Origin of the sequence: Brucella anthropi ATCC 49188 (genome assembly GCF_000017405.1) — a bacterium.
GTDB classification, from domain to species: domain Bacteria; phylum Pseudomonadota; class Alphaproteobacteria; order Rhizobiales; family Rhizobiaceae; genus Brucella; species Brucella anthropi.
The window spans coordinates 115,344-230,686 of record NC_009668.1; the positions used below are offsets into that span (position 1 = coordinate 115,344).

Sequence of the window (115,343 nt, forward strand, 5' to 3'; positions counted from 1 at the left end):
AGAAGCGGGAAATTCCACGGAATGACCTGACCGCAGACGCCAACGGGCGAAAAGCCCTTGAACTCATCTTCCAACATCTCGGCCCAGCCTGCATAGTGATAGAAGTGACGGGCGGCGAGCGGAATGTCGATGTCGCGGGTTTCGCGGATCGGCTTGCCGTTGTCCATGGTTTCCAGTACGGCCAGAAAACGCTCGCGCTTCTGAATATGGCGCGCGATGGCATAGAGATACTTGGCCCGCTCATAGCCCGAAAGTTTGGACCATTTGCCAAAAGCGGTGCGGGCGGCTTTCACCGCCTGATCGACATCATCCGCGTTGCCGCAGGTGATTTCGGCGAGCTTGTCACCATTGGCCGGATTGGCAACCGCAATTGCCTTGCGGCCTTCCGGTTTGACAAAGGTCCCGTTGATATAGTGGCCGAAGGAACGGCCATGCTGTTCCAGCCACAGGTTCACATCGCCGTTTGCTTCGGGGGAAGGTCCATATTCCATGGTCTTCAGGATGTCCTTGATGGGTCGCATTTCAAATTTTCCTTACGAGCATTTCCAGCAAAAGTGCGAAGTGGTTTTGCGCAGGAGAATGCGAAATTCCAAGTTTAAGCAGCGGCGTGACGGTTGGCGGCGGAGTAGCGCCCGGTCACGAAGTGCTCCAATTGCCGTTCGATATCGCCAAGCATCGACGATGCGCCGATGCGGAACAGGTCGGGCTCCAGCCAGCGATTGCCGAGTTCTTCCTTCATCAGCGTGAGCCAGGCCAGCGCGTCCTTTGCGGTCTTGAGGCCGCCCGCGGGTTTGAAGCCGACACTCTGACCGGAAAGCTCGCCATAATCGCGCAGCGCCCGCACCATGGTCAGGCTCACTGGCAAGGTGGCGTTGACGTCTTCCTTGCCCGTCGAGGTCTTGATGAAATCGGAGCCTGCCTGCATCGCCACCATCGAGGCGCGATAAACATTGGTCAGCGTATTGAGATCGCCGGTGGCGAGGATCGCCTTCATATGCGCATCCCCGCAGACTTCGCGCATGGCGGCAATTTCATCGTAAAGAGCCGACCAATTCTGTGTCAGCACATGCTCGCGCGTAATCACGATGTCGATTTCATCTGCGCCCTGTTCGACGGCATAGGTGATTTCAGCAAGGCGGAGCGGCAGCGGCGTCAGTCCGGCGGGAAAGCCTGTCGCCACCGAGGCAACCGGAATGCCGGAACCCTCAAGCGCCTTCACGGCATGGGACACCATGGTGGGATAAACGCAGACCGCGCCGGTGGTGATGCCTGCATCTGCAAGGCCGAGCGCTTCCAGAATATCCTCGCGCACCGGACGGCGCGCCTTGGCGCAGAGCCTGCGCACGCGGCCCGCCGTGTCGTCGCCTGCAAGCGTCGTCAGGTCTATGCACTGGATGGCGCGGATGAGCCACGCCGCCTGATATTCCTTTTTCACCGAACGGCGGGCGCTAATCGTAGCGGCACGGCGCTCGGAAGCGCTGCGATTGACGGACATATCCTCAAACCATTCCGGCTTGAGCGGTGTCCCGTTATTGCGGGGGAGGGCTTCGGTCATTTCATTGTCCGTTCGTGGGTTCAATTACGTTCAAGTGCGATCAGGCACGTTCGGTCGAAGGGGCGTGATCGCGGCAGAACGTTTCGAATTCTTCCTGGCTGGCATAGGCTTTCTGCGTGCCCGGCCGGGTGATGGAATGGGCCGCATAAAGAGCGGCCTTGCGAAGCGAGGCTTCCACATCGCCGGTCCCGGCGTAGAAGCGGGCAAAGGAGCCGATAAAAGCGTCGCCTGCGCCGGTCGTGTCTTTTGGTGTGACCTTGACCGGGGGAATATTGACGATTTCGCTGGCGGTAATCATGCGTGCGCCGCGTCCGCCGAGCGTGACAATGACGGTGCGGATGCCGCGCGCGATGAGCGAACGCGCAGCGGTAACGATCTCATCGTCCGTGCCGGTCGGCAGGCCGGAGAGGATCGCAAGCTCGCTCTCGTTCGGCACGAGAAAAGTCACCTGCCGGATCAGTTCGGGATCAAGGTCGGCGGCAGCAGGCGCAGGATTCAAAATGGTTTCGATGCCGTTTTCAGCGGCGAAAGCGATGGTGTGGTAGACTGTCTCGACCGGAACTTCCATCTGCATCAGGATGAGGCCGCAAGCTTTCAGATCGTCGGCAGCCTTGTCGACTTCGGCAGGCAGAAGATCGGCATTGGCGCCCTTGACGATCAGGATCGAGTTTTCACCCGATGGTTCCACGAAGATGGGTGCTACACCGCTCGACTTGCCGGGAACCTTGCGCACATGGCGCGTATCGACGCCGAACTCGTTCAGGTTGCGGATGGTATTGTCGGCAAAAATATCGTCGCCCACACGCGTGACCATCATCACATCTGCGCCAAGGCGCGCGGCAGCCACGGCCTGATTGGCGCCTTTTCCACCACAGCCGATTTCAAATGTCGGGGCTTCCAGCGTTTCGCCGGGGCCGGGCATACGGTTCACATAGGTGATGAGGTCCACCATGTTGGAGCCGACCACTCCGATCTTTCTGGTCATGAGACGTTCCTTTGAAATTTCAGAGTGCCTTGATCGTGGCTTCAAACTGTTCGGCGGCGGCTGTATCGAGATAGCCGACGCGTACGGGGAAAACGGCGCGCTCACCCGATGCCAGCACCTGCACATTGTTCTTGGCTTTTTCCGCCAGATAACCTTCCGGCTCGCAGGTCGAGGGCAGGGCAAAGGCTGCAACCTGTGCATCCCCGTTCACGAGAATCCAGCGCACGGTTTTTGGGAAGATTTCGGTCGGGTAGGAAATGCCAAATCCGTCGCCCTCGGGAAGCTGCATCATCAGATGGGTGTTGCCTTCGGCATCTTTCGGCAATCCGCGAATATAGAAGACCTGCTCGGGATCGTAGCGCTCCGGTTCGTCCAGCACTTCCATCGCGGCTGGATCGGTGGCCAATTCGTCGATCAGCGACAGGTAATCATCATTGGGCGTAACGTGGCCGGGAACGGCTGTGCGCACCTGCACATGATCCGGCGTATAGGGCACTGGCTGGACGATTCGCGCACCTTCCGCATAGGCAAAATTGACGTGGCACATATACATCAGCTCCATCGGAGCGGATGAAAGGTTCTCGACATCCATGGTGATGTCGAACAATGTTTCATCCGCATGAAGCCGCACGGTTGGCCGCGCCAGATAATGCGCGCCGAAGCCCATCACATGTTCATATTCACCGGTGATTTCGACAAAGGCGCCGCGCTCGTCATGGCCGAAGAGAAGACCGGCCTTGTCCATTTTCGCGCAAGCCATTTCGCCATGCAGAAGATGATTGTCCTGAGGCGAAGGACAGCCATTGCGCAGGATGCCGCTATGGAACGCAAAGCAGCCGTAGGTCTCGACGATGGTCGTTGCCGGGCGCGGCATGGAGAAGCTGTTGCCCATGGTCAGATCGACGCCGTCGAACTCCGCGCCCCAGATCATCTGCCCCATGAAAGGCAGCACGATGAGATTGCCGCGTTCGTTCTCGACCAGCAGCGCCTCGATGCCGCTTGGATAGCGAAAGGCGGTGACGCTGAGGCCATAGGTATTGGCGACGACATGCGGCTGTTGGACAAAATCCTGACGGCGAAGATGAAATTCGATGTCCTGCATAAGGGATCACCTGCCCTGATTGCGCGATGCGTTGATCGCAATGACGAGAATGAGGAAAGCGCCCCAGATGAAATCGATGAGGTGGTTGGAGAACCGCATCATCTGGAAGCCGGAGGAAAGCAGCATTAGAGCAATCAGCGCGATGGCGACGCCCAGAACACGTCCCTTTCCACCCGCCGGATTGGTGCCGCCGAGAACGGCGATCAGCACGGCCTGCAGCAGATAGGATGCGCCATAGTCCGACTTGGCGGCATTGGTGCGGCCCGAAAGGATGATCCCGGCTATGGAGGCGAGCACGCCGGTGAGCATGTAGGAATAGAGGATCATGCGATCCTTGCGGATACCGGCAAAGGCGGCTGCACGCGGATTGGTGCCGATCAGCATGAGATTGATGCCGAGCGTCGTGCGTGTCAGGAGAATTGCCACGACGATGCAAACCGCGATGAACAGCAGGAATGGCGTGGCAACGCCGAACAGCTTGCCATTGCCGACCCAGTTCCACGCATCAGGGAAGCCGACGATGGCCGGGCCGCCTGTCAGAACCAGTGCCAGCCCCATCAAAACCTGTCCGGTGCCGAGTGTGGCAAGGATCGGTGTGATGCGGAGCTTGGCTATGAGCAGGCCGTTGACAAGGCCCGATACCAGCCCGATCAGCACGGCAAGCAATATGCCGATGATGGTGTAGAACAGCATGCCGGAACCGGACGTCTGTGCCGCCTGCACCATGGAGGAATGGAAATAGACCCCGGCCATGATGCCCGCCAGATTGGCGATGCCCACCACCGAAAGGTCGATGCCGCCTGTCAGCATGGCAATCATCATGGCGATGGAGAGGATACCCAGCTCCGGCATGATGTAGCTGATGGATTCGAAGTTGTAATAGCGCAGGAACTTGTCCGGGTTCATCCAGGTCATCAGCGCAAAGACCAGTACGGTGATGACGATGAGCTGGATGATATTATTGTCTCCGCCAAGGATGCGGCGCATGTCGAAAGACTGTTTCATGTCGCGTTCTCCTCTCAAGCGATACTTTTGCGGTCACGCCATGCGGTGATGGCTGTGGCGACGATGATGATGAGGCCGACAACGACGCGCTGCCATGTGGTGTCCACCTTCATGATGATGAGCGAGTTCTTGACCATGACGAGCATGAAGACGCCCATCAGCGTGCCGAGAACCGTGCCGCGTCCGCCGAAGATCGATGCGCCGCCCAGAACCACGGCTGCGATCACGTCCAGTTCAAGCCCGACGAAATCGCGCGGATTGGCAAGCCAGATCATCGAGGAATGCAGAAGCCCTGCGAAACCTGCCAGTGCACCGGCCACGCAATAGACGAAGAAGATCGTGCGGCGGGTATTGAAGCCGACACGCTTTGCCGCTTCCGGCGAGCCGCCATAGGCATAAACGCTGCGCCCGATCATCGTATAATTGAGGATCAGGTGGATCAGCAGCGCTAGCGCCAGATAGACGAGGAACATTGCGGTCAGGCTAAAGGCTGTTCCGGCGGCATTGGTCAGCGAAACAACATCCGTCTTGCCAAACTCGATCAGCTCCTTCGGCATCTTGTTGATGTTAACGGTGCTTGTACCCACCAGACCAAGCACCAGCCCGCGCACGATGGAGCCAGTACCGAGCGTCACGATCAGCGGGATCATCTTGAAACGATGGATGATGAAGCCGTTGAATGCGCCAAGCAGCAGGCCGATCAGCGTTGCTGCCACAAACGGAATGAGCACGCCGTCATAGCCGAGATAAACCATGGCGCGGACGGTCAGATACATGGCCGCGATAGCAAAGGCGGTGAAGGAGACGTCGATGCCGCCGGAAATCATCACAAGCAACACACCGAGCGCCATGATGCCGATCACGACATTGGAGCGCAGAAGGCCGAAGATATTGTCCAGCGACCAGAATGCCGGATTGATGAGGCCGATAATAACCATGGCCGCGAACAGCACGCAGGCAATGATGAATTCGGTACTGCGAAAAAACTTCATGTGCCGGTTCCTCAATTCAGCGTCTTGAGCCGGTCATTGACGGCATCTTCGGTCATGGTTTCACCGGAAAGTTCGTCGACGAAACGTCCGCGATGCATCACCAGCACACGATTGCAGTTCTGCACCAGCTCGGGCACATCGTCGGAAATCATCAGGACGGCGAGCCCTTCATCACTGGCGAGCTTGCGGATGATATTGTGGATCTGTGCCTTGGAGCCGACATCGACACCGACGGTTGGTCCATTGAGGATCAGGATTTTGGCACCTGTCAAAAGCCAGCGTGCCAGCACCACACGCTGCGCATTGCCGCCCGACAGGTGATTGACCGGCGTATGCGGACCGGGGGCAACGATGTGCATCGCCGAAAACATGTCGCGGGTTGTGGTGTCAGCTTGTCTGCGGTCGATGAAGAGGCCGCGCACGAATTTTTCGATGGAAGTGACGATGATGTTGCGCTCGATCGATTGCGTCAGGAACAGGCCTTCCGTCAGGCGGTCTTCCGGCACATAGGCGACGCCGCAGGCGATCCCTTCCTGAACTGTCTTTGGATGAACTTGCTTGCCATCGATACGAACAGTGCCGGTGAAATCCGGCTTCATGCCGAAGAGCGCGAGTGCGAGTTCCGTGCGACCGGAGCCGATCAACCCGGATATGCCGACGATTTCGCCCGCATTGAGAGCGAGGCTCGCATTTTCCACCGCCCCCGGAACAGAAAGGTTTGTGATTTCAAGGATCGGATTGGCCGAAGCGCCTTCACGCGGGGTCCAGTGATAATGGTCCGATGTGAGTTCCTGACCGGTCATCGCGCGGGTGATCGACGGTTCGTCGAAATCGGAAATCGGGCCTTCGGCAACCTTCTTGCCATTGCGGAAGACGGTCAGCCTTTCGCTGATTTCCAGCATCTCGCGCATCTTGTGGCTGACGAAAAGCACCGCGATGCCTTGTGCCTGAATATCGCGCACGATTTTGAACAGTGCATCGACTTCATGCCGCGTCAGCGCGGTGGTCGGCTCGTCCATGATAATGAGGCGGGCGTCAGCCATGACGGCGCGCGCAATCGCCACGATCTGCTTGCCTGATGTCGGCAGGCTGTCCACATCCGCATCGAGGTCGATGCTTACGTCGAGCCGCGCCAGCGCCTTCTGTGCTAGGTCACGCACGCGCTTCCAGTCGACGCCCTTGCGGCCTTCGATAAGAAAAGTATTGATTGCCAGATTTTCAGCAACCGTCAGGTTCCCGAACAGCGAGAAATCCTGATAGATCACCTGAATGCCGTGGTGAACCGACTTGACGGGGTCAAGTTTGCCGACTGATTTGCCGTCGATCAGTATCTCGCCGTCTTCCGGCGTGTAGACGCCCGACATGACCTTGATGATGGTGGACTTGCCGGAACCGTTCTCGCCCGCGAGACAGTGGATTTCGCCGGGCTTGATGGCAAAGGAAACATCGTCCAGCGCCCTGACGCCACCGAAACGTTTTCCGATATGGCGCAGTTCGATCAGGTTTTCATTCATATGGGGGCCTCGTGCAAGGCTGGAATGCGATTTGTCCGACAGGAGGGGCAGGAAGCCCCTCCCGTCAGGCAGCCATGGATATCAGAAGTCGTACTTATCCATGTTTTCCTTGGTCACACCGACCCAGCCTGCACCATAGAGCAGGTTCGGCTTGGCAGCGTCAGGCGCCAGCAGGCTTTCATAGCCCGGCAGACCCAGATTGAGACCGGCCTTGATCTGGTCGTTCTTCTTTTCAAGCGCTGCGACGGCCAGCATGTTCATGGCATAGCCCGCAACTGCCGGGTCCCAGAACTGAATATATTGAACGTCGTCATTCTTGATATATTCGCCTGCGACCGAAACGAGACCGGTGCCCGCGAAGAAGACCTTGCCCTTGAGGCCGCCTTCGGCGATCAGGCGTCCGGCACCGGCAGAGGTCGGCATCGGCGCACCGAGGATGCCCGTGATGTCCGGATAGGCGGTCATCGCTTCCTTGAGCTTGTTATAGTCGGTGTTGGCATCGTCATAGGTTTCGAGACGGCCAGTTGCTTCCGACATTTCCGGGAAATTGGCCTTCTGGTATTCGACGGCACCGTCGATCCATTCCATCTGCGACTTGGAGGTCAGGCTGCCGACGGTCGTGACATACTTGCCCTTGCCACCCATCGACTTGCCGAGTTCCTTCATGAGATTGGCGCCATAGGCCTTGTTGTCGAAGGCTTCGATGTCGTAATCGACATTCTGGATGTTGGAGGCTTCATGGCTGATGACCACGATGCCACGCTCACGCGCCTTCTTCAGAACCGGCTCGACGGCTTCAACGGAGAACGGCACGATGGCGATGGCGTCAACGCCCTGCGCGATCAGGTTCTCAACGATCTGGACCTGTGCCGCGGCATCCGCCTGGCTCGGACCGACCATCCAGACATCGTTGCCGGTGTCTGCCTTGAACTGGTCGACGCCGTCGCGCATACGGTCGAACCATGCAATGCCATCAACCTTCACGACGGTTGCGATGGTGTATTTCTTGTCATTGGCAGTGGTAATCAGTTCCTTGTTGATCTTCGACGTATCAACGACGCCTTCCGCGAAAGCGTGCGGAACGGCCACGGACATGGCGATCGCCACGGATGCTAGAAATTTTTTCACCGGTGTTTCCTCCCAAGACGCATCTCCAAAGCGCTGACCGGTTCGGATAGATGCGCATTACTCCAAAATTCCGGAGCTCCTTCAGCGTATTCGACCAGAAGAAACTCCGAACTCCCTGTCCCGCCGCGCCATTGGCTGCAGTAGGACGATGCTGACGCTGACGCACCCTGGAACGGTAGGGCGCGTCAGCGTTCTCCTCCATGCCCGGCTTCCCGGCCGGGCGAAAATTCGATCTGTTTTCCCGCCTGTCTGACGTCCTCGAAGAACGGAATTCTGTTCGAGGCGTGCAAAACCCTGTTGTTTTATCCTCCCAACAATGCGAATTATAATGTTACAATCCGATCATTATGTTTGGATCGTTTCACATTTATGTTCGGCCTGTCAAGATCGGATGATCGCATTGCGTGAAATGTGACGGACGTATAAACGGGTGAGCGGATCGCAAGGATTGGGGACAGCGTGAGCAGAATCAGCCGGAAGGAAGAGCGGATTGCCGAACTGGCGGCGCTGGTCGATGACGTTGGCGTGCTTCGCCTGCGGGATGCGGCAGCGCGTCTTGGCGTGTCGGAAATGACGATTCGCCGCGATATCGGCAGCGATGGCGGGATGCTGAATTGTTTGGGTGGTTACATTATTCCCACGCAGGACGGTGTGAATGGCGATTATGTCTTTGATTTTGAAAAAGACAGCCATGCCAATGCCAAAGCGCAGGCTTGTGCCGCAGCGGCAGCGTTGATCGAACCCTATGATACTGTTTTCATAGATTGCGGCACGACAATGCCGCACCTTGCTCACCGCATACCGCAGAACCAGCATATTACGGTTGTCTGCTACGCTCTCAACATTGCGGAAATCCTGTCGCAGCGCAGTGATGTGCGGCTTATTGTTTTGGGCGGACTTTATCACCCGGAAGCGGCGTCGTTTTCAGGGGATGAGGGGATCGACGTCCTGAAGCGCGTCAACATCAACAAAGCTTTCCTGTCGGCTGGCGGCGTCGACGAGCAGCACGGGGTTACGTGTTCACACTTCCATGAAGTACCGATCAAGCAGATGGCGATGCAGCGCGCTGTCGAAAAACATCTCGTCGTCGACAAGAGCAAATATGGCAAGGTCCGCGCCGCGCGCTTCGCGGGCATAACCGACTTCACGTCGATTGTGTCGGGCTAGTTCATTTTTTTCGGATCAGCAGGCCTTCCAGAAGCTTCCGGAATGCCTTGACGGCCCGCTTCGATGTGGTCTCGGGATCGTCTGAATTGGCAATCCATTGGGCCGCAGCACTGCTCGCCGCATTGATCAGCCGCGCGGCGGCTTCCGAGTCGATATCGACGATGACACCTTCTTCATGCAATGCGACAAGGCTGGTCGTTATCGTGCGGATACAGCCATTGGCGCTCGGCCAGCTGGAGGGATCGCCGAACACCGCCGGTCCGTCGCGAAACATGATGCGCTGGATTTCCGGTTCCAGTGCCATTTCGATATAGGCCGTATTCTCGTCGACAAAGCCCTGCCAGCGGTCGGGTGCCTTGGCGGAAATCGTGCACAGCCTTGCGGCCATCTCGCAATCGATTTCGTTGATTACGGCCTGCAGAAGGCCTTTCTTGTCGCCGAAATGATGATAGAGCGCGCCGCGTGTCAGCCCGGCAGAGGCTGTAAAATCATCCATCGAAGCCTCAGTGTAACCAACGGTCCCGAAAGCCTTGCGGCCCGCAGCCATCAGCTTCGTCCTCGTTTCAGCAATCATTTCGCTTCGCGGTTTACGCATCATGATTCCTTTTATTTGCATACGCTGCGTATATTAGTTGACATACGCCGCGTATCAATTATTTAATTAACATACGGACCGTATGCAAGTGTTGTAATTTCCCCTTTCAAGGACCCACTCCGATGTCCAATCCATATAGAGAAATTTTCAGCGCCCCAGGCGCTATCGGCTTTTCGGCGGCGGCCTTTTTCGCCCGTCTTCCCATCGCGATGGCCCCTGTCGGCATCGTGGCCATGCTTGCGCAGACGCACGGCGAATATTGGCTGGCGGGCGCGGTGTCTGCCACTTTCGCGCTCACGAATGCATTCATAGCGCCGCAGATTTCACGCCTTGTCGACCGTTACGGACAAAGCCGCATCGTCATGCCTGCCACGGTCGTTTCGGTGATAGCCTTCGCCTTTCTGCTCGTAGCGACAAATCAGGGCTGGGCAAACTGGACATTGTTCGTCTCGGCATTTTTTGCCGGTGCCATGCCCAGCATCCCGGCCATGGTAAGGGCAAGATGGACGGAAATTTTCCGCAATCGCCCCGAACTGAACACCGCTTTCGCATTCGAGTCGGCGGCGGATGAGTTGGTCTATATTTCAGGCGCTTCCCTTTCCGTGGCGCTGGCGGTGTCCCTTTTCCCCGAAGCGGGGATGCTTATCAGCACGGCTTTTCTGGCCGTGGGCACGATCGCCTTCCTCCTGCAGCGCTCCAGTGAACCGCCAGTTCGTGCGCTCGATCAGGACAGCCCGCAACGTTCCGCTATCTGGTCGCGTCCCGTTCAGATCATCACGCTGGCACTTATCTTCGTCGGCTCCACCTTTGCGACAGCCGAAGTCAGTGCTGTGGCGATCACAAGCGAGCTTGGTCAGCCCGGTGCGGCCAGCCTTGTGATCGGTGTCTATGCCATCGGTTCGTTTCTTGTGGGGATAACGCTCGGTGCATTGTCGCTTCGGATGCCTCTACAGCGCCAGTTGATGATTGCCGTCAGCGTGCTGGCACTGACTGCCTTGCCATTACCCTTCGCTGGCACATCGACCACGCTTCTTGCCGTGGCGGTGTTCGTCAGCGGTGTTGCGATTTCTCCGACATTCATCACGGCCTTCGGCCTTATCGAACGCCGCGTGCCTGAGACTATGCTGACCGAAGGCATTACCTGGGTCATGACGGGCATCGGCATCGGAATGGCGTTTGGTGCGTTCGTTTCCGGTTGGGTGGTCGACAATTTCGGTGCAGCAAACGGCTTCTGGGTTTCTGTTGTCGCCAGCCTCAGCGCGGTTGCAACCGTCGCGCTTGGTCAGGCCAGCCTGTCCGGCACGCGGGAAGCAGTCGAATGCGACGCGCTGTGCGCAGCAGAAGCGGCAGAGTAGCTAAATAGGGACGAGCGGGTAGGGCCCGCTCGTCAATCTCCGTAAATACGGTCTTCCAGCGGTGTGGAAGCGATCAATCCCTTCAATCCGGCCAGCATGGCTTTCTCGGCCTTATTGAGATTGGTTTCAGGATTGTGGATCAGGAAAACATCGATGGCGGGCGGGTTGTCGTAAGGCGGCAAACGCCAGAGAAGACCGTCATCAATCTCGCGTCGCGCCACATGCAGCGGAAGCGGGCCGATACCAAGGCCGGTAATGATCATCCGGCGCACTTCTTCAAGGCTCGACGAGGTGCCGACGACATCCGGTGAAAGCCGCGCCTCACTGCGTAGCAGAGCTACCGGGCGCAGCGCGTCGGCAATATGATCTGTCTGGAACGAAACCGATGGTTCTCCCTTCAGATCGGCAAGCGTCAGCCCGGACTGGCCGAACATCCGGTGCCGGGGGCCGCAGAAAAAGCCGAAGAATTCGCGATAGACCATGGTGTAGTCGAGCGCCGGATCTCGATTGCTCACCAGCCCAAGACCGAAAGAAGCACGCTTCTCCCGAACCAGTCGCGCGACTTCGGTGCTGGCGGATACATTGATCGTCAGCGTCGCTCGCGGGTGCTGTTCGTGAAAAAGTTCAAGCGCCCGGTCGAAGATCGGCGAAACAATGTGACTGGCCACCGATATGGTGACATGGCCGGTTACATCGTCACCGACCCCACGCACAAGCTGCGGCAGTTGCGAAATAGCGCCGAAGACTTCGATGCTCTGTTCATAGAGCAGTTTGCCGACTTCGGTCAGCTCAAAATGGGTGGCGTCACGCTCCACCAGTCGCTGGCCGATGCGGTCTTCCAGCCGGCGCAGCGCATTGCTCACACTTGGTTGCTTGAGATTGAGCCGTTCTGCAGCGCGGGTGATGCTTTTCACTTCAGCAATCACCACGAAACTGCGCAGAAGGTTCCAGTCCAGATCCCAGACAAGGCGCTCGGGGCGGTGCAGCGACATGGTTTTATCCATTCATGAAATCTATGTAATCCATTCCCATTATCTATTTGCGAAATGCATCCATAAAAGCAATCATGAAAATTGGGAGGCATCAAATAGCCTCAAGAAAAACAAACAAGAGGAAGTCGGGAACAGCATGTTTAACAAATTCACGGGTTTCATCGCCGCTGCCGCGATTGCCGCCACCGCAGTTTTTGCTGTAGCGCCCGCACAGGCGGATGATCTTGAAAAGATCAAGGCATCGGGCGAACTGAAGATCGCCATGAGCGGCCAGTATCCGCCGTTCAATTTCGTCAATGAGAAGAACGAGGTCGTGGGTTTCGATGCTTCCATCGGTTCGGCGATTGCCGAGCGCATGCAGTTGAAGCCACAGCTCATCACCACCGCATGGGACGGTATCGTTGCCGGTCTTCGGGCGGGGAAGTTCGACACGGTGGTCGGCTCCATGACGATCACGCCGGAACGCGAGAAGGCAGTGGACTTTGTGGGACCATATTATCACGCGGGCCGCGCGGTTTTCGTGAAGGAAGATTCCGCCGTTCAGAAGCTCGACGATCTCAAGGGCAAGACACTGGGCGTAACGCTTGGTGAAACCCATGAGAAGTGGGCGCGAGAACAGGGTGGCTGGACCATTCGCACCTATAAGGGTCTGCCGGAACTGATGCTTGAACTGAATTCGGGTCGTGTCGACGCCATTGTCGTCGACAACATCCCGGTCATGGTGGCGATCAAGGAAACCGGACAGAAAGTCCGCAAGCTCGATACGCCGGACATTGAAGGCGGCAGCGTTGCAATCGGTATCGCCATTCGCAAGAACAATCCCGAGCTGAAGGCAGCGATGCAGAAAGCTCTCGACGAGATCATGGCCGATGGCACCTATGAAAAGATCTCGATGGAATGGGTCGGCAGCGACATTCGCTGATACGTCGTCATTCCGGCCCGGCATATGTCCGGGCCGGTTGAGAACCGATTGACCGGAGTTTTCCGATGGATTTTGCGTTGATGCAGCGCGTCCTCCCGTTCTTTCTGGAGGCGGCATGGGTAACTGTGCAAATTTCCGCGCTGGCCCTGATCCTGGGCTTTGCGGTGGCCGCAATACTCGTGGCGGGCCGCTTGTCTCGTTCCCCCATTCTGCGCGGACTTGCAGCTGCCTATGTCAGTGTCTTTCGCGGCACGCCTTGCCTTGTGCAGCTCTTCATTCTCTATTTCGGCGGTCCGCAGATCGGCATCAATCTGGAACCGTTTGCTGCTGGCGTTATCGGGCTTGGGCTGAACATCGGCGCCTATATGTCGGAATCGATCCGTGGAGCGATCCAGAGCGTCGATCGCGGCCAGAGCGAAGCCGCGCGCTCCATCGGCTTCGGGCGTGGCCAGACCATGCGGTTCGTCGTGCTGCCGCAGGCCGCTCGCCTCATGATCCGTCCGCTGGGCGTCAACGCTATTGCCCTTTTGAAGGGTTCGGCGCTGGTCTCGACCATTTCGGTGGTTGAGCTGACCTATACGGCGCAGCGTTTCATCGGTTCGACCTACAAACCGTTCGAGATTTTCGGCGTTGCAGCCGTTCTCTACATGATCATCATCTATATCGTGGCGCGCGGGGTCGATCTCCTCGACAAGCGCTTCGCGGCGCAGTGAGGGAGGACTGGATGCAAGCCCTCGATTTCAGCATCGTCACTCCCTATACGGATCTGCTTCTGACCGGCCTTTGGTGGACGCTGGTTCTGACCGTTTCGTCGGCATTCTTGAGCTTCGTGCTGGGGATCGCATTTGCGCTGGTTGTGCTTTATGCGCCTGCCATTCTGGCCTATCCGGTGCGTTTCTTCATGTGGCTGTTCATGGGAACGCCGCTTCTGCTGCAACTGTTCCTGATCTATTTCGGGCTGGTACAGATCGGCATCAATATCCCCGCGCTTGGCGCTGGCATTATCGGCCTCAGCCTGCACTTCGCGGTCTATAATGCCGACATTATCCGGGCAGGTATTGTGGCAGTCGATCCCGGCCAGATGGAAGGCGCCCGTTCCATCGGGTTCAGCCATGGTCAGGCTTTGCGTTATGTCGTCATTCCGCAGGCGATCCGCAACACGATCCCGCCGATCGGCAACAACATGATCGTTCTTCTGAAGGACACGTCGCTGGTTTCGATCATCGGCATTGCGGAACTGGTGCACAGCGCCCAGCTTGCAATCAGCGAAACCTTCAGCCCGTTTGAATTCTATATCACCGTCGCGGCCATCTATTACGTGGTCAATCTGGTCCTTGAGGCCGGTTTGCGGCGCATTGAAAGAAAAGTGGAGGTCACGCGATGAGCAGCTCCAAATCGGCAAAACCGATGGTCGAAGTGAAGGATGCCCGGAAGGCTTACGGCGCGCTGGAAGTGCTGAAAGGCATCGACCTTTCAGTGGCGCGCGGCCAGATCGTGGCGATCATCGGTCCCAGCGGTTCCGGCAAAAGCACGCTTCTGCGTTCGATCAATCATCTGGAAACGCTGAATGGTGGCGAAGTCTGGCTCGATGGCGTGCAGGTCAACCAGCCGCTGGCAGGACAGGCCTTCGAAAAGCACATCAATGCGGTGCGCCAGCAGATGGGCATGGTGTTTCAGCACTTCAACCTGTTCCCGCATCTGACGGTGCTGGAAAACATCACGCTCGGTCCGATCAAGCTGAAAGGCATGGGCAAGGACGCGGCCTGCACACTGGCGCTGGAGCTTTTGTCGAAGGTGGGGCTTGCCGACAAGATCGATGTCTACCCTTCGCGCCTGTCGGGCGGTCAGAAGCAGCGCGTGGCCATTGCGCGAGCGCTCGCCATGCAGCCGAAGGTGATGCTGTTCGACGAGGCTACTTCGGCGCTCGATCCCGAGCTGGTGGACGAGGTCAATGCCGTCATGAAGCAGCTTGCCGTCGAACATATGACGATGCTGATCGTCACGCACGAGATGCGTTTTGCCGGTGAGGTTGCCGACCGCATTCTGTTCATGGATGGCGGCGTGGTGGTGGAAGAGGGACCGCCGGATCAGATTTTGAGCAATCCGGTGCAGGAGCGTACCCGCTCCTTCCTTAAGAAATATCTGGCTGCCTGAGGTATCAGAATGAGCGAGAGACACCTCAACGAATTTCCCGATTTCGGGCTGACCCCGGCCCAGCGGCGTGAAGCCGTGCTTGGTCATTATTACGAATATCCCGGCATGGACGGGCCTCGCGGCGAAATCTGGTGCTATACCGATGCCTATTCCTATCTTCCGGGTGCGACGGTTCATCTACAGGTGAGCGCAACCGCCTCGCGTTTCGATATCGAGATTGTGCGGGACGGGGCGGTGGAAACGCCGGTCTTCTCCAAACGCGGGATCGACTGCAAATGGCAGGACACACCGGCGCAATGTTCGGTTGTCGGTTGCGATTGGGAAACGACTTTCGATTTCAAGACGGATGAGAACTGGCCTTCCGGCGCTTATCGCATCACGTTGAAGGCGCATGGCAATGACGGTCAGTCGATCCATTGCCATCACCTTTTCATCCTGCGCCCAGCGGCGGGCCGTAAGCCGGGTCGTATCCTGCAGGTCGCTGCCACCGGCACATGGACAGCCTATAATACCTGGGGCGGCTCCAACCATTATCAGGGCATTACCGGGCCGAACGGCGATCAATATGCGACGACGGTGAGCATCGAGCGCCCGTTCTGCCGTGGCTTTGTTGTCCTGCCATCCGATGCGCCGCGCGTGCCGCTGGAAATTGTGACGCCGCCAGCCGCCCCCCCGCGCTATCCGCATATGGAATGGGCCTATGCCAACGGCTATTCCAAGAAATATACCTCTTCCGGCTGGGCAAGCTATGACAGCCTGTTCTTCCGCTGGGCCGAGCGGGAAGGCTACGCGGTCGATCTCGCCAGTCAGCACGAGCTGCATTTTTCGCCGGAAATCCTCGACGGTTATGACTGCGTTGCCTTTGTCGGTCACGACGAATACTGGACGTGGGAAATGCGTGATGCCGTCGATAATTATGTCGATGGCGGCGGTCGTGCGGCCCGTTTTGCGGGCAATTTCATGTGGCAGACACGGCTTGAGGACAATGGCAAGCGCCAGACCTGCTACAAGTATCGCGCCCGCGCCGAAGACCCGGTCTATCGCTCCGCTGATCCGCGTCGCACCAGCGGGTGCTGGGAAGCGACTGAAACCGGACGGCCTGCTGCCGAAACTTTCGGCCTCAATGCGTTGCGCGGGCTTTACGTCGGCTGGGGCGGTTGTGCCCCGCGCGGCGTACGCGGCTTCCCGGTCTATCGCCCAGAGCATTGGGCCTTTGCGGGAACCGGCATCTATTACGGCGATCTCCTGGGCTCGGAAGGCCATGCCTTCGGCTATGAGGTTGACGGGCTCGACTATGTGATCCGGGGAGGATTGCCGGAGCCGGAGGAGGGCAGTGGCGCTCCCGATGGATTGCAGATTCTGGCGCTCGGCATGTCGTCTCTCAAGGAGGAGAGTGCAGATATTCCAGCCGACGACCAGTTCCTCTCCGATGCCGATGCCAAATTCGTGGCCGATACGCTGATCGGCGACAATGGTGATGCAGCCGTCGAACGCATCAAGCGCGGCTGCGGCATGATCGTCAATTTCCCACGCGGCAAGGGCGAGGTCTTCCACGCCGGAAGCTGCGAGTGGGTAGCGGCTCTCAAACGCGGCGACCGCATGGTCGAGCGTGTGACGGCCAATGTTCTCAACCAATATCTCAAGCGCTGACAGAGTAACGCCATGCTCAACACAAAAGCACAGAACGAACGCCCGGCATCGCATCTTTTTTACCAGTCACGCCTGCGCAGGCCGCTGGTGGATCGGGCCGAAGGCATCTATATCTGGGATCAGGACGGACGCCGCGTCATCGACGGGTCGAGCGGCGCGATGGTGGTCAATATCGGCCATGGCAATCGCAACGTGCTCGATGCCATGAAAGAGCAGATGGACCGCGTGACCTTCGCCTATCGCCTGCACTTTGAAAACGAACCGGCGGAAGATCTGGCACGCATGGCCGCCGAGCGTATGCCGGAAGGGCTGGACAAGATATTCTTCGTTTCCGGCGGTTCGGAAGCGGTCGAATCCTGTATCAAGCTTGCCCGCCAGTGGGCGGTCGCGACCGGGCAGGGCAAGCGCTGGAAAGTGATTTCGCGCTTTCCGTCCTATCACGGCGGCACGCTTGGCGCGCTGGCTGTCACCGGCTACGCGGCATTGAGCGAGCCCTTCGCGCCCATCATGCGCGAAATGCCGAAAGTCCCGGCTCCGACCGCCTATCTCGACCGCGATAATCTGTCGATGGAGCAACGCGGGCAGAAATATGCCGACATGCTGGAGGAGAAGATTCAGGAAGAAGGTCCTGAAAGCGTGCTTGCCTTCATCATGGAGCCGATCGGCGGAGCGTCCACCGGCGCGCTGGTTGCGCCCGACAGCTATTATCCGCGCATCCGCGAAATCTGCGACCGTTATGGCATCCTGTTGATTCATGACGAGGTGATGAGCGGTGCCGGGCGCACCGGCAAGTTTTTGGGCGGCGATCACTGGAACTGCAAGCCCGATCTGATCGCGCTTTCCAAGGGCTTTGCCTCCGGCTATTGCCCGCTTGGCGCCATGGCGGCACCGGCCCGCATCGTCCAGCCGGTTCTGGATGCAGGTGGCTTCCTGCACGGCTTCACCTATGCCGGCAATCCATTGGCCTGTGCGGCGGGTAAGGCCGTATTGCAGGAGATCGATCGTCTCGATCTGGTCGGCAACGCCGCTCGCATGGGCGATGCATTGAAGGGCGAACTGGAAGGGCTTGCGAAACGCTTCCCCTTCATCGGCGACGTGCGCGGCAAAGGCCTGCTGCTGGCTGCCGAGTTTGTTTCTGACCCCGAAACCATGAAGCCGCTGCCGAAGGAACTGAACGCCCATCAGCGCATGGTCGATCTCGCCTATGAACGCGGGCTCATCATCTATTCGCGCCGCACGCGCGGCGGTGTCGAGGGTGACCATTTCCTCGTCTGCCCGCCGATGATTGTGAGCCGCGAACAGGTCGGCGAGATCACCGCCATCCTCGGTGACACGCTGGAGGCTCTGGCGCGTGAACTCAAACTGCCTGTGAATGCGTAAGGAAACCGGATCATGACCGACAAGAAGAAGACGCGTCGCAAGGTGATCATCACCTGCGCGGTGACAGGCTCCGTCCATACGCCCTCCATGTCGCCGCATCTGCCGGTGACGCCCGACGAGATTGCGAGCGAAGCCATTGCGGCGGCGGAAGCGGGCGCATCCATCCTGCATCTTCATGCCCGTGATCCGCGCGACGGCAGGCCGTCCGCCGACCCGGACCTGTTCATGCAGTTCCTGCCGCGTATCAAGCAATCGACGGCAGCGGTGGTGAATATTTCTACCGGCGGCTCGTCGCTGATGACACTGGAAGACCGGTTGGCGGCGCCGCTTAAGGCGCAACCGGAAATGTGTTCGCTCAACATGGGCTCAATGAATTTCGCGCTGTTTCCGGCACTCGACAGGCCGCGTGAATGGAAACACGCGTGGGAACCGGAATTGCTGGAAGCTACCCGTCATTCGATCTTCAAGAACACTTTTGCAGATATGGAAGGCATTCTGACCAGTCTCGGCCAAGGCTGTGGCACCCGTTTCGAATTCGAATGCTACGATGTCGGCCATCTCTATTCGCTGGCGCATTTCCGCGACCGGGGGCTGGTGTCCGGCCATCTGTTTATCCAGTTCGTCTTCGGGGTTCTGGGTGGTATCGGGGCCGATCCGGATAATCTCATGCATATGAAGCGGATCGCCGACAAGCTGTTCGGAGACGACTATTCCTTCTCCGTGCTGGCGGCGGGACGGCACCAGATTCCGATGATTACCATGGCAGCGGCGATGGGCGGCAATGTCCGCGTCGGGCTGGAAGACAGCCTTTATGACGGGCGCGGCCAGCTGGCCAAGAGCAATGCCGATCAGGTTCGTCGCATACGCAGCATTCTTGACGGCCTGTCGCTGGACGTTGCAACGCCTGACGAGGCGCGAGAATATCTGGGCCTCAAAGGTGGAGACAGGGTGGCGTTCTAGAGCATGTCTCCCGAAAGTGGGAACCGGTTTCGGGATAAAGACATGCGTAAAAACAAAAGGATCGAGAGTTTCCAATGATTCGATCAAAACAGGAAATGCTCTGATGCCGAAGATCGTGTTGGACAGTAAAACCGGCGTCGTGGTTCGGCTTGGTGAACTTGCCGATGCCGAACAGATTCACGCAGCAATCTGCACGATGGGCGCAGGACTTGGCGCTGCGGGAAAAATCTCCAGCACGGTTGAGGATTTCCGCTGTTATGGTTTTGGTCCCTATGCGGCTTTCACCAGTCTGATCGCCGAGGTGGACGATAGGTTTGCCGGTCTTGCCCTGTTCTTCCCGATCTTCTCGACATGGTTGGGCAAACCGGGCGTCTACGTGCAGGACCTCTATGTCGATGAAGCCTTTCGCGGCAGAGGGATCGGCGAGGTGCTTTTGCGCCATGTCGCCTCCTGGTCGATGGCGCGCGGCGGCGTCTATCTGCGGTTGGCCGTGGATCGGGACAATGTCGCCGCCCAGAGATTTTATGACCGGTTGGGTATCGGCTGGATCGAAGCCGACCGCGATCATGGTGCCTATGGCGATGATTTCGCCCGCTTGGCGCGTATCAATCAAATCAGGGAGTAATCATGAAAGCCTTTTACGCTGTCGAGCAGAAGCGTCACGACCCGAAAGCCTTTCTTTCCAGCGGTGCGCCGCAGCCTAACCCCGAACAGCCGGAGCGTGTTGAGCGCCTGCTCGCCGGTGCGAAGGCTGCAGGCTGTGAGATTATCCGTCCGCAAAATCATGGCCTTGGCCCGATTGCAGCCGTGCATACGCCGGAATATCTGGAGTTCCTCCAGCACATCTATGCCCGTTGGCGGCGTATTGATGAGGCTTCGGAAGAGGTGATCCCGAACATCCACCCGCTGGCGCGTGACGGTCGCTATCCGGCGTCTGCCGTGGGGCAGGTTGGCTATCACATGGCTGATACGGCGTGCCCGATTGCTGAACATACTTGGGAAAGCGTGTGCTGGAGCGCATGGAGCGCGGTCGATGCCGCCGATGCGGTGCTTGCAGGCGAGGTCGCGGCCTATGCGCTCTGCCGTCCCCCGGGGCATCATGCCTTTGCCGATGTGGCTGGCGGTTTCTGCTTCGTCAATAATTCGGCGGTCGCAGCCCAGCGCCTGCGCTCGAAAGCCGAGCGCGTGGCGATTCTAGACGTTGATCTGCATCACGGTAACGGGACGCAAGGCATATTCTATGCCCGTCCCGACGTGCTGACCGTCTCGATCCATGCCGATCCGGTGCGCTTCTATCCATTTTTCTGGGGCCATGCCGATGAGCGCGGCGAGGGTGCGGGGCTTGGTTACAATCTCAACCTGCCGCTGCCGCGCAAATCCGGCGATGCCGAATTCCTTGCGTCACTCGACACGGCCTTCCGCCGTATCGAAGCCTTTGCGCCGGATGCGCTGGTGGTGGCGCTTGGCCTCGATCCGTTTGAAGGCGACCCGTTCGGCGGATTGTCGGTCACCACTGGCGGTTTTGGCCGGATTGCCGAAGCAATTGCGAAGCTTCGTCTGCCAACGGTCATCGTGCAGGAAGGTGGCTATCTGTGCGACGCACTCGGCGATAACCTCACAGCCTTCCTCGGTGGTTATCAATCGGTGGCGCGATGAGGGGTCTTGTCACCTTTGTCGGCGTCGCGCATCCGTGGATGTGCGATGTCATGGGACACATGAATGTCCGGCATTATGCCGGGATGTTCGATGATGCGAGCTTTCAGCTTTTGGGCCATATCGCCGGGAAAATTCCCGATGACAGCTTCGGCTGGGCAGATGTGCGCGCGACAACCGAATACAAGCAGGAAGTGCCAGCCGGAGACCTGCTGACGATCCGTTCGCATGTGCTGAAAGTCGGGCGCTCGTCGGTCACCTTTCGCCAGATGATGGTGGGTTCGCTGGACGGCGAACTGCGCGCGGTCAACGAGACGACTACGGTTTGTTTCGACAAGATTGCGCGACGTTCGACCGAGCTCGGACCGGACATGCGTGTCAGGGCCGAAAAGCTGCTTGCGGATTATCCCGCTGGCTGACACGAAAAACGCAGCACGCTTTTCGTGCAATCGCATTCGAGGTCGCGCAACAGGCCATCTTTGAGGCCGTAAATCCAGCCATGCACGACGATATCCTTGTTCTGTTTCCAGGCCGATTGCAGAACCGGCGTGCGCGACAGGCTTTCCACCTGCGAGGCCACGGTCAGCTCGCAAAGCCGGTTCAGACGTTCTTCGGGATCAGCAAAACCGTCCAGCTCCTGTTCATTTGCCTGCGCAATATCGCGAACCGGCTGGAGCCAGTTGTCGATGATGCCGTGGCCATATCCGGCCATGGCAGCACGCACGCCACCGCATCCGTAATGGCCGCAGACGATGATGTGCTTGATCTCCAACACCTCGACGGCAAACTCAAGCACCGACAGAAGGTTCAGATCGGCGCGATGGACGAGATTGGCGACATTGCGGTGTACGAAGACTTCGCCCGGCTGCAATCCGGTGACGACATTGGCCGGAACGCGACTGTCCGAACATCCGATCCAGAGATATTCCGGACGCTGCATCGATGACAGCCGGCTGAAATATTCAGGGTCTTCCTGGCGCTTTTCCGCTGCCCATTGCCGGTTGTGTTCGAAAAGGTCTGATAACATGAGCCCGTCTCATCCGGATGATCTTCGTTCACAGACATAGACGAATATAAAAATACAGTAATTGATGTCGATCAAGTATGAGCTGCTTCAGCATGGAAGGAGCGGGACAAAGGCCCGCTCCTTTTGTTTCTTATGCTGCTGGTTTTTCGCTGCGACCGATGCCGAGCAGCTGGTAGAACACAAGGGCTGCAAGCGTCGAGGTGGCAATACCGCCAAGAGCGAAATCGCCGATCTTCAGTGTGAAGTCGCCAGCGCCGAAAATTAGCGCCACGCCAGCGGTGAAGAGGTTGCGGGAATCCGCGAAGTCCACCTTGTTGACGATCCAGATGCGGGCCATTGCCGAGGCGATCAGGCCGAACACTGAAACGGCAAGACCCGCCAGAACCGGGGCAGGGATGGTCTGCAGGATCGCGCCGAATTTCGGCGACATGCCGAGGATCAGTGCCATGACGGCCGCAATGACAAAGATCAGTGTCGAATAAACTTTGGTCATCGCCATGACGCCGATATTTTCGGCATAGGTGGTGACGCCGGTGCCGCCGCCCGAGCCGGAAATCATGGTGGCGATGCCATCGCCGAGGAAGCCGCGACCGATGTAGCGATCCATGTTCTGGCCGGTGATGGAGCCGAGCGCTTTGATATGACCGAGATTTTCAGCCACCAGAACGATAGCGACTGGCGCGATGAGGGTGATCGCCTGCCAGTTGAATTCCGGCGCGGTGAAATGCGGCAGGCCGAACCAGGCCGCGTTGCTGACGGCGGTGAAATCGATGCCGGGCACGATGCCGAGGCCGTTGCCGAGGATCAGGACCAGAAGATAGCCGAACAGCAGTGCGAAGAGCACCGACAGGCGCTTGGTTCCACGCGGTCCATAGGCTGCGATCATCGCCATGCAGAGAACGGTGAGCAGCGCGATAGTTATATGCGTGCCGCTTCCCTTCAACTGGCCGACGGCGACCGGCGCAAGGTTGAGGCCGATGGAAACGCCGATGGCGCCGGTGACGACTGGAGGCATCAGTCGTTCGACCCAGCCTGTGCCGATGGCCATGACCACAAGGCCGATAAGGGCATAGAGCGCGCCGCAGGCAATGATGCCGCCGAGCGCGATGGCGATATTGGGATTGGGGCCGGAACCGCTATAACCGGTTGCGGCGATCACGACCGCGATAAACGCGAAGGACGAGCCGAGATAGCTTGGCACACGACCTGCCGTCAGCACGAAGAACAGAAGCGTGCCGATACCGGAGAAGAAGACGGCCACATTGGGATCGAAACCCATCAGCAGTGGGGCGACGATGGTCGAGCCCGACATTGCGAGAAGATGCTGCACGCCCATCGGTATGGCGGCGGCGGCTGGCAGGCGCTCGTCAGGAAGCACGACGGCGTTTGATGTCAAACGCCAACTTGGAAAATAGCCCATGATGTCCCTCTGGAAAATATTATCCTGTTGCCTTTATCGCCTCATGGCGGCGATTTCCAGAGAAGAAAGGCCCAAACGGCAAGCGAGCTGTTGATGAGCCGACTCAACAATTCCTATCCTGTTACCGTCACGCGGCCTGCATCGTCTGTCACCTTTCCGACGATGCAGGCAGATGGATAACCCGCGCCGCGGATGCTGTTCAAAAGCCTTTCGGCTTCCTCCGATGCGCAGGATATCAGAAGCCCGCCGGAGGTCTGCGGGTCGGTCAATAATTGCTGTTTCCAGAGCGGATACTCGTCCGGCAACTGCACATCATGGCCATAGCTTGCCCAGTTGCGGGTGGAAGCTCCGGTCACGAAACCGCCTTGCGTCAACTTTTCGGCCTGCTTGAGAAAGGGCAGCGCAGCATAGTCGAGGCTGATACCTGCATTCGAACCGCGCGCCATTTCGAGTGCATGTCCGAGAATGCCAAAGCCGGTGACGTCGGTGACAGCGTGGACGGCACTATCCTTGCCTAGCTCGGCGCCAACCCGGTTCAGCAAGGTGACTGATGCCATCATTTCATCGTAACCGGCACTGTCGAGTTCCTGCTTCTTGAAGGCAGCGGAATAAATACCGACGCCGATTGCCTTGGTCAGGATTAGCGTGTCTCCGGGACGCGCGCCGCTGTTCTTGCGCAGGCTGGAAAGCTTGCAAGTGCCGATAACGGCCAATCCGTAGATCGGCTCCGGCGCGTCGATGGAATGCCCGCCCGCGACCGGAATGCCAGCTTCAGCGCAGATGCTGGAGCCGCCTTTCAGGATTTCGCGGATCATTTCGGCGGGCATCTTGTTCACCGGCATGCCGAGGATCGCCAGCGCCATGATCGGTGTTCCGCCCATGGCATAAACGTCGGATATCGCGTTGGTGGCTGCGATGCGTCCGAAATCGAACGGATCGTCCACCATCGGCATGAAGAAGTCGGTGGTGGCGATCACGCAGTTTTCGTCATCCAGTTGCCAGACCGCGGCATCGTCGCCGGTTTCCGTTCCGACGAGAAGCTGGCTGAAAGGCTGCATGGCGGGTTGGCCCGACAGTAGATCCTGCAGGACAGCTGGAGCCAGCTTGCAGCCGCAACCGCCACCATGGGCAAGTGTGCTGAGACGAATGGGCGACGCGATATCCATGCTATTTCCTCAAGCTAAATTGTTATTTCGCGTGCGGTCATCGCGTAACGGAATGCATCCGCGTCGAGGCAATCCAGACGGGCGCTGGCAACTTCGGCCTGCGGATACATCAGGAAACCGAGCTCCGGTCCTTGCGCAGATGGCAAGGCGATATCGCTGCCATCATTGAAGGCGATCCAGTTGCCCTCCCATGAGCCGAAAAGCTTTTGCCGCACGGCCACGACACGCGGATCGTCGGCAGTCAGCCCGTCCTTTTCCTCTTCCAGCATCACCTTGCGTACATCCGCCGGATCGGTCGCCACCCAGCCAATACCATCGAGATAGATTTCGGCGCGGCAGTGTTGGGCCTTGGTGATGACTTCGTTCTTCGCGCCAAGGCTCTTGTAGCCGAAGGCGGAAGGCGCAACGCGCACGCCGTAGAGGTCGCGGGCCGGAATTCCTGCTGCCCTGACCAGAGCCACGAACAGCGGATTGAGGTCGGCGCATTTGCCGCCGAGATCGCCGCTATCAAGCATGGCGACAATGTTTCCATCACCGCAGCCACGCGTCGAGGCACGGCGGTAGGTGTTGGCTACAACCCAGTCATAGATGAGGCGGGCCTTTTCCTGATCGGTGTCCGCACCCGCAACGATCTTGTCCGAGGTTTGCTTGACGATGCCATCAACAGGCGCAAGGCGTGTCCCGGCCAGATAGCGTTCGCGTTCGGCACGGGTCAGCGGCACGGCCTTTGCCGATGCATCGAGATTGCTTGCACGGTCGCGGGTGGAGATGAGGCTGATGACTTCGGCTTGCGGTTTCGCTTCGTTTGCGTCCCATTCGAGGTAAAGCAAGCCGGTGCCGCTGGCCGGATCGCGATCGAGCCGCGCGACCTTGGCGTTTGTCGTCCAGCGATTGCCTTCCGGACGATTCCAGTCATTGCCATTGAACCCGGCCATCGGAACCCAGACACGAATGACTTCCCCCGAAGTGGCAGGCGTGATGCTGGTGGTAATCTCGAAGCTGCGCCAGCCCGACGGTTGCGGTGCGAATGTATTACCGGCTGCAGATGCAAAATTCGGCAGCATGCTGAAAGCAGCGCAAGCCGCACCGGATTTAAGAACTTCCCGACGGTTCATGACGATCCCCTTTTTGCTTTGAATTGTTGTTGTTGCGATTACGCGAGAAAAATCGTTCCGCCGCCTTCAGTTCGGAAAGCGGCAGGTATGCAGCGATTGCAGGAAATCTGGATGCAGCTTTGCTCGATTGAAGAGAGCCTGAGCTGAGGGCCGCACAACACCGTCGCACCGGGTCAAAGAAGCCGACGCGAGGCAAGAGCCACACAAAATTCATGCCCCGAAACTCGGGAGCAACAAAAGAAGCCACGACATCAGTCTGGCGTTTTTACACAGGAACGTCAATCAGCCAGCGCGTTTTCAAGTCATTCTCGTGATGAAGTCCATGTATTAATACATGACAATTAAAGTCATGTTATTGATAAATGCACCTTATTGTTAATTTTTTTAGCCTGCTGTTCGGTTGACAACTTGGTTTTATTGCGGTGAACTGATGTCAGGCAAGTCCAATTTAAAGAAGAATATGCTTCGGCGTTTTTCTTCTGACGATCAGGGAGGTGCAGCGCAATGAATGTGGAGCTCTCACGCCGCCAGTTTCTGGGCGGAACGGGGGCGGTAGTGGCGGCTTCGGCGCTTGGGTCCTTCGGTTTCGGTGCAGTGGAAAGCGCCTATGCCGAATCCATTCGCCCATTCAAGCTGACCAACACGGCCGAAACCCGAAATACCTGCCCTTACTGCTCGGTCGCCTGCGGTATCATCCTTTATTCCAAGGGGGATGTCAGGAAAGGCGAAAAGGCCGAGCTGATCCATGTCGAAGGCGACACGGATCACCCGACCAATCGCGGAACGCTTTGCCCGAAGGGTGCGGCACTGAAGGATTTCGTCAAGGCGAAGACCCGCCTGCAATATCCGCAGGTACGCGAGCCGGGTTCGTCCGAGTTCAAACAGATTGCCTGGGAAGATGCGCTTGACCGCATCGCGCGGCATCTGAAAGACGACCGCGACGCCAACTTCATCGCGAAGAACGCGGCGGGCACAACAGTCAACCGCTGGACCTCGACAGGCTTCCTTGCGGCTTCGGCAACCACCAATGAAACGGCGTTTCTCACCTACAAGGTGGTGCGCAGCACAGGCATAGTTGCATTCGATAACCAGGCACGCGTCTGACACGGCCCGACGGTGGCGAGTCTCGCCCCAACATTTGGCCGCGGAGCAATGACCAACTCCTGGACCGATATCAAGAACACCGATCTCGTCGTCGTCATGGGCGGCAATGCGGCGGAAGCGCATCCTTGCGGCTTCAAATGGGTGACGGAGGCCAAGGCCAACCGCGGTGCCCGGCTGATCGTCGTCGATCCGCGGTTCACGCGCACGGCTTCCGTGGCGGATTTCTATGCGCCTATCCGGCAGGGTTCGGATATCGCCTTCCTGCTTGGCGTCATCAATTACTGCATCCAGAATGACAAGGTGCAGTGGGATTATGTGAAGCATTTCACCAATGCCAGCTACATCATCAAGGATGGCTTCGAATACAAGGACGGGCTGTTTACCGGCTATGATGAGGAAAAGCGGGATTATGACCGCTCGAGCTGGGACTATGTGATCGGCGATGACGGCTATGCGGTTGTCGATGACACGTTGCAGAACCCGCGCTGCGTCTGGAACCTGCTGAAGCAGCATGTTTCGATCTTCACGCCGGAAATGGTGGAACGCATCTGTGGCACGCCGAAGGAGAAATTCCTGAAAGTGGCCGAGATGATGTCCGAATGCTCGGCGCCTGACAAGACGATGACGTCGATGTATGCGCTCGGCTGGACGCAGCATTCCAAGGGGTCGCAGAATATTCGCTGCATGGCGATGCTGCAGCTGATCCTCGGCAATATTGGCGTGCGTGGCGGCGGCATGAATGCGCTGCGCGGTCACTCCAACATTCAGGGGCTGACCGATATCGGTCTGATGTCCAATCTTCTGCCGGGCTATATGAATATCCCGGTTGAAAAGGAAACCGATCTCGAAATCTATATGTCGACACGCGGTTTCAAGCCGCTGCGCCCGAACCAGACGAGCTACTGGCAGAACTATCGCAAGTTCTTCGTCAGTTTCCAGAAGGCGATGTGGGGCAGTGCCGCAACTGTCGAAAACGACTTCGTCTATGACTGGCTGCCGAAGCTGGACGTGCCGAATTACGACATGCTTCGTATCTTCGACATGATGTATGAAGGCAAGGTCAACGGCTATGTCTGTCAGGGCTTCAATCCGCTGATGGCGGTGCCGAACCGCAAGAAGCTGACCGATGCTTTGTCGAAGCTGAAATTCCTCGTGACGATGGACCCGCTGGAAACGGAAACCTCCCGTTTCTGGGAAAACCACGGTGAATTCAACGATGTGGATTCGGCTTCCATCCAGACGGAAGTGTTCCAGCTGCCCTCCACCTGCTTTGCAGAGGATGAGGGTTCGCTCACCAATTCCGGACGCTGGCTGCAATGGCACTGGCCTGGTGCTACACCGCCCGGCGACGCGAAGACCGATAACTGGATCATGGCGCAGATATATCTGCGGCTGAAGGAGCTTTATCGTAAGGAAGGCGGTGCTTTCCCCGATCCGATCCTCAATCTCGTGTGGGATTACAAGGATGAGGGCGAACCGACGGCTGAAGAACTGGCCAAGGAACTGAACGGTCGTGCGATTGGCACGGTGACCGATCCAACCGATCCGACCAAGGTGGTTGCCGAGGCTGGCAAACTTCTGTCCGGCTTTGCAGCATTGCGCGACGACGGTTCGACGGCATCGGGATGCTGGATTTATTCCGGTTGCTTCACCGAGGCTGGCAACAATATGGCTCGCCGCGACAACCATGATCCGGACGAGACAGGCGCCTATCTCAACTGGTCTTGGTCGTGGCCTGCAAACCGTCGCATTCTCTATAACCGCGCCTCCGCCGACCTCAACGGCAAGCCGTGGGACCCGAGCCGCAAGCTCATCGAATGGGACGGTTCGAAATGGACGGGCTATGACGTGCCGGACATCGCGCCGACCGCCAAGCCGAACGAGGTCGGTCCGTTCATCATGAATGCGGAAGGCTCTTCGCGCCTGTTCAGCCGCGGCATGATGCGTGACGGTCCGTTCCCGGCCCATTACGAGCCGTTTGAATCGCCTGTCGCCAATGTGATCGCGCCGAAGGTTCGGGGCAATCCGGTGGCACGCGTCTTCAACGACGACTTCAAGCAGTTCGCGGAAACGGCCTCGGAGGAATTCCCCTATGCGGCGACTTCCTACCGCCTGACCGAGCATTTCCACTACTGGACGAAGCACGTCACGGTGAATGCCGTTCTGCAGCCGGAATTCTTCGTGGAAATCTCGGAAGAGCTGGCGAAGGAAAAGGGCATTGCCAAGGGCGACTGGGTGCGGGTGTGGTCGAAGCGCGGCTCGGTCAAGGCCAAAGCCGTGGTGACCAAGCGCATCAAGCCGCTCATCTGCGACGGCAAGACGGTGCATGTGGTCGGCATTCCGCTCCACTGGGGCTTCATGGGTGCTGCCCGCAAGGGCTTCGGCCCGAATTCGCTGACACCTTTCGTCGGCGACGCGAACATCGAGACGCCGGAGTTCAAGGCGTTTCTGGTCAATATCGAGCGCTCAAGCGCGCCTGTAGCTTAGGAGGGACTAGAGATGTTTCCACCCGTTCCCAATCCTAGCGTCCAGCCGCAACAGCCGCGTTTCGGTGACAAGGACCTGATCAGGCGGTCGGCGTCGAATGTGACGCCGCCTGCCGAGCGCCAGACCGAGGTGGCGAAGCTCATCGACGTGTCGAAATGCATCGGCTGCAAGGCCTGCCAGTCCGCCTGCGCCGAATGGAACGACACGCATGAGGAGGTTGGCATCAATGTGGGTGTCTATGACAATCCGCACGATCTGACGCCGAACACCTTCACCTTGATGCGCTTTACCGAGTGGGATAATCCCGACACCGGCAATCTGGAGTGGCTGATCCGCAAGGATGGCTGTATGCATTGCGAAGACCCCGGCTGCCTCAAGGCATGTCCGGCGCCAGGCGCAATCGTGCAATATTCCAACGGTATCGTCGATTTCATCCACGATAACTGCATCGGCTGCGGCTATTGCATCAAGGGGTGCCCGTTCAACATTCCGCGTGTTTCGGAAGTAACCCACAAGGCCTATAAGTGCACGCTCTGCTCCGACCGCATCGCGGTGGGACAGGGACCGGCCTGTGCCAAGGCCTGCCCGACACAGGCCATCGTCTATGGCACCAAGGACGAGATGAAGGAATGGGCCGATGGCCGCATCAAGGATCTGAAATCGCGCGGCTTCGAAAATGCCGGGCTCTACGATCCGCCGGGCGTTGGCGGCACGCATGTCATGTATGTGCTGCAACACGCCGATAAGCCGGAAATCTACGCCAACCTGCCGAACAATCCGCGCATCAGCCCGGTTGTCGAAGCGTGGAAGGGTGTGTCCAAATATGCAGGCATGGCCGCAATGGGGCTGGCTGCGGCAGCAGGTCTGCTGCATTATATCTTCAAGGGTCCGAACGTCGTGACAGAGCATGACGAGGAACAGGCCGAAAAGCTCACGGGAGAGAAAAGCTCATGAGCAAGACCGACTTTGACGATGTTGAACGCGGTGACGGGATAGAACTCGGTAAGCCCGTCAAGGTGCATCGCTATTCCGGTGGCGCACGCATCAATCACTGGATCACCGCCATCAGCCTCGTGCTGCTGGCCCTGTCCGGCCTTGCGATGTTCCACCCATCGCTGTTTTTCCTGTCGGGCCTGTTTGGCGGCGGACAATGGACACGCGCCATCCATCCATGGATCGGCGTAGTGCTGTTCTTCAGCTTTCTGGGGCTTTTCGTGCGTTTCTGGAGCGCCAATCTGTGGAAGCGCGAAGACAGCCAATGGCTCGCACATGCCAATGACGTGATTTCCGGCAATGAGGAAAAGCTGCCTGAAGTCGGCAAATATAATGCCGGTCAGAAGCTCGTTTTCTGGTCCATGTCTTTGCTGATCATCATCCTGATTGTTTCCGGCGTGATGATCTGGAACGAATATTTTGGTTCCTTCACCAGCATCAACCAGCAGCGCTGGGCCCTGCTTGTCCATTCCATGGCGGCGGTGGCGGCGATCTGTGTCTGGATCGTGCACGTCTATGCCGCGATCTGGGTCAAGGGCACGATCAATGCGATGACACGCGGCACGGTTACCGGCGGCTGGGCATGGCGACATCACCGCAAGTGGTTGCGCGAACTGACATCGAAGCAGAAAGTGAAGCAGGGCGGCAGCAAGCCTGCCGCCTGAACTTGCTCGGCGTCCTAGAGGGTAATAATATTCCGTGGTTTACGTGACCCGTTGGGTTCGTGAGGAGTGACATGGCAGGCAAGAAAGATCTGGTGCCGGACCCGACGGTCATCGGCGAAATATCGGCCCCACCCTTCGTGCAATTGCCGGACCCCGGCGCGCTTTTTGCCAGAAGAGCAGAGCGCCTGCGTTTTCTGGGTTCGGTCAGCCCGCTGAAACCTTATCTGGAGTTCATTGCCGAACTAAGCGAGGCACAGTCTGAAATAGCGGCTGGTCTCGGTCCTGTCGCCGCGCGACACGGCGACGACCGGGGACGGGAATTCGGCATGCCGGCGATCGATCGTGCGGATACCATATCGGAACCAGCACTCGGGACTGTCTTCGACCGGCTGTTCGAGCACGCCTGCACGATCGCCAAACCGCAAGATGCCGCCGATGCGCTGGAACGTGTGGCGAACAGCGATGCGGGTGCGCGTCGCCGAATGATCGAGGCAATTTTTGCCGGTATGCTGCCGCCGGAAGCAATTGCTGAACATATCTATGTCTGGGCAGGCTTGCAGCTCCATTTCACGCGGCTTGCAGCGGCGCTTGACCCGAAGTCGCTGAAACCCGTTGCCGATGGCGTCTGCCCGACTTGCGGCAGCATTCCGTCAAGCTCGACGGTCGTGGGCTGGCACGGTGCGCATGGCGCGCGTTTCTGCTCCTGTTCCGTCTGCAACACGCTCTGGCACTATGTCCGGGTCAAATGTGTGTGCTGCGGCTCGACAAAGGGTATCGGCTACAAGGAAGTCGAGGAAGGTGGCGGCATTATCAAGGCTGAAACCTGCGACGAATGCCAGCGCTGGGTCAAGATCATCTATCAGCAGCTATCGGCGGATGCCGATCCTATGACCGACGATATTGCGAGCCTCGGCCTTGATATATTGATGCGCGAGACGCCTTACAGGCGAGGCGGCTTCTCGCCGCTTCTTGCCGGACTGTGAGGCAGCATGGACCAGATCAAGTCTTCGCTGCGCCACCTGCCCTCCGTGGATGCCATCCTGCAAATGGCGGAGCTTTCCGGGGCATTGGAGAGTTTTGGCCGCGCGTCGGTGACTGAGGCTATTCGCAAGGTGCTGGGCGATGAGCGCGAGGCGGTGAAATCCGGCGCCTCGCTCTCCAGCAACATGCATTTGGCTGAACGGGTTCTCCACTTGCTTAAAGCGTCAGGGCAATCGAGCCTGCGCCCGCTGTTCAATCTGACCGGAACTGTCCTGCACACCAATCTGGGGCGAGCCATTCTTGCCGAAGCCGCCGTCGAGGCTGCCACACAAGCCATGCGGCAGGCGGTTTCGCTCGAATTTGACCTGTCATCGGGCGGGCGTGGCGAGCGCGATGATCATCTGCGGGCGCTTGTCTGTGAGCTGACGGGGGCGGAAGATGCCACCGTCGTCAACAACAATGCCGCTGCTGTACTTCTGGTGCTGAACAGCCTTGCTGCAGGTAGGGAGGCCATTGTATCGCGCGGCGAACTGATCGAGATCGGTGGCGCGTTTCGCATGCCGGACATCATGACCCGCGCCGGGACACGGCTTGTCGAAGTCGGCACCACGAACCGCACCCATCCGCGTGACTACGAGAATGCAATCAACCCCGATACAGGGCTGGTACTGAAGGTCCATACGTCCAATTATCGGATCGAAGGATTTACGCGGGAGGTCACAGCGTCGGAACTGGCCGCTATTGCGCAGGCTAAGGGCGTGCCGCTGGTCAATGACCTTGGCTCCGGCACACTTGCCGATCTGACTTCCTTCGGTCTCGCACACGAGCCGACAGTGCGCGAAGCGGTCGCTGAAGGTGCAGATATCGTCACCTTTTCCGGCGATAAGCTTCTCGGTGGACCACAGGCGGGCTTCATTGTCGGGCGACGCGATCTGATTGCCCGTATTAACAAGAACCCGATGAAGCGTGCTTTGCGGGTGGACAAAATCAGGCTCGCAGCACTTGAAGCGACGTTGAAACTTTATCGCAACCCCGAACGACTTTCTGAAAAGCTGCCGACTATTCGCTATCTGGCGCGTCAGCAGACCGAAATTGCGGCGCAGGCGGCACGGCTCCAGCCGGAGCTGGAGAGAATACTCGGCCCGGCTTTCGTTGTGGCGATGACAGATTGCGCCAGCCAGATCGGCTCCGGCGCATTGCCGCTCTCGACCGTTCCAAGCGCCGGATTGTCGATTGTGCCGAAGGACGGTAGCGGCTCCGTGCTGACAGCGCTCGGCGGTTCATTGCGTGCGCTGCCTTTGCCGGTCATCGGGCGGATCGAAAAGGGTGCACTCGTACTCGATCTGCGCTGCCTTGATGACGAGACCAGTTTTGTTCGGAACCTGTCATCCTATGCGGCTCGCTGATCTTTTCACCCGCAAGCCGAAGCCGGACACGACAGCTCAAGCGCTGGAAAATGCGCTTGTCGTTGCAAAGGCGGGTGATTACGCAGCGGCGCTTTCCATCTGGGAGCCGCTGGCACGTGCAGGCAATGCCCGCGCGCAGAACAATATCGGCGCCTGTTTTGCGGGCGGCATGGGCGTTGAGAAAAATATCGGCCTGGCGCAGCGCTGGCTGGCCCTTTCCGCCGCGGCTGGCGATGCTTCCGGCCAGCGCAATCTCGCTTCGTTGCTGTTCAAGGGCGAAGATATTGAAGCCGACTATCTGGAAGCTGCAAGGCTGTACCGGCTTGCTGCAGAACAGGGTGATCCGCAGGCGCAGGACATGCTGAGCTGGATGCTCATGGAAGGTGAGGTGATAGCCGCCGACCCGGTTGAGGCGCGCGAATGGGCGTTGAAGGCGGCGGAAGGCGGCATAGCTGCAGCCATGACGCGGCTTGGCATGATCTATCATAATGCTCTCGGGGTGCCGCGCGATCCCTCTCAGGCCGTTTACTGGTGGCGGAATGCGTCCGCTGCGGGCGACCCGGATGGAGAAGCCATGCTTGGCGCCGCGCTGCATCTTGGCATGGGCGTGGAACGCGACCCGGTGGCGGCTTACGAATGTCTCATGCGCGCCGAGGCGGGCGGCAGTGCGCTTGCCGCCCCTTTCATCGAGGCAGCGCGCAATGCGCTGAACGAAAAGCCATGATCGTCGGAACGGCGGGGCATATCGATCATGGCAAGACCTCGCTAGTGCGCGCTCTTACACAGGTCGACACGGACCGGCTGAAGGAGGAAAAGGCGCGAGGCATTTCCATCGATCTCGGTTTTGCCTATCTGCCCTTGTCCGGCGACGAAAAGGACATACTCGGCTTTGTTGACGTGCCGGGGCATGAAAAATTCGTGCATACGATGCTTGCCGGCGCGGCGAGCATCGATTTCGTCATGCTGGTTGTCGCTGCCGATGACGGGATCATGCCGCAGACCCGCGAACATCTGGCAATCGTCAACCTGCTCGGCATCAGGCGCGGTGTCGCCGTCATCACCAAATCCGATCTTGTCGAACCCGACCGTCTTGCCGAAGTTGAAACTGCTATCCGCAATGAACTGGCGCTGACAGGGCTTGCCGACATTCCCGTTCTGGCGGTCTCCACCGTGTCGGGTGCCGGGATCGACGATCTGAAGGCGCTGCTGGAAGTGCAAGCGCATGCATTCGGTGAGCGGCGGACAAACGGACGCTTTCGTCTTGCGGTGGACCGCTCCTTCACGCTCAAGGGCGCTGGCACAGTGGTCACGGGCACGGTGCTTTCCGGCAAGGTCGCTATTGGCGATCATCTGGTCATCAGCCCGTCTGGCAAGGAGGCGCGTATCCGCACCATTCATGCGCAGAACAGGCTAAGCGAGACCGCGCAGGCAGGTGATCGCTGTGCGCTCAATCTGGCAGGTGACGGCATATCGAAAGAGGCGGTACATCGCGGCGACATGCTGGTTTCGCCCGGCCTTCATCGCCCGACGGATCGCATCGATGCATCGTTGCAAATCCTGTCCTCGGAGAAAAAGCCGCTTGGTCAGTGGTTCCCGGTTCGCTTGCATCATGCGTCAGCTGAGGTCGGTGCCCGCATCGTGCTTTTGCGGGATGAAGAGCTCCAGCCGGGCACAGAAGATCGAGTGCAACTGGTGCTGGATCGTCCTGTCTCGGCTGCAGCCGGAGACCGCTTCGTCATCCGCGATGTGTCCGCACAACGCACCATTGGCGGCGGACGTTTTCTCGATCTGCGCCCGCCGCAACGCAAGCGCCGCAGTCCGGAGCGCATGGCACAGCTTGACGCCCACTCCATTGACCACCCGGTGGAATCGGCACGCGCACTGCTGACTGCCGAACCTTACTATCTTGATGCGACAGCATTCCTGCGCGACCGCGCGCTGGCGGACGATCCGCAAGGTCTGGCGCACGGGCTCGATGCCGTAATGCTCCCGCAAGCAAATTCCGTGCTGTTGTTATTGCCGGAACGATGGGACGCTCTGCGTGACGATATTCTGGCGCGGCTCGGCGTCTTCCATGAAGAAAATCCAGACCTGATCGGCATGGGTGTCGAACGGCTGCGGTTGCTGTTGAAACCGCGCCTGCCAGCACCCGCCTTTCGCGCTGCCATCGCCGCGCTGGTCGAAGCGGACCTGCTGAGGCTGGACGGCGCCTGGCTTCGCCTGCGCGATCATGAAGTAACGATGAGCGACGCCGACGAGGCGCTCTGGCAGCGCATTGCGCCGCTGCTTGGCGGTGAGGCTCGTTTTCGTCCGCCGCGCGTGCGCGATATTTCGGTTCTGCTTGATGAGCGGGAGGAAGATATTCGCCGCCTTCTCAAACTTTCAGGGCGCATGGGCCGGGTGCACGAAGTGGCGCACGACCATTTTTTCCTGCGGGCAACGATTGCCGAAATGATCGGCATCCTGTCGGATATGGATGCGGCATTTGATGGTGGCTGGTTCATTGCAGCGCGGTTTCGCGACCGGGTGGATAGCGGTCGCAAGGTGGCGATCCAGATACTGGAATTCTTCGATCGCAACAGCGTCACGATAAGGCGCGGAGACATGCGCCGCCTCAACCGCCGCAAGCTGGACTTGTTCGGTGATTTTACGCAAGGGGAAGTAGGGACAACCGGAGGAATGAAGTGAAATCTCTTTCGACGACCATCTGCCTGATACTCGTTCTGGCCGCCGTTGGCGGCTGCGCTAACCGGCCATGCAATGAGTGGCCGGGAACCTGCATCATTCAGTGACCGGCGGCTGGATACCAGCCGTCTAGAGCATTTCCTGTTTTGACTGAATCGTTGGAAATGCTCTATCTGTTTGTTTTTAATCATGTCTTTATCCCGAAACCGGTTCCCACTTTCGGGAGACATGCTCCAGATTGACGCTATGATTGCTGGTGCTGTAGGAATGAGGAGCGAATGAAAGAGTAGCAACAGGTTGGAAATCTGCCCGTTGCTATGGCGTGCCGATACGAATTTATGAAATGAATTCAATATCTGGAAGGGATGCATGCCCGGTGGCATGTCCGGACTTCAAATCCGGGAGGGGCCGATAGACGGTCTTTGGTGGGTTCGACTCCCATTCTCTTCCGCCAATCGGCTTTTCAGGTCATCTTGAGCGTACGATGCTCAGCACATTGCGAACCACTTCGTCCTGAAGCGGGCGCTGCTTCTCGATGTTGAAATGGCCGATATCCTTCATGCCTGAGAAGTCGCGATTGTCGAGGTTGCCCTTGAAACGCGGACCGGCAGCCAGCGGCATGCCCCAGCCGTGCTGCTTGAAATAGAAGTTCACGACACGCCTTATATTACCGGGCAAAGGGGCTGGCGCGGTGGCGGCAAAGGTGGCCATATAAGTGACCTGAATGCCCTTCTTTTCGAGCGCGGTTGCAATATCAATGACGGCATTGGCGCCGAGCGAATGGCCGATCAGCACCACGGGCGCGCGTGGGTTCTTTCGCTGGTCGGCGAGGATCTGGTTCAGCACGAAACGCCAGGCCTGATGCCCCTCGACATGCGCATCCACTCCGTTGGCCTGCAACTGCTTGCCGATCTCATCGATGCCGGTGGAGAAGACGTCCCCGAAACCGCGCAGAAGATAGACATCGGCTTGCGGCGAGCTTCTGGAAGGCGTTTTGGGTGCCGCCTGTGCCGCGCTACCATAGAACGCAAGTACAGCCCCGGCAAACAGGAGGCCGCGACGGGTCAGGGATTTGGGACGCAAACTGTTCGGCTTTGAAGTCATCTTCGATTACTCGTTTGAGCACGTTCGAGAACGATGAAACGACTTTGAACGCGATATACTGGAACAGGTATCTAGAGCGCCGATCCGTTTCAGCCAAATCACTAGAACTTGATTTTTGGAATGACACGGCCTGTCCGGCTTGCATATTCGTCATAGGAATTGCCGAATGCCGCGCGCATCATGGCCTCCTCGTGATCGATCCGATAGAAATAGAGGATAGCGACGCCGACAAGGCCAGCCAGTCCGGCAAACCAGTTCGGCAGCAGGCAGAATTGGGCAATCGCCCACAGCCAGAATGACAGATACATCGGATGACGGACATATTTGTAAAGCCCGTCCGTCACCAGCTTGTGCTCGCGGCGGATTTCAAGCGAAACAGACCAGTTTTTGCCCAACTGGCGATGGCTTGCATAGAAAAGCCAGAGGAATGCGATCTCGACAATCAGACCGATCCAGGCCAGCCATGGCTGGAAACCATAGTCAGCAAAGGCGGGAAAGCCGGTTGCGACATAGACAATCGGGATCAGCGACAGGCCGACGCTCGCCGCACCCAGCGCCAGCCGATCGGCCAGCGTTTTTGCATTGTTCGCAACCTTGATCTTGCGCGCGCGCCGCTGATGCGGAATGCGGATAACGACCCAGGCAACAAGCCCAATAGCCCAGACGATTGCGGCCAGTGTCGGTGTCATTCGGCAATAGTTTCCTTCTTTGGCAGGGCACCGATTATTCGGTCATCCGTCCGGTCTCTAAGCGAGATCGGACCACAGCAAATCTGAAAGAAATCATACCAATAGGGTTTTGTATTTCCGAATACATATTGATAGTGCACGCGAAAAAGGTTTCGCTTCACACGCTTGTAGATTTCCGGCTGCAGCATTTCCTTCATCCGCACGGTCTTTGTGACAGGGAAGGGCCGTTGCGGCTCGCGCTTCAGGCCCATCTCGGCCACAGGATCGGTCTTGTAGAAGTTGATCGCGTCGGTCAGGCACTGGATTTCCACCCAGTCGATCTTGCCGTCGTCCACGAGCCGTTGCACGCCTTCGCGAAAATGTCCGCCTGCAGGGTGATAGCCTGCCTTGAGCGCGGTTGAACCAAGCGTGAGGACCGTCACTTTGGGCGCGCGGCTGCTGAACTCCGGATCGATGGCAAGGCAGCGCGCGGCAACGTCCAGCATCAGCATGCCGCCGGTGCTGTGGCCGATCAGAATGACTTCGTCGTAATGTTTTGCGGTGATGCGCTCGACGATACCGGCTGCAAAGCGCTGCATCAGAGATTCAGCGTCCTGCCGCCGCCCCCGAATGAAATTGAGCGAAAACGACCATAGGTCCATCAGATGGTTGGTTGACCACCGCTTGCCGAGAACGGCGAGCGCTGCGGAAAAAACCACCAGACCGAGGAGCCAGCTGACGGCGCCCAGCCATTGCACAGTCCATCGCGCTACGGCATAGCCTGCTGCTGCAAACAAAGCGAGCACAAGAAACGGGTAGAGGAAATAGAGCCCGAAGCGCCAGGCTTTCGCAAAGAAACGAAAGGCTGTGCCGGTTACGACGAAATCGCCGAAAGCGACAAGATATTTGGCCAGCCTGACAGGCAGGGGGCGGTCGAAATCCGCCAGCACTATTCTGTCCAGAACGAGAAAATTAAAGTCGGTTTCGGTATCCCAATCGTCGTCGGCAGGAACCGTTTTGATCAACACGGAGCCGATTTCGCAATCAGGCGAGATGCTGACATCCGAAACATCGGAACGAACGCCCCAGAGTGTCTCGAACCTTTTGATTTCTCTATTCAATCGACCAAAAAACGCCTTGGGCGTTTTAGGGTCATAGCCGCCAATGAAGAAGACAGCGCGTCGTCGAACCGGTTGCTTCATGCGCAAACCGTAGTTTGGGGGTTTCTGATTGTCGAGATCATTGCCGGTCATCCCCAAACAAATATGTTTGAACTTGCTCGCTTATCTCATGTCGACGAGACCGCGCCTTATTGCTTCACGGGTTGCCTCGGCGCGAGAAGAGACGCTCAGCTTTTGATAGATGGCCTTCACATAGTCGCTGACTGTATGTTCCGATAGTCCAAGTTTGCGGGCGATTTCACCATTTTTGTGCCCGTCCCCGATCTCCTTCAGCACTTCGGTTTCCCGGCGCGAAAGATGGATGAACTCGCCTTCCAGTTCCATTGCCGCCGGATGGGCGGATATGGCCTTCACCCGAGCGACCAGATTGAGCCTCGCGCGGATTGTGAGGATGAGAACGTCGAAATCGATTGGCTTGGTCAGATAATCGTCAGCGCCGGCCTCCCTGCCGGTCAGCTCGTGGCTGCGGTCAGCGAGCGCAGTCAGAAACAGGAATGGCGTTCCCGCAAGGTCAGAACGGGCGCCGCGAATCTGTTCCAGAAACTGCAGGCCATTGGTGCCGGGCATCAATATATCGCAGATGATGATGTCGGGCGTCGTCGTGTCCAGCATGCGCAACGCTTCGCCTGCATTGGCCGCGCCGATAGCGTTGAAACCCGAAGTGCTCAGTTCATCGATCAGTTCTTCCAGAATATGGGTTTCGTCCTCGATGCAGAGGACGGTCGGCATGGAGAGGGTTTCAGGTAGTCGCATGCGGGGCCACCTTTGGTAGGGTCAGAATGAACACCGTACCTTGCCCTTCAACCGAAGTGAAGACAAGCGTTCCGCCGTGTAATTCGGCCAAAGCGCGCGACAGGCTGAGACCAAGGCCGGTGCCTGCCATGTGCGATGCATTGCTGGCGCGGAAAAAGCGCGTGAATATGCGGTCGGTATCCTCTGCCGGTATGCCGATACCGTAATCGCGAACGATGCATCTGAACCCGTTTTCGTCTTCTTCGGTGGTCACCTCGATGGGCTTGTCGGCAGGGGAATATTTGGTGGCATTGCCAAGCAGGTTGACCAGAATCTGCTCGACCAGAATGCCGTCGCAATAACAGAAGGTCTCGCTGTCCTGAATGTTTGTGACCAGCTCCAGCTCCGGATGCAATTCCTGATGATAGGCGCAGGTATTGCGGACCAGTTCCGAGAAATCAACTGGTTGCCGGTTGATCTGAAATCCGTTCTCATCAAGACGTTCCGCATTGGCAGTACTCTCCAGAAGCAGGATCAGGCGGCGGCTGGCGTTCCGCATCCGCTTTGCCTTGTCGACGATGATTTCGGGCGTGAATTCGTCGGCGCGACGGATGAAACGCTGGGCGATGATGTCGATGATCGATACGGGTGTGCGGAACTGGTGAGACACCGTGGTGATGAAACTCTTGTAGAGTTCTTTGGCCTTGCGCTCACTCTCCAGTGCCTCGCGCAGGGCGGCTGTGCGATCAGCGACGGTGTGTTCCAGTTGCTGCTTGTATTCCTGCAACGCCTTGTGGGCGCGCTCGGCCTTGCGCATGTTGGAAAATACCTGCCATGACAGAATGGCGCCGGTGGCCATGATGCCCAATACCGCGAACATGATCAGATAGATCGACTGCAATTGCTGGTCGCGCTGTGCGCCGCCGCGGTCACGCTCCAGTATCATCGCATCATTGGCAACTTTGGTCAGTTCCTCGCGCATGGGAACCAGCGCTTCATAGATGGCAATCGGATCGAATTTGTCAGGCTCCGCATCGATCATCGCCTCTATCTCGGGAAGCCGGTCGGCATTGCGCTGGATGGTTTGGGCGCCGCCAGGAATGCGGGCGAAATATTTCTTCTGCGGGGCATCGGCCAGCAGCGCAAAACGGCTGTAGAGAACGTCGAGACGGAGTGAGAGATCGGCGGTGTTGGTGTTGCCGCTTGGCAGGGTCAGTGCGGTTTCGCCGAGACGCCCGGCGTCACGCTCGGTCTGAGTGATGGCCCAGACCATGTTTTCGCCGACATAGGTAGCGAGCGATTTCTGGATGACGAGAAGCTGAATGAAAGCATAAGCGAGCAGGGCCGCAAACCCCACCATGACAAGGCCGGAAAGAATGTAGCCCCGCTTTAATCTCATTTCACCTCGATCTGCTTCAGCTGCCATGCCCAGCGGTGATCATAGCGCGAATCGTTCAGTTCCTCATGCTGGTCGCGCGGGTAGACGATCCAGTATGGCCCCTTGTCTCGCCGGTTCAACTCCCTGCCGTTCATCTTGTGCGCGACAAGGACGTCGTATTTATAGGCGTCTTCCAGCGGAATGCTGATGCTGTAATCGTTGAGCGCAAGCACCGTAATCGAGTGGCTGCCTGCTTCTGTTCCGTCGACACCCACCGTCGCCAGCACATCGCGCAGCAATACGCCGTCGAAATTCTGCGGCCCTTCGGTCCATGCGGTGTTGGTTTGCAAGCTGTTCTGCGGCAGTTTCGTGAAGTCATCGCTGCTCAGCACGCGCGTCGTTCCATTCGGGGCGACAATAGTCAGCGTGATGGTTGCCGCAGCGGGTGGTGCGGCATCAGCCGGGCCAGTGAAATGGATGACTTGGCAGATGGCGAAAAGCGCGATCAGTGCCCTGAACGCCAGAAGACGCTGGAAAGCGAACATCCAGTTTGCACATGACACGTGAGGCATCTCCAGAAGCGAAAAATTGCGAATGTATCCAAGCTTAAACGGGAGGACGCGCGCAATTTCAAGATTCTCTTGAGAATGCCGAGCGAAATTCCCCTTCAAAAGCGACAATTCACACATAACACTAAAAAATTTTGGTCCAATTCCAAATAAATATCAAACTGATTCACGAAAATTTTTAATCTCTACCGGCGGTTACACGTCAGTTTTGGATAAAATGGTTGGTTTTTCTTTGTGAACTATCCCCCTGAATAGGGGAATTGTTTTTCGCTACTAGAGCGTTCACTAAATGATCGCCGGCCTGTTGGGGCTTAGGAGGCTGGCGCAAAAATTGGGCGGGGGCTGCTTATCGACCGCGGGGAGTCGGGGTCGATAGGCAGCCAACCAGTCCGGATAGCGCGGAAGCGGCGATAACGGTTACTCTCGGAGCGATGCGTTTCGAGCTACGAATAAAAACCGATCCTGCAATCATTGTTGCTTTCCGGGAAGAATGGCCGACTGGCATCTGGTCGAGCCTTGTGAACCTGCCGTTCGGGTTCCTCGATCAGAGCGAGCTTGCACCTCTTTCGCGTCCTTCATCTGGAGGGCGCGCTTTTTTTTGGCGTTTCGCTGAAGCGCATAATGTTTTTTTGGTCATGCTTCGCGAATTCTCGGTTGTGCGCTGCTGCATCTATTGGTTGCAAGTACATCGAGGAAAGCTTCGAATAAATCCAATATTACTACCAAAAAATTGCGGTTTCTTCTTTTGTTTCAGCAATTCGCAATGTAAAAGCGATAAAGCGCGTTCGCGCTGTTCAATAAAATCTATGCATCGCAGGCGGGTTTCCGGGGGGATTCACATGACAGGCGTGTTGCGTCACAAATCCATGCTGTTGATGACGACGGCGGCGCTGGGTTTTTACGTAACGACCGCACGGGGGGCAGGCGTCGATCTCGACACCGCAGGGGGTTCCTATGACATTAGTGCGGCAGGCGGAAACCAGACCATTGAATCCTTGAGCGGCGTTTCCGGTACGTCTGTTTTGCTCGGTCCCAACACACTGACATTCGGCAATGCGACCAGTCAGACCTTTGCCGGGACGATCAACGGTACGGGTGGTATTGTCAAACAGGGTAGTGGCACACAGATACTCACTGGCACAAACATCTATACCGGCGGCACGACAATCAACGCAGGCAAGCTGGCACTGGGTGCCGGCGGGGCGCTTGCGGCTGCAGGTTCTGTAAATCTCGGTGCGTCAGGTGCTGGTTTCGATATCAGCGGGGCAGGCAGCAACCAGACTATCGGCGCATTGAGCGGTGTTGCTGGAACAAGCGTAACACTTGGTCCCAACACACTGAGCTTCGGCGATGCCACCAATCAAATCTTTGCCGGGACGATCAGCGGTACGGGTGGAATTGTCAAACAGGGTATTGGCACACAAATCCTCACCGGCGCCAATGATTTCAGCGGGGGCACAAACTTTGCCGCTGGTGGTATCGTCGTCGGCAATGATAGTGCTTTTGGACGCGGCGGCATTACAGTCAATGGGAATGCCCAGCTCGACAACAGCGCCTCTGTCAGTCTTGCAAACAGCATAAATGTGACTGGTGGGGCGACGCTTTCGGTCAACGGCTCCAACGGATTGACCCTGGGCGGGGTCATTTCAGGGGGCGGCGGATTGACCAAGAACGGCGCCGCCACACTGATGTTGGGCGGTTCCAACACCTATACCGGCGGCACAACGATCAATTCAGGCACGCTGATGATCACTAGCGGTGGGGCACTTGCAAGCACCGGCGCTATGAACCTCGCAGGTGCAGGTGCGGCTCTGGATATCAGCGCGGCTGTCTCGTCACAATCTATTGGTGAACTGACCGGAGCGGCCGGAACCAGTATTGCTATGGGAGCGAACTCCCTGACATTAGGTGGTGCCGCAAACGCCACATTCGGCGGAACGATCGGCGGCATGGGCGGAATCACGAAAACGGGGTGGGGCAGGCAGACACTCACCGGCACAAACACTTATACCGGCGGCACGACAATCAATGCAGGCACGCTGGCGCTCGGTGCCGGTGGGGCGCTCGCGACTGGTGGCTTTGTAAATCTCGGCGCGGCAGGCGCTGATTTCGACATCAGTGCAGCAGGCAGCCAAACCATCGGCGCATTGAGCGGTGTTGCTGGAACGCGCGTAACACTTGGTCCCGGCACGCTGAGCTTCGGCGATGCGACCAGCCGGACCTTCGCCGGGGCGATCAGCGGTGCGGGCAGCATTGTCAAACAAGGCAGCGGACGGCAGGTTTTCAACGGTATCAGCATCCATGCCGGACTTACCAGTGTCATGGCTGGCAGTCTCATTATCGGAGATACAAGAGGCACGAGCGCATCGATTGCGGGCAATGTTACGGTTGGTGCAGGCGCAACAATTGGCGGGCATGGTCGCATTGGTGGTGATTTGACCCTCGCCTCGGGCAGTCATTTAAGCCCTGGCGCCAGCATCGGAACACTGACGGTCGACGGCAATCTTACGGTTGGGCAGGGCAGCCAGCTTGATTTCGAGTTTGGCGCGCCGGGTATAAATTTCGCGACTTTCGGTCAGAGTGACAGTGTCAGTGTCCGAGGCGATCTGACCGTAAACGCTTCTGTCCTCAATGTCATCAACGGCGGTGGCATGGGGCCGGGTCTATACAATCTGTTCAGCTATGGTGGGGCTCTCAGTTTCAATGGCGGTGGGTTCTTTCCGCCTGCGGGAAGTGCTATCCAAATTCTCACCGGTACCAAGCAGATCAATTTGGTCAACATGACTCCCGGGGTCGAACTCAATTTCTGGAATGCAAACGGCCTGGCAGGTCCCTCCCAGATGGGCGGCGGCTCTGGTACGTGGTCCGTTGCCAACGCGAACTGGACGGATAGTCAGGGCAGTTTTACGGGGCCTATGACTCCGCAACCGGGTTTTGCAATATTCGGTGGAGCGTCGGGCACCGTCACGGTTGATGACAACGCCGGGACGGTTGGCGCGCTTGGAATGCAGTTTGCCAGCGACGGCTATCGGCTAGACGGCGATATTCTGATCCTTCAGAGCCAGAACGCGACAATGCCTGAAATTCGCGTGGGTGACGGTTCGGCCGCAAGCGCAAACTGGACTGCAACCATCGACACCGTTATCGCTGGTATAAACGGCATCGCCAAGACCGGTGCGGGAACGCTCGTTCTCAATGCCAGCAATGCCTATAGCGGCGGCACAAGGATCAGCGCCGGCACACTTTCTGTATCGAACGACAGCAATATGAGCTTTATCAACGGCGGTCTCATTCTTGATGGCGGTACGCTGCGGATTACGGGAACAGGGTTCTCGCAAACAGCCCGCAGCGTGACCATGACTGGCAATGGCGGTGGCTTTGACATTGCCGACGCTGAGGCACGCTTTACGGTGTCGCAGGCTCTCTCGGGCAGCGGCGCTCTGGTCAAATCCGGCGACGGCACCTTGGTGCTGTCAGGCGCAAACAGCTATAGCGGCGGCACGCTTGTCAACGGCGGCACCTTGCAGGGTGACACGGAAAGCCTGCAGGGCAATATCATCAACAATGCGCGGCTCGTCTTCGACCAGCAGAGCGACGGCGCATTTGCAGGCGATCTGTCCGGCACTGGCACATTTGTCAAATCGGGCGGTGGCAAATTGGTCCTTTCGGGTGCCAACAGCTACAGCGGCGGCACGCTTGTCAGCGGCGGCACCTTGCTGGGCGATACGGCAAGCCTGCAGGGCAATATCACCAACAATGCGCAGCTTGTCTTCGATCAGCAGAGCGATGGCATTTTCACAGGTAGCCTTTCCGGTAGCGGAAGCCTTGTGAAACAGGGTTCGGGCATGCTGGTTTTCAACGGCAACGGTGCGGGTTTTGCCGGTTCCACAGTCGTCGAAAACGGTATGCTCAAGGTCGGCGATGCCGACCCTTCCGCTGCGGTTCTGGGTGGCGATGTCACCATCGGGACAGGCGGCACCTTGCGAGGTCACGGCGTCATTCTCGGGTCGGTGACCAATCAGGGCATCTTGCGTCCGGGCGGTTCCGTCGGAACGCTGACCATCAATGGCAATCTGGTGCAGACGGCAAACAGCGTCCTGCAGATCGACACCACGCCTGCGGGAGAGGCCGGCAAGCTCGTGGTCGGCGGTTCTGCGCAGCTTGCGGGTGGTCTTTCGATCATTGGCGAAAATGGCAGTTGGTCACCGCAGACCAACTATACGATCCTGACTTCGGCGGGTGGCATCAGCGGGACCTTTGCGAACATCGACAGCAATCTGGCATTCCTGACGCCAAGCCTGACTTATGGCGCGACGACAATCGATCTCCGTCTCAACCGCAACGACACAAGCTTTGCCAGCGTCGGTGAAACGCGTAATCAAAAAGCGGTGGCGGGCGCTGCCGACAGGCTGGGCCGTGGCGAGGTTTACAATGCGCTCGTCAGCTTGAGTGCTGCCGAAGCGCGAGCAGGTTTCGACGCCTTGTCGGGCGAAATCCATGCCAGCGTCAAAGGCGCTCTGATTGATGAAAGCCGGTTTGCACGTGACGCCATCGGCGACCGTTTGCGCGCTGCGTTCGATGCAAATTGCAAGGCGGGCAATCCGGTGTGGACCGGCAAAGGCAGCGCCGGAGCCTACGGTCAAGCTTGTGCCAATACCGCCGAAACGGCCTTCTGGCTGCAAGGTTATGGCGCTTGGGGCTCCAATGATGGCGACGGCAATGCTGCCAAGCTTTCCGGTTCTACAGGCGGTGTTTTCATCGGTACCGACATTCCGGTCGGCAGCTGGCGTACCGGTCTGATGGCAGGCTATGGCAATTCTTCCTTTGATGCGGATGACCGCTTTTCAAGCGCCGATGTAGACTCCTATACGCTGGGTGCCTACGCCGGAACTGTGATCGAAAAGGTTGGCGCAGGCGATATAGGGCTTCGTTTCGGCGCGACCCATAGCTGGTACAATATCGACACCGGGCGCTCGATTTCCTTTGCCGGCTTCAAAGCGGTGGAAGAAACTTCGTATGATGCACAGGCGCTGCAATTGTTCGGCGAGGCCGGATACAAGATGCAGGCCGGTCGCGCGAGCTTCGAGCCTTTTGCCAATCTGGCCTATGTGCGGCTTCATACTGACGGTTATGATGGGGATGGCGTCGCTGGCCTTCACAGCGACAGCGACAATAGCGACGTCACCTATACGACGCTGGGGCTCAGAGCCGCGACCGATCTGACGCTTGGCGGTTTAGCCTCGACATTGCACGCAACGCTTGGCTGGCAACATGCGGCGGGTGACATCACACCCGTTGCCCGTCATGCCTTCGCCGGTTCGGAACCCTTCAGCGTGGCAGGCGTGCCGGTTGCCGAAGACGCAGCCCTGATCGAGGCTGGTCTGAACTTCCAGTTCAGTGAAGATGCTTCACTTGCTGCCGGTTACAAGGGGCAATTCGGTGATGGAGCGGTGCGGAATGGCTTCAACGCTTCGTTCAACGTGAAGTTCTAAAGCGGTTCCAATTAAACTGAATCATGGAACCGCTCTATCTATTTATTTTTACGCATTATCCTGCGCAAAACCGCTTCGCACTTTTGCTGGAAATGCTTCTATAAAAAATTTGTGACGATGGTTGCTTATGGCAACGATCGTCACAAATGAAGATATGGCAGTTCAGCTTCAAACATTCCGGCAGCTATTTCTGTTCCGGTGCCGTTGTCTGAATGCTTGCAGTTGTCTGAGGCTTCTCCATCTTCGTGGAGGATTGAGCATTATGATAAGTGCAGTCTGCCATCGCAGCTGTAACCGACAGAGCGAGGACAGCTGTAGTCACGAATACGACTTTCATGTCTGTCTCCCTTCAGTTTGGGTGTGGCATTGCAACGGCAAGTTTAGCAGAGCGGGATCGCCCTGTCGCATCACATTGTCCCGGAACATCATTGGCCATATTTTGGTCATGATTTAGTCGGGCGTTCGCCGTAATTTCCGTCGGGAAAACGCAATGCTTCTGCTCGTAAAAACGCATCTGGCGCGAAAATCGCGCCAAATCATGGTTATGCCTTAATGTGATTTAGGGGGCGGTCAGGAGGCGCAGGGGCTCACCACTGCCCGCTTGCCACCCATGGACAGGAACGAGATATGCAGCGACTGGCCGACAGGTGAAATAGTGATGTTTTCGTTCGACTGTTGACCGTTGGCAGTGCAGGACATGGCGACGGTAAACGTGCCTTCGTAATTGTTGATCCGTGTTACAGAGCACTGGCTGTTGCGGCTGTCAAAACGCTCGCCGGAAATGGAGAACCGCTGGCCATCGGAGCTGCACCAGTTGCCGGTGATGGGTGTCGGATCGACAGGCGGTTTTGCAGGAGCGGCACTTGCCGACGGGCCGGGCGTTGTTTCGGAACACGCTGTTAGCGCAGTGACAACAAGGGCGAGGGCAAGCAAACCGGACTTTTGCAACAATCTTCTCCTTCATGCATCGAACAAGCTCCCTCTTAAGAAACAGATTCGGGCGATATCGCGACGCGAAGAAAATAAATCCGCTAACTACATGAAAAGGGCCGGATTGCTCCGGCCCTTCTGATCAGGTCTTGAGGTGACGCCGGGGTTATTCCCCCGGCGCCAGATGCGGGGCTTCGATCTTGGCGCCTGCATGTTTCAACGGGCGTTCGCCGGAGAGCTTGCGGATCAGCACATAGAACACCGGCGTCATGAAGATGCCGAAGGCTGTCACGCCGATCATGCCTGCAAAGACCGCCACACCCATCGCTGAGCGCATTTCCGCGCCGGCACCTGTCGACATCACCAGAGGCACCACGCCCATGATGAAGGCCATCGAGGTCATCAGGATCGGGCGCAGACGCAACCGGCTTGCCTCGACCGCCGCCTGCACGACGCTTCGTCCGGACAGCTCCAGCTCACGGGCGAATTCCACGATCAGGATCGCGTTCTTCGCCGATAGCCCCACAAGGACTATCAAGCCGATCTGGGTGAAGACGTTGTTGTCACCTCCTGTCAGCCAGACGCCGGTGAGTGCGGCCATGATCCCCATCGGCACGATCATGATGATCGACAGCGGCAGGGCAAGGCTTTCATATTGCGCGGCCAGAACCAGATAGACCAGCAGCAGCGCCAGCGGGAAGACGAGGAAACCTGAGTTACCGGCGAGAATTTGCTGGTAGGTCAGATCGGTCCACTCGTAAGCGATGCCCGGAGGCAGGGTTTCTTCCGCGATCCGTTCGATGGCAGCCTGTGCCTGCCCGGACGAGAAGCCGGGAGCCGGGTTGCCGTTGATATCGGCGGAAAGGAAGCCGTTATAACGGATGGCGCGTTCCGCACCTACGGTCTGCTCGACTTTCAGAAGAGCCGACAGCGGGATCATCTCGCCCGACTGCGAACGCACTTTCAGCTTGCCGATATCCTCGGCATGGCTTCTGTAATTCGCATCGGCCTGAATGCGCACGCTGTAGGTACGTCCAAAGGCATTGAAGTCGTTGACATAGAGCGAACCCAGATAAATCTGCAGGGTTTCGAACACGTCAGTCACCGCCACGCCCAGCTGCCGTGCCTTCGTGCGATCAAGATCGGCATAAAGCTGCGGCACATTGATCTGGTAGCTCGAATAGAGACCGGCCAGCTCGGGTGTCTGATAGGCCTTGGCGAGAAACGCCTTGGTCGCATCGTCCAGCGCCTTGAAGCCAAGCCCGTTGCGATCCTCAAGCTGGAGCTTGAAACCGCCTGTCGTGCCGAGGCCCTGAACGGGCGGTGGCGGGAACATGGCGATGAAAGCATCCTGAATGGCGCCGAACTGCTGGTTCAGTTCTCCGGTGATGGCATTGGCCGAAAGTTCCGGGGTTTTCCGCTCTTCGAACGGCTTCAGCGTCACGAAAACGATGCCGGAGTTCGACGAGTTGGTGAAACCATTGATCGACAGGCCGGGGAAGGCGATGGCATTGGCCACGCCCGGATGCTTGAGGGCAATGTCGCTCATGCGGCGGATCACGTCTTCCGAGCGGTCGAGCGTTGCCGCATCCGGCAATTGCGCGAAGCCGATCAGATATTGCTTGTCCTGCGCCGGAACGAAGCCGCCGGGCACTGCACGGAACAGCACGAAGGTGACGCCGAGCAGCACGACATAGAGGCCCATCACCAGCGACTTGCGCGAGAGAATGCTGCCAACGCCGCGCCCATAGGCGTTTGAACTTGCACCAAAGAAACGGTTGAAGCCACGGAAGAACCAGCCGAACAGCCTGTCCATGATCCGGGTCAGACGATCCTTCGGCGCATCGTGACCGCGCAGCAGCAGAGCTGCCAGAGCAGGCGAAAGCGTCAGCGAGTTGAAGGCGGAGATCACCGTCGAGATCGCGATGGTGAGAGCGAACTGGCGGTAGAACTGACCGGTCAGACCGGTGATGAAGGCAAGCGGCACGAAGACCGCAACCAGCACCAGCGCGATGGCGATGATCGGCCCGGACACTTCCTGCATGGCGCGATAGGTTGCCTCGACCGGCGACAGTCCCTGTTCGATGTTACGCTCGACATTTTCCACCACCACGATGGCGTCATCGACCACGATGCCGATGGCAAGCACGAGGCCGAAGAGGCTGAGCGCATTGATGGAGAAGCCGAACACATACATCACCGCGAACGTGCCGACGATGGAGACGGGAACGGCAACCAGTGGAATGATGGAGGCGCGCCATGTCTGCAGGAACATGATGACGACGATCACCACGAGAACAATGGCTTCGAGCAGGGTGTGAATGACAGACTCGATAGAGGCTTTCACAAACGCCGTCGTGTCATAGACGATGTCGAAATCCACACCTTCCGGCATGGTTTTCTTCAGGTCGGCCATGGCGGCATGGACGTTTTCGGAAATTTCAAGCGCATTGGAGCCGGGTGCCTGAAACACCCCCATGCCGACAGCCGACTTGTTGTCGAGCAGCGAGCGCAGGGAATAATCAGCGGCGCCCATTTCGACACGCGCAACATCGCCCAGCCGGGTGATTTCACCTTCGCTGCCCGATTTCACGACGATGTTCGCGAACTCTTCCGGTGACTGGAGACGGCCTTGCGCATTGACGGATAGCTGAAGGTCGAGGCCCGAAACGGACGGCGATGCGCCGATGACACCGGCAGCAGCCTGAACGTTCTGCTGGCGGATGGCAGTGGCGATATCGCTTGCAGAAAGTCCGCGTTCGGCTGCCTTCTGCGGGTCAATCCAGACGCGCATCGAATAATCACCGCCGCCGAATATCTGCACCTGACCGACGCCCGGAATACGGGCGATACGATCCTTGACGTTCAGAACGGCATAGTTGCGCAGATAGTTCACGTCATACCGGCCATCGGGCGAGATGAGGTGAACCACCAGCGTCAGGTCGGGCGAGCTTTTGGCAGTTGTGACGCCAAGGGTGCGCACTTCTTCCGGCAGGCGCGGTTCGGCCTGCGAAATACGGTTCTGCACCAACTGCTGGGCCTGATCGGGATCGGTGCCGAGCGCAAATGTGACGGTCAGCGTCATGACGCCGTCGGCGGTCGCCTGGCTCTGCATATAAAGCATGCCTTCGACGCCGTTGATCTGTTCTTCAAGCGGCGTGGCGACGGTTTCGGAAATAACGGCTGGGTTGGCGCCCGGATATTGCGCGCGAACTACGATTTGTGGCGGCACGACTTCCGGATATTCCGAGATCGGCAGACCTGTCATGCCGATCAGACCGGCAACGAAGATCAGGACCGACAGAACGCCAGCGAAGACCGGGCGGTCGACGAAAAAGCGTGAAAAGTTCATCTGTTTATCCCCCTTAAGCGGGAAGGCAAAGACTCTCCCGGCCCGCGGGAACAAGTGTTCTCGCGGGTTGTTTAGGCTGAGTGCTTGCGTTTATGCGCGCTTCAGGCGCGCACTGTTTCAATGAGCATTTCCAGCAAAAGTGCGAAGCGGTTTTGCGTGAGGTAAATGCGTAAAAGCAAAGAGATAGAGCGGTTCCACGATTCCGTTCAAACTGGAACAGCTCTAGTTCTGGGCAAGTGTTTCGGTTACCGGTTGCGGTACGACGACCACGCCCGGACGAATGCGCTGCAGGCCGTTCACGACGATATTCTCGCCGGGCTTCAACCCGCTTTCGATAATGCGCAGGCCGTCATAATTGCGACCAAGAACCACCTGCCGGTATTCAACCTTGTTATCCGTGCCGACCACGAAAACGAACTTCTTGTCCTGATCGGAAGAAATCGCCCGGTCGCTCACCACCAGTTTTTCATCCGGTTCCGGCTCACCGAAACGAATGCGGACAAACTGGCCCGGAATGAGCCTTCCGTCCGGATTGTCGATTGCCGCACGAACCCGAATTGTGCCGGTTGTGGCATCGACTTCATTGTTGATCAGCTGGATATGGCCGGAAATCGGGGTGCCTTCATCGGAAGCAGTGCCGATCTGGACAGGGATGCGCTCGATGGCGCTTCCGCCAGGCGAGGCTGCAAGCTTGGCAAGCGCCTTGGTAACGACTTCCTCATTGGCGCTGAAGCTTGCATAGATCGGATCGACCGAAACAAGCGTGGTCAGGACCGGCGAGGCGGAACTTGCCGCAACGAGATTGCCTGCCGTGACTTCCAGTCGCCCGACGCGACCGGAAATCGGTGCGCGTACTTCGGTGTATTGAAGATCGAGCTCGGCTGAACGCAGGGCAGCCTTGGCGGAACGTAAGGTAGCCTGCGTCTCGTCATAGGCGCTGGAGCGCTGGTCGAGGCCGCTTTGGGCGATCGTACGGGTGGTCACGAGCTGGCGCCCACGTTCCAGTTCGGTCTTGGCCAGTGCGACGCGGGCTTCTTCAGCGGAAACCTGCGCTTTTGCCTTTTCGACCGCTGCCGCGTAGGGCTCGGGATCGATGGTGACGAGCAGGTCCCCCTGTTTCACCAGAGCGCCTTCGCGGAAATGGGCTTTCAGGATGGCGCCGCCGACACGCGGCCGAATTTCTACCCGGTCAATCGCTTCCAGACGGCCGGAAAACTCTTCCCAGCTTACGATGCGTCGCGATTCTGCCTTGGCGACCGAAACCGGCACGGCGGGCGGTGGAGCGGAAATATCGGTTGCAGCATCGGCCTTGAGGTGAGGCGCGCCAAAGAGAATGGCGCCGCCGCCGGCTGCAGACAATAGGATACTCAGGCCGGCGCCCCATAGGGCCCGGCGGGCTGTGATCGATGTCATTGTTGTATCTCCTGGAGCATAATCCGACCGGAGTGGAACGAGGATCGGTCAGATTATGCTTTCAATAAAGGAGGTTAGAGCTTGGCTCTAACCGGTGGGGGCCGGCTTCAATGTGAGCACCAGATCAAAGCTTGGGAGGACTTTAAAACTGGTTATTTCAAGCATGTCTTTATCCCAAAACCGGTTCCCACTTTTGGGAGACATGCTTTATGCTGCGATTGGCTTTGCTCCTGCCTGCCGGAAGAAATCGGAAAACAGGTCGATAAGTTTATGTTCCTGTGGCGACCAGTCGGTGCTCGCCACCTTGTTTTCGGCTATCCAACCGGCTTTTCCGGGCAGGACATGCGATTGTACCTTCACGCCCGCCTGACGGAGACGCTCGGCATAGGCCTGCGTTTCATCTCGCATCGGGCACTGGGCGCTGGTGACAAGCAAGGTGGGTGCCAGACCAGCAAGACGCGTACACAGGGCAGGCGCGGCGTAGGGGTGGGTGAAACCCGCACACTCGCCCAGATAATGCTGCCAGCCATCCGACATCGTCTGGACGGCGCTTTCCGGGCAATACTTGCGGAAAGACGCCGTGGCGAGGCAGGGGTCGAGCATGGGCGAAAGCAGTATCTGACCCTTGAGCTCGGTCAGATATTGATCGCGCGCCATGAGGGCTACGCCGGCAGCAATATTACCGCCCGCCTCTTCACCGGCGACGAACAGCATCGACTTCTTGTGCGCTAATTCAGGGCAACGCGCGCGCATCGAAGACAAAATGGAGTAAGCTATCTCAAGCGCCGCCGGGAACGGGTTGAGACAGGCCGACGAATATTCTGGCGACACGACCACCGCACCTGCCTCGGCAAGTGTTTCGGCAACGCGCTCGCAGTCACCAAGGCAGTTGACCGAGAAAGCACCGCCGTGAAGGTGCAACACCACCGGCGGAGGAGAGAGCAATTTGGCGCCCTTATAAATGCGCGCCGTGCAGGTGGAGTTGCCTGTCTGCCCATGTGCTTGCCCGTGAAGCTGCCCATGAACCTGCAACGTCTCAACCGTAAACTTCTCGCACATCTTTCTTGGCCTTCATGTATAGCGGCAAACCGCCATGGTTAGATATTAGCATTGTCTATAGGCTGGAATAGTCCCCTATAATTGGTTACACTGTCCAGAATCTCGAACAATGACGGCTTTTTGATAATGGACCAGCTCTCGGCCATGCGCGCTTTTCTCCGGGTTGTTGAAACCGGGAACTTCACGCGCGCTTCCGCCTCGCTCAATATGCCCAAGGCAACGATCAGCAATCTTATCCAGGGATTGGAAGCCCATCTTCGTACAAAACTCCTCAATCGTACGACCCGCCGTGTTCTCGTAACACCGGATGGCGCACTTTACTATGAGCGCGCTGCACGATTGCTGGCCGATCTTGCGGAACTTGACGGCAGCCTGTCGAGCGCCCAGACCTTGCCCAAAGGTCGCCTGCGCGTGGAAATGGCGAGCGCGGTCGCCAATCTCATCATCATTCCGGCGCTGATCGAGTTTCATCAGCGTTATCCCGATATCCAGATCGATCTTGGCGTATCGGACCGGCCTGTCGATTATGTGGCGGAGAACGTCGATTGCGCCATCCGCATTGGCGAGCTGGCCGACCAGTCGCTGATTGCGCGGCGCATCGGCGACATGCATTTCATCGCCTGTGCTTCCGCCGAATATCTCGACCGTTGTTCCACGCCGCTGCACCCGTCCGATCTCGGCAGGAACTGCACGGTGGTCGGTTATTTCCGCCCATCGACCGGCCAGCAGATGCCGTTCCGTTTCAAAAAAGGGACGGAGGAAATCGAGGTCAACGGACGCTATGTGGTGGCAGCGAACGAATCGACCACCTATCTCGCTGCCGCTCGCGCAGGTCTCGGCGTGGTGCAGGCGCCTTTGTTCATGGTGAAGGACGACATCGACAACGGCACGTTGCGCCCTGTCCTGCAGGAGTGGGAAATTGAACCGATGCCGATCTATCTGGTCTATCCGCCCAACCGGCACCTCAGCAACCGTCTCCGCGTCTTTGCCGACTGGGTCGTCAAGACCGTTGCAAAGTCACAGCTTAATGGGAGTTAGAACGGTCCTGTTATAGCAGGACTGTTCTAACGAATTGGTTTGCCGCATTATCCTACGCAAAACCGCTTCGCACTTTTGCTGGAAATGCTCTAGCGCGCGCACCGCCGCTTGTTGAGCCGGACCTTGATCTTGTCGGGAGAAGTGCTTTTCGCCTTGTGACCCGACGAGACGATATGCGCGCGCACGGTGCAGTCGCCTGCGAGAACCTCGAAATTATTGGAGCGGATATACATCACCGTATTGATCGGCTGGTCGGGCATTTTCTGCGCGACGGCGTTGACGACAGCGGTGACTTCCTTCGCCCTTTGTTTCGAACTGCCATTACTGGCAGCCAGCGCCGGGCTGAGCGCGGATGAAAATGCGAATATGCCCGCAAACAGAAAAGCATTCTTAGCTTTCTTCATTGGCATGGCCTCCGATTGAGCTGGAATTGAATGGACCAACATAGGCCCCAATTGCGTCAATACCAGTACCGGAAAGCCGTTTTACCCGCTCTTTGTCTCGCTTATGCCGTTTGCGATGCGCTTGACCGTAGTCGCGACCAGAAGCAGGCATAGGAGCGGCTGCAGCCAGAAAATCCATTGTGGCAGAATGCCATCAATGGCAATCCACGCACCGAGCACGCCAAAGACCACAGCGCGGTCGCTTTTGCCCATCGGGCCGTCATAGCGGCGGTTCGCACCCACGGACGCACCGGCAACGCCTGCAAATTCCGTAAGGGTGGCCAGAAAGATAATCGCGAATATCCATGGGCCGGTGAACGGCGCGATGATCGCGAAGGGCGCATAAAGGGCAGCATCGGAAACAACGTCTCCAATCTCGTTGAGATAGGCACCCAGCGTCGATTTCTGCCCATGTTCGCGCGCCAGCATTCCGTCGACGGCGTTCAGCGCCATCCGCAGGAAAAGCCAGATCGGGACGAGTGCAAACCATGCCGCGTTACCGCTCCACGCCAGAAAAGCGCCAAGTATGATCGAGACGAGCGCGGCAGCGACTGTAACCTGATTGGCCGTTACACCGCCTGCAGCAAGTCGCACGACAAGAGGTCTCAGTAAATTCTGGAAACGCGACTTGAGTTGATAAACCGACATCAAGAATCTCTTGGGAAACGAAGAATAAGTATTGAACAGCTATTTGCGGTTCGCTCCAGCTCGTTTATTCAAACATTTTGTTTCACTCAATAGAAATTGCGGGCAATTGTCCCATGAGGAAACAGGTGGAGAGGGGATGGCATGAACGAGCACGCTACAAATCGGCATCGCGCGGCGCAGGAAAGCCAGTTCGTCACCCATGACGGCACGTCGCTGTTCTACCGTTTCTGGCCGGCTATTTCCGGCAAGCCGAAAGGCGTGATTGTTCTCCTGCATCGTGGCCATGAGCACAGCGGACGCGTCGCGCACCTCGTTGATGAGCTGGGGCTGGATGACTACGCCTTCTACGCCTGGGATGCACGCGGCCACGGCCAGTCGCCGGGCGTGCGCGGCTTCTCGCCGTCCTTCGGCGCGTCGATCCGTGACCTCGACAGTTTTGTCGCCCATATCCGTCAGGAAACGGGCACCGCCATCGAGGATGTGGCAATCATCGCGCAGAGTGTCGGCGCGGTTCTGGCTGCTGCCTGGGTGCATGACTATGCGCCGAATATTCGGGCGCTGGTGCTGGCTTCGCCCGCTTTCGACATCAAGCTCTATGTGCCATTCGCCAAGGAAGGCATCGGCCTGTGGCAGAAGCTGAAAGGCACTTTCTACGTCAATTCATACGTCAAGCCGCAATTCCTGACCCATGATCCGGAACGCATCGAATCCTATCGTACCGATCCGCTGATCACGCGCCCCATCGCCTCGCACATCCTGCTGCAACTCTATGAGACGGCGAAGCGCGTGGTGGACGATGCGCGGGCGATCACCGTTCCGACACAACTGCTCATTTCCGGCAGCGATTTTGTCGTGCGTCCTGCGCCGCAACATCGCTTCTTTGAAAATCTCGGCAGTCGCATCAAAGAGCGGCATGTTCTGAAAGGGTTCTACCACGACACGCTCGGCGAACGGGATCGCAAACCGGCAATCGAACTCATCCACGATTTCATCGAGGTCCGTTTTGCCGAAAAGCCGCAGCGCGCCGATCTGACGGATGCGCATATTGCAGGCCACACGCGCGACGAGGCCGACCGGTTGTCGAGCCCGCTGCCGCTTCTGACCGCGCAGGGGCTTTACTGGGCGTCGACACGCGCTTCGATAGCCTTCGGTGCGTTGTTTTCGGAAGGGTTGAAAGTCGGCAAGCGCACGGGGTTCGATTCCGGTTCCACGCTCGATTATGTCTATGAGAATGAAGCACGCGGCCTGGGGCCGGGTGGCAAGCTCATCGACAAGCAGTTTCTGGAAGCGATAGGCTGGCGGGGTATCCGCCAGCGCAAGGTGCATCTGGAAGAACTGATCGGTGCGGCGATCAAACGGCTTAAGAGCGAAGGTCGCTCGACCAATATTCTCGACATTGCCTGCGGCCATGGCCGCTATGTCATTGATGCGGTGGTGCGTGCTGGCGAATTGCCGGATAGCATTCACCTGCGCGATTATTCGCCGATCAATGTGCTGGCGGGCAACAAGCTCATCCGGGATCGCGGGCTGGAGGCGATTGCCCATATGGAAGAGGGTGACGCATTTAACGAGGAAAGCCTTGCAGTGGTCACGCCGCAGCCGGACCTCGCCATCGTGTCCGGTCTTTACGAACTTTTCCCCGATAATGCGCTGATCAACCGGTCTCTTTCGGGCCTCGCCCGCGTGCAGAAACCCGGCTCATTGCTGATCTACACCAACCAGCCATGGCATCCGCAGCTTGAAATGATCGCGCGTGCGCTCACGTCACATCGCGGCGGCGAGGCATGGGTGATGCGCCGTCGCACGCAGGGCGAAATGGATCAGCTTGTCGAGAAGGCCGGTTATCGCAAGATCGAACAGCGCGTCGATCAGTGGGGCATTTTCACCGTCTCGATTGCGGAGCGGGTGGGAGACGGCGAAGCGTGACAGTGCATTTGACGGAACTTGACGGATCTTCGCGGCGGCCTGTGATCCGTCGCGCGATCCTTTGGCTTCTGTTTCTCGCCCCCTTTTTCTACCTGACCTACGGTACGGCCAACTGGCTCGCATCGCAGCAAGGTCATGTGCCGAACCTTGCTTTCGGATGGGAAAGCCAAGTTCCGTTTATCGCGTGGAGCATCGTTCCCTATTGGTCGGTCAATCTGTTTTATGCGATTGCGCTGTTCGTCAATGACAGCCCCGAACAGGTCGACCGGCTGGCAAAGCGCTATCTGACGGCACAGATCATCGCTGTTCTCTGCTTCGTCGCTTTTCCGTTGACCGCAACTTTCGTAAAACCGGCAACGGCTGGTCTTCCGGGTTTTATGTTCGATGTGCTTGGCGGCTTCGACAAACCCTTTAATCAGGCGCCCTCGCTGCATATCGCGCTCTTGATCATCATCTGGGATCAGATGCGCCGCGTGATGGGCGATGCCATGCGCGTGATCTGGCATGTCTGGTGTCTGCTGATCGGTCTGTCGGTGCTGACCACCTATCAGCACCACGCGGTCGATATTCCGGCAGGTGCTTTGCTTGGCCTGTTTGCCTTGTGGCTTTTCCCGCGCAGTGGTCCTTCGCCGCTGGAAGCGTTTCAGTTCACATCAGACCCCAAAGCCAGAAGGATCGGGTTTTACTATCTGGCAGGCGCAATCCTGTTTCTGGTGCTCGCCATCCACGGCCTGACCGTCACCGGCTATGCAATTTTCTGGCTCTGGCCAGCAACCGCACTGGCCATCGTGGCGCTTGGCTATTTCGGTGCAGGTGCTGGCATTTTCCAGAAGCAGACAGATGGTTCGGTCAGTCTCGCAAGCCGGTGGCTGCTTTGGCCTTACCGATTGTTTGCCCGGCTGAATGTGCGGTTCTGGACACGCAAGCTGCCGCCGCATGTCGAGCTTGCCGACGGGGTGTTTCTCGGGCGTTTTCCAAAAGCCGCAGAACCCTCATCCTTTGCTGCCGTCATTGATCTTGCCGCTGAAATGGTGCCGCCGCTGCATGCCACGGAATGGAAAAACTTTGGCACGCTCGATCTGGTCGCGCCGTCATCGGAAAAGGTGCAACTGGCCTCCGATGCCGTTGAATCCGCACGCCATCACGGTCCGGTGCTCATCTGTTGCGCGCTTGGTTTTCAGCGCAGCGCAACAGTTGCGGTCAGATGGCTCGTCTCTACCGGGCGTGTCGCCAATGCGCGAGAAGCCGAAGTGCTGATCCGCGCAAAAGGCTGGCCGGTGCATCTGCATTTGGCGGAGGAGCTGACATGAATTCTCCGGCAGCGTCCATAGCAATTGTTCTGCGTCGCAATGCCTTTCTCGGCATCGTTGTCGCCGTGGCTTTGCTTGCGGTCGCGCCCTACATGCGCCCGGTGCATGATCTGGCCTTCTGGCTGATCTGGCCGCTTTTGTTGGTAAGCGCGTTGATCGTGCTGGGTATCGCTGCGCATCTCCTGTTCGATGCCGCGCTTTTCAAGCTGATCGCCGGTTCCGGTGAAACGGGCTTGGGTGAGGTAGACAGCATTCTTGAGCGCATGGGTTTGCGCTCCAATGACGGCACGGTCCGTCCACTTGCAAAAAGGATAGAAGGCTCGCGACGCATCATGGGGCGTCTGCGGTTCTTCATGGGGCTGGGTATCGTACTTTTCATTCTGCTGGCCACGGTGCCATTGGGTCAGGGGCTGTAACATGCGGGAACTGATCCGCCATCAGGTGCAATCGACGTTCGGTTCGTTTCTGGCAATCCTGTCGCGCGGGATTACCGGCGTGCGGCCAATCTGGAGCGGCACCGGTCCGTCGCGCAATCAGCGTATCTATTTTGCCAACCATACAAGCCATGGCGATTTCATCCTGCTTTCCTCCTGTCTCGATCAGGAAGAACGCGCGCGTACCCGTGCTGTCGCTGGTGCCGATTACTGGCGGGGCAACCGCGTGCGCCAGTTCATGGCAGAAGTTCTGTTGCGCACCGTGCTTGTCGAGCGCAATTGGGTGGAACGCACGCAAGACCCGATGGAAGTCATGCTGAAAGCGCTGGCCGATGGTCATTCGCTCATCATCTTCCCCGAAGGCACACGCAACATGACCGACGAGGCGCTGCTGCGCTTTCGTTCCGGCATCTATAATCTGGCGCTGGCACGCCCCGATGTCGAGCTGGTGCCGTGCTGGATCGAAAACATGTCACGCGTGCTGCCAAAGGGCGCAATGCTGCCGGTGCCGCTTCTTTGCCGTGTCATTTTCGGTGCGCCGGTGCAGCTTGGCGAGGGTGAGGACCGCAAGGAATTTCTCGCCCGCGCCCGTCAGAGCCTTCTCGATATTCAGCCTCAGAATGGTAATCACTCATGAGTGAAACGACCCGATTATTCCTTGGCCTCATGGGCGTTCTGATAACGGCAAGCGCCGTCGCCGGTGTTCTTTCATGGCGCGCGCCGAAGCCGCTTTCGTCCACGCTGATCAATCTCAATGCCCGCATCAAGGCGTGGTGGATCATGGTCGGGGCCATGTGTATCGCCTTCCTGTTCGGCAAGGGCGGCGTGATCGTGCTGTTCGCGCTGATCTCGTTTGCCGCCTTGCGCGAATATGCGACACTGACGCAGACACGACGCGCCGACCATCGCGTGCTGCTCGGCATGTTTCTGCTGGTCATTCCGGTGCAATACTATCTGATCTGGATCGACTGGTACGGGCTCTATTCCATCTTCATTCCGGTCTATTGCTTCCTCGCCATGCCGGTTCTGACTGCACTTTCCGGCGACACGTCGCGCTTTCTGGAGCGTATCAGCGAGCAGCAATGGGGCATCATGCTGTCGGTTTATTGCATAAGCCATGTGCCCGCGCTGATGACGCTGGATATTCCCGGTTTTGACGGCAAGAAACTGCTTCTGATCGCGTTTCTGGTGGCCACGGTGCAGGGCAGCGATGTGCTGCAATATATTTTCGGGAAGCTGTTCGGAAAACATCGCATCGCGCCCAGCATATCGCCGTCCAAAACCTGGGAAGGTTTTGTGGGCGGGGTTGCGAGCGCCTCTCTTCTGGGAGCCGGTCTCGCATGGCTCACACCGTTTTCGCCTGTGCAGGCGGGTGCCCTTGCGGCCACATCATGCATCATGGGCTTCTTCGGCGGGCTTGTTGCTTCCGCTATCAAGCGCGATCGCGGCGTGAAGGACTGGGGCCACATGATCGAAGGACATGGCGGGATGCTCGACCGGGCCGACAGTCTTGTCTTTTCCGCACCGGTCTTCTTCCATATCGTGCGCTATTTCTGGACCTGAGCTCTGAATATTTGTTTCATCGCATTATGCTACGCAAAACCGCTTCGCACTTTTGCTGGAAATGCTCGGGTCGGTCAGGGCAGCTTCAAAGCAATGAACTGTGAAACCTGACCGTGGTTGAAATTGTTGTCCGAGGCAAGGATCAGCGTTCTCTTGCCGTCAGTCACCGGCCCGAAGGTGATGGCCTCGATATTGTCGATGTCGAGGCCGAAATCACCTTCGTTGAGCTGGAGGAAAAGTTTCTTGCTGAGCGATGTCACAGACTGACTGGCCAGTGAGGGCACATCCTTCACATTGCTGGCGCCATCGAAAGATGCGCGGTAGAGCGTAATGCGATTGCCCACACCCATGGCGAAGGAGCGTTCGACAGTGAGGAGATCGTTTCCATCGGAAACGAATTCCGACAGGCCATTATCGTTCCAGAAGGGCGGCAGCGTCGCCTTGGTGAAGATCGGGTCGGTGTCATAGGCATATTCTGCCGTCACATTGCCTGAGGCGAGGTCAAAGGCGATGATGCGTGAACGGCTGCCATGGTCGAGTGTCGCCTTGTCTCCATCCTGTGTCAGGGCGTTTTCCGTCCCCGCCAGAAGCGTCTTGCCGTCCGGTGTGATGGTCAGGCTTTCAAAAGACAGATTGTTGCGGACGCCGCGTGTCTTGCCTTCGTCGGGAATGTAGGCTTCCGGCAAAGCAAATTCGCGAATAAAGCTGCCATCGGTCTTTGCTTCGCCGATAAAAGGCCTGCCGTTCTTATCGCCTTCGCTTGACCAGTAGATCGTGCCGGTCGCCGTGTTGAAACGGATGCTTTCAGGGTCCACATCCTTCAGCGCAAATGATTTGCCGGCCTTGTCCAGAAGCGTGACTGTTTCCAGAACATCAAGGCTTTGCACGCCGGAACCGTCGATGGCGAGCTTGAGCTTGTAAAAGCGCGCAGGTGCGTTTTCCGAGCGATCGTCGGATATGGCGTAATAGACATCTTCACGTGGGTCGTAGTCGAGGCCGGAAATTCCGCCGAATTCGATGCCGCCGATTTTCAGGCCGGTCGGTAGCGTTATAGCGCCGATAAGTTCCGGCTTCTGCATTTCCTGTGCCGCAGCGCTGGTGGCAAGGGCAAGAAACAGTGCAACAAAAGGTGCTTTCATGGCGGATATCCGTTCGATCAGGAAAGTCACCGGATAGTCGTTCTGTTTGACAGGACGATGAAAGCCGGTCTCATACCCTGTCGGCGGTGCGTGTCGGTTCTTCCCTGTCGATCAGATGGGAAGGTGCCGCAAACTGCAGCAGCTTGTTCTTGTTCGTGATCTTGATTGCAGAGGCCTGCACACTGACACCGTGGGACCCGAGCGTTGCAAAACTGCGCGACAGGTTCTCCGGCGTCATGCCGAGATAGGCGGCAAGTGTCCGTTTTTCATAAGGGATCATTACGACATCTGCGCCGTTGTTAAAAAGCGATTCCTTGACGATCCAGTTGGCGAGGCGCTGCACACTGCTTCTAAGCTTCTGCGCCTTCAGCTCTTTGACCAGACGACGATAGGCGCGTGCCGTTTCAAAGACGACGGCGCGCATGAAACCGACGTCCTCGCTCATCAAGTCCCGAACCAGACTTGAAGGCACCATCAGCACACGGGTTGGCGTGAGAGTCTGTGCAGTTTGCAGGCACACATCGTCATTGAGCACGGCTGCGAGAATGAAAATATCGGCGGCGCGCAATATTTCCAGCGCGGTTTCGCCGTCGTCCGATTTCGCGGACATCAACACGAGGCCGTCCAGGATTGCGAACAGGAAGTCCGCAGGCTCGTCTTCCTTGATAAGGGTCGTGCGTGGCGGAAACGACTGCACGAAGCTCGGGCGCATGATCCGCTCGAAAGTGGCATCTGCCATATCCATGAAGAGCGGCAAATTCTTCAGCGCGTCGATGTCTTCTTTCCGCATTAAACCTCACTTTTGGGGTCAAGTTTTCATCAGTCTATTATGCTTGATAAATATCAATTGCGCAATGCGCATAAATCAATACTTTGAACTAACTAGGTCTATTTTGGTCGTTAAGCCACGAATATCTAAAATTCAACTTGAATAGTCTAAAGATATTGATCTTAATCAATGTATTCATCTGAAAGTCGACGCATAAGTGCATACGAAACCTCCAATGGTATTCAATTCGGAGTACGCCTATGCAACATGTCGCAGGGGAAAATCCCAGGGCGCAGACCACGGCGCTAGCGATGAGTACGACCGCTTTCACAGTGTGTTTTGCGGTCTGGACCATCTTTGCAATCATCGGCATTGAAATTCGATCCGAGCTGGGCTTAAGCGAAACCCAGTTCGGCTTGCTCGTCGGTACGCCGATCCTTACGGGATCGCTGATCCGCGTCATTCTGGGCATCTGGGCGGATCGCTATGGCGGTCGGGCCATCTTCACGCTCACAATGCTGGTCTCGGCGGTTGCCACCTATCTTCTGACCTACGCCACCACCTATCCGCAAATGCTGATTGCAGCGCTTGGCGTTGGCGTGGCGGGCGGGTCGTTCTCGGTTGGCGTTGCCTATGTCTCGCGCTGGTATCCGCCGGAAAAGCAGGGCGTTGCGCTTGGCATTTTCGGCGCGGGCAATGTTGGAGCGGCGGTGACGAAGTTCTTCGCGCCGATGGTCATGGTTGCATTCGGCTGGCATACGGTCGCCGAAGTCTGGGCGGCCGCGATGGTCGTCATGGCGCTGATTTTCTATTTCACCACGAGTGACGATCCGGTCCTGGTCGAGCGTCGGCGCAAGGGCGAAAAACCCGCCAGCACCCTGATGGAGCTGGAGCCGCTGAAGAATATTCAGGTCTGGCGTTTCTCGCTTTACTATTTCTTCGTCTTCGGCGCCTTCGTGGCTCTCGCGCTGTGGCTGCCGCAATATCTGATCCATGTCTATGGCGTCGATATTCGCCTCGCAGGTATTATCGCTGCGTTCTTCTCTGTCCCGGCAAGTCTTTTCCGCGCCTATGGCGGACATCTTTCGGATGTCTATGGCGCGCGCCGGGTCATGTACTGGACCTTCGCCGTCTCGCTGGTCGCGACATTCATACTGTCCTATCCGCCGACGGATTATGTCATCCAGAGCGATAATGGTCCACTGGCCTTCCATGCCGAAATGGGCGTAATCGGCTTCACCATCACCGTCTTCATCCTCGGCTTCTTCATGGCCTTGGGCAAGGCGGCCGTCTTCAAGCACATTCCGGTCTATTATCCGGGCAATGTCGGCTCCGTCGGCGGTCTGGTGGGCATGATCGGCGGTCTTGGCGGCTTCATCCTGCCGATCCTGTTCGGTGTACTTCTGGACCAGACCGGCCTCTGGACGAGCTGCTTCATGCTGCTCTTTGTCATCGTCGCGGTTTCCTTTGCGTGGATGCATGTCTCGATCCGCCAGATGGAGCGCGCAGCCGAGGGCAAGACGACGGAAGAGCTTCCGGCCTTTGCTGAATTGCAGGGCTTGAAGAAAGCCGATGTCAAGCCGGCAAAGGGCGATTCCGTCCTGACCGACTGGCGCCCGGACGATCCGACCTTCTGGGAAGAGAAGGGAAGGAGGATCGCCAAGCGCAATCTGTGGCTTTCGATCCCGGCACTGCTTCTGTCCTTCGCCATCTGGCAGGTCTGGTCCGTGGTGGTGGCAAAGCTGCCGCTGGTGGGCTACCAGTTCACGACCGACCAGCTGTTCTGGCTGGCAGCGCTACCCGGCATTTCGGGCGCGACCTTCCGCATCTTCTATTCCTTCATGGTGCCGATCTTCGGCGGCCGCCTGTGGACCACACTGACGACCTGGTCGCTGGTCATTCCGGCCATCGGTATCGGCTATGCCGTGCAGAACCCGAATACGCCTTACTTCATCTTCCTGCTGCTGGCGCTCTGCTGTGGCTTCGGCGGCGGTAATTTCGCCTCCTCCATGTCTAACATCTCCTTCTTTTTCCCGAAGAAAGAGAAGGGCAATGCGGCAGCGCTCAATGCAGGCCTCGGCAATCTCGGCGTCAGCGTCGTGCAGTTCGTGGTTCCGCTGGTCATCACTGCCGGTATCTTCGGCAAGCTTGGCGGCGATCCGTCAATGGTTGCGACCGAAGCGGGCAGCACGCCGCTCTGGCTGCAGAATGCCGGCTTCTTCTTCGTGCCGTTCATCATCATCACGGCTTTCGCCAACTGGTTCGGCATGAACGATATCGCGTCGGCCAAGGCTTCGTTTGCCGATCAGGCCGTCATTTTCCGCCGCAAGCACAACTGGATCATGTGCTGGCTCTATACCGGCACGTTCGGCTCGTTCATCGGTTATTCGGCTGGCTTCCCGCTTCTGACCAATATCCTGTTCCCTGAGGTCAATGCACTTCAGTTCGCCTTCCTCGGACCTCTCGTCGGCGCGCTGTCGCGGTCGGGTTCGGGCTGGCTTGCCGATAAATATGGCGGCGGACGCGTCACCATCTGGGCATTCGTCCTGATGATGATCGGCGTGGCGGGCGTGCTGTACTTCGTCGGCATCAAGGATCAGCCGAATGCGTTCTGGGGCTTCTTTGCTTCCTTCATCCTGCTGTTCTTCGCAACGGGCATCGGCAATGCCTCCACCTTCCAGATGATCCCGGCGATCATGTCGAAAGAGATGGACAGGCTTATGCCCAATGCCACCCCGGAACAACGCCGTCACGAAGCAGACAAGGAATCTGCGGCCATCACCGGCTTCACCTCGGCCATTGCTGCCTTCGGCGCCTTCTTCATCCCGAAGGGTTACGGCACCTCGATCAGCATGACCGGCGGACCGGAAGCCGCGCTCTGGGCCTTCCTGATCTTCTACGTGACCTGCCTCGTCATCACCTGGGGCGTCTACACCCGAAAAGGCGGTCTGCTCTACGACGTGGAGCACCGCAGCAAACCAGCCGCTGCTGCTGCCTGAAGAAATAAAGTGAGGATATAATCATGAGTCTACTCCTCGATCGCCTGAACTTTCTTGCGCGCAAGAATGTCGGCACCTTCTCGGAAGGCCATGGCGTCACGACCAATGAGAACCGCGACTGGGAAGACGCCTATCGCAAGCGCTGGCAGCACGACAAGATTGTCCGCTCCACCCATGGCGTGAACTGCACCGGCTCCTGCTCGTGGAAAGTCTACGTCAAGGGCGGCATCATCACCTGGGAAACCCAGCAGACGGATTATCCGCGCACCCGGGCCGACCTGCCGAACCATGAGCCGCGCGGCTGTTCGCGCGGGGCAAGCTATAGCTGGTATGTCTATTCTGCCAACCGGGTGAAATATCCGCTGATCCGCTCGCGTCTCCTGAAGCTGTGGCGCAAGGAACGCACGCTGAAAACGCCTGTCGCGGCCTGGGCCGCGATCCAGCAGGACCCCGCCAAGCGTGCCGACTATATGAAGGTGCGCGGTCTCGGCGGCTTCGTTCGCGCAACGTGGGAAGAAGTCAACGAGATCATCGCCGCGGCCAATGCCTATACGGCCAAGACCTATGGACCGGACCGCGTGATCGGTTTCTCGCCGATCCCGGCCATGTCGATGGTGTCCTATGCGGCGGGCTCGCGTTACCTGTCGCTGCTCGGCGGCGTCTGCATGTCGTTCTATGACTGGTATTGCGATCTGCCGCCCGCTTCGCCGATGACATGGGGCGAACAGACCGACGTGCCGGAATCGGCAGACTGGTACAATGCCGGTTTCCTGATGCTCTGGGGTTCCAACGTGCCGCAGACCCGCACGCCGGATGCGCATTTCTATACGGAAGTGCGTTACAAGGGCACCAAGTCGGTCGTGGTCTCGCCCGACTATTCGGAAGCAGCGAAGTTTTCCGATCTGTGGCTGCATCCCAAGCAGGGCACCGATGCCGCGCTTGCCATGGCGCTTGGCCATGTGATCCTGCGCGAATATCACCTTGACCGGCAGGTTCCCTATTTCGAGAATTACTGCCGTAAATATTCCGACTTCCCGATGCTGGTCATGCTCTCGAAGAAGGACGGACGTTATGTGCCGGACCGCTTCCTGCGCGCTTCCGACTTCAAGGGCGATCTCGGCGAAGGCAATAATCCAGACTGGAAAACGGTCGCCTTCGACACGAAGTCGGGCGCCTATGTTGCGCCGCAGGGCTCCATCGGCTTCCGCTGGGGTGACGATGGCCAGTGGAACCTCGAAGAAAAGGACGGCAAGGGCAAGGATGTGGAACTTGCCAAGAGCTTCATCGACAAGGACGGCCATGATGCCGTTGCCGATGTGGCTTTCCCATATTTCGGCAACCGCGAGCACGATTATTTTGAAGGCACGGACCATGACAGCGTGCTGGTGCGCAAGGTTCCGGCCCGCAAACTGAAGATCAAGGGCGGCGACGTCATGGTTGCGACGGTGTTCGACCTGTTTGCCGCCAATTACGGTCTTGATCGCGGGCTTGGCGACGCGAACTCTGCCAAGTCCTATGACGAGGGCCTGCCATATACCCCGGCCTGGGCTGAGAAGATCACGGGTGTCCCGCGCGACCAGATCATTGCTGTCGCCCGCGAATTCGCAACCAATGCCGAAAAGACCAATGGTCGTTCCATGGTCATCCTCGGTGCCGGTCTCAACCACTGGTACCACATGGACATGAACTATCGTGGCATCATCAACATGCTGGTGATGTGCGGCTGTATTGGTCAGTCCGGCGGCGGCTGGAGCCATTATGTGGGGCAGGAAAAGCTGCGCCCGCAGACCGGCTGGACGGCGCTTGCCTTCGCGCTCGACTGGAACCGTCCGCCGCGTCACATGAACTCCACCTCGTTCTTCTATGCGCATACCGATCAGTGGCGCTACGAGACCGTGAAAGTGCAGGACATTCTCTCGCCCACCGCGCCTGAGGGCGCGTGGGACGGCACGATGATCGACTACAACATCCGCGCCGAGCGCATGGGCTGGCTGCCTTCCGCGCCGCAACTCCAGACCAACCCGCTGGAGCTTGCCAAGGAGGCAGCCGCATCAGGCAAGGAGCCGAAAGACTTTATCGCGAACGCGTTGAAGAACGGCACCGTCACCATGTCCTGCGAGGACCCGGATCACGAGGCCAACTGGCCGCGCAACATGTTTGTCTGGCGCTCGAACCTGCTTGGTTCGTCGGGCAAGGGGCATGAGTATTTCCTGAAGCACCTGCTCGGCACGTCGAACGGCCTGCTTGGCAAGGATCTGGGTCAGGAAGGCGCACAGGAAAGCCGTGAGGCCGTGTGGCATGAGAATGCTCCGGAAGGAAAGCTCGACCTTCTGGTCACGCTCGATTTCCGCATGTCCACAACTTGCGTCTATTCCGATATCGTTCTGCCGACTGCCACCTGGTACGAGAAGAACGACCTCAATACATCCGACATGCACCCGTTTATCCATCCGCTGTCAAGCGCAGCCGATCCGGCATGGGAAGCACGCAGCGACTGGGAAATCTTCAAGGGTATCGCGAAGAAGTTCTCGGAAGTAGCGCCGGAAGTGCTGGGTGTCGAGAAGGACATCGTTCTCGTGCCGACCCTGCATGACACGGCGGGCGAACTGGCCCAGCCGAAGGACGTTCTCGACTGGAAGAAGGGCGAAGTCGAGCCGATCCCCGGCAAGACCATGCCATCGGTTGTGGTTGTGGAGCGCGATTATCCGAACCTCTACAAGCGCTATACCTCCGTTGGACCGCTTCTCGACAAGCTGGGCAATGGCGGCAAGGGTATTTCGTGGAACACCGAACATGAGGTTGATCTGCTGGGCAAACTGAACGGCAAGGTTCATGAGCCGGGGGCAAGCGAAGGACGTCCGCGCATCTATACCGACGTCGACGCAACCGAGGTCATTCTGTCGCTCGCGCCGGAAACCAACGGTGAGGTGGCGGTCAAGGCATGGGAAGCGCTGTCGAAGTTCACAGGTCGTGACCATTCGCATCTGGCCATTCCCAAGGAAGACGAGAAGATCCGCTATCGCGATATTGTTGCGCAGCCGCGCAAGATCATCTCCTCGCCAACCTGGTCGGGCATTGAATCCGAAACCGTCTGCTACAATGCAGGCTATACCAACGTGCACGAGCTGATCCCGTGGCGCACGCTGACCGGCCGTCAGCAGCTCTATCAGGATCACCTGTGGATGCGCGCTTTCGGCGAAGGCTTCTGCGTCTATCGCCCGCCGATCGATACCAAGACGGTCAATCCGGCAATCCGTGAAAAGGCGGACGGCCAACCGCATCTGGTGCTGAACTTCATCACGCCGCACCAGAAATGGGGCATCCACTCCACCTATACGGACAATCTGTTGATGCTGACGCTCAATCGCGGCGGGCCGGTTGTCTGGATTTCGGAGCCGGATGCCGCAAGGGCAGGTATCGTCGATAATGACTGGGTGGAAGTCTACAACGCCAATGGCGCCATTGTGGCCCGTGCGGTCGTCTCCCAGCGCATGAAGGACGGAACCGTCTTCATGTATCATGCGCAGGAGAAGATCGTGAATACGCCCGGCTCGCCGCTCACCGGCCAGCGCGGCGGCATTCACAACTCCGTCACCCGCATCATCACCAAGCCGACGCATATGATCGGCGGCTACGCCCACCAGTCCTATGGTTTCAACTATTACGGAACCGTCGGCTCAAACCGTGACGAGTTCGTGGTCGTGCGCAAGCTTGAGAAAGTGGACTGGATGGAAGGTCCGCTTGAAGAAGGCAACCAGAGCTCCGCAGCGAAGGAGGCAGCAGAATGAAAATCCGTGCGCAAATTGGAATGGTGCTCAATCTCGACAAGTGCATCGGCTGCCACACCTGCTCCGTGACGTGCAAGAACGTCTGGACCAATCGTGAAGGCGTGGAATATGCCTGGTTCAACAATGTCGAGACCAAGCCCGGCATCGGTTTCCCGAAGGAATGGGAAAACCAGAAGAAGTGGAATGGCGGCTGGGTTCGCAAGAAGAACGGCAAGATCGAGCCCAAGATGGGCTCCAAGTGGCGCATCCTCGCCAAGATTTTCGCCAATCCGGACCTGCCGGAAATCGACGACTATTACGAGCCGTTCGATTTCGATTACGGCCATCTCCAGACGGCAGGCGAAAGCAAGACCATGCCGACCGCCCGTCCGCGCTCGCTGATTTCCGGCGAGCGGATGGAAAAGATCGAATGGGGTCCGAACTGGGAAGAAATTCTCGGTGGTGAATTTGCCAAGCGTTCGAAGGATTACAATTTCGAAGGCGTGGAGAAGGAAATCTACGGCCAGTTCGAAAACACCTTCATGATGTATCTGCCGCGCCTGTGCGAGCACTGCCTCAATCCAACCTGCGTTGCAGCCTGCCCGTCAGGGGCGATCTACAAGCGCGAGGATGACGGCATTGTCCTGATCGATCAGGAAAAGTGCCGCGGCTGGCGCATGTGCGTCTCCGGTTGCCCCTACAAGAAGATTTATTACAACTGGAGTTCGGGCAAGTCCGAAAAGTGCATCTTCTGCTATCCGCGCATTGAAGCTGGCCAGCCGACCGTGTGTTCGGAAACCTGCGTGGGCCGCATTCGTTATCTGGGTGTGATGCTCTATGATGCCGACCGTATTTCGGAGGCCGCTTCCACGGCCAATGAACAGGATCTCTATCAGGAACAGCTCAATATCTTCCTCGATCCGAACGATCCTGCCGTGATCGAACAGGCGCGCAAGGATGGTGTGCCGGAAGCCTGGCTGGAATCCGCCAAGCATTCGCCGGTCTACAAGATGGCGATGGACTGGAAGATTGCCTTCCCGCTCCATCCTGAATACCGCACCCTACCGATGGTCTGGTACGTACCGCCGCTCTCGCCGCTCCAGTCGGCTGCCGCTGCGGGCAAGCTTGGCATGGATGGTCCGCTGCCGGATGTTCGTTCCATGCGCATTCCGGTCCGCTACCTTGCCAATCTTCTGACAGCAGGCAAGGAAGAGCCGGTCATCTCGGCGCTGGAACGTATGCTCGCCATGCGTGCCTATATGCGCGCCAAGACCGTCGATGGCGTTATCGACGAGGCTATTGCCGACCGCGTCGGCATGAGCAGCGCGATGATCGAGGAGATGTACCACATCATGGCGATTGCCAATTACGAAGACCGCTTCGTCATCCCGACCACGCATCGTGAAATCACCGAGGATGCCTATGACGTGCGCGGCTCCTGCGGCTTCACCTTCGGCAATGGCTGTTCGGGTGGAACGTCGACCGAAGACCTGTTCGGCTCCAAGCGCCAGAAGGTCGTCCAGACACCAACGGATATTTTCCGGGAGCAGGTGTAATGAACAAGACCCTGAAAATCATTTCGCTGCTGCTTTCCTATCCGACCGCAGAGTTGCAACTCGGCGGCGAGGAACTGAAAAAAGCACTGGCCGGGGAAAAGCTTTCCCCCGGCATCCGCAGGCTGCTCGACAGCCTTGTCGATTATGTCTGCGACTGCGATCTCTACGAGGCGCAGGAACGTTACGTGCACCTTTTTGACCGCACGCGCTCGCTGTCGCTGCATCTTTTCGAGCATGTACATGGTGAAAGCCGCGATCGCGGTCAGGCCATGGTCGATCTCATGAAGATGTATGACGAGAATGGCTTCGTTGTCGATGCCAAGGAACTGCCGGACTATCTGCCGTTGTTCCTTGAATTTCTCTCGACACGCTCGCCGGAGGAAATCCACGATCTTCTCACCCAGACAGGCCATATCTCGGCTGCTATCGGTGAGCGTCTGCGCAAGCGCCAGTCGCCCTATGCCAACGCCTTTGCGGCGCTGCTTCATGTCGCCAATGCCAAGCCGGACAAGAACCTCGTCGGAGAATTGCTTCGGCAAGAGGAAGACGACCCGAACGATCTCGCCGCGCTCGACCGCATCTGGGAAGAAGAAGCGGTAACGTTTGGCGGCAATGCGGGCGACAATTCCTGCGGCCCGGACCGGTTGCGCACGCAGATGCGTGCAGCACAGCGCAAGCCCGGCAACCCGTCCAACCCTTCACATATATAGGAGACGGAAAATGGCTTATCTCCATACGTTTCTTTTCGGCATCTATCCCTACATCGCACTGAGCGTGCTCGTGCTCGGTTCGATCTTCCGTTACGACCGCGAGCCCTATACGTGGCGTTCCGGCTCAAGCCAGCTTTTGCGGCGCAAGCAGCTCATGTGGGGTTCGGTTCTGTTCCACCTTGGTGTGCTGTTTATCTTCGCCGGTCATTTCGTCGGCCTGCTGACGCCGATCTGGGTCTTCGACATGCTCGGCGTCAGCCATGAGGCAAAGCAGATTCTCGCTGTCGTGGCGGGTGGCATCGCCGGTGTAATGGCAATCGTCGGCGCCAGCATGCTTGTGCATCGCCGTGTGTTCGACCCGCGTGTTCGTGCGTCCTCGCGGCCATCCGACACGCTGATCATCATTCTGTTGTGGTTGCAGCTTCTGCTCGGTCTCAGCACCATTCCGATCTCGCTGCAGCATCTGGACGGCGGCGAAATGGTGACATTCATGAACTGGGCGCAAGGCATCTTCACCTTCAATCCGGCTGCATCAAGCTACATCACCAATGCGTCGATCATCTTCAAGATGCATATCTTCCTGGGGCTCACCATATTCCTGCTGTTCCCGTTCACGCGTCTTGTGCATATGCTGAGCGCGCCAGTGCGCTACATCTGGCGTCCGGGCTATCAGGTCGTGCGTGAGCGCAACCATACGGCTCAGCCCTCGCATATGCGTATTCCTGCGGAGTAAGGCTCATGGTGACACTTTTTGACCGGAAGCAGCCAACTGAACAGCCAGCTGAACATTCGCACGGAGCACATGCTCATAATACGGGCTACACGACCTATCAGGAGCCGGATACGCGCGTGCCGCCGAAGCCGCGCCCGGTCTTCGATGCGGTGTCCGTCAATGGCGTGGCGATCAACGAAACCGACATTCTGACGGAGGCACAAAACCATCCGTCGGAAAATCCCGGCGCGGCACTGCTCGCCGCCGCGCGGGCGCTGGCGATCCGTGAGCTTCTTCTGCAGCGTGCGAGGGAAACCGGCATCGTGCCCGAGCACGAGAAGGATGCAGAAGGGCGCAGCGAGACCGACGAGGATGCGCTGGTGCGCATGGTGATCGAACGGGAGGTGGAAGTGCCTTCCGCCACACGCGAGGAAGCCTTGCGCTTTTACGAAAACAACCGCCACCGCTTCACCAGTGCGCCTATTCTGGAGGCGAGCCATATCCTGATCGCTGCCGATCCTGCCGACAGCCAAGCCCGCGAAAAGGCCCGCACGACCGCATCCCATCTGGCATCCTCGGTGATTGCCGCGCCTGCCACATTCGCCTCGGTTGCGCATGAATATTCGTCCTGCCCTTCGGGCGCGCAAGGCGGCAATCTGGGTCAGCTCACACGCGGCAGCACGGTGCCTGAATTCGAGCGGGCGCTGGAACGCCTAACACCTGGTGAAATAACGCCAGCCCCGATTGAAAGCCGTTTCGGCTTTCATATCGTACGGCTTGACCGCCGTATCGAGGGCGAGGAACTGCCGTTCGATTATGTTGCCGACAGGATTGCCGGCTGGCTTGAAGCCTCCACCTGGTCGAAGGCCGTGTCGCAATATATCGCGATCCTCGCAGCCGATGCCGACATTACCGGCATCGATCTGCTGTCGAACGAGGGAGCCGAGGCATGACCCGCGAACCGACACTTGCAGCCATCCTGGCCGCAAAGGATGTGCCGGTGGACCAGCTTCTGGCTGGCGTAGCGCATCGGGCGAGGCAGGCAGGGCTGCGCGTGGCGGGCTTTCTCCAGCACCGCGAGAGCAATACGGATGAATGCTGCCGCGATATCGAGATCGAGCATATTGGCACCGGCGTGACGCAGATTATCTCGCAGTCGCTCGGTTCGGGGTCGAAGGGGTGTCGTCTCGATCCAGCGGCGCTTGCCGATGTGGCAGGTTCGCTTCTGGCGGAACTCGATAGCGGCGCCGATATGCTGATCCTCAACCGTTTCGGCAAGGGCGAGACGGAAGGGCATGGTTTCCGCTCCATCATCGAAATCGCCTATGCGCGCCAGATTCCGGTGCTGACTGTGGTACGGGAAACCTATGTCGAAGGCTGGAACGACTTCGCCGGTGATTGCGGCGTTCTTTTGGCTCCTGATAGCCAGGCAACGCTTGGATGGTTCGACCGGGTAACAGAACCCCGGCAGCTGTCGGAAGCCGTTTGACGGCGGATATACTATTTTTTACGCATTATCCTGCGCAAAACCGCTTCGCACTTTTGCTGGAAATGCTCTACAGGTCCAGCTGGTCGCGACGGTCTTCCGCAATCAGCTTGCGGATCTGATAGACGATCTGGTCTCCATGCGCCTTGCCAAGCAGATCGGCTGTATCCACGTCCCGTTCTTCGATGGCGCGGATCATGTCTTCATGCTCGGTGACGTAGCGCTCGGGCAGGCGATCGGCGAAAGACTGGTAATAGAGGCGCAACAGCCTGCGCCCTTCATCGAGAAGCCTCGAAAAGAAGGTGGTGTAGAAGGGATTGCGACCCGCTTCAGCAATAGCGGCGTGAAAATCGCGGTTGGTCGCGATCATTTCCAGCGCATTTTGTGAACGGACTGCGCGGGCAAAAGCTTCCTGATGCGCACGGATGTTCTCAAGATCCTTGTCGGTCCGGTTGCGGGCGGCAAGCCGCGTGGTCACGCGGTACATCAGCGTTACTGCGTCGAAAAATGCGGGCAGGCTCAAAAAGTCGATATTGGACACAACGGTCGAGCGATTGGGAAGCGTGGTTACGAAACCGTCGCTTGCCAGCCGCACCAATGCTTCGCGTATAGGCGTGCGCGACATGGAAAAGCGTTCGGCCAGCTGGTTTTCATCAATGGGGCTACCCGGCGCGAGCGAAAGATCGATGATCTCGTCGCGCAGCACGTCGTAAACCAGCTTGACACCTGAACCCTTTTTCCGGTCGGCTGTCTGGTTTGCGTCGTCTTTGTCCATGATCTTGTCTGTCCTCTGTCGGTGTATTTGCCGCAGCACAACTGCATTCTAACACCAGTTTAAATCTCATCGGTCAAGCAATCCTATCCCGAAATAAAATTTTGGTCGACAAGAAAAATACAAAGTGTATATTTGACTTCAATACAAGGTTCGGCAGACCGATTGTAGATCCAGCCCGCGTGAAGAACGCTCAAGGAAAAACGTCCAAGGAACGACGCTATGACCTCTAATATTTTCTCCGGTTGCATTCCGGCCCTCATGACCCCCTGCAAGCCCGACCGCACGCCGGATTTCGATGCGCTGGTCCGCAAAGGCAAGGAACTGATCGCGAAGGGCATGTCTGCGGTTGTCTATTGCGGTTCCATGGGCGACTGGCCGCTTCTCTCGGATGAGGAACGCATGGCTGGCGTTGAAGCGCTTGCCAAGGCAGGCGTGCCCGTCGTCGTCGGCACCGGCGCTGTCAACACGAAGATCGCTGCCGCCCACGCAGCCCATGCGCAGAAAGTTGGCGCGAAGGGCCTGATGGTCATTCCGCGTGTTCTCTCGCGTGGTTCGTCGATCTCGGCGCAGAAGGCCCATTTCAAGGCGATCCTTGCGGCAGCTCCCGATCTGCCAGCCGTTATCTACAACAGCCCGTACTACGGCTTTGCGACCCGCGCCGACCTGTTCTTCGCACTGCGTGCGGAACATCCGAACCTCATCGGCTTCAAGGAATTCGGCGGTGCGGAAGCCATGCGTTATGCAGCCGAAAACATCACGAGCGCCGATGACAATGTAACCCTGATGGTCGGCGTCGATACCGGCGTTTTCCACGGCTTCGTCAATTGCGGTGCAACCGGTGCGATCACCGGCATCGGCAATGTGCTGCCGAAGGAAGTCCAGCATCTGGTGGCACTGTCGAAGGCCGCCGCCAAAGGCGATGTCGAGGCACGCAAGCTGGCGCTGGAACTGGAAGCCGCACTGGACGTGCTGTCATCCTTCGATGAAGGCCCGGACCTCGTTCTCTTCTACAAGCATATGATGGTTCTGACCGGCAATCCGGAATATGAACTGCATTTCAATGAGACGGACAAGCTGTCCGATAGCCAGCGCGGCTATTGCGAAACCCAGCTTAAGCTGTTCCAGACCTGGTATGCCGACTGGCTCAAGCAGGGCAGTGCGGCGGCGAAATACGCTGCCTGAAACGCATACAGATAAAAGAAAAAGGCGCCGAATTCCGGCGCCTTTTTTGTGTCTGGTCAGGATATGGCGTCCAGACCTTTATCTTTCAATTTTTCCAGAAGCGCCATTTCGGCAGCCGTAAGCGTGATGCCTTTGGCCAATGAATCGCGGCGGGCGGCAAAGCGGCGCTGCGACGGCAGGCGCGCGCCCTGTCCGGCTATCGCTTCGATCAGGATTTCGCCGCGCTCCTGCGGGTTGCCGCGACCACCTGCCATGCGAGCAGGGTCGAAGGCAATGATGAGTTCGCCATGGCGCGGCGCCAGCGTCGTCGTGCCAAGGAAATCGAGCGCTTCGGGGCTGGTGAAATCACCGATCATCACACCGGCCAAAAGTTCGATCATCGTGGAAATGGCCGATCCCTTGTGCCCGCCAAATGGCAGCATCGCGCCTGCAAGGGCGGCTTCAGGATCGGTCGTCGGATTGCCATCCGCATCGACGGCCCAGCCTTCCGGCAGCTGTTTCCCGGCGCGACGGTAGAGTTCCAGCTCGCCACGCGCGGCAACGCTGGTCGCAAAGTCGAACACATAAGGATAATCGCCGGAGCGAGGCCAGCCGAAGGCGAAGGGGTTGGTGCCGAGAAGCGGCTTCGTTCCGCCAGCGGGCGCCACGGTGGCATAGCTCGGGCACATGGCCATTGCCGCAAGACCTCGTTCGGCGAGTGCTTCGACTTCTGGCCACAAGGCCGCGAAATGGGTGCAGTCGTTGATCGCCAGCGCCGCGACGCCGAGCTTGCGCGCCTTCTCGACGAGGGCAGGCGTACCGCGCTCGAACGCCAGATTGGCAAAGCCGCCCTTGGCATCGACGCGAACGACGGCGCTGTCATCGGTCGTGACGACCGGATCGGCATCGGCGACGACCTTGCCGCTCTTCAGCGTGCGAAGGCAGCCTTCGATACGGTAGACACCATGCGATTTGCAGCCGTCGCGCTCACCCGCCACAATCGTCTTGGCAATGGCTGTGGCATGATCGGCGCTGAAACCTGCCTTGTGCAGGATTTCTCGCACAAGCCTGGCGAGTTCTTCTGTCGAAATCGAAATGGTGTCGCTCATTCTGTCATTCCTTGCCAATTCTCGGGGGCCGTTCTTAAGGGGGCAGTGCTGGGCTGTAATAGGCGTGAAGGCGAGTATCGTTCGTTGAATGCATACAAGATGCATGCAGGCTTGTCATGTCGCGCAGGCTGGCCGGAGGCTGCGGCAAAAGGGCTGGCGGGCACATCAAATGGTGCGATGGTGCGATGCAGAAAATCAATCAGTTTTATTCTGAGCGTCATTATCATGAATAACTTCACCTGTTTGATCCAGATCAAAGAGGTTGGCAGGCGACAGGTCTAAACCCCGTTACGTGGCGTGTTGAGGCCGAGACGGCAGGTGCGCCAATCGTTGGAGATCAGGACAAAATGCGTAACATCGCGATCAAATTTGCTGCCGCAGGCATCCTCGCCATGCTGGCTGCCCCCGCTCTTGCCGAAAATATCGAAGTTCATATGCTCAACAAGGGCGCCGAGGGCGCCATGGTTTTCGAGCCTGCCTATATCAAGGCCAATCCCGGCGACACGGTCACCTTTATTCCAGTGGACAAAGGACATAATGTCGAATCCATCAAGGATATGATCCCTGAAGGCGCCGAAAAGTTCAAAAGCAAGATCAACGAGAACTATGTGCTGACGGTTACCCAGCCCGGCGCATATCTGGTAAAGTGCACACCGCATTATGCCATGGGTATGATCGCACTCATCGCTGTCGGTGACAGCCCGGCCAATCTCGACCAGATCGTTTCGGCCAAGAAGCCGAAGATTGTTCAGGAGCGGCTGGAGAAGGTCATCGCCAGCGCCAAATAAGATTGACCGAAAACTCTCGATGAGCCGAACTTGAACCGGCTTCATGACGAGGACATCATGACCAGACAGCCAAGCCTGCAGGCAGTACCTGCTGCGATGCCATCCGATCAAAAAGGTATGCCGCGCGGACTGAAAATGACCGGTCCCGTCCTCCTCAGCTATGGCTTCCGCCCATTTTTTCTGGGCGGAGCCATATGGGCCGTTCTGGCCATGCTCTTCTGGATATTGTCACTGACACTCGGAATGCCGCTCGGCGGCTCCTATGGCGGGTTGAACTGGCACGCCCATGAAATGGTGTTCGGTTTCTCCTCTGCCGTTCTGGCAGGCTTTCTGCTGACAGCCATTCCGAACTGGACGGGAGGCTTGCCGGTATCTGGCACACCACTCGCCATTCTCTGCGGGGTATGGCTTGCCGGACGGCTGGTCTTTCTGGAGCCTGACCTGATCGATGTGCGCTTTGCAGTCGTTGTCGAAAGCCTGTTTCTGCCCTTGCTGCTTTTCATTTGTGCGCGGGAAATCATTGCCGGGCGCCAATGGAAAAACCTGAAGGTACTGGTTGGCGTGACGACGGTGATGGTTGCCAATCTTGTCTTCCATTATCTGATCCTGACTGACGGCGACGTGGCATTGGCCAACCGCATCGGGGTCAGCGCCTATGTCCTGCTGGTCATGGTGATCGGTGGGCGCATTGTGCCAAGCTTCACCCGCAACTGGCTCAACAAGATGGGACGGACACGCTTTCCGGTGCCGTTCAATCGCTATGACGGTTTCAGCATTCTTGTCGGGGTGGCTGCCTGCATCGGCTGGATCGCCGCTCCCGATCAGACGATAACGGCGGTGCTGGCGTGGATCGCAGCCCTGTTTCACATCGTGCGGCTTTACCGCTGGCGGGGATGGTCTGTGGCGCGGGAAAAGCTGCTGCTGGTTCTTCATGTCGCCTATGCGTTCATCCCGCTCGGTTTCATCGCCATCGGCCTTTCCGCCATTGATCGCCTCAACCCCTATTCTGCCTTGCATGTCGTGACTGTCGGCGCAATCGGCTGCATGATGCTGGCGGTCATGACGCGGGCCACCCGCGGCCATACCGGGCGCGAACTGACTGCCTCGCCCGTCACACAGGTCGCTTATCTTTGCCTTGTCGCGGCAGCGCTGATCCGTCCGCTGGCGGAAGTCATGCCGAATTTCTTCCACACCATCCTCGCAGCATCGGCTTTGCTTTGGATGGGCGCTTTCGGGCTTTATGTTCTGGAATACGGTCCGATGCTGTTGCGTGAGAGACGCCAACGCATGGCCGGGGCGTAATCCGCCTCATCTCGATACCATTATAAAGCGCAGTCCGTGGTGATCTACGGGCTGCTTTTTTGTGTTTCGAGAGGTGAGTCGCGACGCCAGAGCTGCGATTCGGCCCGTCCGAAGGGCCTGAAACAGGGGTGTGGAAAGAAAAATCACACTCAAGATCACATTTAAATCGTTATAATGTTATGGCCGTATTGTTATGCTTTTGAAACGGTGTTACCGGAATTGGTGCCTGAGAGGCTGGCCTTAAAAGGACTGCGAAATCTCAGGCAGCACGAGCGCAATGCGCTCTGGCTTAGTTGTTTTACGCATATCGGCACCGAACCGGGTTTCGTTTGCCGGACATGCTCAAGGCTTTGCTTTTGGCAAGGAGGTTGCCGCCGATGAATTTCGCCCCGCCCGTATCAGATATGCTGCAACTCGCCAACTGCATTCGCGCCCTCTCGATCGATGCCGTCGATGCCGCCAATTCCGGCCATCCGGGAATGCCGCTCGGCATGGCTGACGCCGCAGCCGTTCTGTTCTCGAAGCATCTGAAATTCGACGCATCGGCTCCCAACTGGGCGGACCGCGACCGTTTCGTGCTCTCCAACGGTCACGGTTCGATGCTGCTTTACAGCGCGCTCTATCTGGCGGGCTACAAGGATGTGTCCATCGATGAGCTGAAGAACTTCCGCCAGTGGGGTTCGAAGACCGCCGGTCATCCGGAATATGGTCATACAGAAGGCGTTGAGCTGACCACCGGCCCGCTCGGTCAGGGTCTCGCCAGCTCTGTCGGCATGGCAATCGCCGAACGCGCGCTCGCCGACCAGTTCGGCAAGGATATTGTCGATCACCGCACTTATGTGTTCTGCGGCGACGGCTGCCTCATGGAAGGCGTGGGACAGGAAGCGATCTCGCTTGCCGGTCACCTTCGCCTCGGCAAGCTGATCCTGCTTTATGATGATAACGGCATCACCATCGACGGCAGCACGGAAATCGCCTTCACGGACGATATTCCCGCCAAGTTCAAGGCTTGCGGCTGGAATGTCGAAAAGGTCGACGGTCACGATCACGACGCCATCGATGCGGCGCTGACGCGCGCCAAGGCTCAAGCCGACCGCCCGACGCTGATCGCGCTCAAGACCGTCATCGGCTATGGTTCGCCAAATCGCGCCGGTACGAGTGGCGTGCATGGCGCGCCGCTGGGTGCCGCTGAAAACGCCGCCACCAAGGCAGCACTCGGCTGGACGGCGGAAGCTTTCGAAGTCCCTGCACCGTTGCTCAATGCCTGGCGCGAAGCCGGTGCGCGTGGCGTTTCGGAGCGTGAAGCATGGCAGAAGCGCGTTGATACGCTGCCTGCAACCGAACGCGCCGAATTTGACCGTCGTATTGCCGGCGTTCTGCCGGAAGGCTTTGCGGCAGTTGTCCACGACGCCAAGCAGCGCCTCCTCGACAAGCCGCTGAATGTTGCGACCCGCAAGGCAAGCCAGATCGCGCTTGAAAGCCTGACGGCAGCTCTGCCGGAAATGATCGGCGGTTCGGCTGACCTTACCCATTCGAACCTCACCCGCGTTCCTGCCGTCGACAGCGATTTCACGCCGGAAAAGAGCGGTCGTTATGTCAGCTACGGCGTGCGTGAATTTGCAATGGGCGCGGCTATGAACGGTATCGCGGTCCATGGCGGTTTCATCCCTTACGGCGGCACCTTCATGGTGTTCTCCGATTACGCCCGCAACGCCATCCGCCTTTCGGCGCTGATGGGCGTGCGTGTCATTTATGTGCTGACACACGACTCCATCGGTCTCGGCGAAGACGGTCCGACCCACCAGCCGGTCGAACATCTGGCCAGCCTGCGCGCCATGCCGAACCTTCATGTCTTCCGTCCGGCAGACACGATTGAAACGCTGGAATGCTGGGCTGTGGCGGTTTCTGATCCGCATACGCCTTCGGTTCTGGCCCTGTCGCGCCAGAACGTGCCGCAGCTGCGCACCGATAATGGCGAGAACCTTTCCGCACGCGGCGCCTATGTGCTGCGTGAGGCGAAGGGCGAACGCCAGATCACGCTGCTTGCCACGGGCACGGAAGTTTCGCTCGCAGTGAAGGCCGCCGAAAAGCTTGCAGAAGAAGGCATCGCAACGGCGGTTGTCTCCATGCCGAGCTGGGATCTGTTTGAAAAGCAAAGCAAGGATTACCGCAACGGTGTTCTGGGCGATGCGCCGCGCATCGCCGTCGAGGCCGCAGGCAAGTTCGGCTGGACACGGTATGTCGACAGCGAAGACGACGTGATCGGCATGGATGGCTTCGGCGCTTCGGCACCTGCTGAAGTGCTCTATGAAAAATTCGGCATTACGGCCGAGGCGATTATCGCCCGCGCCAAATTCTTGCTGGAGCAGGGCAAATGACGATGGCTGGCAATTTTTCTCCACTGGTTCTGGTGGGCGATAGCGATCGCGTGGAAGCCGAAGCGGTCGGCGCCTATCTCGACAACTGGGCTGGCAAGGACGGCTTGCGTCTTGCGACCGCCGACGCCATCAAGGCTATTCTTGCTGGCGCAACGCGGCTTGCCGGTCGCATTGCACGCGGTTCGCTTCCCGGCGATCCGGGCAAGCTTGTCGGCGTCAATAGCGATCAGGACCAGCAGAAGTGCATCGATGTCGGTTCGCACAATCTGTTTGTCGAGCTGTTGATTGCGGCGGGCGCAGCCTCCATTCTTTCAGAAGAAGCAGACCTCCCCGTAGCAGGCAAGGCCGATGGGCTGATTGCCGTTGCCATCGATCCGCTCGACGGTTCGGGCAATGTGGGCCTTGGCGCCCCGCTTGGCACGATTTTCTCGATTTTCCCGGCTGATACGGCTGAGCCGTTTTTGCAGCCCGGCAATCGCCAGATTGCAGCCGGTTATGTTTCCTTCGGCAATTCGGTCGATCTCGGCTTTTCGGTCGGCGAGGGCGTGATCTTCGCGACCTTCGATCCGGCAAGCGGGATTTTCCATATCACGCGCCGCAATGTGACGCTGCCGGAACGCACGTCCGATCTGGCGTTCAACGCATCCGTCCAGCGGCATTTATCCGCTGGCATGCAGGCCTATGTCAACGACGCTTTCCTTGGCAAGGATGGTCCGCGCGGACGTAACTTCAACATGCGCTGGCTCGGTGCTGCGGTGGGCGACATGCACCGCATCATGCAGCGCGGCGGCTTGTTCTTCTATGTGAATGACAGCCGCCCCGGCTACGAAAAGGGCCGCTTGCGGCTCGTCTACGAAGCCAATCCAATTGCTTTCCTCGCCCGTGAGGCGGGTGGCAAGGCGACCGACGGTTCGAGATCCATTCTCGATATCGTCCCGCAAACCTATCACGAGCGCAGTGCGCTGGTGTTCGGCGTGGCCGAAGAGGTGGATATCCTCGGCGAATACTTCGCGAAATAACCTGATCTGACATCGTCTGGAGCATTGGAAATGCTCCATCCATTTGTTTTTACGCGCATCTTGTTCCGAAAACCGTTTCACACTTTTCGGGATGCGCTCTAGGAGGCTAGAAATGGCGCGCATTACGCTGCGGCAATTGCTCGATCACGCCGCTGAAAAGGGTTACGGCGTCCCGGCATTCAACATCAACAACATGGAACAGGCGCTTGCCATCATGGAAGCGGCGGATGCCGCCGATGCGCCGGTGATCCTGCAGGCTTCGCGCGGCGCGCGTTCCTATGCAAACGACATCATGCTCCGTCACATGATGGATGCTGTGACGGAAATCTATCCGCACATTCCGGTCTGCGTGCATCTGGACCATGGCAACGAAGCCGCCACCTGCATGACCGCCATCCAGGCAGGCTTCACCTCCGTCATGATGGACGGTTCGCTCAAGGCTGACGGCAAGACGCCTGCCGATTGGGACTACAATGTTTCCGTCACGCGTCAGGTCAGCGAGATGTCGCATCTTGGCGGCATTTCGGTGGAGGGTGAACTCGGGGTTCTGGGTTCGCTCGAAACCGGCATGGGCGATGCAGAAGACGGCCACGGCGCGGAAGGCGTGCTGTCGCACGACCAGCTTCTGACCGATCCGGACGAAGCCGTGAAATTCGTGCGCGAAACCAAGGTCGATGCACTGGCGATCGCCATGGGCACGTCGCATGGTGCTTACAAGTTCAGCCGCAAGCCTGACGGTTCCGTCCTCGCCATGAACGTGATCGAGGAAATCCATCGCAAGCTGCCGAACACGCATCTTGTCATGCACGGTTCGTCTTCGGTGCCGGAAGAGCTGCAGGAAATCATCAACAAGTATGGCGGCAAGATGAAGCCAACCTGGGGCGTTCCGGTTGAGGAAATCCAGCGCGGCATCAAGCATGGCGTGCGCAAGATCAACATCGACACGGACAACCGCATGGCGCTGACCGGCCAGATCCGCCGCGTCCTGCAGGAAGATCCAAGCGAATTCGATCCGCGCAAATACCTGAAGCCTGCAATGGCTGCCATGACCAAGCTCTGCAAGGAGCGTTTTGAGCAGTTCGGCACTGCCGGTCATGCTGCCTCGATCCGTCCGATCCCGCTTTCCGAAATGGCAAAGCGCTATCGCGATGGTTCGCTGGACCCGAAGTTCAGCTAAATTCTGCTGTTAAACCAAGTCTCGCTGAGACTTGGTTAAGCCCGTGCGGCGATTGAGCATCTTCAGGGCGTGATGCGTTAGCATCTTAGCGCCCTGCTATAAGCCAAAAGAAAAGCGGCCTGATGGCCGCTTTTTTTGTTTTCAAGAAACTGAATAATCAGCCCTTGTTGTACTTCGCGTCAACTTCGTTGATCGCGTTGACATTGCCAGCCGAACGGCCATTTTCGTCAAAGGTCTCAGCGAGGAAGGCGTCGGCAATGGTCTTGGCCACTTCCGAGCCGATGACGCGGGCGCCCATGGTGATGATCTGGGCATTGTTGGAAAGCGCTGCGCGCTCTGCCGAATAGGTGTCATGCGTCAGCGCGGCGCGGATGCCCGGAACCTTATTGGCTGCAATGCATACGCCGATGCCGGTGCCGCAAACGAGGATGGCGCGGTCATAGGTGCCGTCGAGAACGGCGGAAGCCACGCGGTCGGAGAGGTTGGCGTAGAATGTATCTGCGCCAGCGTCTGTACGCGAGATTTCCGAAACCTCGAAGCGATCCTTGAGGTGATCGGCGAGAACCTTGGCCAGACCTTCACCGGCGCTGTCGCCTGCTACTGCTACTTTCATCATATTGCTCCTTAATTAGCTCGAATCTTGGCGGCGCACTTGGCCAGAATGTCGAAATAACCTTCGACGTTCCATGCCGAGCGACCGATGAAAAGCCCGTCAATGTGCGGGCAGGCAATCAGCTCTTCGCAATTGCCCGGATTGACCGAGCCGCCATAGAGGCAAGGCACGCGACGACCGAGCATGCTTTCTGCAACCGCAATGATTTCCGCCTGGCGCGCATCGGCATAATCTGCTGATGCCGGGATACCATTTTCGCCGATGGCCCAGACCGGCTCATAGGCAAACAGGATTTCCGCCTGCTTCTGATCGTCGGAAAGCTTGGAAAGTGCTCCGCGCACTTCTTCCTCAAGCACTTCCGCGGCGCGTCCGCTTTCGCGGTCTTCCAGCGTCTCACCGATGCAGATGAGCGGGATCAGGCCGTGGCGCACCGCAGCTTCGACCTTGAGGCCGACCGTTTCGTTGGTTTCACCGAAATGTTCACGGCGCTCGGAATGGCCAAGCTCGACGATATCGAGATTGCAGTCCTTGAGCATCAGCGGCGAAATCTCGCCGGTCCATGCACCCTGATCGGCCCAATGCATGTTCTGCGCGCCGACCTTGACGGAAGTGCCGGACAGGATTTCCTTCACTTCGCGCACGGCGGTAAAGGGCGGGATGACGAAACGCTGAATGTCGGTCGAGCGGCTTGCATCGGCAGCTTTCAAGGCTTCGGCGAAAATGCGGGCCTCGGCCAGCGTCTTGTTCATCTTCCAGCTGGTGCCAATCCAGAATTTTGTCATGCTCAATTTTCGTCCTCTAGGTTTATGCGCAGTCGTCAGCGATGGTCAGTGCAATGCCAGCCTGTTCAAGATCGGCCAGTACAGTCGCGTCGGGGGAGGCATCGGTGATGATCGCGTCGAAATCGGAAAGATCAGCCATCACATGCAGGGCAGGGCGTCCGAACCGCTGGTGATTGACCAGAAGGCAGGTGCGGGCGGCGGATGCCGTCATGGCGCGCTTGGTGCGAACAACATTCTCATCCATGTGATAGACGAGCTTGCCATTGACTGCAGGCGAGGAAATGAAGGCGATGTCGGCGCTCAGATGCGACAGGGCTCCTTCCGTCAGGATACCGAAAAACGCATTGAACTTGGCTGAATAGGTTCCGCCGAGCGCAATCAGATTGATCCCGTTCTCGCCCTTCAGCTCATCGATGATGACGGCATTGTTGGTGATGACTGTCAGCGGGCGCTTTTCCAGAAGCATGCCGCCAAGGACAGCCGCCATGGAGCCGTCATTAATCATCACCGTCATGCCGGGTTCAACAAGCTCAAGCGCGGCGCGGGCCATTTTCTGCTTCGCTTCGCCGTCCTGCCGTTCGCGGAAGCGGAAATCGCTTTCAAATTGTGTGCCGGTATCGATCGTCGCTCCGCCGCGTACCTTGCGCAGCACGCCGGTATGTTCCAGCGAATCCAGATCGCGATGGATCGTCATTTTGGAAACAGCAAACCGATCCGCCAGATCGTCGAGATCGACGGCCTGATTTTCGATCAGAAGGTTGATGATTGCCTGTCTTCTGTCGTCGCGCTTCACGCTCTCGTCCGATCTCATTGGCGGAACATTTATCGCATGAAGTTAGATCACAAAATCACAAAATAATCCATTGCAAAAATGTTATTATGTTATTTTCCGTTCGGCTGCTCAACGAGCGTCTTTGCCGTGCGTTCATCGGTGATGAGACCGTAAAGACGACCGCTTTTCAGCACGGCGCGGATGGCTTCCGCCTTGGAAATTCCACCGGCAAGGCCCACGATTCGGCTCATATCTGCGTTTTCGACCGATGCGGCGATGGTGCGGGCGGTCAATGCTGTTTCGAGGCGCTGGCCATTGGCGTCAAAGAAATGACCGAGCATTTCGCCAACACCGCCGAGGCTGGCGATCTCTTCCACTTCAGCCAGTTCTATCATGCCGGATGTGACAAGCTGCGCCTGCGCATCGACTGTGCCGATGCCGACGATCTTCAGTTCGGCCTGGCAACCCATGTCGAAAACGGTGGTGACGCCGCGCTGCGCGAGTAGCACTTCGCGGTCTTCCGCCGTGTTGGCGAAGAAGGGCACCGGCATCACATAAGCAGGCATACCGGTCTTTTCGGCGATGCGGTGCATCACATCATGCGGGTTGGCGGCGAAATTGCGCGTCAGGCCGCCGAGCAGCGACACGAAGCGCAGGTCATTAGCAACGACGCGGGGCATATAGTTGACTGCAGCCGAAAGCGTGCGGCCATGACCGATGCCGATGACTTCATGGTCGCCATGCTCGATCTCGCGGCGCAGAAAATCTGCACCCGCATGGCCAAGCGCCATGAGCGGCAGACCTTCCTCACCGATGTCGGGAACGACTTCGCAATAGTCGAGGCCGTACATATCGGCGAGACGATTTTCGAGGTCGATACATTCGGTAATGTCGCCGTCGATACTGACTTTCACCGCACCGTCGGCGACGGCTTTGGCAATAAGGCGATGCGCTTTCACGGAGGGCAGACCAAGGCGCTTCGCAACGGCTGACTGGGTCATGCCCGCCACGAAGTGAAGCCATGCGGCGCGCAGCGCCAGTGAATCGTCAGCATCTGCCATTGAAAGCGGTCCGGTTCCTGAAATCGTTTATATCTTCAAGTCCTTAGCGCCGGTGTCAATGTGCGGAGCCCAGAAAGCCACACTTTCCGCAATCTGCGGAATGACTTCACGGTCATTCGGCTCGCGTTCCTTGAACGACAGTTCGAGGCAGATTTCATTGTCCACAGCGCCGCCTTCGGCAAAGGCTTTCAGAAGCGGTTCCGGCTGGATGCGTCCTTTGGCATTGAACGCGGCTGTGAAAGGACGATGTCCGCCCTTGTCCATCAGGCTCTGCTTGATGTGAATGATCGGCGAGACTTTCGGCACGGCGCGTGCCCAGGCGTAGGGATCGAAATCGTCCGGATTGGCGGACGTCACATCGCCGTGGTCGATATCGGCCATCATCCACATCGGAATAGCCATGCCGGCGGCGGTCAGGCGATCCTGAAGCTTCATGCATTCGGCAATCGTCTCGCCAAATTCACGCCCGATGCTCATCGGTTCCCAGAACACATAGTCGAGACCGGCACGGCTCGCATGTTCGGCGACTTCCGCCCAGCAATCGATGGCGATCTTGATCAGGTCTTCGCGGCGCGCAGCGTCATCGAAATCCTTATAGGTGAAGATCGCAAACTGCGTGCCGACCGACTTGCCGCCAAGATCGCCGATAATGTCGGCAAAGGTCTTGAACCAGTCGATATAATAACGACGTACTTCTGCATCCGGATGGCCGAAATGGTTGAGGCGGCCATAGGGGCCGGTCATACCCGAAGTGACGCGGACACCGGTGCGCTGCAAGGCCTTGTCCATATCGCGCGTCAGGCGGCGAATGGTTGAAGCCTGCCAGCTTGGATTGATGAATTCGTGGGTGAGCTGGAGGTCACGCAGGCGCAGATCGCGTGCAACTGTTTCGATCAGATCATCCGGCTCGGCAAAGCGGTTCACAAGTGGATTGGTGTTCAGAGAAAGCGTAAGGGCCATAGTGTCCTCAAGAGACCATTCTAGCGTTGTCGAACCATTCCACGAAAGCGGCACGTTCGGCTTCGGTCAGGTGCAGATAGTGCTTGGTGCGGCGATAGAGAATGTCTTCCGCCGTCTTCGCCCATTCCCTGGCCACCAGATAGCGCACTTCCGCCTCATGGAAATTGCCGCCGAAATGACGGCCAAGCCCTTCGAGGTTCTGTGCGCCTGCAACAACGTCTTTCGTGCGCGCTCCGTAGAGACGACCATAGTGCTGGACAAGCGTGCGCGGCATCCACGGATAGGTGTCGCGCAAGCTATTGGCGAAAGTTTCATAATCGGCATTGGCGATTTCGCCGCCCGGAAGCGGTGCGCCATGAGTCCAGTCGCCGCCCATCTTCGGGAAGATGTGCTTGAGGCGATGCATGCCGCGCTCCGCCAGCTCGCGGAAGGTGGTGATCTTGCCGCCAAAGACGTTGAGCAGCGGCGCATCATTGGTTTCATCGAGGTCGAAGACGTAATCGCGGGTGACGGCGGAAGGGTTGCCCTTGCCGTCGTCGAACAGCGGACGCACACCGGAGAAGGAATGCAGCACGTCTTCGCGCCTCAGCTTTTCCTTGAAATAGCGGTTCACTGCAGTCAGCAGATATTCGATTTCCTTCTCATCTGCTGCAACATCTTCGGCACGGCCTTCATAGGCGATGTCGGTGGTGCCGATCAGCGCCTTGTCGCCCTCGTAAGGATTGATAAAGATAACACGCTTGTCGTGGTTCTGGACGAGATAGGCATTTGCGCCCGACCAGAATTTCGGAACGATGATGTGGCTGCCCTTGACGAGACGCACATTGCGCGACGAGTTGGAGCCGGCAACATTGTGGATGACATCCGTGACCCATGGTCCGGCGCAGTTGATGATGCAGCGCGCGCGGAATGTGCGGGTTTCGCCCGTGTCGCGGTTCTTCGTTTCCACGATCCAGCCGCCTTTTTCGCGGCGTGCGGAGACGACAGGCGTGCGGGTCAGAATGGTCGCGCCTTTTTCAGCAGCGCCAACCGCATTCAATGCAACGAGACGGGCATCATCGACCCAGCAGTCGGAGTATTCGAAGCCCTTGGTATATTGGTCGAGGATCGGCGTGCCTTCCGGATCGCGCCGCAGGTCGAGCGTGCGTGTGCCGGGAAGCTTCTTGCGACCGCCGAGGTGGTCATAGAGAAACAAGCCAAGCCGCACCAGCCAGGCGGGGCGGTCCTGCGGGCTGTGCGGCAGAACGAAACGCATTGGCCAGATGATATGGGGAGCGGCGTTCAACAGCACTTCGCGCTCGATCAGCGCTTCGCGCACAAGGCGGAACTCATAATATTCGAGATAGCGCAGGCCACCATGCACCAGCTTGCCGGAGCGCGACGAAGTTCCCTGCGCGAGATCGTCCTTTTCCGCCAGCACCACCTTGAGGCCGCGCCCGGCGGCGTCACGGGCCACGCCCGCGCCGTTGATGCCACCGCCGATTACAAACAGATCGCAGGTTTCCGGTTCAGCCATTTCATGCTCCTTCGGATGCAATCGCATCCCACAGTCTATATGTGCCGGAAGAGAGGTCCGGCTTTATGTGTTTTGTTCACCGCATTTCCGAACGCAAAACCGCTTCACGCTTTTGCTGGAAATGCTCTATCGGAAGCCAACTTGTCCCAGACGGGCGTCAGTGCCAGCCGGGCTTCCTGATAGGCAACGAAGAGTTCTTCATAGTGCTTTGCGCGCGGACCATCCGGGGCCTCGCAAGGGCCAAGCAGCGGCTCGACCCATTCCGCAATACATGCATCCATGCTCGGATAAGCGCCGATGGCTACCGCAGCCATCATGGCAGCACCTGCGGCTCCGGCCTCTTCACGCGAGGAAACGCGCACGGGCGCATTCACCGCTGCGGCAAGGGTGCTGCGCAATGCTTTTGAACGCGCTGCACCGCCGGTGATGCGCAATTCTGCGGGCATTTCACCCATGGCCGTGTAGCAATCGCGCGTCGCCATTCCGAGGCCCTCGACAACCGAGCGCACCATTTCTGGGAAACGGTCGCGACTGGAAAGGCCTACGAACCCGGCTCGGGCATAGGCATTGACGAAGGGACCGCGTTCGCCCGCTTCCGAAATATACGGATGATAGAGGATTGCACCCGGACGGCTGGCATTAAACCAGTCATCAAGACGGGGAATGAGGTCACTAAGCGAAACAGGCTTGTCTGGCGTCGACATGAGATCGGCTGCGACCTGCAATATCCAGTCGATGTTGATCGTTGCCCCCATATTGGTCTGCACCTGGGTGACGATGCCGGGAATGGGCAGCGCGATGACGTAACCGGTGCCTTCCTTGTTCAGGTGGATATCGGCAACCGGCTTGGCGCGCATGTGCACGCCTGTCGAACCAATGGTCGAGCACCCGGCGCCTGCTGTGCCGCCGCGCACCCCCGCACCAAGTGCTGTCATGGCCATATCGACATAGGCGAGACTCACCGGCGTCCCTGCCCGCAAACCCGTTGCAGCTGCCGCTTCGGGGGATAGCGGATGCTGCACTTCGGTGCCGTCGATGATTTCCGGCAGCAATCCACGCCGTTTCGTCAGACCGAGCGCGTCGATGACGACATCGTCATACTGGCGATTGCGGAAATTGCCGAAGGTGAAGCTTGCTTCCGAAGGGTCGGTGGCGCGAACGCCGGTGAGATTGAGATAGAGCCAGTCCTTGCAGTGGAGCGCGACTTCGGCATTGTCCAGCAGCTCGGGCGCGATGCTGTCCATATGCGCCATCTGCGAGCCTTGCTGGCAGGTGTTCAGCCCGGTGCCGGTCGCTTCAAAGCGCGCACGGTTCATGGGGCCAGCGGCGAGGCGCGTCACCGTCGTTGCCGCGCGGGCATCGAGCCACAGCCAGGCATCGCCGACCGGCTGGTTGTCGCGGCCGACAAGCCAGGTTCCGTCACCCTGACCGGTAACGGCGATTGCCGCAGTGCGTTCGGCAAGGCCGGGCATCTTCGCGCCGAGGTCGCGCAATGCTCGCGCGCAGTCCTGCCACGTCTGGGAAAGCGATTGTGTGACAGCGCCATGTTCGCCGGTATCGTATTTGTTGCGAACGGCAGCAGATTCGATCTGGCGTCCGCTAAGGTCGAAAGCGACTGCCTTGAGCACAGACGTGCCTGCGTCGATCCCGATGATGATGTCACCTTTCTCACGCATGGCGGCTATGTGCTTTCATTGACATTTGGATTCCTCCCGCGACTGAAAATACGTCGCTCGCAGCCCTGTTTATAATGAAATCGGGCGATGGCGTATGCTGGAGATAACATAACGCTATCACGTTGTCTGTAAAATTTTCTAGAAGGAGCATTTTTTTTCACCAAAGAGTGAATGCAGGGGAAATCTCCGCGCCTTCGAGTGCGGTTTTCCCACTGTTTTCCATCGATGGCTTAATGTTTCTTTGGTTTTGAGTATACTTAATTCATTGAAAATAAAAGAAAATATAGAAATTTGCGAGTATCTCTATGGCTGACTTTGCGAGAAAAGACGGCGCTGTGAATAGTGCGATTGATAACGAATTATGTAGTGGATTTCTCTAGATCGTGATCGAGATTCGGCGCGAAATTGTGCTATTTCACCGGTGTTTCGAAAACATCCGATTGACAGCTTTCGAGCTTTATAACATCATTATTGGAGTTAATAACACGCCGCTATCATAGGTTTTGATTGCGGCGCATCTGTTTCCAGGATGCACGGAGGAGCGGGGCCCTGGAATTCATGTGGAGGCTATCATGATCTCGTCTGTCGCGTCCTGCACCGCTTTGGCGGAGGCTTTTGCCTATCCGGTAAGCGTGATGACAATGGTCGAGGGTAATCTCCGGGCGGTCTAATTCAGCCGCATCATCCGTTTCCATAACGACAATACGGCAGAATTGCTGAAGGCGTTTGATAATGAGTGCACAAACCAGTCAAGTTTCACAAAAACCCGCCAAGCTGAGCCGCGCCGTCGTCTGGAGCGTGATCGCTGCGATCGTGGTTGTCGGTGCGATTGCCTTCGACACGAAGGTCGTGAAGATCGGGTCTGATTCCGATGTGCGCCAGCAGGCTTTCTCCCCCGATGCCTACGGTGCTTCCGAATTCCCCAAGGTGAAGGCGAGCGTTGAGCAGCGCGCCGTGGATGCAGTGGAAGTTGGAACGGCTCTCGCCGCCGACAAGGCCGCCGCCGGAAAGAAATATGGCGTCGGCGACGTCAATCCGGTTGTCCCGGTCAAGTTTACAGGCACCGTTGAGGAGCGCAAGTCCAACTACAATGTCGTGAAGGTCGACGGCCTGCCGGAAGGCGTTGCCATCCGCGTTCAGACCGGCCCTGCCGTCAACGGCACCGATCTGCGCGATGCAACCGGCGAAATCCAGTTCGGCCAGTTCAAGAACCAGATCGAATATCAAAATGCCGGTTCTGCGCTGAACAACGAGATGAAGAAGCAGGTGCTTTCCGGCGTCGATGTCGAGAATCTCGTCGGCAAAACCGTGACGGTTGTGGGCGTGTTCAAGGTCGTCAATCCGAAGAACTGGCTCGTCACGCCCGTGGGGCTCGAAGTGAAATGAGCACCGCTTCGAAAATCGAAGGCAAAAACGGTGATGTCGTTCTTGCCGCAAACAACGTTGCCAAATCCTATGGTCGCATTCATGCCCTGAAGGGCGTGAATTTCGAGATTCGCCGTGGTCAGGTCACGACGCTTTTCGGCGAAAACGGCGCTGGCAAATCGACGTTGATGAAAGTGCTTTCGGGCGTCATCCAGCCGACTTCGGGCACGATCATTCTCGATGGCGAACCTGTGACGTTCAATTCGTCCACCGAAGCGCGCGACCTCGGCATCTCGATCATCCATCAGGAATTGAGCCTCGCGCCCAACATGAACGTGCGCGACAACATCTTCATGGGGCGCGAAATCCGCACCGCCACCGGCGTTGATTTTGCCGAGGAAGAACGCCTGACGCGCGCGCTTCTGAAGGAACTGGAAGAAGATATCGACCCGCTGACGCCGGTCGAGGAACTTCGTCTCGGCCAGCAGCAGGTCGTTGAAATCGCCCGCGCCCTTTCGGTCAATTCGCGCATTCTCATCATGGATGAGCCGACTTCGGCGCTCAGCGCCTCGGAAGTGGAAGTCCTGTTCAAGGTCATTCGCGACCTGACGGCGCGCGGTGTCGCCATCGTCTACATTTCGCATCATCTGGAAGAAGCGTTGCAGATCACCAATCATGCGGTGGTGCTGCGCGACGGAACCATGACGGCCTATGCGCCGCGTGAGGAAATTGATCTGGAATGGATCGTGCGCAACATGGTCGGCGAGAACTTCGATCTCGGCTCGCCTCCAACCGGATATGACTGGGGCGATGTGGCGCTCTCTGTTGAGAACCTGACCGTTCCCGACCCGGGTGGCGCGGGCTTCTCGCTGGTCGACCGCATGTCGCTCAATGTGCGCGCAGGTGAAATCGTCTGCATTTATGGTCTTATGGGCGCCGGTCGCACGGAACTTCTGGAAACCGTTGCCGGTCGTCTCAAGGCAAGCGGCGGACGCGTTCTCCTCAAAGGGCAGGACGTTTCCGGCCTCACCATCGCACAACGTATCGAGAAGGGCCTTGTGCTGGTGCCGGAAGATCGCCAGCGCGACGGTCTCGTCCAGACGATGACGGTCGGCAAGAATCTGTCGCTCGCCAGCATCACCGAAATGACCAAGGGCCTTTTCACATCGCGCAAGCGCGAAAAGCAGATTGTCGATCAGTCGATCAAGAATGTGCACATCAAGACGGACGGCGGCGAAGCGGCAATCGGTTCGCTTTCCGGGGGTAACCAGCAGAAGGTCGTGATCGGCAAGATGCTGGCGACCGAGCCGGAAGTCATTCTGCTCGATGAGCCGAGCCGCGGCATCGACATCGGGGCGAAGGCGGAAGTGTTCAAGCTTCTGGCTGAAAAGGCGAAGCAGGGTCTGGCTGTCGTCTACACGACTTCGGAAGTCGGCGAATGCCTCAGCATCGCTCATCGTATCATCGTCATGCACCGTGGACGCATCTCCGCCGAATTCGGATCGGACGTGTCCAAGGAGAAGATCATGGCCGCCTCGGGCGAAGCCATGGTTGGTCACTAAAGCATTTCCAGCAAAAGTGCGAAGCGGTTTTGCGTCGGATAATGCGAACATACAAGAACATAATCCCGAAAAGTTGCAGACTTTTCGGACAAGATTATGCGTTAAAACAAAAGGATAGAGCATAAGACCCGACAAAGTCGGGTTGTTAAATGCTCTGGTTATGGAGCACTGATAGAATGTCAGTCACGAGCACCAACAAAGAAACAGCGGCTCCGAACGGCGCGAAGCGGAAACCCGGCATCGTGCATCTGCTGCTCGAAGGTCGTGCATTTTTTGCACTGATCGCGATCATTGCAGTTTTCTCGTTCCTTTCGCCTTATTATTTCTCGGTCGATAACTTCCTCATCATGTCGTCGCACGTGGCCATTTTCGGCCTGCTTGCCATCGGCATGCTGCTCGTCATCCTCAATGGCGGTATCGATCTTTCCGTCGGTTCCACATTGGGGCTGGCTGGTGTGGTCGCCGGTTTCCTCATGCAGGGCGTGACGCTGCAGGAATTCGGCATCATTCTCTATTTCCCGGTTTGGGCCGTGGTTCTCATCACCTGTGCGCTCGGTGCGTTCGTCGGTGCGGTCAATGGCGTGCTCATCGCCTATCTGCGCGTTCCGGCGTTCGTTGCGACGCTCGGCGTTCTTTATTGCGCCCGCGGCGTGGCGCTTCTGATGACCAATGGCCTGACCTACAACAATCTCGGCGGACGTCCGGAGCTTGGCAATACAGGCTTTGACTGGCTCGGTTTCAACAAGTTGTTCGGCGTGCCGATCGGCGTTCTGGTTCTGGCGGTTCTCGCCATCATCTGCGCCATCGTTCTCAACCGCACTGCATTTGGCCGCTGGCTCTATGCGTCGGGTGGCAACGAACGTGCGGCTGAACTGTCCGGCGTTCCGGTCAAGCGCGTCAAGGTGTCGGTCTATGTCATTTCCGGCATCTGCGCTGCCATTGCAGGTCTGGTTCTTTCTTCGCAGTTGACGTCGGCTGGTCCGACGGCAGGCACCACCTACGAACTGACGGCAATCGCTGCCGTGGTTATCGGTGGCGCTGCGCTCACTGGGGGGCGCGGTACTATCCAGGGCACACTTCTCGGCGCTTTCGTGATCGGTTTCCTTTCCGACGGCCTCGTGATTATCGGCGTGTCCTCCTACTGGCAGACCGTCTTTACCGGCGCGGTAATCGTGCTCGCGGTTCTGCTCAACAGCATTCAATACTCCCGGCGATGATCGATAGCGGCTCTGTCCACCGTTCCGGACGGAGCCGCGAAAATAACCGGGCGTATCGAAAGACTTCCAAAAAGGCACAAGATCTCGAAAACGGCCTGATGGAAATGAGTACCGCCGGGGAACCGGCATAACACAAACGAAAAATGTTAAGGGAGTGAGACCATGTTCAAGAAGGGAATGCGCGTTCTGTTCGCCGCTGCGGCAGCGTTGCCTCTCATCGCCAGCACGGCCTGGGCCGAAGGACTGATGACGATCATCGTCAACGATCCATCCAACCCGTACTGGTACACCGAAGGTGAAATCGCCAAGAAGACCGCTGAAGGTCTCGGCTACAAGGCTGTTGTCGGCGGCCACAAGGGCGACACCAACACCGAAAGCAACCTGATCGACACGGCTATCACCAACAAGTCGGTTGCCATCATTCTCGATCCGGCCAATGCGGACGGTTCGGTCGGCGCGGTCAAGCGTGCAATCGCCGCCAACATCCCGGTTTTCCTCGTCAATGCGGAAATCAACCAGGAAGGTCTGGCCAAGGCACAGCTCGTTTCCAACAACGCACAAGGTGCCGCTCTCGGTGCGACGCAGTGGGTCGAAAGCGTTGGCGACAAGGGCAAGTATGTCGAGCTGTTCGGTTCGCCATCGGACAACAACGCCGCAACGCGCTCGAACGGCTATGAAACCGTTCTGTCGCAGTATCCGGATCTGGTGAAGGCCGGTCAGGACGTCGCCAACTGGGACCGTACCCAGGGTCACGACAAGATGCAGGCTCTGCTTCAGGCCAATCCGGACATCATCGGCGTTATCTCCGGTAATGACGAAATGGCTCTGGGCGCAATTGCTGCTCTGAAGAAGGCTGGCAAGCTGGATCAGGTGAAGGTCGGTGGTTTCGACGGTTCGCCGGATGCGGTTGCAGCCATCAAGGCGGGTGAACTGCAGTACACCGTTCTGCAGCCGGTTGCCGTGTTCTCGGAAGCTGCGGTCAAGCAGGCCGACAACTTCATCAAGACCGGCAAGACTGGTGTGGATCATGAAAAGCAGCTCTTCGACTGCATCCTGATCACCAAGGACAATGTCGACAAGTACACCTCGCCGTTCGTTCTCGAACAGTAAGGTTTGAAAAGACGCATCCCGACAGCAGAAAGCTTTCGGGATGCGCATTCTGGAAGTCCCTCTCCGCAAGAAAGTCCCATGCAACCACTCGCTGGATTTTGGGGCTGAAGACCGCGCAATATGAAGCCTATCAGGCGATTTCGAGGCTTTCGAAACGCGCAAGCAAGGGGACAAGTGACAGGCATGGCAGTGAGCAACAAAGCAAGCATTGACAAGCTGATGACGAATGGCCTCACAACGGGGCAAGTGCCGAACGACAGCCGGCATGCGCGTCAGCTCGTCCGGCGCCAGCAGATTGCGGAAACTGTAATGGCTGAAGGCTCGATGCGTATCGAGGACCTCACCGAACGGTTCGGCATCAGCCTGATGACAGCGCATCGCGACGTCGATGAACTGGTAAGCCGTGGCCTGTTTCGCAAGTCGCGCGGCATCGTGTCGGCTGCGCCCACAAGCCTGATCGAGGCAAGCGATCTTTATCGCGTTACCCGCCAGTCGGAAGAAAAGAAACTGATCGCCGAAGCTGCAATGCAGTTCGTTGAACCGGGACAGGCCATTTTCTTCGACGATTCCACCACTGTTCTGCAAATGGTGCCGCATCTTCCGGGCAAGGGACCGCTCACCGTCATCACCAATTCGCTGATCCTGATGAACGAGGTGCGTGACATCAAGGATGTGACGCTGCTTGGCCTTGGCGGTCAGCTCTATAACTGGTGCAACGCATTCGTCGGCGGCATGACGATCCACGAAATTCGCCGTCTTCGCGCCGATGTGGCTTTCATTTCGATTGCAGCGATCACCGACGACCTTCTGTTCCACCAGTCGCCGGAAATGGTGGAAACCAAGCGTGCCATGCTGGACTGCGCCGCCAAGCGCATTCTTCTGGCCGATCACACAAAATTCGAGCGCCGGGCTTTGCACAATTTCGGTGCTCTCAGCGATTTCGATGTGGTCATCGTCGATGAGGCTACGCCTTTCGCGCATATCGAGCGCATGCAGGCGCAAGGCATCAACGTGGTGGTTGCCCACGCCGGAACAGGCGGAAAGCAAGACTAGAGCATAATCCGACCGGAGTGAAACGAGGATCGATAAGATTATGCTTGAAATATAATAACTTAGAGCGCCGATCTGATTCAATCAGATCGAAACGCGCTCTAGCCCGCGCATATTTATCAGGAATACGATACATGCCTTCTCTGCTCGGAATCGACAGCGGACTGACCGTCACCAAAGCCGTATTGTTCGATATTGACGGAACCACCCTTGCCGTTGCCCGCCGCCGCGTGGCGCAATCCTTTCCGCGCGCCCGCCATGTCGAACGCGACATGGATGAATTCTGGAATGCAACAGCGGATGCGATTGCCGAAGCGATAGCCAAAAGCGGGCGGCCTGCTTCCGACATTCTCGCCATCGCCACCACAGCGCATGGTGATGGCATCTACATGCTCGACAAGGACCGCCGTCCGCTTGGCGCAGGCATATTGTCGCTCGACAGCCGTGCCGTCGGTGTGGCCGAATGCTGGGTTGATGGCCCCGTTGCAGAGCAGGCCATAGCCATCACCGGCCAGCTTCCCCATGCATCGGCACCATCGGCCATTCTGGCTTGGGTGAAAGAAAACGAACCCGAACGCTTTGGCCGCATCGCGCATGTGATCGCCTGCAAGGACTGGCTGCGCTTTTGCCTGACCGGCGATGTGGGCACGGATCGCACTGAAGCCTCGACCTCCTTCACCGATGTCAACACGCAGGAATATTCAAAAGAAGCGCTCGCCCTTTTCGGGCTGGATGCGCTTTGGGATGCGCTGCCACCCATGTCGCGTTCCGATGAAATTGTGGGTAGCGTCTCGGGCGAATGCGCAGAGCGCACCGGCCTCGTTGCCGGAACACCGGTTGTCGGTGGCTTGCACGATGTCACCGCTTCAGCGCTTGGCGTCGGCGGGCTTGGCATCGGGACCGTTGCCGTGGTTGCAGGAACCTATTCCATCAACGAAACGCTGTCTTCCGAACCGCGTGTCAACAAAAGCTGGTTCTGCCGCAATGGCATTGCGCCGGGCGAATGGAACAATATGTCGATCTCGCCCGCATCGACGGCCAATTACGACTGGTTTCTCGACAAGCTCTGCCCGGCAGAACGGCGCGAGGCAGAGGAAACAGGACGTTCCATCCACGACATGCTGCGCCCGGAAATCGATGCGGCATTGGCAAAGCCTTCGACGGCAATGTTCCATCCCTACCTCTTCGGTTCGCCCTATGGAGCGATGGCGAGCGGTGCGTTTTTCGGTCTGCGTGGCTGGCAGGATCGGGGTGATATGCTGCGCGCAATCTGGGAAGGCATTGCCTTCAATCATCGCATCCATGTCGATCACCTGAAGGACGGGTTTGCAATCTCCGCTGCGCGCCTCACCGGTGGCGTGTCACGTAGTCCGGCTTTCGCGCAGATGTTTGCCAATGTTCTCGGCATGCCCGTTACCGTCACGGATACGGACGAGGCCGCCGCCTGGGGAGCTGCCCTTTGCGCTGGCAAGGGCGCAGGTGTCTTTGCCAATGTCTACAGCGACCCGCGTGATCTCGATGCCATAGGCCGCACCTATGAGCCGGATGCAGCGCGAAGCGCGCTTTATGAAAAGCGCTATGCGCTGTTCAAGGAGATTGCATCGGCACTGGGGCCGGTCTGGCCGAAGATCGAAGCCCTGACAGATTGAAATAAACGGCGTGTCCCGCGCCTTAGCGACGTAAAGACAGTAAGATGAATAACTTCGCAGGCAATGCCGAAATGAAAAGCCGCATCGGGCAACTGGAAGCCGAGGGCGTGGATGTGCTCATCCTTGGCGCAGGTGTCAACGGAGCAGGCCTTTATCGCGATCTTTGCGAGCAGGGCGTGAGCTGTCTCATTGTCGACAAGGCGGATTTTGGTTCAGGCACGAGTGCTGCGCCGTCGCGGCTTATCCATGGTGGCCTCAAATATCTGGAAACCGGCGAGTTCGGGCTTGTGGCCCAGTCCACTCTGGAACGTAATCTGCTTTTGAAAAATGCGCCGCACAATGTCGAGCCGCTGCCGACTTTCATTCCGGTCTTTTCGTGGACCAAGGGCATCCCGGCGGCGCTGCGCACCCTGTTCGGCTCGACGACCGCGCCGCGCAGCCGTGGCGCCGTGCTGATCAAGATCGGTCTGGCGCTCTACGATTATTTTGGTGCGCGTGAGCGCGTCATGCCACGTCACCGTTTTCTGTTGAAGGAGACGGCGACGAAGGAAATGCCCTATATCACGCCCGCAATCGTGGCGGGCGGCATCTATCACGATGCGAAGGTCAGCCAGCCGGAACGTCTGGTCTATGAACTCGTCAGCGACGGGCTGCGCGCCAATTCGAAAAGCGCTGCCGCCAATTTCACGATGCTGGTTTCCGCCGAGAACGGCCTTATCGGCTTTGAAGGGCCGGATGGCGTAAAATTCGCGGTGAGGCCGAAGCTGGTCATCAACGCGGCTGGGCCATGGATCGACCGGGTCAATGCTGCACTCGGCAAGCCGACCAAGATGATCGGTGGCACCAAGGGTTCGCATATTCTTGTCGACCACCCCGAACTGGTGAAGAGCCTCAACGGACGAATGATCTATTTCGAGGCGGATGACGGGCGCATCTGTCTCGTCTACGACTATCACGGTCTGGCGCTGGTGGGTTCCACCGACATTCCGTCGGATGATCCGGACAATGTGCGCTGCGATGATCATGAAACCGACTATTTCATCGACAGCCTGCGTTCGCTGCTGCCGAAGCTCACATTCGACCGCAGCCAGATTGTCTACACTTATAGCGGCATTCGTCCACTTCCGGCTTCCAATGCTTCCGAACCGGGTTTGATCAGTCGCGATCATTCCGCACCCGTCATCGAGCCGGATGGCAATCGGCCATTCGCGATCATTTCGCTTGTTGGCGGCAAGTGGACCACATTCCGCGGCTTTGCCGAGGAAGTGGCCGACAAGGTTCTGGGCCGGTTCGACAAGACGCGGCAGGTTTCAACGCGCAACCTCCCTATAGGCGGTGGCAGGGACTATCCGTCCGATGATCGCGCCCGCAAAGCTTGGGTGACGAAATATGCCACCGAAACAAGATTGCCCGCCGCACGGGTTGAGACATTGTTGAAGCGCTATGGCAGCACGGCTTTGCCGATCCTCCGCGAGGAAGCAGGGGCAACGGTTGCGATGCTGCCGGAAACCGACACGGTCAGCGCGACGGAAATCGCATGGATCGCACGCAACGAGCTTGTCGTGCATCTGGCGGATGTCGTTTTGCGACGCACCACACTTGCAATCGACGGGGCGCTGACGACCGGCAATCTCGCTGCAATCGCCGATGTTCTGGCGCGGGAGCTTGGCTGGGACGATGCGCGCAAGGCGCAGGAAATCGAAGCGGTCAACACAGAACTTACGAAACGACATAACGTGATTTTGCAGCGGAACCCGGCCAAAAGGCGCTGAACAGTCCGTGAAGTTGATCTATGTTGCGTTGTGAACAGGAAAGGAAACGCCTCATGGATATCAAGCGAAACGGAACCGATCCTTCGGGAAAAGGTCCAGCCGACTGGTTTACGGGCAATGTCCGTATCGATCCGCTGTTTTCTCCCAATAATGCCCGGCGTGCTGCGGCTGCGACCGTAACCTTTGAGCCCGGCGCCCGCACTGCCTGGCACACGCATCCGCTTGGCCAGACCCTGATCGTGACCGCCGGGCTTGGCCTCGTGCAACGCGAAGGCGGACCGATTGAAGAAATCCGGCCCGGCGATGTGGTCTGGTTTGAGCCGGGCGAGAAACACTGGCACGGGGCATCCGCGAGCAATGCCATGACTCATATAGCCATTCAGGAACAGCTCGACGGCAAAGTCGTTGACTGGATGGAGCATGTCAGCGACGTGCAATATGGCGGTGGGAAATAAATTTCGCCCCGGTTTTGCGCAGCTTTCAGAAATCGGCCCGATCGATCAATGGTCAAAGGTTGCGCAAAACGCAAAGATGATTGCGCATATTGCGAACAGGCGTTTCCTGTTTCCCCTATCATGTTGTTCTCAATAAAAACAAAGGGGAGAAGATAATGAAACGCCTATTTCTTTTGCTTGCAGCAAGCGTCGCCAGCGTGCAGGCGCATGCCGCTGAAGGCGCAAACTGCAAGGCACCCAAATTCTCCGATGTCGGCTGGACCGACATTACTGCAACGACGGCGCTCGCTTCTCTGCTGCTTGAAAAAGCCGGATACGAGCCGCAGACAACCATCCTTTCCGTGCCGGTCACCTTCCAGTCGCTGGAAAATGGACAGATCGATATTTTCCTCGGCAACTGGATGCCGCTTCAGGAAGAAGCGCGCAAACCCTATCTTGAAGGCAAGAAGATCGAGCAGGCTGGCGTCAATCTCGAAGGCGCAAAGATCGGTCTTGCTGCGACGGGCAAGGACCTTGGCATCAAGAATTATGCCGATATCGCAAAATTCAAGGACCAGCTTGGCGGCAAGATTTACGGCATCGAGGCTGGCAGCAGCGCAAACGCCACGATCCAATCGATGGTCGAGCAGGACAAATTCGGCCTGAAGGATTTCCAGCTCGCGGAATCGAGCGAGCAGGCCATGCTCTCGCAGGTTCAAAATGCGGTGCGCAAGGATGAGCCCGTTGTGTTCTTTGCCTGGACGCCGCATCCAATGAACATTCGCTACAAGCTCACCTATCTGGAAAATGGTGAAAACCTGTTCGGACCGGATGATGGCGCGGCAACCGTCGAAACACTGACCCGCAAGGGCTATGCAACCGACTGCCCCAACGTCTCGCGCTTTGTGTCGAACCTGAAGTTCAACACGGATATGGAAAGCACGATGATGAACATGATCCTGAACGATGGCATGGAAGCCAAGGATGCCGTCACGAAATGGATCAAGGAGAACCCGGCGCAGCTTGATGCGTGGCTTGACGGCGTGACCACTTTCGACGGCAAACCAGCACTTGCTGAGGTGAAGTCGGGGCTGGGCCTTTAAGTAAGGGTGCCTTTACTGCCGCAGCTTGCTCGGCGACTGACCGAAATGCCGTTTGAAGGCGCGTGACAGTGAACTGATCGACGAAAAGCCGGTCTGTTCCGCTGTGTCCGCCATGGAAAGATGCGTATCGAGGATCAGCCGCCGGGCTGCTTTCAGCCGAAGCGACAGGTAGTAATTGCCCGGTGACTGCCCGATCACATTGGCGAACAGCAATTCAAGGCTGCGCGTTGAAAGCGCAAGTCTTCGGGCGATGCTCGACACGGGGATCGGGCGGTCGATATGGGTTTCCATGATTTTTATGGCATCTGCCAAGCGTGGTTCGCGGTTGAGCAAACGGCCAAGAGAGACCAGCGGCTGTGCGTCGGAAGCCTGTTTCACCTCATCGTAAATATAGAGGCTCGCCACATCCAGCGCAATGGAATAGCCGTGGCGGGCGCGAATGAGTGCCAGCATCATGTCGAGCGCCGGTGCAGCGCCTCCGGTTGTCAGAAAAGCTCCATCCCGCACCCAACGATCCGATTGCATTTCGACTTCCGGGAAGCGCTGTGAGAATGCTTCCATGTCTTCCCAGTGCGTCGTTGCCTTGCGTCCATTGAGCAATCCCGCCTTTGCCAGCACCCATGATCCGGCTTCCACACCCACGACGAGTTTCGATTGCTTGGCCGCCTGGCGCAGCATGGCGAGAAGCTTCGGCGTCGCATGTTCCAGCGCATGAAAGGCGCTGACGATAATGAGAATGTCCTGCGCGCCGACCTCGAAACGGCCATTAGCCGCAACTTTGAGGCCACTGGATGTGACGGGATCGCTGCCATCCGGTGACACCACCCGCCAGCGATAAAGCGAGCGGCCCGTCACGCGGTTGGCACCGCGCATTGGGTCCAGCGTCGCGGCCAGCGACATCAGCGAACAATCCGGCAGGACCAGCAGGGTAACGCTCAGTTCTTCGTCGGAGGGTTCAAAGATCATGCGTTTCGCTCTTCGCCAAATAGATTTCGTAAAATGATAATCCCGTCATTTCGCGACCTGTCAAGCTCGGCGAAAATTGAGGGAAACGATCATGCCTTTAAAGCCCGCCCGCGAAATATTCATCACTGCTGCCGTCACCGGTGCCGGAGCCACCACGCACCGCTCAAACAAGGTGCCGATCACGCCGCGCCAGATTGCGGATGCGGCCATTGAAAGTGCGGAAGCAGGTGCCGCCGTTGCGCATATTCATGTGCGCGATCCGGAAACGGGTGAACCATCGCGTAAGCTGGAGCTTTTCCGCGAGGTTGTGGACCACATCCGGGCGTCCGGTGTCGATATCGTGCTGAACCTGACTGCAGGCGTTGGCGGTGATCTGGTCTTTGGGTCGCCAGAAGCTCCACTGCCACCCGATGCCGCCAAGACCGATATGGCGGGCGCGACGGAACGGCTTGCCCATGTTGCTGAACTCTTGCCGGAAATCTGCACGCTGGATTGCGGCACGATGAATTTCGGCGAGGGCGATTACGTGATGACCAACACGCCTGCCATGCTCAGGGAAATGGCCGGACAGATACAACGGCTTGGCGTGCGTCCGGAGATCGAGATTTTCGACACCGGCCATCTGCCGCTCGCCCAATGGCTGCAACAGCAGGGCCTGCTTGATGACCCGGTTCTGGTGCAGCTGTGCATGGGTATTCCATGGGGCGCGCCGGACGATCTGGCGACGTTGGTTTCCATCGTCCACAACCTGCCGGACAACTGGATTTTCTCGGCGTTTTCTATTGGCCGTAATCAGTTGCCTTATGCGGCCCTTGCCGTGCTGGCGGGTGGCAATATCCGTGTGGGGCTCGAAGACAATATCTGGCTTGACAAGGGCATTCTGGCGTCGAATGGCGATCTGGTCGAACGGGCCAAAGCCATCGCCGTTAATATGGGAACGAAAGTTCTGACGCCTGCTGAAGTCCGCGAAAAACTCAAGCTTACAAAGCGCTGGTGATATCCATGAACAGCCATCCTCCCAAGATTGCCTGCATCGGCAGCGGCGTCATCGGCAGCGGCTGGGCCGCACGCTTTCTGCTGAACGGTTTCGATGTTGCCGTTTACGATCCTTCGCCAGATGCAAAGGCGACGACCGAACACATTCTCGATAATGCACGCAAGGCGCTGGCGGCGCTGACTACCGTGCGCCTTCCGCAGGAGGGGCAACTGTCCTTTTCCGCTTCGCTGGCAGAGGCGGTTGCGGACGCGGCGCTTATACAGGAAAGCGTTCCCGAACGCCTTGACCTTAAACTTGCCGTGCTTGCGGAGATTGAAGCAGCTTGCGCAGACGATGCACTGATCGCCTCGTCCACTTCCGGCTTTCTTCCAAGCAAGTTGCAGGCTGGGTTGCGGCATCCGGAGCGCCTCTTGATCGCGCATCCCTATAATCCCGTTTACCTGTTGCCGCTGGTTGAACTGGTGCCGGGAGGCAAGACTTCCGTATCGACAATTGAAAGTGCGTCCGCTCTCTACCGCCAGACCGGAATGGAGCCGGTCGTTCTTGAAAAGGAAATCGACGCTTTTGTTGGCGACAGGCTTCTGGAAGCGCTGTGGCGAGAGGCCTTGTGGCTCGTGCGCGACGGCATCGCCACGGTCGAGCAGATTGACGACATCATCCGCTATTCGTTCGGGCTTCGCTGGGCACAGATGGGGCTGTTCCAGACCTATCGCATTGCCGGCGGTCCGGCAGGTATGCGACACTTCCTCGCCCAGTTCGGGCCTGCGCTACAATGGCCATGGACGAAGCTGACAGATGTGCCCGATCTTGATGACAGCCTGATCAGCCGCATTGCGGATCAGTCGGACGAGCAGAATGAAGGGCTTTCAATCCACGATCTGGAACGGATTCGTGACGAAAATCTGGTTGCGATCATTCGCGCTCTCGCGCATCAGCAAAACGGCAAGGGTTGGGGTGCGGGCGCGCTTCTCAATGCCTATACCGCACGGCTCGATGGGGCGGGCTCTTCCAAGGCAGGTTCCGGCCCGTTGCGTCTTCTGGATGCGCGCGTGATCCCGGAGTGGATCGACTATAACGGGCATATGACCGAGCATCGTTATCTCGATGTATTCGGCCAGACGACGGACAGGTTTCTGGCACATATCGGTGTGGACGAAGCCTATCTGAAATCCGGTCACAGCTACTACACGGTCGAAACCCATATCATGCATCGCGGCGAGGCCAAGGTAGGCGATGCGCTACATGTGGAAACGCAGTTGCTCTCCTTTGACGAGAAACGCGCGCATGTCTTTCACAGTCTGAGGCGGGGCGATACGGAAATCGCCAGCGCCGAGCAGATGCTGCTGCATGTCGATAGCACAGTGGGCAAGGCGGTCGCTGCGAAGGCCGGAATTCTGGCCGCATTGGAGGGGCTTTCTCATGCACACCGTGAGATGCCGACACCGATCGCCGTCGGGCGGCATGTTGGAAGACGGGGCTGAACAACGTCTATAATTTTCAGTGAAATCAAGGTGCTGATCCAAGATCGGCGCTTTGGTTTTTGTCGTGCTTGACATTTAATCAATCGATTGATTAAATCATGATATGAGCAAAGCGAAACATACAAGGCAAGAGCCTCCGTCACCTTCGGTCGATCAGACGCGAGCGGCGCTGATCCACGCGGCCTTGCAACTATTTGGCTCGAAGGGTTTCGATGCCACATCGACGCGTGAGATCGCCGGTCTGGCCAAGGCGAATATCGGTTCCATCGCCTATCATTTCGGCGGCAAGGAAGGGCTGCGACTGGCGGCGGCAGACTATATTGTCGAAACGATACAAGGCATAGCCGGGCAGGCGCTTGGACATCACGGTGTGATCAGTGCACCTGCCGAAACGAAGGAAACGGCCCGCCAGCAGCTCGGTCTGGCGCTGGAGCGGATGACGCATTTCATCGTCGCGCAACCACAGTCCGGCGAGATCGTTCAGTTTCTCTTGCGCGAACTGGCGCATCCGACCGCAGCACTCGATCGCATCTATTCCGGTGTTTTCGAGCCGACGCACAAAAGGCTTTGCGCCATCTGGGAAGTCGCGACGGGCGAACCTGCCGAGAGCGAGGCCACACGGCTTCTCATCTTCACCCTGCTTGGGCAGATCGTTTATTTCCGCATTGGCCGGGAAGCTGTGAAACGGCGCATGGGCTGGTCCACGATGGGCGCGGAAGAGGCGGCGGCTGTCGCGGCAATCGCACGCCAGAATTTGATGGCCATTCTCGCAGCGAAGGACGCCATCAAAGACGGCGAGGTGAAAGCATGAGTATTCTCTGTATTGTTCCTTTCGCCTCTTATCTTTTCGCCGCATGCAGCGCACAGCCCCTTGCTGTTGGTTACGTTGAGGGTGAATTCGTGCAGCTTGCGCCGCTGGAAGTGGCGCAGGTTCAGTCCGTTGCCGTCAGGCGTGGGGATCGTGTCGAGCCGGGCAAGCCCATAGCAATGACGGAGGATGCGGACGCAAAGATCGCCGTCGCGCAGGCCGAGGCAGCATTGGCGCAGGCACGCGCGCAACTGGCGGATTTGCAGGTTGGCAAGCGCCCCGATGAAATTGCAGTTCTGGAAGCGGCGGTCAGGACGGCCAAAGCACAGGCAGACGATGCCCAGCGAACGCTTTTGCGCACGCAAGACCTGACGAAACGCGGAGTGATGACACAGGCGCAGCTTGACGATGCGGCCACCAAGGTTGAAGTGGCTGAGGCCTCGATCAATCAGGCCACAGCCAATCTGGCGGTTGGTCGATTGCCCGCGCGCCCTGAAGAAATCAAGGCGGCAGAGAATGCCGTCAAAAGTGCCGAAGCGCAGCTGGATTCCGCACGCTGGCATCTGACCAAGCGAACGATTGAAGCACCTGCGCCGGGCCGGATCACCGATGTCATCCGCAATCCGGGCGATATTGCCGGTCCGTCTGCGCCGGTTTTGACGATGCTGCCCGATGGTGCGGTCAAGCTGAAGGTCTACATACCGGAAGACAAGTTTTCAGCAGTGCGGGTGGGCGATACGTTGTCTGTGCGCTGCGATGGCTGCGCGCCCGGCCTGCAAGCCCGTGTGAGCTATGTTTCGCCCGATCCGGAATTCACGCCGCCCGTCATCTACTCGCTCGAAACGCGCCAGAAGCTCGTTTATCTCGTCGAGGCGCATCCGGTCGATCCCGCATCGCCTTTGCAGCCCGGCCAGATCGTGGATGTCGATCTGGCTGCCCGATAGGCGGAGGCGGCAATGGCGAACGCTATCGATGTCAAAGGTCTCGTCAAGCGGTTCGGTGACGCTACGGTCGTTGATCATGTGAGCATGTCGGTGGCCGAAGGTGAGATTGTCGGCTTTCTGGGGCCGAACGGTTCGGGCAAGACGACCACCATCCGCATAATGTGCGGGCTGCTGACGCCCGACGAGGGTGAAGGCAAGGTGCTTGGTTTCGATCTTCGTACCGAAGGGCTGAAGATCAAGCGTGAAGTCGGCTACATGACGCAGCGCTTTTCATTCTATGAAGACCTGACAATTGCCGAGAACCTTGAATTCGTTGCGCGTCTCTACCGGTTGAAGCCAGTGAAGGAGCATGTGGCACGGACACTTGAGGAACTGGGCCTGACTTCACGTGGAGACCAGCTGGCGGGCACGCTTTCCGGCGGCTGGAAACAGCGGTTGGCACTGGCAGCCTGTATCATGCACAAGCCAAAGCTTCTGCTGCTGGATGAACCAACTGCCGGGGTTGATCCGAAGGCGCGGCGCGACTTCTGGGACGAGATACATCGCCTCGCCGATGGCGGGCTGACTGTGCTCGTTTCGACCCATTACATGGATGAAGCCGAACGCTGCCACCGCATCAGCTATATTTCCTATGGCAAGCTATTGGCGACGGGAACCGTCCGGGACGTTATCGATAAGGCAGGGCTAACGACCTTCATCGTCAATGGTCCGAGGCTCAGCGAAGTGGCGCGCGAACTGGAGGGCGAACCGGGTGTCGAGCAGGTTGCGCCTTTCGGTGCGACGCTCCATGTCGTGGGGTCCGACAGGGTGAAGCTTGAGGCGGCTCTGGAAAAGATCAGGCATCGTGAAGGAATTACCGTCGAGGCAGGTGAAACCAGCCTTGAGGATGTGTTCATCCAGTTCATGGCCAATGCCCAGGACAATATGTCGAAGGGCAGAAGTTCAGGGAGCGATAAGCAATGAGCGGCTGGTTCTCGTTTGAGCGTCTTGGCGCGATGCTGGTGAAGGAATTCATCCAGATGCGGCGTGACCGTATCACCTTCGCCATGATGCTGGTCGTGCCGTTGATGCAGCTGCTGCTCTTCGGCTTTGCCATCAACAATGATCCGAAGAGCCTGCCGAGCGCATTGGTTGTGACCAGTCAGGATCATTATACACGCGCCATGATTTCCGCTCTGGAAACCACAGGCTATTACCGTTTTGACCATGTTGTGCAAAGTGCGGCGGAAGCCGAAGCCTTGATTGCCAACGGTACGGTTTCCTTCGTGGTGACAATCCCGTCGGATTTCGCAAGACGTGTCGATGCAGGCGAACAGCCGCAAATTCTGATCGAGGCCGACGCGACCGACCCGTCGGTGGCAAGCGGTGCCATTTCCACGCTTGGAACGGTCGCAAGTCAGGCGCTCCTGCGTGAACAGGGCAAGCAGGCCGAAGCCGCAGATGCCGCGCGAAGCCAGCTACAGGTCGTCGTGCATCGGCGTTACAACCCGGAAGGCGTGTCGCAATATAATATAGTTCCTGGTCTGCTGGGTGTCATTCTGCAAATGACGATGGTGATGATGACGGCCATGGCACTGACCCGTGAGACCGAACGCGGCACGATGGAAAACCTGCTTGCCATGCCCGCCACACCTGCTGAAATCATGCTGGGCAAGGTTCTGCCATTTCTGGTCGTCGGCGGCGTGCAGGTTGTGGTCGTGCTGGTCGCGGCAAAGCTTCTGTTCGGCGTACCCTTTGTGGGATCGCTGGCACTTCTCCTGACCTGCGTACTGATCTTCGTCCTGTCGCTGGTCCTGCTCGGCTACACGATCTCGACAGCATCGCGCACACAGATGCAGGCCATGCAGCTTACCTTCTTTTTCTTTCTGCCATCGCTGATGCTGTCCGGCTTCATGTTCCCGTTTCGGGGTATGCCTGATTGGGCGCAGGCGTTGGGCGAAATTTTTCCGCTGACGCATTTTCTGCGGATCGTCCGCGCAGTCATGCTTAAGGGCGCCCACCTTTCCGACATCGCCGGAGAGGTGAACGCCCTCATATTTTTCGTGTTCCTGTTTGCGTCGCTGGCGCTTTTGCGCTTCAGGAGAACGTTGGATTAGCAGGCCGATGGCGCCAGTGCTGTTTTCGGGCGGCGGGACAGTGTGAACAACAGTCCTGCCGCTGCCAGAAGGCCGCCTGCGACGGGAATGGCTGCATAGCCATAGCCTGCGCTGATGACGCCGCCGCCAAGGGCCGCGCCCACCGCATTGCCGAGGTTGAACGCACCGATATTGATCGACGATGCCAGCCCCGGTGCTTCCGATGCAGCCTGCATCACGCGGGTCTGAACCGGAGGAACGATGGCGAAAGCCGCCGCACCCCAGGCGAGCAGGCCGATTGCCGCACCGATATGGCTTCCCAGCAGGAACGGCAGTACCAGACTGATGATGGCAAGTGCTGCAAGAAACATCCGTGTCGCGCCATTGAGCGACCAGTCGGCGAGGCGTCCGCCGAGTGCGTTGCCGATAGTGAAGCCCACGCCGATAAGAATGAGCGCCAGCGTCACGAAGCCTTCCGAAGCGCCGGTAAGGTCGGTCAGTACAGGTGCTACATAGGTGTAGAGCGTGAACATGGCGCCAGCGCCCATGACGGTTGTTGCGAGCGACATCAGCACGGTCGGGCGCATCAGGACGCCAAGCTCACGACGGATGTCGGGCATCTTGCCTGCTTCACCGCGTGGCAGTGAAAGCCAGAGCGCCGAGATGGCGAGCAGACCCAGAACAGCAGTACCGGCAAATGACATGCGCCAGCCGATCTGCTGGCCGATCCAGGTCGCAGCCGGGACGCCGCCGATATTGGCAATTGTCAGACCCATGAACATGGTGGCAACGGCGCTTGCCCGCTTTTCAGGAGGCACGACGCTGGCTGCAACAATGGAACCGAGGCCGAAAAATGCACCGTGATTGAGGCTCGTTACCAAGCGCGCTGCAAGCAGCGTCCAGTAATCCGGTGCGAGAGCCGACAGGATGTTGCCAAGCGTGAAAATACCCATCAGCAGCATCAGGGCCGTGCGTTTGCCGAACCGCCCGAAGGCAAGCGTCATGATTGGTGCGCCGACCATCACGCCGATGGCATAGGCGCTGACCAGAAGCCCGGCTGTCGGGATGGAAACGTCAACGCCGTCGGCAATGACTGGCAGCAGCCCCATTGGTGCAAATTCAGTGGTGCCAATACCGAAGGCACCGATTGCAAGCGCCAGAAGCGGCCAGTTGAAACCGGCCGTCTTCGTCGCGCTGTCGTGAGACGTCATCGTGCTCATCATAGTCTCCGTTATTTGTCCCAGACTGGAGCCAGACCGTCGGGGTTGACCAGTCGTCCATCGGTGCGGGCGAGTTTGGAAATCGCCGTCATGTCTTCAGCACTCAACTCAAAGTCGAATATGTCGAAATTTTCAGCGACACGCTCGGGCTTGGCCGTCTTGGAAAGGGCGATGAAGCCGCGTTCAATCAGCCAGCGCAGACCGACCTGAGCGGCAGTCTTGCCGTATCGGGCGCCAATGGCCTGCAAGATGGGGTCGCGCGGCACTGCGCCATCAGCCATACCGTAATAGGCGGTGATAGCGACGCCTGCTGCCTTTGCGGCCTCGGCTACGGCATTCTGGTCGAGATAGGGATGGACCTCGATCTGGTTGGTGACGATGGGCACGGCACTGCGAAGGATAGACTCTTTCATTTGCGCGACATTCTGATTGCTCACGCCAATGAAGCGCGTCTTGCCTGCCGTTTGCACTGTGTTCAGCATGTCAATCTGGTCGGCAATAGCCACCTTGTCGGCAGGCCAGTGCAGAAGCAGAAGGTCGACCTGATCCACTTTCAGCTTGTCGAGGCTTTCGTTGACGGATGTATTGAATTTGTCAGGACTGTAATTATCGACCCAGACTTTCGTGGTGAGGAACAGGTCCTCGCGTCGTGCGCCGGCCTTTTCCAGTGCACGCCCGAGAGCAGCCTCGTTCTGGTAGATCTGCGCCGTGTCGAAATGGCGGAAGCCAGCTTCCAGCGCTGCTGGAACAACGTTTTCCACTTCCGCATCCGTCATGCGAAAAACACCGAAGCCGAGCGCGGGTATGGCCGCGCCGTGTGCGTTCACGATTTTCATATTATCTCCTGTTGACTGGCCTTCGGCGTTTCGCGTGAGGAGCGCGAGCTTGGGAGGCTCATGCTTCGGGCTGTCATTTTGTTGATCCTGTACCAAGCAGCTTTCGGTCAGGTTTGATTTCGTGAAGCAGAAATAGGATAATCGCGCGGGCTTGAAAATCCGCTCGGAATCCACATTATCTGTGAAACGGTTTCATAGATGGAGCGGGCGATGGATAATCGCGTTGGTGAAATGCAGGTCTTTCTGCGGGTGGTGGAAACAGGCAGTTTCTCCGAAGCGGCCCGTCTTCTGCGCATGAACCCTTCGACCATCAGCAAACTCATATCCCGTATCGAAGCAAGGCTCGGCGTGCGGCTTTTGGAACGCTCGTCCCGCCGCCTGTCGCTGACGACCGAGGGGCAGATTTATTATGAGCGTAGTCAGGGGCTGCTGCGCGATTTCGAAGAAGTCGAACGCGAACTTTCGCAAGGTTCTGCAAGCACGGGCGGTACGGTCCGCGTCAATGCATCGGTTGCATTGGGCACGCTGGCGCTGGAGCCTTTGTTGCCGGAATTTCTGTCGGCCTATCCGAATATCGTGATCGACCTGTCCCTGTCGGACGAACTGGTTGATCTTTATCTTGATCGCACCGATGTGGCTTTCCGCATCGGCACTTTGCCCAATTCCAGCATGATGGCGCGCAAGCTTGGCACGGCTCGGCGCAAGATCGTGGCGGCTCCCGCCTATCTGGAACGCTGCGGGATGCCGTTGACCATAGATGATCTCATCGATCACAATTGCATCGGTTTCAATTTCCGCCGTGCAGCACCTGTCTGGCCGCTGAAGGAAAGCGGTCGCATCGTGGATCGCGCGGTCTACGGTTCACTGCTGGCCAATAATGGGGAGACGGTCCGGCGCATGGCGGTCGCGGGGCTGGGGCTCGCTCGTATCGGCGATTATCACGCGCGGAACGACCTCGCGTCTGGCGCATTGGTAGAGGTTCTGGCCGAGGCGGTGGAGAATGACATAGAGGAAGTACACGCCGTATTTCTTGGCGGCGCGCGACTGCCGCAACGGGTCCGTGTCTTCCTCGATTTTGTAGTGCCGCGTCTGCAGGCTTATCTCGCGGCTCAATAGGGTCTTTTTGCTCGAATCATTGGCAATGATCCCCGGAAACGTCGAAATTCCGGTGTAAAACGTGCGCTTCATCCAAAATAATTAGCTTTCCGATAGCCCAACGATTTCAGCTTGTTGCTGATGCGAACCCCTATGATCACGGGTTAGTGCTCCGCTTTTGTGTTGACTATTAACACTCCGTTAACCACAGTTTGTTGCAATATGTTACAAAGCGTTATCACTCAGTTGTCAGAACGAGGTGTGGATTGAGCAAAAACCGGCAGACCAGACAGCAATCCTTGCAGGCAAGGGGGAGGTCTGCCGTGGCTGACATGACGTCGTTCTGGGGGCTGATGCGCGCCTATTGGGTTTCCGACCGCTGGAAGGAAGCCTGGGTTCTCACCATCGCAATCTTCCTGATGACGGCTTTTGTGAGCAAGACCACCGTATGGGTGGCCGAAGCCTCGGGCCTGCTCATGAATTCAATTGTTAACGTCAACACTGCGCCCGTTCAGCACCCTCTCATGACCATTGCCGCCAATGCGGGCATTCTTGTTCTGCTGATGCTGGCAAAGGATGTGATGCTGGTCGGTTCCCGCCATTTCCTGTCCACGACGCTGCACCGTAAATGGCGCAAATGGCTGAACGACCAGTTCTCCACTGCGCTTTTGAACGGCAAGCATACACATTTCCATCTGCAACAGGGCAGGGGCAAGGATCAGCCCGACAATATCGATCAGCGTCTGCAGGAATCGATCAAGGGCATGACCGGTGGGGCCATCGGCCTCGTCATGGGCATTGTCGGTGTGTTCCTGTCTGCTTTCTTCATCGGCCAGAAGCTGATCGAAATGTCCACCCACGTGGAGGGGCTGGATTTCCTCGGCAGTTATGGCAGCGCCGTTTTGGCCTTTGCTGCGATCGTGATCTACGTCCCGCTCGGAACGCTGGTCGCGATCAAGATCGGCAAGCGTCTGGAGCGCCTCAATCTCGGCATCCAAAAGGCCGAAGGTTCCTATCGTGGCGAGTGGACAACGCTGCTGCGTCGCAGTTTCCAGATTTCGGCATCCGGCGGTGAGGCCGTCCAGCGGTCGGTCAACGACCGCCTCTACAAGGATGTCGATGGCACCTGGAACCGGCTCAATCGTTTCGATGCTGCCTATCTCGCCTTCTCGCAAGCCTATGGCTTTCTGTCGAACCGTATCGTTGCCTATATTCCGGGCCTTTTGCCCTATATGAGCGGTTCCGTCAGTTTTCGGAACTATGTAACGGGCGCGGAACTCGTCGCAGCAATGATCAACGATTGCTCGTGGTTCATTCAGGTGATGCCGGCGATTGCCAATCTGCGCGCCAATGCGGGCCGCGTGATCGGCCTCGCGCAGGCTATCGAGAATGTTCAGGACCCGACCGATTTCTACAGCCGCTCCGGTATCAATCGCTTCGCTTTTGCTGAACAGCATCCGCGTTTCGGCCTGTCGGTACGCAATCTCACCCTCATGCAGGGACCGGATAGCGAAGCACCGTTCCTGCGCTCTGGCGTGATCAATATTCGTTCAGGCGACTGGGTCTATATGCGCGGTGAATCCGGTTCGGGCAAAACTTCCTTCGTGAAGGCGCTGAACGGCCTGTGGCCATATGGCACCGGCGATATCATTTATCCGCAGAATGCCACCTCGTTTTATGCGACCCAGGAAGCCAAGTTCCCCTCCGTCTCCTTGAAGCAGCTTGTCAGCCTGCCCGCCGATGAGAGCCTGTTCAGCGATCTCGCTGTTGCTGCCGTCCTGCATGAGGCGGGGCTGGGTGAATTCATCGAGCGTATGAATGACGCCGATGCCGATGGCACGCCTTGGGATATGGTTCTTTCCGGCGGCCAGAAGCAGAAGATCGTGCTGGCGCGCATTCTCCTGCACAAGCCGTCGATCATCTTCCTCGACGAGGCAACCGGTGCCCTCGATCCGGCTTCCAAGATGCGGTTCCATGAGGCGCTGAAGACGCGCTGCCCGCAAGCCATCGTCATCAGCATCATGCATGAGGACA

96 protein-coding genes and 1 tRNA gene (2 of these 97 cut by a window edge) are annotated in these 115,343 nt (G+C 58.0%); 57 read left to right on the forward strand and 40 right to left on the reverse strand.

Annotation, left to right across the window (positions count from 1 at the left end):
- The 8 genes from OANT_RS14705 to OANT_RS14740 form a co-directional block, all read right to left on the reverse strand.
- Positions 1 to 521 carry the start of an aldehyde dehydrogenase family protein gene (locus tag OANT_RS14705; protein ID WP_011982585.1) on the reverse strand. It extends 1,876 nt beyond the left edge of the window, so the window shows 521 of its 2,397 coding nt (coding positions 1-521); its start codon is at positions 519 to 521; its stop codon lies off the left edge, out of view.
- 74 nt (positions 522 to 595) lie between these two features.
- On the reverse strand, positions 596 to 1,555 hold the full coding sequence (deoC, locus tag OANT_RS14710; RefSeq protein WP_011982586.1) for a deoxyribose-phosphate aldolase: 960 nt from the start codon (positions 1,553 to 1,555) through the stop codon (positions 596 to 598).
- A gap of 40 nt (positions 1,556 to 1,595) precedes the next feature.
- Positions 1,596 to 2,540 carry a ribokinase gene (gene rbsK / locus OANT_RS14715; protein WP_011982587.1) on the reverse strand — a complete coding sequence of 315 codons (945 nt, stop codon included), beginning with the start codon at positions 2,538 to 2,540 and terminating at the stop codon, positions 1,596 to 1,598.
- 19 nt (positions 2,541 to 2,559) lie between these two features.
- Positions 2,560 to 3,642, reverse strand: coding sequence for an aldose 1-epimerase family protein (locus OANT_RS14720; protein ID WP_011982588.1), 1,083 nt, complete (start codon positions 3,640 to 3,642; stop codon positions 2,560 to 2,562).
- Between the two features lie 6 nt (positions 3,643 to 3,648).
- Positions 3,649 to 4,647, reverse strand: a complete 999-nt coding sequence (locus tag OANT_RS14725) for an ABC transporter permease (RefSeq protein WP_011982589.1) — start codon at positions 4,645 to 4,647, stop codon at positions 3,649 to 3,651.
- Positions 4,648 to 4,661: 14 nt separating this feature from the next.
- The gene (locus OANT_RS14730) at positions 4,662 to 5,639 is read right to left on the reverse strand and encodes an ABC transporter permease (protein ID WP_011982590.1); all 978 of its coding nucleotides are present in this window, start codon (positions 5,637 to 5,639) and stop codon (positions 4,662 to 4,664) included.
- An 11-nt stretch (positions 5,640 to 5,650) separates the two neighbouring features.
- Positions 5,651 to 7,153: a sugar ABC transporter ATP-binding protein gene (locus OANT_RS14735; RefSeq protein WP_011982591.1), complete on the reverse strand. Its 1,503-nt coding sequence runs from the start codon at positions 7,151 to 7,153 to the stop codon at positions 5,651 to 5,653.
- Positions 7,154 to 7,234: 81 nt separating this feature from the next.
- The gene (locus tag OANT_RS14740) at positions 7,235 to 8,281 is read right to left on the reverse strand and encodes an autoinducer 2 ABC transporter substrate-binding protein (protein ID WP_011982592.1); all 1,047 of its coding nucleotides are present in this window, start codon (positions 8,279 to 8,281) and stop codon (positions 7,235 to 7,237) included.
- Positions 8,282 to 8,740: 459 nt separating this feature from the next.
- On the opposite strand from OANT_RS14740, the gene OANT_RS14745 reads away from it, so the two are divergent.
- The gene (locus OANT_RS14745; protein WP_011982593.1) at positions 8,741 to 9,448 is read left to right on the forward strand and encodes a DeoR/GlpR family DNA-binding transcription regulator; all 708 of its coding nucleotides are present in this window, start codon (positions 8,741 to 8,743) and stop codon (positions 9,446 to 9,448) included.
- Between the two features lies 1 nt (position 9,449).
- Here the strand turns inward: OANT_RS14745 and OANT_RS14750 are convergent, their stop codons facing one another.
- Positions 9,450 to 10,043: a TetR/AcrR family transcriptional regulator gene (locus OANT_RS14750; protein WP_011982594.1), complete on the reverse strand. Its 594-nt coding sequence runs from the start codon at positions 10,041 to 10,043 to the stop codon at positions 9,450 to 9,452.
- 122 nt (positions 10,044 to 10,165) lie between these two features.
- Between OANT_RS14750 and OANT_RS14755 the strand changes: the two genes are divergently transcribed.
- A complete protein-coding gene (locus OANT_RS14755) occupies positions 10,166 to 11,398 on the forward strand; it encodes an MFS transporter (RefSeq protein ID WP_011982595.1) in 1,233 nt (410 codons plus the stop codon).
- Between the two features lie 32 nt (positions 11,399 to 11,430).
- On the opposite strand, the gene OANT_RS14760 is transcribed toward OANT_RS14755, so the two are convergent.
- A complete protein-coding gene (locus OANT_RS14760; RefSeq protein ID WP_040128486.1) occupies positions 11,431 to 12,390 on the reverse strand; it encodes a LysR family transcriptional regulator in 960 nt (319 codons plus the stop codon).
- A 136-nt stretch (positions 12,391 to 12,526) separates the two neighbouring features.
- Here OANT_RS14760 and OANT_RS14765 point away from each other — a divergent pair, with 136 nt between their 5' ends.
- From OANT_RS14765 to OANT_RS14810, 10 genes are all read left to right on the forward strand, one after another.
- Positions 12,527 to 13,312, forward strand: coding sequence for an ABC transporter substrate-binding protein (locus OANT_RS14765; protein WP_011982597.1), 786 nt, complete (start codon positions 12,527 to 12,529; stop codon positions 13,310 to 13,312).
- 65 nt (positions 13,313 to 13,377) lie between these two features.
- On the forward strand, positions 13,378 to 14,025 hold the full coding sequence (locus tag OANT_RS14770) for an amino acid ABC transporter permease (RefSeq protein WP_011982598.1): 648 nt from the start codon (positions 13,378 to 13,380) through the stop codon (positions 14,023 to 14,025).
- A gap of 11 nt (positions 14,026 to 14,036) precedes the next feature.
- Entirely contained in the window at positions 14,037 to 14,696 is a 660-nt protein-coding gene (locus tag OANT_RS14775) for an amino acid ABC transporter permease (RefSeq protein WP_011982599.1), read from the forward strand.
- A 23-nt stretch (positions 14,697 to 14,719) separates the two neighbouring features.
- Complete coding sequence (locus OANT_RS14780; RefSeq protein ID WP_040128772.1) at positions 14,720 to 15,466, forward strand: amino acid ABC transporter ATP-binding protein; 747 nt, start codon at positions 14,720 to 14,722, stop codon at positions 15,464 to 15,466.
- A gap of 9 nt (positions 15,467 to 15,475) precedes the next feature.
- Positions 15,476 to 17,116: a N,N-dimethylformamidase beta subunit family domain-containing protein gene (locus OANT_RS14785; RefSeq protein WP_011982601.1), complete on the forward strand. Its 1,641-nt coding sequence runs from the start codon at positions 15,476 to 15,478 to the stop codon at positions 17,114 to 17,116.
- Between the two features lie 12 nt (positions 17,117 to 17,128).
- Positions 17,129 to 18,496: an aminotransferase family protein gene (locus OANT_RS14790; protein ID WP_011982602.1), complete on the forward strand. Its 1,368-nt coding sequence runs from the start codon at positions 17,129 to 17,131 to the stop codon at positions 18,494 to 18,496.
- A 12-nt stretch (positions 18,497 to 18,508) separates the two neighbouring features.
- Complete coding sequence (kce, locus tag OANT_RS14795) at positions 18,509 to 19,456, forward strand: 3,5-dioxohexanoate:acetyl-CoA acetone transferase (RefSeq protein ID WP_011982603.1); 948 nt, start codon at positions 18,509 to 18,511, stop codon at positions 19,454 to 19,456.
- 103 nt (positions 19,457 to 19,559) lie between these two features.
- A complete protein-coding gene (locus OANT_RS14800; protein WP_011982604.1) occupies positions 19,560 to 20,081 on the forward strand; it encodes a GNAT family N-acetyltransferase in 522 nt (173 codons plus the stop codon).
- A gap of 2 nt (positions 20,082 to 20,083) precedes the next feature.
- Positions 20,084 to 21,112: a histone deacetylase family protein gene (locus OANT_RS14805; RefSeq protein WP_011982605.1), complete on the forward strand. Its 1,029-nt coding sequence runs from the start codon at positions 20,084 to 20,086 to the stop codon at positions 21,110 to 21,112.
- Positions 21,109 to 21,528, forward strand: a complete 420-nt coding sequence (locus OANT_RS14810) for an acyl-CoA thioesterase (protein WP_011982606.1) — start codon at positions 21,109 to 21,111, stop codon at positions 21,526 to 21,528. The genes OANT_RS14805 and OANT_RS14810 overlap by 4 nt, the downstream gene beginning before the upstream one ends.
- Here the strand turns inward: OANT_RS14810 and can are convergent.
- The 4 genes from can to OANT_RS14830 all read right to left on the reverse strand — a co-directional run bounded on the left by can (position 21,513) and on the right by OANT_RS14830 (position 25,837).
- Entirely contained in the window at positions 21,513 to 22,136 is a 624-nt protein-coding gene (gene can / locus OANT_RS14815; protein WP_011982607.1) for a carbonate dehydratase, read from the reverse strand. The two genes, OANT_RS14810 and can, sit on opposite strands and share 16 nt — an antisense overlap.
- A gap of 130 nt (positions 22,137 to 22,266) precedes the next feature.
- Positions 22,267 to 23,556, reverse strand: a complete 1,290-nt coding sequence (locus OANT_RS14820; RefSeq protein WP_011982608.1) for a solute carrier family 23 protein — start codon at positions 23,554 to 23,556, stop codon at positions 22,267 to 22,269.
- 113 nt (positions 23,557 to 23,669) lie between these two features.
- Positions 23,670 to 24,722 carry a selenide, water dikinase SelD gene (selD, locus tag OANT_RS14825; protein ID WP_011982609.1) on the reverse strand — a complete coding sequence of 351 codons (1,053 nt, stop codon included), beginning with the start codon at positions 24,720 to 24,722 and terminating at the stop codon, positions 23,670 to 23,672.
- A gap of 14 nt (positions 24,723 to 24,736) precedes the next feature.
- Complete coding sequence (locus OANT_RS14830) at positions 24,737 to 25,837, reverse strand: transglutaminase-like domain-containing protein (RefSeq protein ID WP_011982610.1); 1,101 nt, start codon at positions 25,835 to 25,837, stop codon at positions 24,737 to 24,739.
- 504 nt (positions 25,838 to 26,341) lie between these two features.
- On the opposite strand from OANT_RS14830, the gene fdnG reads away from it, so the two are divergent.
- The 8 genes from fdnG (at position 26,342) to OANT_RS14875 (ending at position 36,612) form a co-directional block, all read left to right on the forward strand.
- The gene (gene fdnG, locus OANT_RS14840; RefSeq protein ID WP_080728145.1) at positions 26,342 to 29,428 is read left to right on the forward strand and encodes a formate dehydrogenase-N subunit alpha; all 3,087 of its coding nucleotides are present in this window, start codon (positions 26,342 to 26,344) and stop codon (positions 29,426 to 29,428) included.
- Positions 29,429 to 29,440: 12 nt separating this feature from the next.
- The gene (fdxH, locus tag OANT_RS14845; RefSeq protein ID WP_010660824.1) at positions 29,441 to 30,382 is read left to right on the forward strand and encodes a formate dehydrogenase subunit beta; all 942 of its coding nucleotides are present in this window, start codon (positions 29,441 to 29,443) and stop codon (positions 30,380 to 30,382) included.
- Positions 30,379 to 31,086, forward strand: a complete 708-nt coding sequence (locus OANT_RS14850; RefSeq protein WP_011982613.1) for a formate dehydrogenase subunit gamma — start codon at positions 30,379 to 30,381, stop codon at positions 31,084 to 31,086. Before fdxH ends, OANT_RS14850 begins: the two co-directional genes overlap by 4 nt.
- A 71-nt stretch (positions 31,087 to 31,157) precedes the next feature.
- Complete coding sequence (gene fdhE, locus OANT_RS14855; RefSeq protein ID WP_011982614.1) at positions 31,158 to 32,069, forward strand: formate dehydrogenase accessory protein FdhE; 912 nt, start codon at positions 31,158 to 31,160, stop codon at positions 32,067 to 32,069.
- 6 nt (positions 32,070 to 32,075) lie between these two features.
- Positions 32,076 to 33,473, forward strand: coding sequence for an L-seryl-tRNA(Sec) selenium transferase (gene selA, locus OANT_RS14860; protein ID WP_011982615.1), 1,398 nt, complete (start codon positions 32,076 to 32,078; stop codon positions 33,471 to 33,473).
- Positions 33,460 to 34,197 carry a tetratricopeptide repeat protein gene (locus OANT_RS14865; RefSeq protein ID WP_011982616.1) on the forward strand — a complete coding sequence of 246 codons (738 nt, stop codon included), beginning with the start codon at positions 33,460 to 33,462 and terminating at the stop codon, positions 34,195 to 34,197. The genes selA and OANT_RS14865 overlap by 14 nt, the downstream gene beginning before the upstream one ends.
- Positions 34,194 to 36,161, forward strand: a complete 1,968-nt coding sequence (gene selB / locus OANT_RS14870) for a selenocysteine-specific translation elongation factor (RefSeq protein WP_011982617.1) — start codon at positions 34,194 to 34,196, stop codon at positions 36,159 to 36,161. The genes OANT_RS14865 and selB overlap by 4 nt, the downstream gene beginning before the upstream one ends.
- A gap of 355 nt (positions 36,162 to 36,516) precedes the next feature.
- Positions 36,517 to 36,612, forward strand: a tRNA-Sec gene (locus tag OANT_RS14875).
- Between the two features lie 14 nt (positions 36,613 to 36,626).
- On the opposite strand, the gene OANT_RS14880 is transcribed toward OANT_RS14875, so the two are convergent.
- The 6 genes from OANT_RS14880 to OANT_RS14905 all read right to left on the reverse strand — a co-directional run bounded on the left by OANT_RS14880 (position 36,627) and on the right by OANT_RS14905 (position 41,793).
- Positions 36,627 to 37,262, reverse strand: coding sequence for an alpha/beta hydrolase family protein (locus OANT_RS14880; RefSeq protein ID WP_011982618.1), 636 nt, complete (start codon positions 37,260 to 37,262; stop codon positions 36,627 to 36,629).
- A gap of 101 nt (positions 37,263 to 37,363) precedes the next feature.
- Positions 37,364 to 37,951: a protein-S-isoprenylcysteine O-methyltransferase gene (locus OANT_RS14885; protein WP_011982619.1), complete on the reverse strand. Its 588-nt coding sequence runs from the start codon at positions 37,949 to 37,951 to the stop codon at positions 37,364 to 37,366.
- Entirely contained in the window at positions 37,948 to 39,132 is a 1,185-nt protein-coding gene (locus OANT_RS14890; protein ID WP_040128770.1) for an alpha/beta fold hydrolase, read from the reverse strand. The genes OANT_RS14885 and OANT_RS14890 overlap by 4 nt, the downstream gene beginning before the upstream one ends.
- Before the next feature lie 81 nt (positions 39,133 to 39,213).
- Complete coding sequence (locus tag OANT_RS14895) at positions 39,214 to 39,864, reverse strand: response regulator transcription factor (RefSeq protein ID WP_011982621.1); 651 nt, start codon at positions 39,862 to 39,864, stop codon at positions 39,214 to 39,216.
- Positions 39,851 to 41,242 carry a sensor histidine kinase gene (locus OANT_RS14900; RefSeq protein WP_011982622.1) on the reverse strand — a complete coding sequence of 464 codons (1,392 nt, stop codon included), beginning with the start codon at positions 41,240 to 41,242 and terminating at the stop codon, positions 39,851 to 39,853. Before OANT_RS14900 ends, OANT_RS14895 begins: the two co-directional genes overlap by 14 nt.
- Positions 41,239 to 41,793, reverse strand: coding sequence for a putative pterin-binding protein (locus tag OANT_RS14905; protein WP_011982623.1), 555 nt, complete (start codon positions 41,791 to 41,793; stop codon positions 41,239 to 41,241). The genes OANT_RS14900 and OANT_RS14905 overlap by 4 nt, the downstream gene beginning before the upstream one ends.
- An 836-nt stretch (positions 41,794 to 42,629) precedes the next feature.
- On the opposite strand from OANT_RS14905, the gene OANT_RS14910 reads away from it, so the two are divergent.
- Positions 42,630 to 47,282 carry an autotransporter-associated beta strand repeat-containing protein gene (locus OANT_RS14910; RefSeq protein WP_011982624.1) on the forward strand — a complete coding sequence of 1,551 codons (4,653 nt, stop codon included), beginning with the start codon at positions 42,630 to 42,632 and terminating at the stop codon, positions 47,280 to 47,282.
- A gap of 570 nt (positions 47,283 to 47,852) precedes the next feature.
- Here OANT_RS14910 and OANT_RS14915 read toward each other — a convergent pair.
- The 4 genes from OANT_RS14915 to OANT_RS14930 all read right to left on the reverse strand — a co-directional run bounded on the left by OANT_RS14915 (position 47,853) and on the right by OANT_RS14930 (position 54,036).
- The gene (locus OANT_RS14915) at positions 47,853 to 48,230 is read right to left on the reverse strand and encodes a hypothetical protein (protein ID WP_040128481.1); all 378 of its coding nucleotides are present in this window, start codon (positions 48,228 to 48,230) and stop codon (positions 47,853 to 47,855) included.
- Between the two features lie 148 nt (positions 48,231 to 48,378).
- Complete coding sequence (locus OANT_RS14920; protein WP_011982625.1) at positions 48,379 to 51,564, reverse strand: efflux RND transporter permease subunit; 3,186 nt, start codon at positions 51,562 to 51,564, stop codon at positions 48,379 to 48,381.
- 222 nt (positions 51,565 to 51,786) lie between these two features.
- Entirely contained in the window at positions 51,787 to 52,977 is a 1,191-nt protein-coding gene (locus tag OANT_RS14925; protein ID WP_011982626.1) for an efflux RND transporter periplasmic adaptor subunit, read from the reverse strand.
- Positions 52,978 to 53,184: 207 nt separating this feature from the next.
- A complete protein-coding gene (locus OANT_RS14930) occupies positions 53,185 to 54,036 on the reverse strand; it encodes an alpha/beta hydrolase (protein WP_011982627.1) in 852 nt (283 codons plus the stop codon).
- Between the two features lie 126 nt (positions 54,037 to 54,162).
- Here OANT_RS14930 and OANT_RS14935 point away from each other — a divergent pair, with 126 nt between their 5' ends.
- Positions 54,163 to 55,074, forward strand: a complete 912-nt coding sequence (locus tag OANT_RS14935; protein WP_011982628.1) for a LysR family transcriptional regulator — start codon at positions 54,163 to 54,165, stop codon at positions 55,072 to 55,074.
- 89 nt (positions 55,075 to 55,163) lie between these two features.
- Here OANT_RS14935 and OANT_RS14940 read toward each other — a convergent pair whose 3' ends face one another.
- Both OANT_RS14940 and OANT_RS14945 read right to left on the reverse strand, forming a co-directional pair.
- Positions 55,164 to 55,478 carry a hypothetical protein gene (locus tag OANT_RS14940; protein ID WP_011982629.1) on the reverse strand — a complete coding sequence of 105 codons (315 nt, stop codon included), beginning with the start codon at positions 55,476 to 55,478 and terminating at the stop codon, positions 55,164 to 55,166.
- A gap of 81 nt (positions 55,479 to 55,559) precedes the next feature.
- A complete protein-coding gene (locus tag OANT_RS14945; RefSeq protein WP_011982630.1) occupies positions 55,560 to 56,165 on the reverse strand; it encodes a CDP-alcohol phosphatidyltransferase family protein in 606 nt (201 codons plus the stop codon).
- Positions 56,166 to 56,306: 141 nt separating this feature from the next.
- Here OANT_RS14945 and OANT_RS14950 point away from each other — a divergent pair, with 141 nt between their 5' ends.
- Genes OANT_RS14950 through OANT_RS14970 form a run of 5 tightly spaced genes read left to right on the forward strand, consistent with a single transcriptional unit; the run spans position 56,307 to position 61,398 of the window.
- Positions 56,307 to 58,091 carry a bifunctional alpha/beta hydrolase/class I SAM-dependent methyltransferase gene (locus OANT_RS14950; RefSeq protein ID WP_011982631.1) on the forward strand — a complete coding sequence of 595 codons (1,785 nt, stop codon included), beginning with the start codon at positions 56,307 to 56,309 and terminating at the stop codon, positions 58,089 to 58,091.
- Entirely contained in the window at positions 58,088 to 59,401 is a 1,314-nt protein-coding gene (locus tag OANT_RS14955; protein WP_011982632.1) for a phosphatase PAP2/dual specificity phosphatase family protein, read from the forward strand. The genes OANT_RS14950 and OANT_RS14955 overlap by 4 nt, the downstream gene beginning before the upstream one ends.
- A complete protein-coding gene (locus OANT_RS14960; protein ID WP_011982633.1) occupies positions 59,398 to 59,817 on the forward strand; it encodes a hypothetical protein in 420 nt (139 codons plus the stop codon). The genes OANT_RS14955 and OANT_RS14960 overlap by 4 nt, the downstream gene beginning before the upstream one ends.
- 1 nt (position 59,818) lies before the next feature.
- Positions 59,819 to 60,472, forward strand: coding sequence for a lysophospholipid acyltransferase family protein (locus OANT_RS14965; RefSeq protein WP_011982634.1), 654 nt, complete (start codon positions 59,819 to 59,821; stop codon positions 60,470 to 60,472).
- Positions 60,469 to 61,398, forward strand: a complete 930-nt coding sequence (locus OANT_RS14970; protein ID WP_040128475.1) for a phosphatidate cytidylyltransferase — start codon at positions 60,469 to 60,471, stop codon at positions 61,396 to 61,398. Before OANT_RS14965 ends, OANT_RS14970 begins: the two co-directional genes overlap by 4 nt.
- 74 nt (positions 61,399 to 61,472) lie before the next feature.
- Here the strand turns inward: OANT_RS14970 and OANT_RS14975 are convergent, their stop codons facing one another.
- On the reverse strand, positions 61,473 to 62,537 hold the full coding sequence (locus OANT_RS14975) for an esterase-like activity of phytase family protein (RefSeq protein ID WP_011982636.1): 1,065 nt from the start codon (positions 62,535 to 62,537) through the stop codon (positions 61,473 to 61,475).
- Between the two features lie 70 nt (positions 62,538 to 62,607).
- Complete coding sequence (locus OANT_RS14980) at positions 62,608 to 63,327, reverse strand: cyclic nucleotide-binding domain-containing protein (protein ID WP_011982637.1); 720 nt, start codon at positions 63,325 to 63,327, stop codon at positions 62,608 to 62,610.
- 239 nt (positions 63,328 to 63,566) lie between these two features.
- Here OANT_RS14980 and OANT_RS14985 point away from each other — a divergent pair, with 239 nt between their 5' ends.
- From OANT_RS14985 to OANT_RS15015, 7 genes are read left to right on the forward strand one after another with little or no spacing between them, the layout of a single operon-like run.
- On the forward strand, positions 63,567 to 66,305 hold the full coding sequence (locus tag OANT_RS14985; protein WP_011982638.1) for a nitrate/nitrite transporter: 2,739 nt from the start codon (positions 63,567 to 63,569) through the stop codon (positions 66,303 to 66,305).
- Positions 66,306 to 66,328: 23 nt separating this feature from the next.
- Entirely contained in the window at positions 66,329 to 70,093 is a 3,765-nt protein-coding gene (locus OANT_RS14990; protein WP_011982639.1) for a nitrate reductase subunit alpha, read from the forward strand.
- Positions 70,090 to 71,628 (forward strand): nitrate reductase subunit beta, encoded by a 1,539-nt coding sequence (gene narH, locus OANT_RS14995; RefSeq protein WP_011982640.1) that lies wholly within the window; start codon positions 70,090 to 70,092, stop codon positions 71,626 to 71,628. The genes OANT_RS14990 and narH overlap by 4 nt, the downstream gene beginning before the upstream one ends.
- Positions 71,628 to 72,338 carry a nitrate reductase molybdenum cofactor assembly chaperone gene (gene narJ / locus OANT_RS15000; protein ID WP_011982641.1) on the forward strand — a complete coding sequence of 237 codons (711 nt, stop codon included), beginning with the start codon at positions 71,628 to 71,630 and terminating at the stop codon, positions 72,336 to 72,338. Before narH ends, narJ begins: the two co-directional genes overlap by 1 nt.
- Before the next feature lie 10 nt (positions 72,339 to 72,348).
- Entirely contained in the window at positions 72,349 to 73,071 is a 723-nt protein-coding gene (narI, locus tag OANT_RS15005) for a respiratory nitrate reductase subunit gamma (protein WP_010660855.1), read from the forward strand.
- Positions 73,072 to 73,076: 5 nt separating this feature from the next.
- Positions 73,077 to 74,003 (forward strand): peptidylprolyl isomerase, encoded by a 927-nt coding sequence (locus OANT_RS15010; protein WP_010660856.1) that lies wholly within the window; start codon positions 73,077 to 73,079, stop codon positions 74,001 to 74,003.
- A complete protein-coding gene (locus tag OANT_RS15015; protein WP_011982642.1) occupies positions 74,000 to 74,539 on the forward strand; it encodes a DUF2478 domain-containing protein in 540 nt (179 codons plus the stop codon). Before OANT_RS15010 ends, OANT_RS15015 begins: the two co-directional genes overlap by 4 nt.
- Before the next feature lie 67 nt (positions 74,540 to 74,606).
- Here the strand turns inward: OANT_RS15015 and OANT_RS15020 are convergent, their stop codons facing one another.
- The gene (locus OANT_RS15020) at positions 74,607 to 75,311 is read right to left on the reverse strand and encodes a GntR family transcriptional regulator (protein ID WP_006468363.1); all 705 of its coding nucleotides are present in this window, start codon (positions 75,309 to 75,311) and stop codon (positions 74,607 to 74,609) included.
- Positions 75,312 to 75,530: 219 nt separating this feature from the next.
- Here OANT_RS15020 and OANT_RS15025 point away from each other — a divergent pair, with 219 nt between their 5' ends.
- The gene (locus tag OANT_RS15025) at positions 75,531 to 76,493 is read left to right on the forward strand and encodes a dihydrodipicolinate synthase family protein (protein ID WP_011982643.1); all 963 of its coding nucleotides are present in this window, start codon (positions 75,531 to 75,533) and stop codon (positions 76,491 to 76,493) included.
- Between the two features lie 56 nt (positions 76,494 to 76,549).
- Here the strand turns inward: OANT_RS15025 and OANT_RS15030 are convergent, their stop codons facing one another.
- A complete protein-coding gene (locus tag OANT_RS15030) occupies positions 76,550 to 77,581 on the reverse strand; it encodes an Ldh family oxidoreductase (protein WP_011982644.1) in 1,032 nt (343 codons plus the stop codon).
- 347 nt (positions 77,582 to 77,928) lie between these two features.
- On the opposite strand from OANT_RS15030, the gene OANT_RS15035 reads away from it, so the two are divergent.
- The 5 genes from OANT_RS15035 (at position 77,929) to fba (ending at position 84,245) form a co-directional block, all read left to right on the forward strand.
- Positions 77,929 to 78,369: a pseudoazurin gene (locus tag OANT_RS15035; RefSeq protein ID WP_010660860.1), complete on the forward strand. Its 441-nt coding sequence runs from the start codon at positions 77,929 to 77,931 to the stop codon at positions 78,367 to 78,369.
- A gap of 57 nt (positions 78,370 to 78,426) precedes the next feature.
- Positions 78,427 to 79,671, forward strand: coding sequence for an NnrS family protein (locus OANT_RS15040; RefSeq protein ID WP_011982645.1), 1,245 nt, complete (start codon positions 78,427 to 78,429; stop codon positions 79,669 to 79,671).
- Between the two features lie 377 nt (positions 79,672 to 80,048).
- A complete protein-coding gene (tkt, locus tag OANT_RS15045; protein ID WP_011982646.1) occupies positions 80,049 to 82,049 on the forward strand; it encodes a transketolase in 2,001 nt (666 codons plus the stop codon).
- Positions 82,046 to 83,068: a class 1 fructose-bisphosphatase gene (locus OANT_RS15050; protein ID WP_011982647.1), complete on the forward strand. Its 1,023-nt coding sequence runs from the start codon at positions 82,046 to 82,048 to the stop codon at positions 83,066 to 83,068. Before tkt ends, OANT_RS15050 begins: the two co-directional genes overlap by 4 nt.
- Positions 83,069 to 83,180: 112 nt before the next feature.
- Positions 83,181 to 84,245, forward strand: coding sequence for a class II fructose-bisphosphate aldolase (gene fba / locus OANT_RS15055; RefSeq protein ID WP_010660864.1), 1,065 nt, complete (start codon positions 83,181 to 83,183; stop codon positions 84,243 to 84,245).
- Between the two features lie 157 nt (positions 84,246 to 84,402).
- Here the strand turns inward: fba and derI are convergent, their stop codons facing one another.
- The 7 genes from derI to OANT_RS15090 all read right to left on the reverse strand — a co-directional run bounded on the left by derI (position 84,403) and on the right by OANT_RS15090 (position 91,625).
- Positions 84,403 to 84,858 (reverse strand): D-erythrulose-4-phosphate isomerase, encoded by a 456-nt coding sequence (gene derI, locus OANT_RS15060; protein WP_029928121.1) that lies wholly within the window; start codon positions 84,856 to 84,858, stop codon positions 84,403 to 84,405.
- Between the two features lie 11 nt (positions 84,859 to 84,869).
- Positions 84,870 to 85,640 carry a triose-phosphate isomerase gene (locus tag OANT_RS15065; RefSeq protein WP_011982649.1) on the reverse strand — a complete coding sequence of 257 codons (771 nt, stop codon included), beginning with the start codon at positions 85,638 to 85,640 and terminating at the stop codon, positions 84,870 to 84,872.
- 22 nt (positions 85,641 to 85,662) lie between these two features.
- Positions 85,663 to 86,433 carry a DeoR/GlpR family DNA-binding transcription regulator gene (locus OANT_RS15070; RefSeq protein WP_029928117.1) on the reverse strand — a complete coding sequence of 257 codons (771 nt, stop codon included), beginning with the start codon at positions 86,431 to 86,433 and terminating at the stop codon, positions 85,663 to 85,665.
- Between the two features lie 89 nt (positions 86,434 to 86,522).
- Positions 86,523 to 87,473: a sugar-binding transcriptional regulator gene (locus OANT_RS15075; RefSeq protein WP_011982651.1), complete on the reverse strand. Its 951-nt coding sequence runs from the start codon at positions 87,471 to 87,473 to the stop codon at positions 86,523 to 86,525.
- Positions 87,474 to 87,500: 27 nt separating this feature from the next.
- Positions 87,501 to 88,433 carry a sugar phosphate isomerase/epimerase family protein gene (locus tag OANT_RS15080; RefSeq protein WP_011982652.1) on the reverse strand — a complete coding sequence of 311 codons (933 nt, stop codon included), beginning with the start codon at positions 88,431 to 88,433 and terminating at the stop codon, positions 87,501 to 87,503.
- 7 nt (positions 88,434 to 88,440) lie between these two features.
- Complete coding sequence (locus OANT_RS15085) at positions 88,441 to 89,949, reverse strand: glycerol-3-phosphate dehydrogenase (RefSeq protein ID WP_011982653.1); 1,509 nt, start codon at positions 89,947 to 89,949, stop codon at positions 88,441 to 88,443.
- A gap of 104 nt (positions 89,950 to 90,053) precedes the next feature.
- Positions 90,054 to 91,625 carry an FGGY-family carbohydrate kinase gene (locus OANT_RS15090; RefSeq protein ID WP_011982654.1) on the reverse strand — a complete coding sequence of 524 codons (1,572 nt, stop codon included), beginning with the start codon at positions 91,623 to 91,625 and terminating at the stop codon, positions 90,054 to 90,056.
- 732 nt (positions 91,626 to 92,357) lie between these two features.
- Between OANT_RS15090 and OANT_RS15095 the strand changes: the two genes are divergently transcribed.
- The 9 genes from OANT_RS15095 to choX all read left to right on the forward strand — a co-directional run bounded on the left by OANT_RS15095 (position 92,358) and on the right by choX (position 102,887).
- On the forward strand, positions 92,358 to 93,011 hold the full coding sequence (locus tag OANT_RS15095) for a DUF2291 domain-containing protein (RefSeq protein WP_011982655.1): 654 nt from the start codon (positions 92,358 to 92,360) through the stop codon (positions 93,009 to 93,011).
- Positions 93,008 to 94,552 (forward strand): sugar ABC transporter ATP-binding protein, encoded by a 1,545-nt coding sequence (locus OANT_RS15100; RefSeq protein ID WP_011982656.1) that lies wholly within the window; start codon positions 93,008 to 93,010, stop codon positions 94,550 to 94,552. Before OANT_RS15095 ends, OANT_RS15100 begins: the two co-directional genes overlap by 4 nt.
- Positions 94,553 to 94,728: 176 nt before the next feature.
- Complete coding sequence (locus OANT_RS15105; protein ID WP_010660874.1) at positions 94,729 to 95,769, forward strand: ABC transporter permease; 1,041 nt, start codon at positions 94,729 to 94,731, stop codon at positions 95,767 to 95,769.
- A gap of 162 nt (positions 95,770 to 95,931) precedes the next feature.
- Positions 95,932 to 96,879: a D-ribose ABC transporter substrate-binding protein gene (locus OANT_RS15110; RefSeq protein ID WP_010660875.1), complete on the forward strand. Its 948-nt coding sequence runs from the start codon at positions 95,932 to 95,934 to the stop codon at positions 96,877 to 96,879.
- 183 nt (positions 96,880 to 97,062) lie between these two features.
- Positions 97,063 to 97,932, forward strand: a complete 870-nt coding sequence (locus tag OANT_RS15115) for a DeoR/GlpR family DNA-binding transcription regulator (RefSeq protein WP_011982657.1) — start codon at positions 97,063 to 97,065, stop codon at positions 97,930 to 97,932.
- Positions 97,933 to 98,063: 131 nt separating this feature from the next.
- The gene (locus OANT_RS15120) at positions 98,064 to 99,578 is read left to right on the forward strand and encodes an FGGY-family carbohydrate kinase (protein ID WP_011982658.1); all 1,515 of its coding nucleotides are present in this window, start codon (positions 98,064 to 98,066) and stop codon (positions 99,576 to 99,578) included.
- Positions 99,579 to 99,622: 44 nt separating this feature from the next.
- Positions 99,623 to 101,350 (forward strand): glycerol-3-phosphate dehydrogenase/oxidase, encoded by a 1,728-nt coding sequence (locus OANT_RS15125; RefSeq protein ID WP_040128470.1) that lies wholly within the window; start codon positions 99,623 to 99,625, stop codon positions 101,348 to 101,350.
- Positions 101,351 to 101,403: 53 nt separating this feature from the next.
- Positions 101,404 to 101,805, forward strand: coding sequence for a (R)-mandelonitrile lyase (locus OANT_RS15130; protein ID WP_011982660.1), 402 nt, complete (start codon positions 101,404 to 101,406; stop codon positions 101,803 to 101,805).
- Between the two features lie 155 nt (positions 101,806 to 101,960).
- Positions 101,961 to 102,887: a choline ABC transporter substrate-binding protein gene (gene choX, locus OANT_RS15135; protein ID WP_011982661.1), complete on the forward strand. Its 927-nt coding sequence runs from the start codon at positions 101,961 to 101,963 to the stop codon at positions 102,885 to 102,887.
- A gap of 12 nt (positions 102,888 to 102,899) precedes the next feature.
- Here the strand turns inward: choX and OANT_RS15140 are convergent, their stop codons facing one another.
- Positions 102,900 to 103,853 (reverse strand): GlxA family transcriptional regulator, encoded by a 954-nt coding sequence (locus tag OANT_RS15140; protein ID WP_011982662.1) that lies wholly within the window; start codon positions 103,851 to 103,853, stop codon positions 102,900 to 102,902.
- A gap of 91 nt (positions 103,854 to 103,944) precedes the next feature.
- Between OANT_RS15140 and OANT_RS15145 the strand changes: the two genes are divergently transcribed.
- The 6 genes from OANT_RS15145 to OANT_RS15170 all read left to right on the forward strand — a co-directional run bounded on the left by OANT_RS15145 (position 103,945) and on the right by OANT_RS15170 (position 110,179).
- Entirely contained in the window at positions 103,945 to 104,850 is a 906-nt protein-coding gene (locus OANT_RS15145) for a beta-keto acid cleavage family enzyme (protein ID WP_011982663.1), read from the forward strand.
- Between the two features lie 5 nt (positions 104,851 to 104,855).
- A complete protein-coding gene (locus OANT_RS15150; protein ID WP_011982664.1) occupies positions 104,856 to 106,331 on the forward strand; it encodes a carnitine 3-dehydrogenase in 1,476 nt (491 codons plus the stop codon).
- 103 nt (positions 106,332 to 106,434) lie between these two features.
- Positions 106,435 to 107,142 carry a DUF1956 domain-containing protein gene (locus tag OANT_RS15155; RefSeq protein ID WP_011982665.1) on the forward strand — a complete coding sequence of 236 codons (708 nt, stop codon included), beginning with the start codon at positions 106,435 to 106,437 and terminating at the stop codon, positions 107,140 to 107,142.
- On the forward strand, positions 107,139 to 108,083 hold the full coding sequence (locus OANT_RS15160) for an HlyD family secretion protein (protein ID WP_011982666.1): 945 nt from the start codon (positions 107,139 to 107,141) through the stop codon (positions 108,081 to 108,083). Before OANT_RS15155 ends, OANT_RS15160 begins: the two co-directional genes overlap by 4 nt.
- 12 nt (positions 108,084 to 108,095) lie before the next feature.
- Positions 108,096 to 109,046 carry an ABC transporter ATP-binding protein gene (locus OANT_RS15165; RefSeq protein ID WP_011982667.1) on the forward strand — a complete coding sequence of 317 codons (951 nt, stop codon included), beginning with the start codon at positions 108,096 to 108,098 and terminating at the stop codon, positions 109,044 to 109,046.
- Positions 109,043 to 110,179 carry an ABC transporter permease gene (locus OANT_RS15170; protein WP_011982668.1) on the forward strand — a complete coding sequence of 379 codons (1,137 nt, stop codon included), beginning with the start codon at positions 109,043 to 109,045 and terminating at the stop codon, positions 110,177 to 110,179. Before OANT_RS15165 ends, OANT_RS15170 begins: the two co-directional genes overlap by 4 nt.
- On the opposite strand, the gene OANT_RS15175 is transcribed toward OANT_RS15170, so the two are convergent.
- Both OANT_RS15175 and OANT_RS15180 read right to left on the reverse strand, forming a co-directional pair.
- Complete coding sequence (locus OANT_RS15175) at positions 110,176 to 111,378, reverse strand: MFS transporter (RefSeq protein ID WP_011982669.1); 1,203 nt, start codon at positions 111,376 to 111,378, stop codon at positions 110,176 to 110,178. The genes OANT_RS15170 and OANT_RS15175 overlap by 4 nt on opposite strands.
- An 11-nt stretch (positions 111,379 to 111,389) precedes the next feature.
- Positions 111,390 to 112,214 (reverse strand): aldo/keto reductase, encoded by an 825-nt coding sequence (locus tag OANT_RS15180; protein WP_011982670.1) that lies wholly within the window; start codon positions 112,212 to 112,214, stop codon positions 111,390 to 111,392.
- Positions 112,215 to 112,424: 210 nt separating this feature from the next.
- Between OANT_RS15180 and OANT_RS15185 the strand changes: the two genes are divergently transcribed.
- Entirely contained in the window at positions 112,425 to 113,330 is a 906-nt protein-coding gene (locus tag OANT_RS15185; RefSeq protein WP_010660890.1) for a LysR family transcriptional regulator, read from the forward strand.
- A gap of 302 nt (positions 113,331 to 113,632) precedes the next feature.
- On the forward strand, positions 113,633 to 115,343 hold the 5' portion of the coding sequence (locus tag OANT_RS15190) for an ABC transporter ATP-binding protein/permease (RefSeq protein ID WP_049768428.1). It continues 140 nt past the right edge of the window; the window shows 1,711 of its 1,851 coding nt (coding positions 1-1,711); it begins with the start codon at positions 113,633 to 113,635; its stop codon lies beyond the right edge, outside the window.

Bases quoted from the DNA above. Each gene is read 5' to 3' on its own strand.
- OANT_RS15120 (WP_011982658.1), top strand. From the start codon at position 98,064: ATGCCTTCTCTGCTCGGAATCGACAGCGGACTGACCGTCACCAAAGCC.
- OANT_RS15025 (WP_011982643.1), top strand. From the start codon at position 75,531: ATGACCTCTAATATTTTCTCCGGTTGCATTCCGGCCCTCATGACCCCC.
- rbsK (WP_011982587.1), bottom strand. From the start codon at position 2,540: ATGACCAGAAAGATCGGAGTGGTCGGCTCCAACATGGTGGACCTCATC.
- narH (WP_011982640.1), top strand. From the start codon at position 70,090: ATGAAAATCCGTGCGCAAATTGGAATGGTGCTCAATCTCGACAAGTGC.
- OANT_RS15090 (WP_011982654.1), bottom strand. From the start codon at position 91,625: ATGCGTGAGAAAGGTGACATCATCATCGGGATCGACGCAGGCACGTCT.
- OANT_RS15065 (WP_011982649.1), bottom strand. From the start codon at position 85,640: ATGACAAAATTCTGGATTGGCACCAGCTGGAAGATGAACAAGACGCTG.
- OANT_RS15015 (WP_011982642.1), top strand. From the start codon at position 74,000: ATGACCCGCGAACCGACACTTGCAGCCATCCTGGCCGCAAAGGATGTG.
- OANT_RS14770 (WP_011982598.1), top strand. From the start codon at position 13,378: ATGGATTTTGCGTTGATGCAGCGCGTCCTCCCGTTCTTTCTGGAGGCG.
- OANT_RS14920 (WP_011982625.1), bottom strand. From the start codon at position 51,564: ATGAACTTTTCACGCTTTTTCGTCGACCGCCCGGTCTTCGCTGGCGTT.
- OANT_RS14895 (WP_011982621.1), bottom strand. From the start codon at position 39,864: ATGCGACTACCTGAAACCCTCTCCATGCCGACCGTCCTCTGCATCGAG.
- OANT_RS14730 (WP_011982590.1), bottom strand. From the start codon at position 5,639: ATGAAGTTTTTTCGCAGTACCGAATTCATCATTGCCTGCGTGCTGTTC.
- OANT_RS14725 (WP_011982589.1), bottom strand. From the start codon at position 4,647: ATGAAACAGTCTTTCGACATGCGCCGCATCCTTGGCGGAGACAATAAT.
- OANT_RS15020 (WP_006468363.1), bottom strand. From the start codon at position 75,311: ATGGACAAAGACGACGCAAACCAGACAGCCGACCGGAAAAAGGGTTCA.
- OANT_RS15170 (WP_011982668.1), top strand. From the start codon at position 109,043: ATGAGCGGCTGGTTCTCGTTTGAGCGTCTTGGCGCGATGCTGGTGAAG.
- OANT_RS14970 (WP_040128475.1), top strand. From the start codon at position 60,469: ATGAGTGAAACGACCCGATTATTCCTTGGCCTCATGGGCGTTCTGATA.
- OANT_RS14785 (WP_011982601.1), top strand. From the start codon at position 15,476: ATGAGCGAGAGACACCTCAACGAATTTCCCGATTTCGGGCTGACCCCG.
- OANT_RS15125 (WP_040128470.1), top strand. From the start codon at position 99,623: ATGAATAACTTCGCAGGCAATGCCGAAATGAAAAGCCGCATCGGGCAA.
- selD (WP_011982609.1), bottom strand. From the start codon at position 24,722: ATGGATATCGCGTCGCCCATTCGTCTCAGCACACTTGCCCATGGTGGC.
- OANT_RS14755 (WP_011982595.1), top strand. From the start codon at position 10,166: ATGTCCAATCCATATAGAGAAATTTTCAGCGCCCCAGGCGCTATCGGC.
- OANT_RS14720 (WP_011982588.1), bottom strand. From the start codon at position 3,642: ATGCAGGACATCGAATTTCATCTTCGCCGTCAGGATTTTGTCCAACAG.
- OANT_RS14885 (WP_011982619.1), bottom strand. From the start codon at position 37,951: ATGACACCGACACTGGCCGCAATCGTCTGGGCTATTGGGCTTGTTGCC.
- OANT_RS14830 (WP_011982610.1), bottom strand. From the start codon at position 25,837: ATGAACCGTCGGGAAGTTCTTAAATCCGGTGCGGCTTGCGCTGCTTTC.
- OANT_RS15095 (WP_011982655.1), top strand. From the start codon at position 92,358: ATGAGTGCACAAACCAGTCAAGTTTCACAAAAACCCGCCAAGCTGAGC.
- OANT_RS14810 (WP_011982606.1), top strand. From the start codon at position 21,109: ATGAGGGGTCTTGTCACCTTTGTCGGCGTCGCGCATCCGTGGATGTGC.
- derI (WP_029928121.1), bottom strand. From the start codon at position 84,858: ATGAAAGTAGCAGTAGCAGGCGACAGCGCCGGTGAAGGTCTGGCCAAG.
- selB (WP_011982617.1), top strand. From the start codon at position 34,194: ATGATCGTCGGAACGGCGGGGCATATCGATCATGGCAAGACCTCGCTA.
- OANT_RS15145 (WP_011982663.1), top strand. From the start codon at position 103,945: ATGCCTTTAAAGCCCGCCCGCGAAATATTCATCACTGCTGCCGTCACC.
- OANT_RS15140 (WP_011982662.1), bottom strand. From the start codon at position 103,853: ATGATCTTTGAACCCTCCGACGAAGAACTGAGCGTTACCCTGCTGGTC.
- OANT_RS15180 (WP_011982670.1), bottom strand. From the start codon at position 112,214: ATGAAAATCGTGAACGCACACGGCGCGGCCATACCCGCGCTCGGCTTC.
- fdhE (WP_011982614.1), top strand. From the start codon at position 31,158: ATGGCAGGCAAGAAAGATCTGGTGCCGGACCCGACGGTCATCGGCGAA.
- OANT_RS15035 (WP_010660860.1), top strand. From the start codon at position 77,929: ATGCGTAACATCGCGATCAAATTTGCTGCCGCAGGCATCCTCGCCATG.
- OANT_RS14790 (WP_011982602.1), top strand. From the start codon at position 17,129: ATGCTCAACACAAAAGCACAGAACGAACGCCCGGCATCGCATCTTTTT.
- OANT_RS15030 (WP_011982644.1), bottom strand. From the start codon at position 77,581: ATGAGCGACACCATTTCGATTTCGACAGAAGAACTCGCCAGGCTTGTG.
- OANT_RS14890 (WP_040128770.1), bottom strand. From the start codon at position 39,132: ATGAAGCAACCGGTTCGACGACGCGCTGTCTTCTTCATTGGCGGCTAT.
- OANT_RS14865 (WP_011982616.1), top strand. From the start codon at position 33,460: ATGCGGCTCGCTGATCTTTTCACCCGCAAGCCGAAGCCGGACACGACA.
- OANT_RS15175 (WP_011982669.1), bottom strand. From the start codon at position 111,378: ATGAGCACGATGACGTCTCACGACAGCGCGACGAAGACGGCCGGTTTC.
- OANT_RS14880 (WP_011982618.1), bottom strand. From the start codon at position 37,262: ATGACTTCAAAGCCGAACAGTTTGCGTCCCAAATCCCTGACCCGTCGC.
- narI (WP_010660855.1), top strand. From the start codon at position 72,349: ATGGCTTATCTCCATACGTTTCTTTTCGGCATCTATCCCTACATCGCA.
- fba (WP_010660864.1), top strand. From the start codon at position 83,181: ATGGCGCGCATTACGCTGCGGCAATTGCTCGATCACGCCGCTGAAAAG.
- OANT_RS14940 (WP_011982629.1), bottom strand. From the start codon at position 55,478: ATGAAGAAAGCTAAGAATGCTTTTCTGTTTGCGGGCATATTCGCATTT.
- can (WP_011982607.1), bottom strand. From the start codon at position 22,136: ATGTTATCAGACCTTTTCGAACACAACCGGCAATGGGCAGCGGAAAAG.
- OANT_RS15115 (WP_011982657.1), top strand. From the start codon at position 97,063: ATGGCAGTGAGCAACAAAGCAAGCATTGACAAGCTGATGACGAATGGC.
- fdxH (WP_010660824.1), top strand. From the start codon at position 29,441: ATGTTTCCACCCGTTCCCAATCCTAGCGTCCAGCCGCAACAGCCGCGT.
- OANT_RS14980 (WP_011982637.1), bottom strand. From the start codon at position 63,327: ATGCGGAAAGAAGACATCGACGCGCTGAAGAATTTGCCGCTCTTCATG.
- OANT_RS14945 (WP_011982630.1), bottom strand. From the start codon at position 56,165: ATGTCGGTTTATCAACTCAAGTCGCGTTTCCAGAATTTACTGAGACCT.
- tkt (WP_011982646.1), top strand. From the start codon at position 80,049: ATGAATTTCGCCCCGCCCGTATCAGATATGCTGCAACTCGCCAACTGC.
- OANT_RS14775 (WP_011982599.1), top strand. From the start codon at position 14,037: ATGCAAGCCCTCGATTTCAGCATCGTCACTCCCTATACGGATCTGCTT.
- OANT_RS15075 (WP_011982651.1), bottom strand. From the start codon at position 87,473: ATGGCAGATGCTGACGATTCACTGGCGCTGCGCGCCGCATGGCTTCAC.
- OANT_RS14985 (WP_011982638.1), top strand. From the start codon at position 63,567: ATGCAACATGTCGCAGGGGAAAATCCCAGGGCGCAGACCACGGCGCTA.
- OANT_RS15010 (WP_010660856.1), top strand. From the start codon at position 73,077: ATGGTGACACTTTTTGACCGGAAGCAGCCAACTGAACAGCCAGCTGAA.
- OANT_RS15165 (WP_011982667.1), top strand. From the start codon at position 108,096: ATGGCGAACGCTATCGATGTCAAAGGTCTCGTCAAGCGGTTCGGTGAC.
- OANT_RS14975 (WP_011982636.1), bottom strand. From the start codon at position 62,537: ATGAAAGCACCTTTTGTTGCACTGTTTCTTGCCCTTGCCACCAGCGCT.
- OANT_RS14900 (WP_011982622.1), bottom strand. From the start codon at position 41,242: ATGAGATTAAAGCGGGGCTACATTCTTTCCGGCCTTGTCATGGTGGGG.
- OANT_RS15110 (WP_010660875.1), top strand. From the start codon at position 95,932: ATGTTCAAGAAGGGAATGCGCGTTCTGTTCGCCGCTGCGGCAGCGTTG.
- OANT_RS15155 (WP_011982665.1), top strand. From the start codon at position 106,435: ATGAGCAAAGCGAAACATACAAGGCAAGAGCCTCCGTCACCTTCGGTC.
- selA (WP_011982615.1), top strand. From the start codon at position 32,076: ATGGACCAGATCAAGTCTTCGCTGCGCCACCTGCCCTCCGTGGATGCC.
- OANT_RS14925 (WP_011982626.1), bottom strand. From the start codon at position 52,977: ATGACATCGATCACAGCCCGCCGGGCCCTATGGGGCGCCGGCCTGAGT.
- OANT_RS14805 (WP_011982605.1), top strand. From the start codon at position 20,084: ATGAAAGCCTTTTACGCTGTCGAGCAGAAGCGTCACGACCCGAAAGCC.
- OANT_RS15160 (WP_011982666.1), top strand. From the start codon at position 107,139: ATGAGTATTCTCTGTATTGTTCCTTTCGCCTCTTATCTTTTCGCCGCA.
- OANT_RS15080 (WP_011982652.1), bottom strand. From the start codon at position 88,433: ATGGCCCTTACGCTTTCTCTGAACACCAATCCACTTGTGAACCGCTTT.
- OANT_RS15105 (WP_010660874.1), top strand. From the start codon at position 94,729: ATGTCAGTCACGAGCACCAACAAAGAAACAGCGGCTCCGAACGGCGCG.
- OANT_RS14800 (WP_011982604.1), top strand. From the start codon at position 19,560: ATGCCGAAGATCGTGTTGGACAGTAAAACCGGCGTCGTGGTTCGGCTT.
- OANT_RS14850 (WP_011982613.1), top strand. From the start codon at position 30,379: ATGAGCAAGACCGACTTTGACGATGTTGAACGCGGTGACGGGATAGAA.
- OANT_RS14950 (WP_011982631.1), top strand. From the start codon at position 56,307: ATGAACGAGCACGCTACAAATCGGCATCGCGCGGCGCAGGAAAGCCAG.
- OANT_RS15130 (WP_011982660.1), top strand. From the start codon at position 101,404: ATGGATATCAAGCGAAACGGAACCGATCCTTCGGGAAAAGGTCCAGCC.
- narJ (WP_011982641.1), top strand. From the start codon at position 71,628: ATGAACAAGACCCTGAAAATCATTTCGCTGCTGCTTTCCTATCCGACC.
- OANT_RS14935 (WP_011982628.1), top strand. From the start codon at position 54,163: ATGGACCAGCTCTCGGCCATGCGCGCTTTTCTCCGGGTTGTTGAAACC.
- OANT_RS14905 (WP_011982623.1), bottom strand. From the start codon at position 41,793: ATGCCTCACGTGTCATGTGCAAACTGGATGTTCGCTTTCCAGCGTCTT.
- OANT_RS15040 (WP_011982645.1), top strand. From the start codon at position 78,427: ATGACCAGACAGCCAAGCCTGCAGGCAGTACCTGCTGCGATGCCATCC.
- OANT_RS15185 (WP_010660890.1), top strand. From the start codon at position 112,425: ATGGATAATCGCGTTGGTGAAATGCAGGTCTTTCTGCGGGTGGTGGAA.
- deoC (WP_011982586.1), bottom strand. From the start codon at position 1,555: ATGACCGAAGCCCTCCCCCGCAATAACGGGACACCGCTCAAGCCGGAA.
- OANT_RS14735 (WP_011982591.1), bottom strand. From the start codon at position 7,153: ATGAATGAAAACCTGATCGAACTGCGCCATATCGGAAAACGTTTCGGT.
- OANT_RS15150 (WP_011982664.1), top strand. From the start codon at position 104,856: ATGAACAGCCATCCTCCCAAGATTGCCTGCATCGGCAGCGGCGTCATC.
- kce (WP_011982603.1), top strand. From the start codon at position 18,509: ATGACCGACAAGAAGAAGACGCGTCGCAAGGTGATCATCACCTGCGCG.
- choX (WP_011982661.1), top strand. From the start codon at position 101,961: ATGAAACGCCTATTTCTTTTGCTTGCAGCAAGCGTCGCCAGCGTGCAG.
- OANT_RS15085 (WP_011982653.1), bottom strand. From the start codon at position 89,949: ATGGCTGAACCGGAAACCTGCGATCTGTTTGTAATCGGCGGTGGCATC.
- OANT_RS14820 (WP_011982608.1), bottom strand. From the start codon at position 23,556: ATGGGCTATTTTCCAAGTTGGCGTTTGACATCAAACGCCGTCGTGCTT.
- OANT_RS15100 (WP_011982656.1), top strand. From the start codon at position 93,008: ATGAGCACCGCTTCGAAAATCGAAGGCAAAAACGGTGATGTCGTTCTT.
- OANT_RS14965 (WP_011982634.1), top strand. From the start codon at position 59,819: ATGCGGGAACTGATCCGCCATCAGGTGCAATCGACGTTCGGTTCGTTT.
- OANT_RS14760 (WP_040128486.1), bottom strand. From the start codon at position 12,390: ATGTCGCTGCACCGCCCCGAGCGCCTTGTCTGGGATCTGGACTGGAAC.
- OANT_RS14750 (WP_011982594.1), bottom strand. From the start codon at position 10,043: ATGCGTAAACCGCGAAGCGAAATGATTGCTGAAACGAGGACGAAGCTG.
- OANT_RS15050 (WP_011982647.1), top strand. From the start codon at position 82,046: ATGACGATGGCTGGCAATTTTTCTCCACTGGTTCTGGTGGGCGATAGC.
- OANT_RS14990 (WP_011982639.1), top strand. From the start codon at position 66,329: ATGAGTCTACTCCTCGATCGCCTGAACTTTCTTGCGCGCAAGAATGTC.
- OANT_RS14910 (WP_011982624.1), top strand. From the start codon at position 42,630: ATGACAGGCGTGTTGCGTCACAAATCCATGCTGTTGATGACGACGGCG.
- OANT_RS14765 (WP_011982597.1), top strand. From the start codon at position 12,527: ATGTTTAACAAATTCACGGGTTTCATCGCCGCTGCCGCGATTGCCGCC.
- OANT_RS14780 (WP_040128772.1), top strand. From the start codon at position 14,720: ATGGTCGAAGTGAAGGATGCCCGGAAGGCTTACGGCGCGCTGGAAGTG.
- OANT_RS14930 (WP_011982627.1), bottom strand. From the start codon at position 54,036: ATGTGCGAGAAGTTTACGGTTGAGACGTTGCAGGTTCATGGGCAGCTT.
- OANT_RS14960 (WP_011982633.1), top strand. From the start codon at position 59,398: ATGAATTCTCCGGCAGCGTCCATAGCAATTGTTCTGCGTCGCAATGCC.